The 113,716-nt window shown below is 52.9% G+C and carries 113 protein-coding genes; 64 read left to right on the top strand and 49 right to left on the bottom strand.

The window, feature by feature from the left end:
* The first annotated feature begins 46 nt into the window (after positions 1-46).
* Positions 47-763, top strand: a complete 717-nt coding sequence (gene rph, locus EA58_RS15560) for a ribonuclease PH (RefSeq protein ID WP_036754832.1) — start codon at positions 47-49, stop codon at positions 761-763.
* Positions 764-885: 122 nt separating this feature from the next.
* Complete coding sequence (pyrE, locus tag EA58_RS15555) at positions 886-1,527, top strand: orotate phosphoribosyltransferase (protein WP_036754763.1); 642 nt, start codon at positions 886-888, stop codon at positions 1,525-1,527.
* A 100-nt stretch (positions 1,528-1,627) separates the two neighbouring features.
* Here pyrE and slmA read toward each other — a convergent pair whose 3' ends face one another.
* Complete coding sequence (gene slmA / locus EA58_RS15550) at positions 1,628-2,218, bottom strand: nucleoid occlusion factor SlmA (protein ID WP_036754761.1); 591 nt, start codon at positions 2,216-2,218, stop codon at positions 1,628-1,630.
* A 206-nt stretch (positions 2,219-2,424) separates the two neighbouring features.
* The gene (coaBC, locus tag EA58_RS15545; protein WP_036754758.1) at positions 2,425-3,636 is read right to left on the bottom strand and encodes a bifunctional phosphopantothenoylcysteine decarboxylase/phosphopantothenate--cysteine ligase CoaBC; all 1,212 of its coding nucleotides are present in this window, start codon (positions 3,634-3,636) and stop codon (positions 2,425-2,427) included.
* 261 nt (positions 3,637-3,897) lie between these two features.
* Between coaBC and radC the strand changes: the two genes are divergently transcribed.
* From radC to EA58_RS15515, 6 genes are all read left to right on the top strand, one after another.
* Positions 3,898-4,572 carry a RadC family protein gene (gene radC, locus EA58_RS15540; protein WP_036754755.1) on the top strand — a complete coding sequence of 225 codons (675 nt, stop codon included), beginning with the start codon at positions 3,898-3,900 and terminating at the stop codon, positions 4,570-4,572.
* Positions 4,573-4,742: 170 nt separating this feature from the next.
* The gene (gene rpmB / locus EA58_RS15535) at positions 4,743-4,979 is read left to right on the top strand and encodes a 50S ribosomal protein L28 (RefSeq protein ID WP_036754752.1); all 237 of its coding nucleotides are present in this window, start codon (positions 4,743-4,745) and stop codon (positions 4,977-4,979) included.
* Positions 4,980-4,993: 14 nt separating this feature from the next.
* Complete coding sequence (gene rpmG / locus EA58_RS15530; protein WP_004405486.1) at positions 4,994-5,161, top strand: 50S ribosomal protein L33; 168 nt, start codon at positions 4,994-4,996, stop codon at positions 5,159-5,161.
* 110 nt (positions 5,162-5,271) lie between these two features.
* Positions 5,272-5,760, top strand: a complete 489-nt coding sequence (locus EA58_RS15525) for a hypothetical protein (RefSeq protein ID WP_036754748.1) — start codon at positions 5,272-5,274, stop codon at positions 5,758-5,760.
* A gap of 32 nt (positions 5,761-5,792) precedes the next feature.
* The gene (gene mutM, locus EA58_RS15520) at positions 5,793-6,605 is read left to right on the top strand and encodes a bifunctional DNA-formamidopyrimidine glycosylase/DNA-(apurinic or apyrimidinic site) lyase (protein WP_036754746.1); all 813 of its coding nucleotides are present in this window, start codon (positions 5,793-5,795) and stop codon (positions 6,603-6,605) included.
* A gap of 57 nt (positions 6,606-6,662) precedes the next feature.
* The gene (locus EA58_RS15515; RefSeq protein WP_036754744.1) at positions 6,663-7,694 is read left to right on the top strand and encodes an NAD-dependent epimerase; all 1,032 of its coding nucleotides are present in this window, start codon (positions 6,663-6,665) and stop codon (positions 7,692-7,694) included.
* Between the two features lie 24 nt (positions 7,695-7,718).
* Here EA58_RS15515 and coaD read toward each other — a convergent pair whose 3' ends face one another.
* From coaD to EA58_RS15495, 4 genes are all read right to left on the bottom strand, one after another.
* Positions 7,719-8,201 carry a pantetheine-phosphate adenylyltransferase gene (coaD, locus tag EA58_RS15510; RefSeq protein WP_036754743.1) on the bottom strand — a complete coding sequence of 161 codons (483 nt, stop codon included), beginning with the start codon at positions 8,199-8,201 and terminating at the stop codon, positions 7,719-7,721.
* Positions 8,198-8,992, bottom strand: a complete 795-nt coding sequence (locus EA58_RS15505; protein ID WP_036754742.1) for a glycosyltransferase family 2 protein — start codon at positions 8,990-8,992, stop codon at positions 8,198-8,200. The genes coaD and EA58_RS15505 overlap by 4 nt, the downstream gene beginning before the upstream one ends.
* Entirely contained in the window at positions 8,989-9,774 is a 786-nt protein-coding gene (locus tag EA58_RS15500) for a glycosyltransferase family 2 protein (protein ID WP_036754740.1), read from the bottom strand. The genes EA58_RS15505 and EA58_RS15500 overlap by 4 nt, the downstream gene beginning before the upstream one ends.
* 125 nt (positions 9,775-9,899) lie before the next feature.
* Positions 9,900-10,949 (bottom strand): glycosyltransferase family 9 protein, encoded by a 1,050-nt coding sequence (locus tag EA58_RS15495; protein ID WP_036754738.1) that lies wholly within the window; start codon positions 10,947-10,949, stop codon positions 9,900-9,902.
* Between the two features lie 217 nt (positions 10,950-11,166).
* Here EA58_RS15495 and EA58_RS15490 point away from each other — a divergent pair, with 217 nt between their 5' ends.
* Positions 11,167-11,868 carry a 3-deoxy-D-manno-octulosonic acid kinase gene (locus tag EA58_RS15490; RefSeq protein ID WP_036754735.1) on the top strand — a complete coding sequence of 234 codons (702 nt, stop codon included), beginning with the start codon at positions 11,167-11,169 and terminating at the stop codon, positions 11,866-11,868.
* A gap of 32 nt (positions 11,869-11,900) precedes the next feature.
* Here EA58_RS15490 and waaA read toward each other — a convergent pair whose 3' ends face one another.
* The 8 genes from waaA to rfaD all read right to left on the bottom strand — a co-directional run bounded on the left by waaA (position 11,901) and on the right by rfaD (position 20,056).
* Positions 11,901-13,175 (bottom strand): lipid IV(A) 3-deoxy-D-manno-octulosonic acid transferase, encoded by a 1,275-nt coding sequence (waaA, locus tag EA58_RS15485; RefSeq protein WP_036754732.1) that lies wholly within the window; start codon positions 13,173-13,175, stop codon positions 11,901-11,903.
* A gap of 5 nt (positions 13,176-13,180) precedes the next feature.
* Positions 13,181-14,143 carry a glycosyl transferase family 90 gene (locus EA58_RS15480; protein ID WP_036754728.1) on the bottom strand — a complete coding sequence of 321 codons (963 nt, stop codon included), beginning with the start codon at positions 14,141-14,143 and terminating at the stop codon, positions 13,181-13,183.
* 11 nt (positions 14,144-14,154) lie between these two features.
* Positions 14,155-15,189, bottom strand: a complete 1,035-nt coding sequence (gene waaF, locus EA58_RS15475; RefSeq protein WP_036754829.1) for a lipopolysaccharide heptosyltransferase II — start codon at positions 15,187-15,189, stop codon at positions 14,155-14,157.
* A 20-nt stretch (positions 15,190-15,209) separates the two neighbouring features.
* Positions 15,210-16,175 carry a lauroyl-Kdo(2)-lipid IV(A) myristoyltransferase gene (lpxM, locus tag EA58_RS15470; protein ID WP_235199627.1) on the bottom strand — a complete coding sequence of 322 codons (966 nt, stop codon included), beginning with the start codon at positions 16,173-16,175 and terminating at the stop codon, positions 15,210-15,212.
* A gap of 67 nt (positions 16,176-16,242) precedes the next feature.
* Positions 16,243-16,923, bottom strand: coding sequence for a glycosyltransferase family 32 protein (locus EA58_RS15465; RefSeq protein WP_081819708.1), 681 nt, complete (start codon positions 16,921-16,923; stop codon positions 16,243-16,245).
* The gene (locus tag EA58_RS15460) at positions 16,916-18,250 is read right to left on the bottom strand and encodes an O-antigen ligase family protein (protein WP_036754726.1); all 1,335 of its coding nucleotides are present in this window, start codon (positions 18,248-18,250) and stop codon (positions 16,916-16,918) included. Before EA58_RS15460 ends, EA58_RS15465 begins: the two co-directional genes overlap by 8 nt.
* A 49-nt stretch (positions 18,251-18,299) precedes the next feature.
* Positions 18,300-19,028, bottom strand: coding sequence for a glycosyltransferase family 25 protein (locus tag EA58_RS15455; RefSeq protein WP_235199626.1), 729 nt, complete (start codon positions 19,026-19,028; stop codon positions 18,300-18,302).
* 83 nt (positions 19,029-19,111) lie between these two features.
* Entirely contained in the window at positions 19,112-20,056 is a 945-nt protein-coding gene (gene rfaD, locus EA58_RS15450; RefSeq protein ID WP_036754722.1) for an ADP-glyceromanno-heptose 6-epimerase, read from the bottom strand.
* Positions 20,057-20,242: 186 nt separating this feature from the next.
* Here rfaD and EA58_RS15445 point away from each other — a divergent pair, with 186 nt between their 5' ends.
* The 3 genes from EA58_RS15445 to tdh all read left to right on the top strand — a co-directional run bounded on the left by EA58_RS15445 (position 20,243) and on the right by tdh (position 23,308).
* A complete protein-coding gene (locus EA58_RS15445; protein ID WP_036754719.1) occupies positions 20,243-20,890 on the top strand; it encodes a TetR/AcrR family transcriptional regulator in 648 nt (215 codons plus the stop codon).
* 130 nt (positions 20,891-21,020) lie between these two features.
* Entirely contained in the window at positions 21,021-22,214 is a 1,194-nt protein-coding gene (locus EA58_RS15440; protein ID WP_036754717.1) for a glycine C-acetyltransferase, read from the top strand.
* Positions 22,215-22,276: 62 nt separating this feature from the next.
* Entirely contained in the window at positions 22,277-23,308 is a 1,032-nt protein-coding gene (tdh, locus tag EA58_RS15435) for an L-threonine 3-dehydrogenase (protein ID WP_036754715.1), read from the top strand.
* Between the two features lie 60 nt (positions 23,309-23,368).
* On the opposite strand, the gene EA58_RS15430 is transcribed toward tdh, so the two are convergent.
* Genes EA58_RS15430 through gpmM form a run of 3 tightly spaced genes read right to left on the bottom strand, consistent with a single transcriptional unit; the run spans position 23,369 to position 26,856 of the window.
* The gene (locus EA58_RS15430; RefSeq protein ID WP_036754713.1) at positions 23,369-24,088 is read right to left on the bottom strand and encodes a divergent polysaccharide deacetylase family protein; all 720 of its coding nucleotides are present in this window, start codon (positions 24,086-24,088) and stop codon (positions 23,369-23,371) included.
* Positions 24,089-24,142: 54 nt separating this feature from the next.
* Entirely contained in the window at positions 24,143-25,309 is a 1,167-nt protein-coding gene (locus tag EA58_RS15425) for a murein hydrolase activator EnvC family protein (protein WP_051642139.1), read from the bottom strand.
* 8 nt (positions 25,310-25,317) lie between these two features.
* On the bottom strand, positions 25,318-26,856 hold the full coding sequence (gpmM, locus tag EA58_RS15420) for a 2,3-bisphosphoglycerate-independent phosphoglycerate mutase (protein WP_036754711.1): 1,539 nt from the start codon (positions 26,854-26,856) through the stop codon (positions 25,318-25,320).
* Positions 26,857-27,282: 426 nt separating this feature from the next.
* Here gpmM and EA58_RS15415 point away from each other — a divergent pair, with 426 nt between their 5' ends.
* The 4 genes from EA58_RS15415 (at position 27,283) to cysE (ending at position 30,322) form a co-directional block, all read left to right on the top strand.
* The gene (locus EA58_RS15415; RefSeq protein ID WP_036754708.1) at positions 27,283-27,717 is read left to right on the top strand and encodes a rhodanese-like domain-containing protein; all 435 of its coding nucleotides are present in this window, start codon (positions 27,283-27,285) and stop codon (positions 27,715-27,717) included.
* Positions 27,718-27,832: 115 nt separating this feature from the next.
* Entirely contained in the window at positions 27,833-28,303 is a 471-nt protein-coding gene (secB, locus tag EA58_RS15410) for a protein-export chaperone SecB (RefSeq protein ID WP_036754812.1), read from the top strand.
* 13 nt (positions 28,304-28,316) lie between these two features.
* On the top strand, positions 28,317-29,333 hold the full coding sequence (gpsA, locus tag EA58_RS15405; protein WP_036754705.1) for an NAD(P)H-dependent glycerol-3-phosphate dehydrogenase: 1,017 nt from the start codon (positions 28,317-28,319) through the stop codon (positions 29,331-29,333).
* A 167-nt stretch (positions 29,334-29,500) separates the two neighbouring features.
* The gene (gene cysE / locus EA58_RS15400) at positions 29,501-30,322 is read left to right on the top strand and encodes a serine O-acetyltransferase (RefSeq protein WP_036754811.1); all 822 of its coding nucleotides are present in this window, start codon (positions 29,501-29,503) and stop codon (positions 30,320-30,322) included.
* Positions 30,323-30,381: 59 nt separating this feature from the next.
* Here the strand turns inward: cysE and trmL are convergent, their stop codons facing one another.
* The 3 genes from trmL to EA58_RS15385 all read right to left on the bottom strand — a co-directional run bounded on the left by trmL (position 30,382) and on the right by EA58_RS15385 (position 33,062).
* Positions 30,382-30,846, bottom strand: coding sequence for a tRNA (uridine(34)/cytosine(34)/5-carboxymethylaminomethyluridine(34)-2'-O)-methyltransferase TrmL (gene trmL, locus EA58_RS15395; RefSeq protein ID WP_036754702.1), 465 nt, complete (start codon positions 30,844-30,846; stop codon positions 30,382-30,384).
* Positions 30,847-30,978: 132 nt separating this feature from the next.
* Positions 30,979-32,376, bottom strand: a complete 1,398-nt coding sequence (cpxA, locus tag EA58_RS15390; RefSeq protein WP_036754699.1) for an envelope stress sensor histidine kinase CpxA — start codon at positions 32,374-32,376, stop codon at positions 30,979-30,981.
* The gene (locus tag EA58_RS15385; RefSeq protein WP_036754695.1) at positions 32,373-33,062 is read right to left on the bottom strand and encodes a response regulator; all 690 of its coding nucleotides are present in this window, start codon (positions 33,060-33,062) and stop codon (positions 32,373-32,375) included. The genes cpxA and EA58_RS15385 overlap by 4 nt, the downstream gene beginning before the upstream one ends.
* Before the next feature lie 161 nt (positions 33,063-33,223).
* Here EA58_RS15385 and EA58_RS15380 point away from each other — a divergent pair, with 161 nt between their 5' ends.
* Together EA58_RS15380 and pfkA are read left to right on the top strand one after the other, a co-directional pair.
* Positions 33,224-33,730: a CpxP family protein gene (locus EA58_RS15380; protein ID WP_235199625.1), complete on the top strand. Its 507-nt coding sequence runs from the start codon at positions 33,224-33,226 to the stop codon at positions 33,728-33,730.
* Positions 33,731-34,196: 466 nt separating this feature from the next.
* On the top strand, positions 34,197-35,159 hold the full coding sequence (gene pfkA / locus EA58_RS15375; RefSeq protein WP_036754692.1) for a 6-phosphofructokinase: 963 nt from the start codon (positions 34,197-34,199) through the stop codon (positions 35,157-35,159).
* Positions 35,160-35,278: 119 nt separating this feature from the next.
* On the opposite strand, the gene tpiA is transcribed toward pfkA, so the two are convergent.
* A complete protein-coding gene (gene tpiA / locus EA58_RS15370) occupies positions 35,279-36,049 on the bottom strand; it encodes a triose-phosphate isomerase (RefSeq protein WP_036754689.1) in 771 nt (256 codons plus the stop codon).
* Positions 36,050-36,442: 393 nt separating this feature from the next.
* Between tpiA and EA58_RS15365 the strand changes: the two genes are divergently transcribed.
* Positions 36,443-36,790, top strand: coding sequence for a 5-carboxymethyl-2-hydroxymuconate Delta-isomerase (locus tag EA58_RS15365; protein WP_036754687.1), 348 nt, complete (start codon positions 36,443-36,445; stop codon positions 36,788-36,790).
* Between the two features lie 68 nt (positions 36,791-36,858).
* On the opposite strand, the gene EA58_RS15360 is transcribed toward EA58_RS15365, so the two are convergent.
* The 6 genes from EA58_RS15360 to EA58_RS15335 all read right to left on the bottom strand — a co-directional run bounded on the left by EA58_RS15360 (position 36,859) and on the right by EA58_RS15335 (position 42,463).
* A complete protein-coding gene (locus EA58_RS15360; RefSeq protein ID WP_036754684.1) occupies positions 36,859-37,170 on the bottom strand; it encodes a DUF3135 domain-containing protein in 312 nt (103 codons plus the stop codon).
* 134 nt (positions 37,171-37,304) lie between these two features.
* Positions 37,305-38,048, bottom strand: a complete 744-nt coding sequence (locus tag EA58_RS15355; RefSeq protein ID WP_036754680.1) for a ferredoxin--NADP reductase — start codon at positions 38,046-38,048, stop codon at positions 37,305-37,307.
* Positions 38,049-38,076: 28 nt separating this feature from the next.
* Positions 38,077-38,694: a helix-turn-helix transcriptional regulator gene (locus EA58_RS15350; RefSeq protein WP_036754677.1), complete on the bottom strand. Its 618-nt coding sequence runs from the start codon at positions 38,692-38,694 to the stop codon at positions 38,077-38,079.
* A 171-nt stretch (positions 38,695-38,865) separates the two neighbouring features.
* Complete coding sequence (glpX, locus tag EA58_RS15345; protein WP_036754674.1) at positions 38,866-39,873, bottom strand: class II fructose-bisphosphatase; 1,008 nt, start codon at positions 39,871-39,873, stop codon at positions 38,866-38,868.
* 168 nt (positions 39,874-40,041) lie between these two features.
* The gene (glpK, locus tag EA58_RS15340; protein WP_036754673.1) at positions 40,042-41,556 is read right to left on the bottom strand and encodes a glycerol kinase GlpK; all 1,515 of its coding nucleotides are present in this window, start codon (positions 41,554-41,556) and stop codon (positions 40,042-40,044) included.
* A 55-nt stretch (positions 41,557-41,611) separates the two neighbouring features.
* The gene (locus EA58_RS15335; protein ID WP_036754672.1) at positions 41,612-42,463 is read right to left on the bottom strand and encodes an MIP/aquaporin family protein; all 852 of its coding nucleotides are present in this window, start codon (positions 42,461-42,463) and stop codon (positions 41,612-41,614) included.
* Positions 42,464-43,060: 597 nt separating this feature from the next.
* Between EA58_RS15335 and zapB the strand changes: the two genes are divergently transcribed.
* Complete coding sequence (zapB, locus tag EA58_RS15330; protein ID WP_036754671.1) at positions 43,061-43,303, top strand: cell division protein ZapB; 243 nt, start codon at positions 43,061-43,063, stop codon at positions 43,301-43,303.
* Positions 43,304-43,382: 79 nt separating this feature from the next.
* On the opposite strand, the gene rraA is transcribed toward zapB, so the two are convergent.
* From rraA to priA, 7 genes are all read right to left on the bottom strand, one after another.
* Positions 43,383-43,868 carry a ribonuclease E activity regulator RraA gene (rraA, locus tag EA58_RS15325; protein WP_036754669.1) on the bottom strand — a complete coding sequence of 162 codons (486 nt, stop codon included), beginning with the start codon at positions 43,866-43,868 and terminating at the stop codon, positions 43,383-43,385.
* A 200-nt stretch (positions 43,869-44,068) separates the two neighbouring features.
* On the bottom strand, positions 44,069-44,977 hold the full coding sequence (locus EA58_RS15320) for a 1,4-dihydroxy-2-naphthoate polyprenyltransferase (RefSeq protein ID WP_036754668.1): 909 nt from the start codon (positions 44,975-44,977) through the stop codon (positions 44,069-44,071).
* A gap of 124 nt (positions 44,978-45,101) precedes the next feature.
* On the bottom strand, positions 45,102-46,433 hold the full coding sequence (gene hslU, locus EA58_RS15315) for an HslU--HslV peptidase ATPase subunit (protein ID WP_036754667.1): 1,332 nt from the start codon (positions 46,431-46,433) through the stop codon (positions 45,102-45,104).
* A gap of 9 nt (positions 46,434-46,442) precedes the next feature.
* Complete coding sequence (hslV, locus tag EA58_RS15310; RefSeq protein ID WP_036754664.1) at positions 46,443-46,970, bottom strand: ATP-dependent protease subunit HslV; 528 nt, start codon at positions 46,968-46,970, stop codon at positions 46,443-46,445.
* A gap of 200 nt (positions 46,971-47,170) precedes the next feature.
* Positions 47,171-47,812, bottom strand: a complete 642-nt coding sequence (locus EA58_RS15305; protein ID WP_036754661.1) for an SPOR domain-containing protein — start codon at positions 47,810-47,812, stop codon at positions 47,171-47,173.
* A 149-nt stretch (positions 47,813-47,961) separates the two neighbouring features.
* On the bottom strand, positions 47,962-48,972 hold the full coding sequence (gene cytR, locus EA58_RS15300) for a DNA-binding transcriptional regulator CytR (protein WP_036754659.1): 1,011 nt from the start codon (positions 48,970-48,972) through the stop codon (positions 47,962-47,964).
* A gap of 176 nt (positions 48,973-49,148) precedes the next feature.
* Positions 49,149-51,347 carry a primosomal protein N' gene (gene priA, locus EA58_RS15295; protein ID WP_036754656.1) on the bottom strand — a complete coding sequence of 733 codons (2,199 nt, stop codon included), beginning with the start codon at positions 51,345-51,347 and terminating at the stop codon, positions 49,149-49,151.
* A gap of 230 nt (positions 51,348-51,577) precedes the next feature.
* On the opposite strand from priA, the gene rpmE reads away from it, so the two are divergent.
* Positions 51,578-51,790 (top strand): 50S ribosomal protein L31, encoded by a 213-nt coding sequence (rpmE, locus tag EA58_RS21410; RefSeq protein WP_047877817.1) that lies wholly within the window; start codon positions 51,578-51,580, stop codon positions 51,788-51,790.
* A gap of 242 nt (positions 51,791-52,032) precedes the next feature.
* A complete protein-coding gene (locus EA58_RS15285) occupies positions 52,033-53,280 on the top strand; it encodes a malic enzyme-like NAD(P)-binding protein (RefSeq protein WP_036754649.1) in 1,248 nt (415 codons plus the stop codon).
* 86 nt (positions 53,281-53,366) lie between these two features.
* On the opposite strand, the gene metJ is transcribed toward EA58_RS15285, so the two are convergent.
* Positions 53,367-53,684 carry a met regulon transcriptional regulator MetJ gene (gene metJ / locus EA58_RS15280; RefSeq protein ID WP_036754646.1) on the bottom strand — a complete coding sequence of 106 codons (318 nt, stop codon included), beginning with the start codon at positions 53,682-53,684 and terminating at the stop codon, positions 53,367-53,369.
* Between the two features lie 185 nt (positions 53,685-53,869).
* On the opposite strand from metJ, the gene EA58_RS15275 reads away from it, so the two are divergent.
* The 3 genes from EA58_RS15275 to metF all read left to right on the top strand — a co-directional run bounded on the left by EA58_RS15275 (position 53,870) and on the right by metF (position 58,625).
* A complete protein-coding gene (locus tag EA58_RS15275; protein ID WP_036754643.1) occupies positions 53,870-55,039 on the top strand; it encodes an O-succinylhomoserine (thiol)-lyase in 1,170 nt (389 codons plus the stop codon).
* Positions 55,036-57,441, top strand: a complete 2,406-nt coding sequence (locus tag EA58_RS15270; RefSeq protein WP_036754640.1) for a bifunctional aspartate kinase/homoserine dehydrogenase II — start codon at positions 55,036-55,038, stop codon at positions 57,439-57,441. Before EA58_RS15275 ends, EA58_RS15270 begins: the two co-directional genes overlap by 4 nt.
* Before the next feature lie 281 nt (positions 57,442-57,722).
* On the top strand, positions 57,723-58,625 hold the full coding sequence (metF, locus tag EA58_RS15265; protein WP_036754638.1) for a methylenetetrahydrofolate reductase: 903 nt from the start codon (positions 57,723-57,725) through the stop codon (positions 58,623-58,625).
* A 126-nt stretch (positions 58,626-58,751) separates the two neighbouring features.
* Here metF and EA58_RS15260 read toward each other — a convergent pair whose 3' ends face one another.
* A complete protein-coding gene (locus tag EA58_RS15260) occupies positions 58,752-59,324 on the bottom strand; it encodes a PadR family transcriptional regulator (protein WP_036754635.1) in 573 nt (190 codons plus the stop codon).
* A gap of 365 nt (positions 59,325-59,689) precedes the next feature.
* Positions 59,690-62,320 carry a phosphoenolpyruvate carboxylase gene (ppc, locus tag EA58_RS15255; RefSeq protein WP_036754632.1) on the bottom strand — a complete coding sequence of 877 codons (2,631 nt, stop codon included), beginning with the start codon at positions 62,318-62,320 and terminating at the stop codon, positions 59,690-59,692.
* 608 nt (positions 62,321-62,928) lie between these two features.
* Here ppc and argC point away from each other — a divergent pair.
* From argC to argH, 4 genes are all read left to right on the top strand, one after another.
* Entirely contained in the window at positions 62,929-63,942 is a 1,014-nt protein-coding gene (gene argC, locus EA58_RS15250; protein ID WP_036754629.1) for an N-acetyl-gamma-glutamyl-phosphate reductase, read from the top strand.
* A gap of 25 nt (positions 63,943-63,967) precedes the next feature.
* Positions 63,968-64,747: an acetylglutamate kinase gene (gene argB / locus EA58_RS15245; RefSeq protein WP_036754627.1), complete on the top strand. Its 780-nt coding sequence runs from the start codon at positions 63,968-63,970 to the stop codon at positions 64,745-64,747.
* Positions 64,748-64,890: 143 nt separating this feature from the next.
* Positions 64,891-66,099: an argininosuccinate synthase gene (locus tag EA58_RS15240; protein WP_036754624.1), complete on the top strand. Its 1,209-nt coding sequence runs from the start codon at positions 64,891-64,893 to the stop codon at positions 66,097-66,099.
* Between the two features lie 71 nt (positions 66,100-66,170).
* A complete protein-coding gene (gene argH, locus EA58_RS15235) occupies positions 66,171-68,048 on the top strand; it encodes an argininosuccinate lyase (protein ID WP_036754620.1) in 1,878 nt (625 codons plus the stop codon).
* 89 nt (positions 68,049-68,137) lie between these two features.
* Here argH and EA58_RS15230 read toward each other — a convergent pair whose 3' ends face one another.
* Positions 68,138-69,589 carry a dihydrolipoyl dehydrogenase gene (locus EA58_RS15230; protein WP_036754617.1) on the bottom strand — a complete coding sequence of 484 codons (1,452 nt, stop codon included), beginning with the start codon at positions 69,587-69,589 and terminating at the stop codon, positions 68,138-68,140.
* 72 nt (positions 69,590-69,661) lie between these two features.
* Complete coding sequence (locus EA58_RS15225) at positions 69,662-70,390, bottom strand: glutathione peroxidase (RefSeq protein ID WP_036754614.1); 729 nt, start codon at positions 70,388-70,390, stop codon at positions 69,662-69,664.
* A gap of 162 nt (positions 70,391-70,552) precedes the next feature.
* On the opposite strand from EA58_RS15225, the gene oxyR reads away from it, so the two are divergent.
* Positions 70,553-71,455 carry a DNA-binding transcriptional regulator OxyR gene (oxyR, locus tag EA58_RS15220; protein ID WP_036754611.1) on the top strand — a complete coding sequence of 301 codons (903 nt, stop codon included), beginning with the start codon at positions 70,553-70,555 and terminating at the stop codon, positions 71,453-71,455.
* A gap of 69 nt (positions 71,456-71,524) precedes the next feature.
* Here oxyR and EA58_RS15215 read toward each other — a convergent pair whose 3' ends face one another.
* Entirely contained in the window at positions 71,525-74,074 is a 2,550-nt protein-coding gene (locus tag EA58_RS15215; protein WP_036754608.1) for a penicillin-binding protein 1A, read from the bottom strand.
* 144 nt (positions 74,075-74,218) lie between these two features.
* On the opposite strand from EA58_RS15215, the gene pilM reads away from it, so the two are divergent.
* From pilM to dam, 9 genes are all read left to right on the top strand, one after another.
* The gene (gene pilM / locus EA58_RS15210) at positions 74,219-75,163 is read left to right on the top strand and encodes a type IV pilus biogenesis protein PilM (protein WP_036754606.1); all 945 of its coding nucleotides are present in this window, start codon (positions 74,219-74,221) and stop codon (positions 75,161-75,163) included.
* Complete coding sequence (locus tag EA58_RS21075; RefSeq protein WP_051642138.1) at positions 75,157-75,738, top strand: PilN domain-containing protein; 582 nt, start codon at positions 75,157-75,159, stop codon at positions 75,736-75,738. The genes pilM and EA58_RS21075 overlap by 7 nt, the downstream gene beginning before the upstream one ends.
* Positions 75,731-76,465, top strand: a complete 735-nt coding sequence (locus EA58_RS15200) for a type IV pilus inner membrane component PilO (protein WP_036754604.1) — start codon at positions 75,731-75,733, stop codon at positions 76,463-76,465. The genes EA58_RS21075 and EA58_RS15200 overlap by 8 nt, the downstream gene beginning before the upstream one ends.
* Positions 76,462-76,878 carry a pilus assembly protein PilP gene (locus EA58_RS15195; protein WP_081819707.1) on the top strand — a complete coding sequence of 139 codons (417 nt, stop codon included), beginning with the start codon at positions 76,462-76,464 and terminating at the stop codon, positions 76,876-76,878. The genes EA58_RS15200 and EA58_RS15195 overlap by 4 nt, the downstream gene beginning before the upstream one ends.
* 56 nt (positions 76,879-76,934) lie before the next feature.
* Positions 76,935-78,263 (top strand): type IV pilus secretin PilQ, encoded by a 1,329-nt coding sequence (locus EA58_RS15190; RefSeq protein ID WP_051642137.1) that lies wholly within the window; start codon positions 76,935-76,937, stop codon positions 78,261-78,263.
* Positions 78,264-78,469: 206 nt separating this feature from the next.
* On the top strand, positions 78,470-78,988 hold the full coding sequence (aroK, locus tag EA58_RS15185; RefSeq protein ID WP_036754600.1) for a shikimate kinase AroK: 519 nt from the start codon (positions 78,470-78,472) through the stop codon (positions 78,986-78,988).
* Between the two features lie 20 nt (positions 78,989-79,008).
* A complete protein-coding gene (gene aroB / locus EA58_RS15180) occupies positions 79,009-80,082 on the top strand; it encodes a 3-dehydroquinate synthase (protein WP_036754597.1) in 1,074 nt (357 codons plus the stop codon).
* 15 nt (positions 80,083-80,097) lie between these two features.
* Positions 80,098-81,735, top strand: a complete 1,638-nt coding sequence (locus EA58_RS15175; protein ID WP_051642136.1) for an AAA family ATPase — start codon at positions 80,098-80,100, stop codon at positions 81,733-81,735.
* Between the two features lie 127 nt (positions 81,736-81,862).
* Positions 81,863-82,690 (top strand): adenine-specific DNA-methyltransferase, encoded by an 828-nt coding sequence (gene dam / locus EA58_RS15170; protein ID WP_036754595.1) that lies wholly within the window; start codon positions 81,863-81,865, stop codon positions 82,688-82,690.
* On the opposite strand, the gene EA58_RS15165 is transcribed toward dam, so the two are convergent.
* Positions 82,668-82,865 (bottom strand): DUF2970 domain-containing protein, encoded by a 198-nt coding sequence (locus EA58_RS15165; protein WP_036754594.1) that lies wholly within the window; start codon positions 82,863-82,865, stop codon positions 82,668-82,670. The two genes, dam and EA58_RS15165, sit on opposite strands and share 23 nt — an antisense overlap.
* Before the next feature lie 183 nt (positions 82,866-83,048).
* Here EA58_RS15165 and rpe point away from each other — a divergent pair, with 183 nt between their 5' ends.
* The 9 genes from rpe (at position 83,049) to EA58_RS15120 (ending at position 93,845) form a co-directional block, all read left to right on the top strand.
* A complete protein-coding gene (gene rpe, locus EA58_RS15160) occupies positions 83,049-83,723 on the top strand; it encodes a ribulose-phosphate 3-epimerase (RefSeq protein WP_036754593.1) in 675 nt (224 codons plus the stop codon).
* Positions 83,723-84,406, top strand: coding sequence for a phosphoglycolate phosphatase (locus EA58_RS15155; protein WP_036754592.1), 684 nt, complete (start codon positions 83,723-83,725; stop codon positions 84,404-84,406). Before rpe ends, EA58_RS15155 begins: the two co-directional genes overlap by 1 nt.
* A gap of 97 nt (positions 84,407-84,503) precedes the next feature.
* Positions 84,504-85,508 (top strand): tryptophan--tRNA ligase, encoded by a 1,005-nt coding sequence (gene trpS, locus EA58_RS15150; protein ID WP_036754591.1) that lies wholly within the window; start codon positions 84,504-84,506, stop codon positions 85,506-85,508.
* Between the two features lie 232 nt (positions 85,509-85,740).
* Positions 85,741-88,089: an ExeM/NucH family extracellular endonuclease gene (locus EA58_RS15145; protein ID WP_036754590.1), complete on the top strand. Its 2,349-nt coding sequence runs from the start codon at positions 85,741-85,743 to the stop codon at positions 88,087-88,089.
* Between the two features lie 106 nt (positions 88,090-88,195).
* Complete coding sequence (locus tag EA58_RS15140) at positions 88,196-88,771, top strand: aminodeoxychorismate/anthranilate synthase component II (protein WP_036754589.1); 576 nt, start codon at positions 88,196-88,198, stop codon at positions 88,769-88,771.
* Positions 88,772-89,174: 403 nt separating this feature from the next.
* On the top strand, positions 89,175-90,392 hold the full coding sequence (locus EA58_RS15135; protein ID WP_036754584.1) for an aspartate aminotransferase family protein: 1,218 nt from the start codon (positions 89,175-89,177) through the stop codon (positions 90,390-90,392).
* A gap of 130 nt (positions 90,393-90,522) precedes the next feature.
* Positions 90,523-91,539, top strand: coding sequence for an arginine N-succinyltransferase (gene astA / locus EA58_RS15130; RefSeq protein ID WP_036754583.1), 1,017 nt, complete (start codon positions 90,523-90,525; stop codon positions 91,537-91,539).
* Positions 91,540-91,556: 17 nt separating this feature from the next.
* Complete coding sequence (gene astD / locus EA58_RS15125; protein WP_036754582.1) at positions 91,557-93,014, top strand: succinylglutamate-semialdehyde dehydrogenase; 1,458 nt, start codon at positions 91,557-91,559, stop codon at positions 93,012-93,014.
* Between the two features lie 36 nt (positions 93,015-93,050).
* Positions 93,051-93,845 carry a DUF1338 domain-containing protein gene (locus EA58_RS15120; RefSeq protein WP_036754581.1) on the top strand — a complete coding sequence of 265 codons (795 nt, stop codon included), beginning with the start codon at positions 93,051-93,053 and terminating at the stop codon, positions 93,843-93,845.
* Between the two features lie 106 nt (positions 93,846-93,951).
* Here EA58_RS15120 and EA58_RS15115 read toward each other — a convergent pair whose 3' ends face one another.
* Positions 93,952-94,161 (bottom strand): hypothetical protein, encoded by a 210-nt coding sequence (locus tag EA58_RS15115; RefSeq protein ID WP_036754580.1) that lies wholly within the window; start codon positions 94,159-94,161, stop codon positions 93,952-93,954.
* A 192-nt stretch (positions 94,162-94,353) separates the two neighbouring features.
* A complete protein-coding gene (gene crp / locus EA58_RS15110; protein WP_027250650.1) occupies positions 94,354-94,986 on the bottom strand; it encodes a cAMP-activated global transcriptional regulator CRP in 633 nt (210 codons plus the stop codon).
* A 274-nt stretch (positions 94,987-95,260) separates the two neighbouring features.
* On the opposite strand from crp, the gene EA58_RS15105 reads away from it, so the two are divergent.
* The 3 genes from EA58_RS15105 (at position 95,261) to EA58_RS15095 (ending at position 96,919) form a co-directional block, all read left to right on the top strand.
* Complete coding sequence (locus tag EA58_RS15105; RefSeq protein WP_036754578.1) at positions 95,261-95,665, top strand: OsmC family protein; 405 nt, start codon at positions 95,261-95,263, stop codon at positions 95,663-95,665.
* 36 nt (positions 95,666-95,701) lie between these two features.
* Entirely contained in the window at positions 95,702-95,923 is a 222-nt protein-coding gene (locus EA58_RS15100; protein ID WP_036754576.1) for a YheU family protein, read from the top strand.
* A 126-nt stretch (positions 95,924-96,049) separates the two neighbouring features.
* Positions 96,050-96,919 (top strand): phosphoribulokinase, encoded by an 870-nt coding sequence (locus EA58_RS15095; protein WP_036754574.1) that lies wholly within the window; start codon positions 96,050-96,052, stop codon positions 96,917-96,919.
* A gap of 59 nt (positions 96,920-96,978) precedes the next feature.
* Here the strand turns inward: EA58_RS15095 and EA58_RS15090 are convergent, their stop codons facing one another.
* Both EA58_RS15090 and EA58_RS15085 read right to left on the bottom strand, forming a co-directional pair.
* A complete protein-coding gene (locus EA58_RS15090) occupies positions 96,979-97,950 on the bottom strand; it encodes a hydrolase (protein WP_036754572.1) in 972 nt (323 codons plus the stop codon).
* Positions 97,951-97,974: 24 nt separating this feature from the next.
* Positions 97,975-99,375: an aminotransferase-like domain-containing protein gene (locus EA58_RS15085; protein WP_036754566.1), complete on the bottom strand. Its 1,401-nt coding sequence runs from the start codon at positions 99,373-99,375 to the stop codon at positions 97,975-97,977.
* 130 nt (positions 99,376-99,505) lie between these two features.
* On the opposite strand from EA58_RS15085, the gene EA58_RS15080 reads away from it, so the two are divergent.
* Positions 99,506-100,108, top strand: a complete 603-nt coding sequence (locus EA58_RS15080; RefSeq protein ID WP_036754564.1) for a LysE family translocator — start codon at positions 99,506-99,508, stop codon at positions 100,106-100,108.
* 34 nt (positions 100,109-100,142) lie between these two features.
* On the opposite strand, the gene EA58_RS15075 is transcribed toward EA58_RS15080, so the two are convergent.
* Positions 100,143-100,616, bottom strand: a complete 474-nt coding sequence (locus EA58_RS15075) for a TIGR02444 family protein (RefSeq protein WP_051642135.1) — start codon at positions 100,614-100,616, stop codon at positions 100,143-100,145.
* Positions 100,603-102,531: an ABC transporter ATP-binding protein gene (locus EA58_RS15070; RefSeq protein ID WP_036754561.1), complete on the bottom strand. Its 1,929-nt coding sequence runs from the start codon at positions 102,529-102,531 to the stop codon at positions 100,603-100,605. Before EA58_RS15070 ends, EA58_RS15075 begins: the two co-directional genes overlap by 14 nt.
* A gap of 237 nt (positions 102,532-102,768) precedes the next feature.
* Between EA58_RS15070 and kefG the strand changes: the two genes are divergently transcribed.
* The 4 genes from kefG to slyD all read left to right on the top strand — a co-directional run bounded on the left by kefG (position 102,769) and on the right by slyD (position 105,992).
* Positions 102,769-103,338, top strand: coding sequence for a glutathione-regulated potassium-efflux system ancillary protein KefG (gene kefG, locus EA58_RS15065; RefSeq protein ID WP_036754558.1), 570 nt, complete (start codon positions 102,769-102,771; stop codon positions 103,336-103,338).
* Entirely contained in the window at positions 103,328-105,133 is a 1,806-nt protein-coding gene (gene kefB / locus EA58_RS15060; RefSeq protein WP_036754557.1) for a glutathione-regulated potassium-efflux system protein KefB, read from the top strand. Before kefG ends, kefB begins: the two co-directional genes overlap by 11 nt.
* 44 nt (positions 105,134-105,177) lie before the next feature.
* The gene (locus tag EA58_RS15055; RefSeq protein WP_036754556.1) at positions 105,178-105,387 is read left to right on the top strand and encodes a YheV family putative zinc ribbon protein; all 210 of its coding nucleotides are present in this window, start codon (positions 105,178-105,180) and stop codon (positions 105,385-105,387) included.
* An 89-nt stretch (positions 105,388-105,476) separates the two neighbouring features.
* Positions 105,477-105,992: a peptidylprolyl isomerase gene (gene slyD, locus EA58_RS15050; protein ID WP_036754801.1), complete on the top strand. Its 516-nt coding sequence runs from the start codon at positions 105,477-105,479 to the stop codon at positions 105,990-105,992.
* A 55-nt stretch (positions 105,993-106,047) separates the two neighbouring features.
* On the opposite strand, the gene EA58_RS15045 is transcribed toward slyD, so the two are convergent.
* Together EA58_RS15045 and EA58_RS15040 are read right to left on the bottom strand one after the other, a co-directional pair.
* On the bottom strand, positions 106,048-106,272 hold the full coding sequence (locus EA58_RS15045; protein ID WP_036754555.1) for a SlyX family protein: 225 nt from the start codon (positions 106,270-106,272) through the stop codon (positions 106,048-106,050).
* A 16-nt stretch (positions 106,273-106,288) separates the two neighbouring features.
* The gene (locus EA58_RS15040; RefSeq protein ID WP_036754800.1) at positions 106,289-107,269 is read right to left on the bottom strand and encodes a WD40 repeat domain-containing protein; all 981 of its coding nucleotides are present in this window, start codon (positions 107,267-107,269) and stop codon (positions 106,289-106,291) included.
* Positions 107,270-107,450: 181 nt separating this feature from the next.
* Here EA58_RS15040 and fkpA point away from each other — a divergent pair, with 181 nt between their 5' ends.
* The 8 genes from fkpA to fusA all read left to right on the top strand — a co-directional run bounded on the left by fkpA (position 107,451) and on the right by fusA (position 113,589).
* Positions 107,451-108,269: an FKBP-type peptidyl-prolyl cis-trans isomerase gene (fkpA, locus tag EA58_RS15035; protein WP_036754554.1), complete on the top strand. Its 819-nt coding sequence runs from the start codon at positions 107,451-107,453 to the stop codon at positions 108,267-108,269.
* A gap of 214 nt (positions 108,270-108,483) precedes the next feature.
* The gene (locus tag EA58_RS15030) at positions 108,484-109,206 is read left to right on the top strand and encodes a helix-turn-helix transcriptional regulator (RefSeq protein ID WP_036754798.1); all 723 of its coding nucleotides are present in this window, start codon (positions 108,484-108,486) and stop codon (positions 109,204-109,206) included.
* Entirely contained in the window at positions 109,203-109,595 is a 393-nt protein-coding gene (gene tusD / locus EA58_RS15025; RefSeq protein WP_036754552.1) for a sulfurtransferase complex subunit TusD, read from the top strand. The genes EA58_RS15030 and tusD overlap by 4 nt, the downstream gene beginning before the upstream one ends.
* Before the next feature lie 17 nt (positions 109,596-109,612).
* On the top strand, positions 109,613-109,966 hold the full coding sequence (gene tusC, locus EA58_RS15020) for a sulfurtransferase complex subunit TusC (RefSeq protein ID WP_036754549.1): 354 nt from the start codon (positions 109,613-109,615) through the stop codon (positions 109,964-109,966).
* A 26-nt stretch (positions 109,967-109,992) separates the two neighbouring features.
* Positions 109,993-110,283 carry a sulfurtransferase complex subunit TusB gene (tusB, locus tag EA58_RS15015; RefSeq protein ID WP_036754547.1) on the top strand — a complete coding sequence of 97 codons (291 nt, stop codon included), beginning with the start codon at positions 109,993-109,995 and terminating at the stop codon, positions 110,281-110,283.
* A 178-nt stretch (positions 110,284-110,461) separates the two neighbouring features.
* Positions 110,462-110,836 (top strand): 30S ribosomal protein S12, encoded by a 375-nt coding sequence (gene rpsL / locus EA58_RS15010; protein ID WP_004399892.1) that lies wholly within the window; start codon positions 110,462-110,464, stop codon positions 110,834-110,836.
* Between the two features lie 98 nt (positions 110,837-110,934).
* The gene (gene rpsG, locus EA58_RS15005) at positions 110,935-111,405 is read left to right on the top strand and encodes a 30S ribosomal protein S7 (protein WP_036754546.1); all 471 of its coding nucleotides are present in this window, start codon (positions 110,935-110,937) and stop codon (positions 111,403-111,405) included.
* Between the two features lie 87 nt (positions 111,406-111,492).
* The gene (gene fusA, locus EA58_RS15000; protein ID WP_036754545.1) at positions 111,493-113,589 is read left to right on the top strand and encodes an elongation factor G; all 2,097 of its coding nucleotides are present in this window, start codon (positions 111,493-111,495) and stop codon (positions 113,587-113,589) included.
* Positions 113,590-113,716: the final 127 nt, after the last annotated feature.

Raw genomic sequence — 113,716 nt, 5'->3', positions numbered from 1 at the left:
CAAGCGGCCTGTCATCAGCACCCAATATCAGCCAAGGTGGAATCCGATGCGTCCAAGTGGAAGAAGTGCCAGCCAAGTTCGTCCGATTACAATTACCCGTCATTTCACTGCTCATGCCGAAGGTTCGGTACTGGTTGAGTTCGGTGACACCAAGGTGATTTGTACCGCCAGTGTTGAAGAAAGTGTGCCGCGCTGGCTGAAGGGCAAAGGTCAGGGTTGGGTGACGGCTGAATACGGCATGCTGCCACGCGCGACACATTCCCGGAACCGTCGTGAAGCGGCCAGTGGTAAACAAGGTGGCCGTACGCTGGAAATTCAGCGTCTGATTGCTCGCAGTCTGCGTGCAGCGGTTGACCTGGAAGTGCTGGGTGAGCAGATGATCACGGTTGACTGTGACGTGATTCAGGCCGACGGCGGGACGCGTACCGCGTCGATCACAGGGGCGATGGTTGCGCTGACCGATGCCATTCAAGTGATGATGGAAAAAGGTCTGCTGAAAAAGAACCCGTTGAAAACAACCATTGCTGCTGTGTCTGTTGGCATTTATCAGGGCACACCGGTGTGTGATCTGGACTATGCCGAAGATTCCAGTGCCGAGACGGATATGAATGTCATCATGAACCGTGAAGGTAAAATTATTGAGATTCAGGGCACTGCCGAAGGGGAAGCCTTCAGTACCGAAGAATTGATGGCGATGTTGTCGCTGGCGAAAGACGGCATTGCCGAGATCATCAATATCCAGCAGGCAGCGCTGGAAAGTTAAGGTTTTTGGAGCGGTTCCTGTTGGAGCCGCTTTTTTTTGTCCGCAGAACACAGATTTTGCGGGATTTCGCCAGCCGCTTTTCCTTCGGCTGGAGCATGCGACCAATCGCTCGAGGAGAAACAATGAAAGCATATCAGCGTCAGTTCATCGAATTCGCTTTAGAGAAAGGCGTCCTGAAGTTTGGTGAGTTCACCCTGAAATCAGGCCGCAAGAGCCCGTACTTTTTCAATGCCGGTCTGTTTAACACCGGTCGTGATCTGGCACGTCTGGGCCGCTTTTATGCCGCAGCACTGGCCGATTCGGGCATTGCATTTGATGTGCTGTTTGGCCCGGCTTATAAAGGGATTCCAATCGCGACCACCACGGCCGTTGCACTGGCGGATCACCACGACATCGATACTCCGTACTGCTTTAACCGTAAAGAAGCCAAAGACCACGGCGAAGGCGGCAATCTGGTGGGCAGTCCGCTGGAAGGACGTATCATGCTGGTGGATGACGTGATCACGGCCGGCACCGCCATTCGCGAGTCGATGGAAATCATCAAGGCCAATGGTGCAGATCTGGCGGGGGTGTTAGTGGCAATTGACCGTCAGGAAAAAGGGAAGGGTGAGTTGTCGGCGATTCAGGAAGTTCAACGTGACTTCGGTTGTGCGGTGATTTCCATTGTGTCTCTGGGCGATGTAGTCAGCTATCTGGAAGAGCAGGATGGCATGGAAGCGCATCTGGAAGCGGTGAAAGCTTACCGCGCTCAGTACGGCATCTGATTTCTTTCAGACCGGAACAGCAAAGGGCTGGCAGTGATGCCAGCCCTTTTTGATTGGTTCGGGTGAGCGTTTCGCAGAGCTGAAAGGAGAAGAAAGAAAGTTAGCTCAGCTGATTGGTCAGCAGGTCCCAGTAGGCATCGAAATTATCATTCGGCTTGTGACGGAAGCTGGAGCGCACATAGCGGTTATAGCTGCCTTCTACCTGACCCAGTAGCTGGGCAGAGAGAATATTTTCGTCGATCGGGAAAGCACGGCCTTCACGGAGCTTACGTTCACGCAGGATCTGACGGAGCTGGGTTTCAATCCGTTCAAACAGCTGGTTGATGCGCGACTGCAGCCGATCCTGTTCAAACATCAGGGCATGGCCGGTCATGATACGGGTCAGGCCCGGATTACGCTCGGCAAAGACTAACAGCAGTTGCAGCACCATGCGCAGCCGGATCATGGTGTCTTTTTCGTCATCCAGGATACGGTTAATCCGTGTGGTGATGGAGTCTTCAATGAACTCAATCAGGCCTTCAAACATGCGGGCCTTGCTGGGAAAGTGGCGATATAGCGCGGCTTCGGAAACGCCAACCTGTGCGGCCAGTTTGGCAGTGGTAATGCGTTGGCTGCCCTGGCTCGATTCCAGCATTTCAGCCAATGCTTGCAAGATTTCTTCGCGGCGGTTGTTTTTTTTATTGCCAGCCATGAATAACCGTTCCTTTTCGATAGAAGACTGTGTCCGGACAGAAAAACCAGAATATCTTAGCCATGCGCCGAGGGCATGGAAAGTGTCTGGATCAGGCAGTGTTACCTGTATCGGCAGCCAGAATGTAAGCTTGAGAGCTGGCTGCCAAAAAACAGTGCGCTGTTTATCGTCTGTTTACGACAACATTGTGATATGAGCGAGGCGGCTCAGCTTTGCTGCCGGAAGCGTTGGATGATTTCATCAATCAGCTGACGCCCCAGTGAGGCTTTGTCTGTCAGCGGGAGCGCCTTGTCACCCTTTGGCCAGTAAAGGTGCAGGGCATTGGCGTCACTGTTGAATCCCTGTCCCTGTTGCGCCACATCATTGGCACAGATCAGATCCAGGTTTTTGCGCTGCAGCTTGTCCTGGGCATAACGTGCAACGTCTTGCGTCTCTGCGGCAAACCCGACCGTGAAGGGGCGGTGTTCCGTCATCGCAGCAACGCCGGCGATGATATCCGGATTTTTCACCAGTGTCAGTACCAGTTCATCGTGTCCCTGCTTTTTCTTCATCTTCTGCTCAGCCATTTCAGCCGGGCGGAAATCAGCCACGGCAGCACAGCCAATAAAGATATCGTGCAGGGGGGCCTGATCCGTTGCAGCCTGATACATTTCGAGCGCACTTTCGACATCGATTCGCTGGACACCCGCGGGTGTGGGCAGGCTGACCGGGCCGCTGATCAGCGTCACGCTGGCCCCGCGCTCTGCGGCTGCCTGGGCAATGGCGAAGCCCATTTTGCCGGAACTGTGGTTGGTCAGATAACGCACCGGGTCAAGCGCTTCCCGGGTCGGACCGGCCGTGATGGCGATACGCACACCAGCCAGATCCCGGGGCTTAAGGAAGTTTTCGATTTCAGTCACCAGTGCCATCGGCTCCAGCATCCGGCCTGGCCCGACATCGCCACAGGCCTGTTCGCCGCTGGCGGGTCCCCAGATTTGATGCCCTCGGGTTGCAAGGACGGCGAGGTTTTCCTGAGTCGATGGTTGGCGGTACATCTGCTGGTTCATTGCCGGCGCGATGGCAATGGGGGCACTGGTTGCCAGACAGAGGGTGCTCAGCAGGTCGTTCCCCATGCCGGCACGCAGCCGGGCGATCAGATCAGCCGAGGCGGGTGCCAGCAGCACCAAATCGGCCCATTTCGCCAGCTCAATATGGCCCATAGAGGCTTCTGCGGCTGGGTCGAGCAGGCTGTCTGCCACCGGCTTGCCTGAAACGGCCTGCATGGTGAGTGGTGTGATGAATTCTTTGGCGGCGGGGGTCATGACGACACGCACCTCTGCGCCACGCTCTATCAACCTGCGTGTCAGGTCGGCACACTTATAAGCTGCAATACCGCCGCTGATCCCCAAAAGTATTTTTTTTCCTGCCAGTGTTTTCATTCGATAGCCTGCTTCCTGAAAAAACTGGCAACAAGATATCACCAAAGCAGAATGGATTCATCGCTTTAGTACCGAGAAAAATGACCGTTTGTTTGTGCTGTATCACGCTCTTGTCGGGTAATCACTCGACAGAAGTTGAGCGGTACCTTGCAACAGAACACAGAGTCTGTGTATGTCCCCGCATTTTCCGATGACGGGTTTTGTGCTGTTTCCGAGACTCGCTTCTGCTTAGGCAAAACAAGCACAGAGGATAATAACGGGATGGCTTTGAAACACTTACCTCAGGAGACAAGGCCCAGGGAAAAGTTGTTGCAGCGTGGGGCCAGTGCATTGTCTGATGCTGAATTACTGGCGATTTTTCTCCGGACTGGTTTGCCCGGCACGAATGTCATTGAACTGGCCGGTCAGTTGTTACAGTCGTTTGGCTCCCTGCGTGCGTTGCTGGCGGCCGATCTGCAAAGTTTCTGTCAGCATAAAGGATTAGGCCCGGCCAAATTTGTACAGTTGCAGGCGGTGCTGGAGATGAGCCTGCGTTATCTGACCGAACGGCTTCAGCGCGGTGAGGCACTGACCAGTCCGGAGCAAACCCGGCGATATCTGAGTCACTTACTGCGCGATCGGCACCGTGAAGCATTTTTTGTGTTGTTTCTGGATAATCAGCATCGGGTGATCAGTGGTGAGGTGATGTTTGAGGGAACGATTGATGCGGCCAGCGTGTATCCGCGCGAAGTTGTAAAAAGATCACTCGAACTTAATGCAGCAGCGCTGATTTTAGCGCATAATCACCCCTCAGGCGTGGCGGAGCCAAGTCAAGCCGATCAGCGAATTACGCAAAGGATCAGCGATGCGCTGGCCCTGGTAGATATTCGGATCCTCGATCACTTTGTCGTTGGTGACGGCGAAGTGGTTTCTTTTGCTGAACGAGGTTGGCTATAAAGTAAGCCGAAATTGATCAAAAAGACGAGAAAGGATCTGCTCGGGACTTGAGCAACTGGTTTTGACTTAGTATAATGCGCGACCTTTGATAGCTTCGGTTAGATGGAATGCTTTTTGCGTTCGGTTAATCGCGGTTGATATCGAGCTGAAACGATTTGGAGAAGACAGTAATGTCCCGAGTATGCCAAGTAACTGGTAAACGTCCTGTAACGGGTAACAACCGTTCACACGCACGTAATGCCACCAAGCGTCGTTTTCTGCCGAACCTGCAAACTCATCGTTTCTGGGTAGAAAGCGAAAAACGCTTCGTTAAACTACGCCTTTCTGCGAAAGGCATGCGTATCATTGACAAGAAAGGTATCGATACCGTTCTGTCTGAAATGCGTGCTCGCGGCGAGAAGGTTTAAGAGGATTCTAAGCAATGGCTAAAGGCATTCGTGAGAAGATCCGTCTGGTATCATCTGCCGGCACAGGTCACTTCTACACTACCGACAAAAACAAGCGTAACATGCCAGGCAAATTTGAGATCAAGAAATTTGATCCAGTTGTTCGTAAGCACGTTATGTACAAAGAAGCAAAAATCAAGTAATTGGTTTCTTTTGCTTTTTGATAAAAACCCAGCCAAGGCTGGGTTTTTTTATGGCTGTCAGTTCGCAACCCGATTATCATCGGGGTTCATTGAATGCTGGTGGAGGCAGGATGAAACTGACACGTCGTGGCTGGAACAACTTCATTATCATTGGCGTCTTGTTTTTTGTCGCCATCATTCAGCTCCCTGAACTGCTTAAGCAGCGTCTGCTCCCGGAAACATCTTCTACGACGCAAAGCACGGCTGGGCTGGTGCGTTTACTGCCGCCTGAGGCCCGTATCGCGAAATTGGTTCTGCCAGATGTTATCTTCAGCCAGCAGGCCGGTAACTGGCAGTCTGAACCAGCGATTAACGGCGATCCGACTGTGATTGTTTCGCACTGGTCCGGGATCGCCGGCACAAAAGTCGATGCGGATACCTTTGCCCGTCTGAATGATAAGCTGACAACGCCACGGAGTGTGGAAGTATGGCTGGTCGATCAGGCTGAGCCCTACCGATTGACCGTCTATCAGCTCCCTCAGTTCTGGCTGTTGCAGAACTGGGCAGGAGAGTGGCTGGCGATCACGGTGGAACCCGGTTATCTGTTTCCTGCCACCTGAGCCATTGTTTCATCCGAGAATCTGGAAAAAAGATGCCTGAATTACCCGAAGTTGAAGTCAGTCGTATGGGGATCACCCCTCATGTGGTCGGTCAGACCGTGACGCAAGTGACGGTCAGAAATCCTAGTCTGCGCTGGCCTGTGCCTGCTGAATTGCAATTGTTACAAGGGCAAACGATCCGTGGGGTGAGTCGCAGAGCCAAGTATCTGCTGTTGGAAACCGATGCGGGTTTCGCCATTATCCATTTGGGCATGTCTGGCAGTTTACGTATTCTGCCTGCGGATGTGCCGCCGGCGAAACATGATCATGTTGATGTCGTACTGGCGAGTGGTGAAATGCTGCGATACAACGATCCCCGTCGCTTTGGCGCCTGGCTGTGGCAGGAGCACGACAGTGAGCATCCGGTGCTGAGTAAATTGGGCCCGGAACCTTTGAGTGAAGGATTTAATACGGCTTATGTCATTGATAAAGCAAAAGGTAAGCGCACGGTGATTAAGCAATTCATCATGGATAACCAGGTGGTGGTAGGGGTCGGAAATATTTATGCCAATGAATCGCTGTTTTCGGCAGGGATTCATCCTCAGGCCCCAGCCGGATCGCTGTCGCCGGAACGACTGCATTTATTGGTCGATGAAATCAAAAGTGTGTTGCAAAAAGCGATTACTCAGGGTGGCACCACCCTGAAAGACTTCAAGCAGAGTGACGGTAAGCCCGGGTATTTTGCACAGGAGCTGCAGGTCTATGGCAAGGCAGGTAAGCCTTGTCCGCGCTGCGGTCAGTTACTCAATGAAGTCAAAATCGGGCAGCGTGCTACAGTCTATTGTAGTGAGTGCCAACGCTTATAAATTCAATAAGTCATCACGCCTCACTCTGCTTTTTAGGGAAGAAAAGGAGCGATGCGCATGCGCTATCTGGTAACGGGTGTGGCTGGTTTTATTGGCAGTGCTGTGGCGCAGCGGCTTTGCAGCATGGGCCATGAAGTGGTCGGGATTGACAACTTTAACAGCTATTATGATGTGAGACTCAAACAGGCGCGGGTGCAGCGGATTGCTCATCCGGCCTTGTTGGTACTGGACTGTGATCTGGTTGATCAGAAAGCTATCGCCCGGTTATTTCTGGCCCATCGGTTTGACCGGGTGATTCATCTGGCTGCACAGGCCGGCGTTCGTTATTCTCTGGATAACCCCATGACCTATGCCGATAGCAACCTGACAGGTCATCTGACTATTCTGGAAGGTTGCCGGCGTCATCAGATTGAACATCTGGTGTATGCCTCTTCCAGTTCAGTTTACGGTCTCAATCGTAAACTGCCGCTTTCGACCGCTGACCGTGTCGATCATCCCGTCTCTCTTTATGCTGCGACCAAGAAAGCCAATGAGTTGATGGCGCACACTTATTCGCATCTTTACGGCATTCCCACCACAGGCCTGCGCTTTTTTACGGTTTATGGCCCTTGGGGCCGGCCGGATATGGCGCTGTTCAAGTTCACGGAGGCCATGCTGGCCGGTCAGCCTATCGATATTTATAATCAGGGCGACATGCTGCGTGATTTTACCTATATCGATGATATCGTCGAAGGTGTCGTTCGGATTCAGGACGTTATCCCGGCAGCTCAACCTGACTGGCAGGTTGAAACCGGCACGCCAGCGACCAGCTCGGCACCTTACCGGATCTATAATCTGGGGCACGGTCAGCCGGTGAAACTCATGGACTTTATCACGGCGCTGGAAAACGCGTTGGGTCGGGAAGCGGTCAAGAACTACATGCCGATGCAGCCTGGGGATGTGTATGCCACGTACGCGGAAACGGAAGACTTGTTTGATGTGATCGGGTTCCGGCCTCAGGTGAGTGTGGAAGCGGGCGTGCAACGGTTTGTTGACTGGTATCTGGACTACTATGGTCAGACGATGCAGGGGAAAGTGGCGGCACACTGAGCAGGTGCCGCGTATTCAGGTGGATTATTTTGCCAGTTTGTCTCTCAGTGCCTGCGCAATGATTGGGTGGACGAACTGATCGACCTGGCCTTTGTGCAGGGCGACTTCCTTGACGATGGTTGAGGAGATGAAAGAGTTCTCTTCAGCCGGGGTCAGGAAGACAGTTTCGAGTTCTGGCATCAGGCGACGGTTCATGTTGGCGAGCTGGAACTCATATTCAAAGTCTGAAACCGCACGCAGGCCGCGCACCAGAATATTGGCCTGATGTTCACGGGCAAAATCAACCAGCAGGCCTGAAAAACCCACGACTTCTACATTTTTCAGGTGACTGGTGATGGCTTTTGCCAGATCGACCCGTTCCAGTAAATCGAACAGCGGCTTTTTGCTCGGGCTGAAGGCAATCCCAACAACCACATGGTCGAACATGGCAGCCGCGCGCTCAATCAGATCCTGGTGGCCGTTGGTGATCGGGTCAAAGGTCCCGGGGTAAATGACTCGGGTTGTCATGCGTTTTCATCCATAAATTTATCAATGCCGTTTTCGCAACGGGTCAGCTTCTGGCGCACGGTGTTTTCAAGAATTTCGTCGTTTTTCGCCAGAGAGGCCCGGGAACTTTCATCATGGTAGAGGTGATAGCCCACGCCGGCAAATTTCAGGTACAAACGCTTTTTACCGCAATTGAGCATACGGTGAACAAATTCGCTGTCTTCACGACCCCAACCGACAAAATCTTCGTTGAAACCATTGACGGTGAGGACGTCAGCACGCCAAAACGCCATATTACAGCCACGGGTTGACGCATCATTATTTCGTTCGTACGAGCAAAGTTTGCTGAGCCATGCGTTACTGATGCAATTGTGGCGGTTTTTAATGCCTGAGGAGAACAGGTTCGGGACGACATTGTGATGCATAATTTTCTGGCTGATCGCATCATTGGCCAGTACACGTCCACCTTGTACAAAATAGCCTGCTTTCGCGGCTTGCTTGTGGGATCGGATGAAATCCGGGGACATCACAATATCACCGTCGATCATGATGATGTAGTCAGCCTGGGTTTTAGCGATCGCGCGATTGCGGCTCATTGCAAGCTGGAAACCTTCATCCGGTTGCCAGGAGTGAATCAGCTTGCATGGAAAATCTTGCTGATAGGTACGAATTAATTCAGCGGTGTCTTCCCGTGAACCATCATCGGCGATGATGACTTCGTCCGGCAGTTCAGATTGGCGTTTGACACTGTCCAGAACCGCTTTTAAGGCTTCTTTCCAGTTATAGGTGGTGATGACGAGAGCGACTTTCATTGATTTCTCTCTTTTTGATAATCCCGTAGCCAGAGATCAATATATTTAACAAATGTGGAATGCATGCTTAGCCACGCCAGAATAAACCCGTGGCGGCCATCCAGAAAACCTCGTTTGAGGACATACATTTTCAAAAAGCTGGCGAAAGCATGCAGCAGTGCTGTTCCGAGGCCGGCTTTTTTTCGCCCTTCACGTTCATCGGTCCAGGCTTTCAGATACTTGGTGGTCTTATTGATATAGTGATGCAGGTTATCGTAAGTAAAGTGCAGCAGTCGACCATTCAGCGGCTTGAGTGTCAGGTTGTCTGTGACGACTTTTTCATGAACCAGTGCATCGTTGTACTGGGTTTCTTCCCGGCGATAGAGGCGAATGACCCAGTCAGGCGACCAGCCGGAATAACGAATGGTTTTGCCAAAGGCATCACTCAGACGATTGAGCTTGTAAGCAATGCCTGTCGGGTTGGCCGTGATGGTTGCCTGAATCTCGGCTTTGAGTTCTGGGGTCACCCTTTCATCAGCGTCCAGTACCAGCACCCAGTCGGTGGTCATGTGTGATTGCGCACGCTGGCGTTGCGGGCCAAAACCAGGCCAATCTGGATAGCTGAAGAATTTATCCGTATAGCGGCGGGCGATGGTTTCTGAATCATCCGTGCTGCCGGAATCAACAATCACAATTTCGTCAACCCAGCCAGCCACCGTATCCAGACAGGCGGCCAGATGCTTGGCTTCATTTTTGATGATCATCAGCACACCCAAAGTGGTGCGGGAAGTGTTGGGAACCATTTCGTATCCAGTGTTCAAATGAAAATTGATGATTGTTATTTCAATCAGATGCAAAAGATTATGCCGACCGGGTCGGGTAAAGTAAAACCTCGGCTCTATTTCATGACTGAAGATATCGCTTTTGGTCAGGACTGGGAATGCGCGGTGATGCGATCAAACATCGCAATGACCTGCTCCGGACGAATCCGCTGCATCGCCTGTTCGTCTTTCACCCGGCTGCGCCATGGCAGTTGTGCCGGTGATTTGCCGGTTTCTTCCCGGATGCATTCATCATAGACGCTGACCACATATGCCCGGGATGAATAAGGGCCGGTACGTTCCGGGTTATGGTGTGCGTACAGGCCAAGCACCGGGGTGCCAACCGCGACAGCCATATGTGCCGGGCCGGTATCTGGCGCGCAGACCAAGGCTGCTTTTTGCAGCAAAGCGAGTAATTGTTTCAGGCTGCTCTGGCCAATGAGGTTATTGACCGGAAAATCCAGTTGGCTTTCAATTGCATTGCCCAAGTCGACTTCAATTTTTGCCGGGCTTCCTGCCAGAATGACGGCAAACCCTTGTTGGTGGGCATGACGTGCCAGCGCCGCATAGCCTTCTGCGGTCCAGTTTTTGTAGCCTTTGCTGGCTGCCGGGGCAATGACCAGGGTGTTATCCTGATAGACATGCTGATCTGCCCAGCGGTGGTCTTCTTCCGATAACGGGATCTCCCAGCTCGGTGTCAGGTCGGTGACACCCAAAGTCGCAGCGAATTGCATAAACCCGTCCAGCACATGGGGAGATGTCGGTGAAGGCACTTTGACATTGGTGAAAAGCTGTTGCAGGTCGCTGCTGCGCGTGGCATCAAAGCCGAGCTTATATTTCGCTTTGATCCCCACACTGACAATGCTGGCCCGAATCGCGGTCTGCATGTGCAGCAGAGCATCAAATCGTTCACCTTCCAGCGCTTGCCAGACAGCTTTGTAACCCTGCCAGCCCTGTTTTTTGTCAAAGACAACAACTCGGATCCCCGGCAGCCCTTTCAGCAGTCGTGCTTCCACTTTGCCGCATATCCAGGTCAGCCGCGTGTTGGGCCACTGTCGCTGAATTGCCTGCGCCATCGCAATACTGTTACAGACATCACCAATCGCCGACAGGCGAAGGATGCACAGAGACTCGGGAGCGGAAGTGAATAAACTCATGACACCTGCTTATTAAATGATGCATTTGCGTGGTTTGGAATTATATACATTTCGATTGCCGGATTCAGCGTGAAATGTGTCCACGAAGTGTTCACGGAGTGTTCACGAAGTGTTGATGACACGACGTGAATGTCATGCAAAGAACCCGGTTCGGGTATGACGTGAGCTGGCAATCCTGTATAAAATAGTGTTTTTCAGCCGTTTGGGATACAGGATGATGGAAATACGGGAGCAGGATAACTGTCGGGTGATGTTTGACCCGGTTTTGCTGGCAGAAGATCCCTGGCAGAGTTTTGAACCGGATTTCTGGCAGCAGCAGCAGGCAGTGGTGGGAAGTGCCCGCGGCCGGGGAACGACCTGGTTTGTTCGGGGGCAGCAGATGGAGATGGCCTTGCGCCATTATTACCGCGGCGGACTGTTCGGTAAACTGGTGAAAGATCAGTACCGTTTTTCTGACTGGGCATCTTGCCGGAGTATGGCGGAGTTTACGTTGTTGCAGCACTTGGTGGCAGAAGGGGTTCGTGTACCGCGTCCGGTGGCGGCCCGGGTATGTAAGTCCGGTCTTTTTTACCGGGCAGATTTGCTCACCGAAAAGGTGCCCGATGCGACTGATTTAGTGGATCGGTTGCAGCAAGGGCCGTTGTCGACAGCGCAATGGCAGGCCGTTGGCGCGATGATCAGAAAAATGCATGACAGTCAGGTGAATCATACCGATCTGAATGCCCATAATATTTTGCTCGATCGCGAGGAGCGTATCTGGCTGATCGATTTTGATAAGTGCAGTTTGGCGGACGGTGAACATTGGAAAGAAGCCAATCTGTCCCGCCTGCATCGCTCTTTTGTGAAAGAGGTTGATAAGGCGGGCATTCACTGGCAGGCTGCGGATTGGCAGCAACTGCTTGCTGGATACGCGGGGTAAACCGGTTCAAGCAACCGTCACAGCGACAGGGTTTATCTGACAATGCTGCCCTCGAGTGCGGTCAGGGTGCGTTCAATCGCGCCCTGATTGGCTTTGACCACATCCAGCGCGGCTTGTCCCATCTGAGATTGTGCCTCTTGGTTGTCCAATAGACGCATGACGGTTTCAGCCAGTGCTTTGCTATCGTCGATGACTTCTGCTCCGCTAGCATTGAGCAACTGGGTCGTGATATCCGTAAAATTGTAATAGCTTGGTCCAGTGAGGACAGGTTTTGCCAGAGCCGCAGGCTCCAGCAGGTTATGGCCACCGACTTTATCCCCAATCAGGCTGCCGCCGACAAAGGCCACATCACAGGCGCCGAGCAGCAGCATCATTTCACCCATGGTATCAGCCAGATAGACTTGTTTGTCTGACAGTGAACTGTTTGGTTGTGTCCGGCGGGCGGTGGTAAAGCCGTGCTGCAAGCACAGGGTATGCACTTGATTAAAGCGTTCCGGATGGCGCGGCACCAAGATCAGCAGCGCATTCGGATAAGATGCCAGGATCTGGCGGTGGGCATCCAGCACTGGCTCGTCTTCACCGTCGTGAGTGCTGGCCGCAATCCAGACCGGACGCTGGCGACCCAGTTCGTCTCTCAGTATCGCGCTGGCCTGTGCCAGCCCTTCTGGCAGTGACAGATCAAACTTAATCGACCCAGTGATTTGTACGGCTTGCCCGGGGACGCCAAGTCGGAGAAAGCGCTCGGCGTCGTCTTGGTGCTGGCAGAGGACTTGATCAAGGTTGTTTGCCAGCAGTTGAAAGAGTGGCTGCACTTTGGCATAACGCTGGCAGGAACGTTCAGACAGGCGGGCATTCAGAACGGTGACCGGGAGTCCGACGCGCTTGGCAGCTGCCAAGGTGTTGGGCCAGAGTTCAGTTTCCATGATACACAGGGCGCGAGGTTGCTGCTTTTTCAGAAAAGGACGCAGTGCCCAGGGAAAATCCAGTGGCATGTAGCGGTGCTCGACCAGATCCCCAAGTCTGGCAGCCTGTTCCGCACCGGTCGCTGTGGTGGTTGTCAGCAGAATTGGTAATGCCGGATGACGGGCTTTCAGCGCTTTGATCAGCGGCGTCACGGCCAGCGTTTCGCCAACAGAAACCGCATGGATCCACAATGGCTGGTGGCCTTGAACTTTGTCGCTGAAGCCAAAATGTTCTTTCCAGCGTTTGCCGACCGGTGAAACACCGGGGCGCTTTTTATAGAGGGAAAGCAGCAGAACTGGTGCAATCAGTGTGAGCAAGCAGGTGTAGAGAAATCGGAGCATCATGCCTCTTATTGACCGGGTTGCCACTGGCCGGACAGTTCAAAATATTTTTTCAGGACGAGCAGACCAATCAGTTTTTCCCGCTGAGGGTGGCAGAACTGATGGACATGCTCATGGGCGTTGGCGATGATGGCTTCAGCAGCTTCCGGATGCTGGCTGTAGTAAAGCACCTTTTCTTCGATATCTGAACAATCGTCTTTCAGCTCAACATAATGAATCCCGGCTTTCAGGGTGCCTTCCATAAACCAGGTCTCAAACTTGGGCTTTGGCATCATACACAGTGAGTTGGAAGACATGGCCCATTTCAGGTTGGTGGCCACATCGTTGCCTTCAAGACAGAGAATAAACTTGTAGCGAAGCTGGTCCGCAATGGACATGAAGCCTTTTTCCCATGGCTGTGATGGGGTGCAAGGGTTGGTCTGGCCGACATCACACATCGGATGATTGTAGTACTGCTGGACAAAGGCAATCCGGTTGGGCTGGTAGGCGGCGCCTCGCCAGACGATGATATCTGATTTCTCCCGGAAGGACAGGCTGTCTTCGATGAAGTTGAAATGACGGACCTTGTTCAGTTTAAACAGCACAGCATTGGCGTTATCGTCCCCAATCGGTCTGGCTTTGACCAGAAACGGATAGGGCTCCACGTGCGTCTCATCGCCAAAACGGTAAGCTACTTTTTGCTGCTGCTCGAAGTAGTTCAGGAACTCTTTCAAATCATAGTAGTACGCACTTTGACCCTTTTTACGGTAGCGTTTGATCTGCACGGATTTATCTGTCGGCAGCTCAAAGGGCGTATTGTGTTTGAGGTAATAATTCACCCTGGACTCAATGTCGTGTCGGTCGTACTGATTAAGCGTATTCAGCAGGTACCGGAGTCTGCGCTGATAAATGACTCTGGGGGTCAATGAGCGCAGCAGATTCCGGCTGTAAAAAGTGAACTTACTATTTTTGTGGCTAAGTTTTAAAGTCATGGCGCATTCTTTCAGTGATTGGCCGACAGTGTATCAATCGCTTGAATGACGCGTTCAGCCGGAAGTTCTTTCAGACATTTCAGGTGCCCGTATGGACACTCACGTTTAAAGCACGGGCGGCATTCAATGTCAGTGTGGATGATCGCCACCTCTTCAGCCAACGGCGGGGTATAGTCCGGCGACGTTGAACCATAGATAGCGACGATTTTACAGCCGACTGCGGCAGCCACATGCATCAGGCCGGAATCGTTACTCACAACCGTATGGCAGGCGGCCAGCAGATCTACCGCTTCAATCAGGCTGGTTTGTCCGGCCAGATCATGGCAGTACGATTGCAGTTCTCCAGGCAGGGCATTTTTGATTGCAGCTGTAACCGGCTGATCTTTGGCTGAGCCAAACAGCCAGACTTGTTTGCCTTGTTCAATCATCTGTTGTGCAACCTGGGCAAAATATTCTTCTGGCCAGCGTTTAGCGGGACCAAATTCAGCACCCGGGCAGAGTCCAACCACTGGGCGATCCAGGCTTAGTGACAATCGGGACATGGCTGCAGCTTGGTTGTTCAGGTCAATTGTCAGTGTTGGTTTCGCCAAGGGCGGCAGCGCTGCACTGCTCGTCATCTCGGCTTTGGGATAAGCAAGGGCGCTGTATCGCTCAATGACCAGGCCAAAATCGCGCTTATTGCTGCGCAGGTCGGTCAGCAGCCCATAACGGCTTTCTCCTTTCCAGCCGATGCGAACCGGAATTCTGGCAAAGAGTGGGATCAGAGCCGATTTAGCCGAGTTCGGCATAATAATTGCCTGATCGTAACCTGTTTCGCGCAGGGATTTCCCGATGCGATAACGACCCATCAGGTTAAATTCTCCGTGGCCGATGGGCATTTCAATGGCGCGGTGCACTTCAGGCATCCGTTCCAGAATCGGGCGGCACCAAGCGGGTGCAAGCACATCAATTTCGGCTTCAGGGTGGCGTTGTTTCAGGCTGATGTACAGGCACTGTGACATGACCATATCGCCGACCCAAGAAGGGCCGATTATTAAAATTTTCATACGACGCTGCACTTTTAAATTCAGTAGGGTTTGCTGCCATCCGGTCGGGTTTTCAGCAGTTGGAGATTCCACATATACTGCTCCTGATAAGGGGCGACCATTTTTTCCAAAGCTTCAGCCAGCAGATTGGCATCGTGTTGGGCATCTGGTCCCGGCAATGGATTCAGTACCGGAGAAATGTGAATTTCAAATTTGCCGTTTTCTGTATTGTATACCGGGATCATCGGTATAACAGATGCGTTTGTCAGTTTGGCGATTTTGCCTAAGCCGGAGAACGTCGCTTTTTTAGTTGCGAAGAAATCGGTGAATTGGCTTTGTTCCGGACCAAAGTCTTCATCCGGCAGGTAGTAACCCAGAAAGCCCGATTTGATCGCACGAATGTAGGGCTTCAAGCCACCATCCCGAGCATAGCAGATCCCGCCATATTGCAGGCGCTGACAACTGATCAACCAATCAAAAACAGGTTGCCTGTGTTGAGGTTTTATCAGTCCGACAACCGGTAATCCGAGAGAGGCCCAGAAAATGGCTGGAAAATCGATAGCCCAGCAATGCGGTACTAAAATGATCACGGATTTGTCAGCAGCAAGCTCTTTGTCCAGATGCTCCTGACCAAAAACCTGAGTGCGTTGTTGCAAATGTTTGCGGCTTCGAAACAACAGTTCTCCCATTGCCAGAACCACCTGGGAAGCAACAGAATACATTTGATCAATTTTTGCTTCGCGTTCCGTTTCAGACAATTCAGGAAAGCAGAGCGTCAGATTCACGCGTGCCCGGTGGCGTGATTTTTTCACTCTTCGGCCAATGTGCAATCCCACGAAACCAGCGATACGGTCGCGAATTCGCCAGGGAAGTAAGGCAAACAGACCAAGGAAAAAAATGCTGATCCAGGTTCCCCAATGCCGGGGGTGCAGAAATGACCACTGAAAAGTGGGATGGTAACCAGGGGGCAGTTCATCCTGTGATAAGCGGTTCTGAACGGTAGTCAAAAGATAATCTCTCTTGTTGCAGTGAATGTTTCTGTCTGTTGGTTACGGCAGACAGGAGCCACCCATGTTATTTTTTGAAGCAATATTTCTGCCAGACGTAAAATTTCCCTAAAAGACCCATGTGCTTGGATTTCAGGAATACCAGACCTTTCGATTTTTTCCAGCTGTGCTGGAACCAGTGTGTCAGGTATGCATTGTCCGGTTTGTCAAAATGCATTGGTTCACCCTGATAATTGTAGAAATATTCTACTGGATAAAGCTGGCAGCTTTCTGATTGGTGCAGTTTCTGACCAATCAGGAAGTCGGTCATAATCTCTGGCCCCATATAAAGCGGGGATTGATAAATATCTTTTTCGTAGAAATGTACAAGTCGGTTCAGGATGACGGAGTCTGGATCTGCGTAAATCGAAGCCGTTCCCAGCATAGTTTCAGACTCGTAGCCCACAGCAAATTTGCAGTTTTCAAAGAGTGGGAATGGGTCTTGCTGGATAGTGACATCAACATCCAGGTAAAGGCCACCTTCGTGCTGAAGGATTTTTAATCGCAGGTAATCGGTGACAAAAGCAAACAATCCCTTGTCCAGGCATGTTTTTGCAAAGGGGCAAGCTGCGATCCACTGTTGAATCAGGGGATCTTCATCAGTCCAAAGCTTGAAGTCATAGCCTTGTTTATGCCAGTCATCAATGCAGACAAAAGCAAGTGGTGGCATTTTTTTGCCTAGCCAAATGGCATGTATTTTCTTAATCATTTGCAGTTTGTTCTTTCGTACGGGAGCCACTGAGTTTATAGGTGAGGAAGAAGGTATAGCAACTTCCCAGCATCACGTTGTGAATCCATTGACCGTTATTCGAAAAGAAGAAGGATTCAAACAAATTCACGGTCAGCCAGTACATTGTGAACATCAGAGAAATCAGCAAGACCTCATTCACGCCCCGCTTTTCTGGGGCATACATTGAGGCACGAATCACCCAGGTAAAGACAAAATACATGAGCAGCAGGCCAACAATGCCATAGGACACCAGCAGTTCGATGTGGGAGCTGTGCAGGTGTGTAAAGTGTTGTTTGATATTTGCAGGGAAGTGCTCGGCAAGCTGGATCACCTTCACTCTGCTGTTGTAACCACTGCCCAGAATCGGTCTTTCTTTGACCCATTTCAGCGCTTCGGACCAGAGGTGGAGACGGGTTCCGGCACTATTAAACGGAATCTTGGACATATCGCCGTTGGTCAGAATTGATGTGGCTGTCCCCATCTCTTTCTGTACCCGTTCATGGACCAGGGGCACACTGGCGTAAGTGTAAAATGCAAAGCCAACTAGCGAAAATGCACCAGCCAGGATCAGCTTATTGAGTTTTTCTTTATGCAAAATGGCATACAGGATGGTACCTACGACATAGGCTGCAAGCAATGCGACCCAGACCTGCCGGGATTGGGTGGTAATGACGACAAAAGTAAACGCAACAAACAGCAGCAGGGCTGAAATGAACAACGTGATATTTTTGAGCCCTTTTTCCTTGATACTCAGGCAAGCGTATTTCATCAGGAAAAAGGAAGACAGCAAAAAGCCGACACCACTGTACATCGCCGGATATTGCGCATTGATAATATTGAAGTCAATGCGTATGCCTTTTAAGCCCATTTCAATTTGTTGGAGAATGTCGGAATGGCTGTAAAACGCCAGTAGTATGCCCAGACACATTGCCCACCAGGCCAGATAAACATTGTTGATCGAGCCCTTGAGCCAGTAAGCCATAAAGATGAAAAAGAACAAATCTGCCAATGCGCCAATATGTGGGGTCGAGTTGGCCAGCTCGGGAATATCCACGCGTGAATTAACCCAACTCAGTACCTGAACCACGACTGCGAACAGCAGAGCCCACAGCATTTTGTCTTTCCAGAACTGTTTCCGTTCAACATACAATGCGCAGATCGAAGCCAGCATGAAGATGCTCTGGAAAATATCGCCGACATCTCGGTATGAGCGTTTGAACAGGATATAACCAATGACACAGCACAGCATTGCCAGGCAAAAGCCTTTTGAGTCCAGGAGTTGTTTTAATCTCGCATCAAGTTGCATTTCGGGTTGCTCTAGTTTTTGAATTGTCAGGGGCAATACAGATTGACTTTCAGATCACTTTGGTCAGCGTTCTCATCAGGGTTTCATAAGCTCTGAAACCTTCAATGTATAATTTGCGGGACAGTCCCACAGGGTGCTTTTGTTTTCGTGTGGTGCCAATAACTGTTTTGGTTTGTGAGCGCTCTAAGACGGAAGGAAACACATGGTAGGCTTTGACGCCATGGCGCCACGGTTTCTCCATGTAGTCATCGACAGGTTCAATAAAAGATTGAGCATGCTGGATGAACTGTTTGGCTGCTGTAGGCGAAAGGATGTATGCACTGGTGCCACAGGTTCCTTTACGATACAAACCCAGCGAATATTTTCCATCGATATCGAACACAGCTGTATATTGACTGGGCTGATGTGCCGACAGCTTGATGTATCCACACTGTTCAATATGCTGTCTCAGCTCTGCGAGTAATGTTGGAATATTTTCCGTCAATAATGCGACGTTATCTTCCAGAATCACAATGGGCTCATCCAGCTCGACACATTTTTCCCACAGCGCAAAATGGCTGGCAAAACAGGCGATTTCAGCCGGAACAAGATGATAGCCTTTCCGCTTAAACGTCAGCTCTGGGACCGCTTTGTTACAGTGCAGGAATTGATCAGATGCCGTTCCATCGACAGCATCAAAGAATTCAAAAGGGATCCCTGCCTGTGATAAAAGGGCCTGCATATGCTCACGACGCTCGGTGGAGCGCGCTAAGCTGACAACATAAGTCTTCATCGTCATCAATCGTTTTTCTCAGCGAAGAAAATAGCGGCACATTTTATGTTGATGCTGAACTCTGTGCCGCTTCTCAAAATTAGGATGGTTTAACGATTTAAAATCGCCATATATTCGGCAACGCCTTCAGCAACGGTCTTGAATTCGTCCTGATAACCGGCGGCCCGTACTTTCGAGAGATCTGCCTGAGTATACGTCTGATAGCGGCCTTTCAGGTGTTCCGGGAATGGTACAGTTTCAACCTTGCCTTTGCCGTGGTGCTTGATGGCAGCATCAGCGACAGCCTGGAAGCTCTCGGCACGGCCAGTACCACAGTTGAAAATGCCGGATACGCCGTTTTGCCAGAACCACAGGTTCATTTTGCAAACGTCACCCACATAGACGAAGTCACGCTGGAAGGTTTCAGAACCTTCAAACAGTTTAGGGTTATCGCCTTTGGAGAGTTGCTCGTTCAGGTGGAATGCGACCGATGCCATGCTGCCTTTGTGTTGCTCTCGCGGACCATAAACGTTGAAGTAACGGAAGCCGGTAATTTGCGACAGGGTTTCACCATGTGCCTCGGCATCCTGCCACAGGCGGCGGACATAGTTGTCAAACAGTTGCTTAGAGTAGCCGTAGACGTTCAGCGCACCTTCATACTCTTTTTCTTCAATGAAGTCACGGTCACGGCCGCCATAAGTTGCGGCAGAGGAGGCATACAGGAACGGAATCTCGCGCTCCAGACAATAATGCAGCAGCTCTTTGGAATACTCGTAGTTGTTGAGCATCATATACTTGCCATCCCACTCCGTGGTGGCAGAGCAAGCGCCTTCGTGGAAGACGGCTTCAATAGGCCCGAACTCATCACCGGCCATGATTTGTGTGATGAAGTCTTCTTTGTCCATGTAGTCAGCAATGTCTAAATCCACCAGATTGGCAAATTTAGTTCCATTTTTGAGGTTGTCGACAACAAGAATGTCACGATACCCCTGCTCGTTGAGCGCTTTTACAATGTTGCTGCCGATCATGCCGGCGCCACCAGTCACTATAATCATGGCACTTCCAGTTTTCTGTCAGATGAACTCAGTGGTCAGAGTTCTGCAAGATAGCAGAGGAACCGCACCACCGCGTCAATAATTCGTCAATAGATATGATAACATCATCGAGGTTTGTTGATCTTGATTTTGACCCCACAATGTTCACAAACCCTGTCTGCCAAGGGCGATGCAAGTGAGAGGCCTATGAAAACCCGCGATAAAATTATCCATGCCGCATTGGAACTTTTTAATGAAAATGGTGAACCGAATGTGACCACCAACCATATTGCGGCACATATGGGCATCAGTCCCGGCAATCTGTATTACCACTTCCGAAATAAGGAAGAGATTATACACTGTATTTTTGATGAATACGCTCAGGAGTTGCGCGTTCGCTTTCAGCCGCGTGAGGAAGCCGCGCTGTCTTCAGACAGCCTGCTGCAGTACCTGGATGCGGTCTTCATGCTGATGTGGCGTTACCGTTTTTTCTATGCCAATTTGCCGGATATCCTGAGCCGGGACTCGGAATTGCAGCATAAATACCTGCAAGCTCAGGAAAACCTCCATCAGGACATCATGACTGTGATGCGGCATTTCCGGACGCTGGGTCTGGTGACGCTTGACGATGAGGAACTGCAGAGTCTGGCTAATACACTCAAACTGGTGGCCAGCAGCTGGATTTGTTATCAGACGGCGCAGGCTCCTCAGGCCAAAATCACCAAGGCGGTGATCTATCAGGGGGTGCTGCAGATCCTCAGCATTATAAGACCTCTGACCAGTGCTCAGGGGCGGGAAGTCGTTCTCCAACTTGAATCACATTATTGTAATCAAGTCAGAAGGGATGTTTCATAGTTGTCGACGATTCAGAGTTTAGCTCTTAAAATTCGAGTAACTTTGTAACATTGTAGCGATTAACGACTAAGTTTTTAGTATGTTGTTCGTCGAAATTGGCAAAAACGCCTTTACAAGTTTGGAGAGCAAAATGTCAGCTGCCTTTTATCAACAGATCGCCGATCAGATTCAGGAAGTGAAAGCGGAAGGATTATACAAGAGCGAACGTGTGATCACTTCAGCACAGCAGGCCGATATTGAGATCACTTCAGGTGATCACGTATTGAACTTCTGTGCCAACAACTATCTGGGTCTGGCGAACCACCCGGCGTTGATTGAGGCTGCCAAACAAGGCATGGATGAGCACGGTTTTGGTATGGCTTCAGTGCGTTTTATCTGCGGTACGCAGGACGCACATAAAGAGCTGGAGAGTAAGCTGTCGGCCTTCTTAGGCATGGAAGACACCATTCTTTACTCTTCCTGTTTTGATGCAAATGCGGGTCTGTTCGAGACCATTTTGGGCCCTGAAGACGCCATTATTTCTGATGCGCTGAACCACGCCTCGATCATTGACGGTGTTCGTCTGTGTAAAGCAAAACGTTTCCGCTACGGTAACAATGATATGGCGGAGCTGGAACAACAGCTGATTGCAGCCAATGAAGCGGGTGTGCGCCACAAGCTGATTGTCACCGACGGTGTTTTCTCAATGGACGGTGTGGTGGCAAACCTGCCGGCGATTTGCGATCTGGCCGATCAATACGATGCGCTGGTGATGGTCGATGACTCTCACGCCGTCGGTTTTATGGGTGATAATGGTCGCGGGACACACGAATACCACGATGTAATTGATCGCATCGACATTATCACGGGCACGCTGGGTAAAGCACTGGGCGGAGCGTCCGGTGGTTATACGGCGGGTAAGAAAGAAGTGATTGACTGGCTGCGTCAGCGTTCACGTCCTTATCTGTTCTCCAACTCACTGGCACCGGCGATTGTGTCTGCATCGATTCGTGTGCTGGATCTGCTGGCTGAAAGCAGCGATTTGCGTGCCCAGCTGTGGAAAAATGCGGAGCATTTCCGTCGTCGCATGTCTGAAGCGGGCTTTACGCTGGCGGGAGCAGATCACGCGATCATTCCGATTATGCTGGGTGATGCCAAGCTGGCGGCTGAGTTTGCCGAGCGTGCATTGAAAGAAGGCATTTACGTCGTGGGCTTCTCTTACCCGGTCGTACCAAAAGGTCAGGCGCGCATCCGGACACAAATGTCTGCGGCGCACAGTCCTGAGCAGTTGGATCGTGCAATTGATGTCTTTATCCGTATCGGCCAAGATATGGGTATTATCTGAACCATACCGATTTTGCGGCAGAGGCGTGAGGGTACGCCTCTGAGCACCTAGTGGAAAGTCACATGAAAATTAAAGCTCTCTCCAAACTAAAGCCGGAAGAAGGCATCTGGATGACGGAGGTCGACAAGCCTGAGATTGGCCATAACGACCTGCTGATCAAAATCAGAAAAACCGCAATCTGCGGGACTGACGTGCACATCTATAACTGGGATGAATGGTCCCAGAATACAATTCCTGTTCCTATGGTGGTCGGCCACGAATATGTGGGTGAAGTGGTAGCCATTGGTCAGGAAGTTCGTGGTTTTGAAATCGGCGATCGCGTTTCTGGCGAGGGTCACATTACTTGTGGTCACTGCCGGAACTGTCGTGGTGGCCGGACACACCTGTGCCGGAATACCATTGGTGTGGGCGTCAACCGTGAAGGTGCTTTTGCTGAGTATCTGGTGATTCCGGCGTTTAACGCGTTCAAGATCCCAGACAATATTTCAGACGATCTGGCCTCGATTTTTGACCCGTTTGGTAACGCGGTCCACACAGCGTTGTCTTTCGATCTGGTGGGTGAAGATGTTCTGATCACCGGTGCTGGCCCAATTGGGATCATGGCTGCGGCTGTGGCGAAGCATGTGGGTGCCCGTCACGTGGTGATCACTGATGTGAACGAGTACCGTCTGGAACTGGCGCGCAAAATGGGTGTGACCCGTGCGGTGAACGTGGCCGAGCAGAAGCTGGAAGACGTGATGTCTGAGCTGGGGATGACGGAAGGCTTCGATGTAGGCCTGGAGATGTCGGGTGTTCCAGCGGCTTTCAACAGCATGCTATCAAGCATGAACCACGGCGGTAAGATTGCGATGCTGGGAATTCCACCATCCAATATGGGGATCGACTGGACACAGGTGATCTTCAAAGGTCTGGTGATCAAAGGCATCTACGGTCGTGAAATGTTTGAAACCTGGTACAAGATGGCCAGTTTGATTCAGTCTGGTCTGGATCTGACACCAATCATTACTCACCACTATACTGTGGATGACTTCCAGAAAGGCTTCGATGTGATGCGTTCTGGCCAGTCTGGCAAAGTGATTCTGAGCTGGGACTAATCCAGCGATCGGAATGCTGAAGAAGCGGTGTGCGCAGGCACGCCGCTTTTTTTGTGCCTGTTATCCGGTCGGTGTAAAGAGTTCAGAAAGACGGACCAGAGTCACCGCTTGCTGCATTTCCGGCAGCATCGCCGTGATGGTGGCTAAGGTCACCGGGTGAGGATGGCCGATGGCGATGACGATATCCTGTTTTTGAGCTTGTCGGATAGCGCGCCTGAGCTGACGACGGATGAAGGCTTCAGTCGGGACATGATCGATGAAAACATGGCGGCGGAGGGCCGGGATATGAGCGGCCTGCGCCTGCCGTTCGGCGACTGAGTTGGGTGTGGTGCGGCTGTCGAGAAAACCCAGTTGCTGCTGTCTGAGCACTTCCATCACCCAGCGCATGGCTATCGGATTTTCTGTCAGGGCGCTGCCCATGTGATTGTTCACCCCAATCGCACCGGGCACTCGGGTCAGTGCGTGTCGCAGTTTGGTTTGTAGCTCGTCTTTCTTCATGGCGGCTGTCAGTGTGGTCAGCTCCAGTGGCGCCGATCGGCTGGGTTGCATGGGCATGTGGAGCAGGACATCCCGCTGTTCCTGATGCGCTTGACGGGCAGTTTGCTGATCGAAGGGCGTATCCGGTAATACCGATATGCTGATTTGCGGCGGCAGGGCAGATAGGGGAGAGGGCATCAGCTGATAACCGAGATCATCAATGACGATCGCAAGCCTGGCTGCCTGAGCACCGCAGGGCAGTGTCAGCAGCCAGAACAGACTGAAACGAACAAACCACTTCATGCGAACCATCCTTGTCCTGTTCGTGGAAAAACGACCTGAGTGTTCTCTCTGTGCTTACCGGGTCAGCCAGGGACGCGGGTTGGTGGGTGTTCCTTTGCGACGGATTTCGAAATACAGCCCTGGTGCTTCCTGTCCGCCACTGTCACCGACCAGCGCAATGGCTTCATTGGCCCGGACGGTATCGCCAACCTTTTTCAGCACTGTCTGGTTGTAGCCGTAAAAGCTCATATCACCATGACCATGGTCAATCGCGACCATCAAGCCGTAACCGCGCAGCCAGTCGGCAAAGACGACTTTTCCGTCATGAACCGCTTTCACTTCACTGCCAATGGACTTGCTGATCACCATGCCTTTCCAGCGCAGCTCGCCTTTCAGTGGGCTGCCATAGTTGTGAATCACACTGCCTTTCACCGGCCAGGGCAGCTTGCCTTTTAATGTGTTCAGGCCGCTCATCCTGACCTGAGCACGTCGCGCGGCTTCTTCTGCGGCTTTTCTGGCTTTGGCGATTTCACTGACCAGGCGGGTTTCGTTGTCTTTCAGCTCGGTCAGATAACGTTTATCAGCACTGAGCTGGCCTTGCAGCTGTCTGACTGTACTTTGACGGGCTTTCTGTCTGGTGAGTAGTGAGGCCCGGTCTTTTTTCAGTTGAGCCAGCAGGTTTTGCTGGGTACGACGCTGTTCCGTCAACTGGTGTTTTTTGAGCTGGATTTCAGTATCTGTTGCGGCCAGTTCATCGAGTGCTTTGCTGCGGGCCAGAGTCAGGCGGGCGGCATATTCTGTCATGCGTTCCAGTTGGGAAGCGTCATTTTCACCCAATAAGTTGGCCAGAGGTGAGGCTTTTCCGAGTTTATAGTGGCTGGTGATGAGGGCTTTCAGTTGTTCCCGCTGGCCGATCTGGCGCTGCACGAGTGCCTGTTGTTCTTTTTCCAGTTGGCTGATAGAGCGGGTCAGTGTGTCAATTTTCTGCTCCGCCTGACGAATGTTTCCGGCTGTGCTGGCAATGGCCAGTTCCTGCCGCTTCAGGGTTTTCTGTACTTCACTGAGTTGCTGTTTTTTATGGCTCAACTGCTGTTGCTGGCGGACGATTTCCTGTTTCATGCCTTCCAGCTGATTCTGATTGTCAGCCAGAACCAAGGAGGAAAACGCCAGACATAGCAAAGCGCCAGTGCCGAAGGCACTGGCGCGCAGAGTACAGTATGTACGATAAAATAATGCCCGCATGTCCAGGATTATTTCAGATCGTACAGCACCTGACCAGTCATCTCTGACGGGATTTGAAGCCCGGTCAAGGACAGCATGGTCGGTGCCAGATCAGACAGCTTGCCGTCTTCTTTCAGAGTGAGTGCTTTGTCACCGACGTAAATCAGCGGAACAGGCAGGTTGGTGTGCGCGGTGTGCACGCCGCCGGTTTCCGGATTGATCATCATTTCAGCATTGCCGTGGTCGGCTGTGATCAGCAGCTGGCCGTCGGCTTCTTTGATTGCTTCAACGACGCGGCCGATGCTTTCATCAATCGCTTCACAGGCTTTCACTGCGGCATCGTAGACACCGGTGTGACCAACCATGTCACCATTTGGATAGTTACAGATGATCATGTCGAACTCGCCGCTTTTGATCGCCGCAACCAGTTTGTCGGTCAGTTCAGGTGCGCTCATTTCAGGTTGCAGGTCGTATGTTGCCACTTTTGGTGACGCGACCAGTGCGCGGGATTCACCGTCAAATTCGTCTTCGACGCCGCCATTGAAGAAGAAGGTGACGTGCGCATACTTCTCAGTTTCAGAAATACGCAGCTGTGTCTTGCCTTGCTTCGCCAGCCACTCACCCAAGGTATTTTCCAGACTTTCCGGTGGGAAAGCCGATGGCAGGTGAATGTCTGCCGCATATTGAGTCAGCATGACGAAGTGCAGCGCAGGGAAATGCTGACGGGCAAAGCCAGTGAACTCCGGCAGGAAAGCGCGGGTGATCTGACGGGCGCGGTCAGCGCGGAAGTTCATGAAGATAACGGCATCGCCATCCTGCATTGCTGCATCCGGCTGGCCTTCAGCACGGATCACAGTGGCTTTCACGAATTCGTCGTTTTCATCACGGGCATAGGCCGCTTGCAGGCCAGCGACCGCAGACTCAGCAGAAAACTCGGCTTTTGCTGCGGTGAGCAGGTTGTAAGCGACTTCAACGCGTTCCCAGTTGTTGTCCCGGTCCATGGCGTAGTAACGGCCAACCAGAGAAGCGGTGCGGCCTTTACCCAGCTGGGCAAACAGGGCATCAAAACGCTCCAGAGAAGCCTGGGCACTGCGTGGTGGCGTATCACGACCATCTAGGAAGCAGTGCAGGTAGATGTGCTCTGCACCACGTTCGGCAGCCATTTTCACAGCCGCTTCGATGTGGTCTTCATGGCTGTGAACACCGCCCGGTGACATCAGGCCCATGATATGGACGGCCTTTCCGGCAGAAATCGCGCTGTCCATGGCATTGACCAGCGCAGGGTTGTGCTGGAATTCACCGTCGGAGATCGCTTTGGCAATCCGGGTCAGGTCCTGATAGACCACACGGCCGGCACCGATGTTGGTGTGGCCGACTTCTGAATTCCCCATCTGACCGTCAGGCAGGCCGACGTCCAGGCCAGAGGCAGAAATCAGGGTGTTGGCTTCGTTTGCCATCAGGTTATCCAGAACCGGGGTGTTGGCGTTGGCAATTGCGTTGTTGGCTGTATCTTCGCGATAACCCCAACCGTCCAGAATTACCAGAGCCAGTGGCTTCTTAGCAGACATAAGCTGTCCTCTCCATCAATATGAACAATCTGAAAAATGTAGACCAATTACCTCAACAACCGGCGATGTCGTCTACCAGGGCGCTCAGGTAAGGAGTCAGGTCGGTAATTTTACTACAAAATAACCAACACTTTGTAGTTCAGATCAAACTACGCTGTAAATGGTTTGTTATCTTTACGACATAAAATATATTCAATTCGGTCCGCGAGCGTAAGTCCGGAACATGCGTTTTTTTCTATTTTAGTGATAGGCAAGGCCATCGGACACCGGGATAACGAGACTGAAAGCAGTGAGCCGTGACGCGTAAATGCGGCGGGTGGCTGTACTTCATTCCGGCCACAGGTATACTCAGTTTCCTTAAATTTGGTTGAATCTTGCCGCTGGCCGTTCTTCGGGCAGCCGGTGAAGGTGGATAGAGCGAAAATCATGCAGCAATTCATAGAGTTTGTGACGAGTAATCCGATATTGTCCCTGGTCTGGGTGGGTCTGGTTGTGGCCCTGCTCGCTTCAATCGTAAAGCAGAAAACAGCGGGTTATGCCGTAGTGACACCGAATCAGGCGACAGTGATGGTCAATCGTGAAGACGGCATTTTTGTCGATATTCGAAACAAAGATGAGTTTCAGCGTGGCCATATTGCTGGTGCACTTCACATTTTGCCAAGCGAAATTAAAGCCGAGAAACTGGCACCGCTTGAAAAGTATAAGTCAGCCCCCATCATTGTGGTGTGCAAAACAGGTCAGACGGCGCAGGAAAGTGCCAACCTGCTGCACAAAGCTGGCTTCAGTAATGTGAACCTGCTGAAAGACGGTTTGATTTCCTGGAATGAGGCCAATATGCCTCTGGTCAAAGGAAAGAAGTAAGATTTTGAACGCTCGGGTAGCTGTGTATTTTGGCTACCCTTATTACTCAGGCCGGGCGGCTCCCGGCACAATGACAGATTTCCAAGCGCGAAATCCTCAGAAAAAGGACAATATCATGGCTGAAGCAGCGAACCACGAAGCGCAACAGAACTTCCAAATCCAACGCATTTTCCTGAAAGATGTCTCTTTCGAAGCTCCGAACTCACCTGAAATGTTCCAGAAAGAATGGAACCCGGAAGTGAAACTGGATCTGGATACGCAAAGTCGTGAGCTGGCAGAAGGCGTGTATGAAGTCGTTCTGCGTCTGACGGTGACTGTGAACAATGACTCAGATTCTGCTTTCCTGTGTGAAGTGCAGCAGGGTGGTATTTTCTCTGTTTCTGGTATGGAAGCGCCTCAGCTGGCCCATTGCCTGGGTGCATTCTGCCCGAACATCCTGTTCCCATATGCGCGCGAAACTATTTCCAGCCTGGTTGTGAAAGGGACCTTCCCGCAACTGAACCTGGCACCGGTCAACTTTGATGCGCTGTTCATGAACTACCTGCAAAGCCAGGCTGAAGGCAGCCAGGAAAGCTCTGAAGCCTGATTGGCGGGTACGCATGACTTCAACCACTGAGAACGCAATTACGATGTCAGTGCTAGGTGCCGGCTCTTACGGCACCTCACTGGCCATTTCATTAGCCCGGAATGGGGCCAATGTCATTCTGTGGGGCCATAATCCGGCCCATATCGCACAGTTGGAAACCGATCGGGCCAACGAGGCGTTTTTGCCGGGCGTGGCTTTTCCTGAATCATTGATCCTGACTGCCGATCTGGAAGCTGCGGTGAAAGCCAGCCGGGATTTATTGCTGGTGGTGCCCAGCCATGCTTTTGCGGATGTGCTGAAACAGATGCAGCCATTCCTGCGTGAAGACTCCCGGATTTGCTGGGCTACCAAAGGTCTGGAGCCGGAAACCGGTCGATTGCTGCAGGATGTCGCCCATGAAATTCTGGGGGAAAGCATTCCGCTGGCGGTTCTTTCTGGCCCGACGTTTGCCAAAGAGCTGGCCGCTGGTCTGCCGACTGCGATTTCTGTGTCCTCTCCGGATGCCGGTTTCGTGAAAGATCTGCAGGATAAAATCCATTGCGATAAAAGCTTTCGGGTTTACAGCAACAGTGATTTTATTGGTATGCAGCTCGGCGGTGCAGTGAAGAACGTGATTGCGATCGGCGCTGGGATGTCTGATGGCATCGGTTACGGGGCCAACGCCCGAACGGCCTTGATTACCCGCGGACTGGCAGAAATGTGCCGTCTCGGGGCAGCGTTGGGTGCACAGCCGGAAACCTTCATGGGGATGGCTGGCCTGGGTGATTTGGTGCTGACCTGTACCGATAATCAGTCCCGGAACCGACGTTTCGGTCTGGCACTGGGTCAGGGCAAAGCTGTGGATGAAGCGCAACAGAGTATTGGCCAGGTGGTCGAAGGATACCGTAACACCAAGGAAGTCTGGGTGCTTGCCCAGCGCTTTGGTGTGGATATGCCGATTACCGAACAGATTTATCAGGTGCTTTATCAGGGCAAAGATGCCCGAGAGGCGGCCAGAGATCTGCTGGCCAGGGCGAAGAAAGATGAATAACGCCCTCCAGGAGACGCAATCAGAATAAAACAGCGCGGGCAGTGAAGCCCGCGTTGTTTTTTTTGCTGAGAAGTTTAAAGTGATATCCAGACTCACTGTCAAGCAGCCGGATATCGGGCGGAGGCAGTTATATGGTGCATATACAGAAAGGATATACAGGGGACGACGTGAGGGAGTGTCAACAGAAAGCCGTCTGGAAAACCATCAAGCAGGAAGCGATCGTACTGACGGAACAGGAACCGATGCTGGCTAGTTTTTACCATGCCACCATCATTAAACACGATAATCTTGGGGCTGCACTCAGCTATATTCTGGCGAATAAGCTGGCAACACCGTCGATGCCTGCGATGGCTGTGCGCGAGGTGATTGAAGAGGCGTATGCCGCAGATCAAATGATTACAGAGTCGGCTGCCTGTGATATCCGGGCTGTGGTTGAGCGAGACCCGGCCATCAACAAGTTCTCTGTGCCTTTACTCTATCTGAAAGGTTATCACGCCTTGCAGGGCTATCGGGTGGCCAACTGGCTGTGGAAACAAAACCGGGAAGCCCTGGCAGTATATCTTCAGAACCAGATTTCTGTGAGCTGTCAGGTGGATGTTCACCCGGCAGCCCGGATTGGACAGGGCATCATGTTTGACCATGCCACAGGTATCGTGATTGGTGAAACGGCAGTGATTGAAAATGATGTGTCGATTCTTCAGGATGTGACCCTGGGCGGTACGGGTAAAGAGTGTGGCGATCGTCACCCGAAAATTCGTGAAGGGGTAATGATCGGCGCGGGTGCGAAAATCCTGGGGAACATTGAAGTCGGTGAAGGAGCTAAGATTGGTTCTGGCTCTGTGGTGCTGGCGCCAGTGCCTGCGCATACCACGGTTGCCGGTGTGCCGGCAAAAATCGTGGGTCGGCCTAGTTCGGATAAACCCTCAATGGATATGGATCAGCAGTTCAACGGTGTGTATCAGACGTTTATTGCCGGTGACGGTATCTGACATTGTATCGTTGCGAAGCAAAAGGGGCCATTAGGCCCCTTTTGCGTTTTTGCCCCGGCTTATTTTGCCCCGGCAAAGTCAAACTGACGCCAGGCTTCATACGCAATAATTGCTGCGGCATTGGACAGGTTCAGGCTGCGGCTGTCTGGATGCATGGGAATACGCAGGCGCTGTTCCGGCGCTAAACTTTCGATCACCTCAAGTGGCAGGCCCCGGGTTTCTGGGCCAAACAGCAAAATATCCCCTGCCTGAAAACGGGCTTGTGTGTGGTACTGAGTCGCCTTGGTGGTACAGGCGAACAGGCGACGTCCGGCAGTGGCTGCCAGAAAGGTTTCGAAATCCGCGTGGCGATGAACATGGGTCAGATCGCGATAATCCAGCCCGGCACGGCGCAGTTTTTTCTCTTCCAGATCAAACCCCAGCGGCTCAATCAGGTGCAGATTTGCACCGCAATTGGCACACAGGCGGATAATGTTGCCCGTATTGGGCGCAATTTCAGGTTCATACAGGGCAATATCAAACATGCTCAAGTTTCACAACGGCAAAAGCGTTATTGTAGCCTGTCTTGTGGTAGGCAAACCAGCGCGGTAACACAGGGCGTGATGCTCGGATGAACGACTTTCCCCGTAGCCGGTTAGGGAAGGTCGTCCGACAGATTATGCAGAGACTGAAGTCGCTAGGGGCTGTCCCTGGGGAGCCAGTGGCAGCGTCAGGGTGACTCTCAGTCCCCCGAGCGGACTCGGACTGGCCGTGATACTGCCATTGTGCTGGCGAATGGCATTTTCCGTGATAGCCAGCCCGAGCCCGGTGCCGCCGCTGTGACGGTCTCTGGCCGTGGATACCCGGTAGAAGGGTCGGAAGATATCTTTCAGTTCTTCATCCGGTACCCCGCTGCCATTGTCATCCACCGTGATGGTCAGGCTGTGGTCATTGGCACTGAACTGCACATCGACCCGGTCTTTGCCATAGTAGATGGCATTGCGAACGACATTCTCCAGTGCACTGATCAGCAGCTCAGCATTGCCGGTCAGCGGCCAGGGCAGAAGAGGGCCACAGGTCAGCGATTTCTGATGCTGACTGGCTTCAAACTCTGCATCATCCAGCATGTCTTGCCACAGGCTGACCGCATCGCTTTGCTCGCGAGCTTCCTGACCGTGGATTTGCATACGCGACAGCTCCAGCAGTTTGGCGATCATCGCTTCGAGCCGTTCGGCTTCGGTATCAATCCGGTCGAGTTCCTGACTGTTGCCCTGCTTACGCTGGGCGAGCGCTGTGGCCATTCGAAGCCGGGTCAGCGGCGAGCGCAGCTCGTGGGAGATGTCGGACAGCAACCGCTGCTGACCGCTGATCATCTGGTTCACCGAACTCACCATCTGGTTGAAGCTGGCCCCGGCCTGACGGAATTCTTGCGGCCCCGAAGTTTCCAGTGTCGGATCCTGGGTAAACTGACCGCTGGCAACGCGTTGGGCGGCCTGTTGCAGCTTTCGGGCGGGGCGGCTGAGCGCCCAGGCCAGCCAGAGCAGCAATGGTGTGCTGACGAGCATTGTCAACAGTAACAGATGAAATGGCTGGTCGAGGATGCGCAGGAAAAAGGGCGGTGGCCGATGAGTAAACCGACCGATGTACATCAGCGCGCTTTGTCTCTGATCGCTGATCAGAAATGGCCCGGCGACCATCCAGCGGCCGTAGAGTTTCTGTCTTGGGTTGTCCGGGCTATCGGCACTCGTAATGAAGTTCCGCAGGGCTTTGGTCCGTTCGTGCGGGGTCAGCAGTTCACCGTCAAGGCTGGTAAAATAGAGTTGCATGCCTTTGTGGCGCTTGGGATCAGCCAGCGGCAGCAGCTTGTCTTCCAGACGACCCTGCCCATGACTCAGGCGATTTGAAATGCGTTCTGCTGCGGCCTGATATCGCTCCAGCTCCGGCTTGGGAATGGTGTGTTGGGCTCGGGGATCCAGGTGAGGCAGCAATAACAGCACCAGCACAACCAGCATCAGCGTCAGCCAGAAGATTGCGAAGATCCGGCTGGATAGCCGGTTGAGCATCGGCAGCTTCATCCAGCCTCCACAAAGAGGTAACCCTTGCCGCGCAGGGTTTTGATCCGTGGCTTACCATCCGCTCTTGGCGGTAGTTTTTTGCGCAGGTTCGAGACATGCATATCAATGGCTCGGTCAAAGGGGGCCAGACGTTTGCCCAGAACCTCCAGACTCAAGGTATGCTTGGTAACCACAGTGCCCGGGTGACGGATCAGGTGACTCAGCAGCGCCAGCTCTGTGGCTGTCATCTCGATGGGGATGCCATTGCAGGTCACTTCCTGGCGGCCGGGATAAATCGTCAGGTCCAGATAGGTGAGACTGTCGGTTTCCTGTGGGTTTTCCTGCACCAGACGGGCGCGTCGCAGAATGGCTCGCATTCTTGCCAGCAGTTCCCGGTCACTGAATGGTTTGGGCAGATAGTCGTCTGCGCCCAGCTCTAACCCTAACACCCGGTCAATCTCTTCACCTTTAGCCGTCAGCATGAGCACTGGGGTACTACGGGTTTCACGGAGTTTTCGCAGCATTTCAATCCCGTTCATTGCTGGCATCATCACATCGAGCAGGATCAGGTCGGTGTCGTCGTCTGCCATCAGCAGACCCTGCTCGCCGTTATGGGCGATGCGGACGGAGAATCCCTCTAACTGAAGAATGTCGCTGAGCAGTGCCGTTAATTCGTTGTCGTCATCGACTAAAAGTATATTTGCCATACCAATCTTCGTGCCAGTTCACTATACATTTAAGTATCTCTTATGGCCGTATGCAGGCCAAGCAGGATAACAGTGCTTTACCCAGCTTTACGTTTTCACGACAACCCTTTACCTGCTGGGGCGTAGACTCAGGGGTAACAGAGACCAACAGAGCGAGATAAATGATGAAGAAGATGATGAGCCAAGTCATGAAACGTCGGGTTGCCATTGTGCTGGCGGTGCCACTGATGCTGGGGTCAGTCTCCGCACTGGCCAGCGGCAAAGGTCATCATGGCCGGGACTTTGACGGTTGCGGCGGGCCACATGCAGATCGCAGTATTCTCCGTTCATTGAATCTGAGTGATGCCCAGAAAGCGCAGATGCGCAGCCTGCGGGAAAGTTATAAAGACGGGATGCGTGAACAGATGATGCAAGGTCGTGAGGCAATGCAGGCCAACCACGACAAAATGCAGGCATTGATGCTGGCAGATAACTTTGATGAAAATGCAGTCCGGGCGCTGGCGAAACAGATGTCTGATCAGCAGATTGATCGTCGGGTTGCCATGATGAAGCAACGTCATGAGATGCTGAATCTTCTGACGCCGGAACAAAAAACTCAGTACAAGAATTTACGGGCTGAGAAACAAGCAGAATGCACGGCGAAGTGGAAAGAGAAATACAGTGAATAATTCTGTTTTCAATGGGTAATATAGCAGCCACAACTTGATGTTGTGGCTTTTTTTGTTGTCACTCTATGCTGAACTTGTCAATTTTGTTATTAAATTTCATCATAAAACCGCTATACTGCGGAGAAGATTTATCTGGCCATGTGGCTAAAAACAGCCATGCTCAGAGAGTCCGATGACGAAGCGGCTGAGATTGCAAACTCAGGATATACTTAGGGGCATAAAGCTTTGCAGCGTCTTCCCGCACAAAATGAACGATGGATTCCAGTCTGCGGAAAAGTCTCTCGGCGCATGGCAAGTTTACGTGATATGAATCAATACATCATTTTTCTAAATTGTAATACTCCTACATTAGTAGGAAAGTTACAGTTTACGCGAGTCGCAGCCCAGAGGGTGCGTGGCGGAGTCGGTGACTTGGGCCAGCTCGTGCAGGAAAGGATTTTTCATTTCCCAAAGTCAGAGGGTAACCATGATTAAAAAGATTGGTGTTTTGACCAGCGGCGGCGACGCCCCAGGTATGAACGCAGCGATTCGCGGTGTAGTGCGTGCCGGTTTAACGGAAGGCCTGGAAGTTTACGGTGTATACGATGGCTATCAGGGCTTGCATCAGAACCGTATTGAAAAGCTGAGCCGTTCCAGTGTATCTGACGTGATCAACCGGGGCGGTACTTTTCTTGGGTCTGCACGCTTCCCTGAGTTTCGTGACGAGAAGGTCCGTGCTCAGGCGATTGAAAACCTGAAGATTCATGGCATTGATGCACTGGTGGTGATCGGCGGTGACGGTTCTTACATGGGGGCGAAAAAGCTGACCGAAATGGGTTACCCATGTATTGGTCTGCCAGGCACCATTGATAACGATGTGGCAGGGACGGATTACACCATCGGTTTCATGACGGCATTGAATACTGTGATTGACGCGATTGACCGTCTGCGTGATACATCGTCTTCACATCAGCGGATTTCCATTGTGGAAGTGATGGGCCGCCATTGTGGTGACCTGACGCTGATGGCGTCGATTGCCGGTGGTTGTGAATACATCATCACCCCGGAAACCGGTCTGCACAAAGAAGAGTTGCTGGCCAAGATCAAAGAAGGTATCTACAAAGGCAAGAAGCATGCGATTGTCGCGATTACCGAACTGATGACCGATGTGAACCAACTGGCGAAATACATCGAGTCTGAAACCGGCCGTGAAACCCGTGCCACAGTTCTGGGTCACATTCAGCGTGGTGGTCAGCCAACGGCATTCGACCGGATTCTGGCTTCACGCATGGGTGCTTACGCAGTGGATCTGCTGATTCAGGGCGAAGGTGGCCGTTGTGTGGGTGTTCAGAACGAGAAACTGGTGCACCACGACATCATTGATGCGATCGAGAACATGAAGCGTCCGGTTCGCAAAGATCTGTATGCAGTTGCGGACAAGCTGTTCTGATACCACAGAACTGAAGCTGAACTAAAAAAGCCGACCTGAAGTCGGCTTTTTTGTATTTACAGCCTTCTGAAAGGCTGCGACATCAGATGCAGCACTGGCCGCACCTGATGGCAGATGTCTTATTTCTTCGCTTCAGCAGCGGCTTTTGCAATCGCAGCAAAACCTTCTGCATCCAGCGCCGCGCCGCCAACCAGAGCGCCGTCGATGTCTGGCATCGCGAACAGCTCAGCCGCATTGCCTGCTTTCACAGAACCGCCGTACTGGATCACGACTTTCTTCGCGACTTCTTCGCTGAAGGAAGCAATGTGCGCACGAATTGCTGCGTGAATTTCTTGCGCCTGTTGTGCGGTTGCTGCTTTACCGGTCCCGATCGCCCAGATTGGTTCGTAAGCGATGATGGCGCCATTCAGCGCTTCCACGCCCTGAGTTTTGATCACAGCGTCCAGCTGACGAGCACAAACCGCCACAGTTTCACCGGCTTCGTTTTGTGCTTCTGATTCACCGATACACAGAACTGGAGTCAGGCCGTGCTCTTTCAGGAAGGCAAACTTCTTGGCAACGAATTCATCAGATTCGTTGTGGTATTCACGACGCTCAGAGTGACCGATGATGATGTGGCTGGCACCGAAATCTTTCAGCATTTCTGGTGAGATGTCACCGGTGAAAGCGCCGCTGGCGTTCACATCGACGTTCTGAGCACCCAGAATGATGTTGCTCTTGCCCTGGCTAATCAGACGCTCTGCCAGATCCAGATACATCGCAGGTGGCGCGACGGCCACGTCAACACCCTCAACGCCAGCCAGCGCGGCATCCAGACCTGTCAGCAGGTTGGTGACCATCTCTTTGCTGCCGTTTAGCTTCCAGTTACCCATAACTACAGGATGACGCATACGATTTTCTCCATATCTATGTGATGTCTAAATTCAGACGAAACTGAACACACAACTGTCCCTGGTCAGCAGTGTGTTCAGTGTCGTCTGCCTTTCAGTTCGGGACGTCCTGATACCGATGGCAAAAACAACGTCAGTATACGTCGGATAGATGTAAACTTCCTTAATCTTGAGCAAGCTCCTCGTTGTTTGTACCGATTTCAGGGCCAAAAGTGAACTCTGAGCTGTAACTTTTTTTCATTCCCGGAATGGGCGTAGACAGTTGTTTTGTACGTGGAAAGTGATCTACAGAGGATTTCAGGACTGTGTGGTCGCCTGGGCCAGTAAAATCGGCTAATTTAGACGGCGATTGACGGAATTTACAGGGAATGCCTGAGCATCAAGGAGAGACGTATGCCACACCTGAAATTGGAATTTGCTGATCCTGTCGCGGAGCGGGTGAATGTTGCCGCGTTGCTGGAAGATTTGCACCAGTCGTTACTGACGTGTGGGGTCTTTGAGCCTGCATCGGTCAAATCCCGCGCTTATCCTTGCCATCAGTGGCAAGTGGGGGAAGGCGGTGATGCCCGGAATTTTATTCATGTGGAGCTGGCGCTGTTGTCCGGTCGGGACAATGATTGTAAGCGCGGACTGGCGGAGCGTCTGATGCCGTTGCTGGAACAACATGCTGCATCGATTGACAGTCTGACCATTGAAATCCGTGATATGGCAAGCGAGACCTATCTCAAGGCCAAGCGCTGAGTCGGTGAGCAAGGGGACAGAAACAAACGGGCCGTCAAATGACGGCCCGTTTGTTTCTGAGAGTAAGACTATGCCTGACGGCGGAAGGGCATGATCTCTGCCTGCTGCTCGGTCAGGGTTTCTGGTGCCGTCAGCGACTGGGCAAAGCGATGAAGTTGCTGTTGCAGCTCGGCCCGGAGCAGCATATTGGTGTGAATCGGGTTTTTACCCCGGGCGATAATCTGATTGATATGACTCAACTGTGCCCGTAGCCTGGGTTGCATGGCTGGACTGGCATTGCGGATAATGTCTTCACTCATGCTCAGGCGCAAGGCTTCTAATTTTTCCGGCGCGGTTTCTGCCAGTTTTTTGAGTTCATCAAACGGTGGTAATGTCTGCATCACTCGTCCCCTTACAGCCAAAATGGCCAAAACTGTGACACCCTTAACACTAGATGGCGGGAACAAAAAAAAGCGTCTCATTGACGAGACGCTGAATGATTGGCTTAACCGGACTGTCCAGGAAGTCGGACGATTTACCAGTAATGTTCGACGGTGATCTGGCCGGGTTTCCGGCGCAGGTTTTTGATGAAGCCGCGTGCTTCCAGCGCGGCTTTGGTATCTTTGACCATGGCCGGGTTTCCGCACAGCATGAACTGACAGGTTTCAGGATTCAGCGGAATTCCCACATGACGTTCCAGCATGCCATCGGCAATGGCCTGCGGAATCCGGCCGGTGAGTGCCAGTGGTGCCGGTTCGCGGCTGACGAAGGGCTGAACGATGAGCTGCTCAGGATATTTGGCCTTGAGTTCATTGATTTCCGCCTGATAACTGAGATCGGCAGCGAAGCGGACGGCATGAACCAGCACAATTTTTCGAAACCGCTTCCAGGCGGTGTCTTCGCGCAGAATCGACAGATAAGGACCCAGTGCCGTACCCGTTGACAGTAGCCACAAAACCTCACCGTCAGGCACTTCATCTAATGTGAAGAAACCATTGGCCCGGGCCGTGATAAATACCTCATCTCCTTCTGCCAGTGCATGCAGTCTGGGGGAGAGCAGGCCGTCGGCGACCCGGGTCGCGTAGATTTCAATTTGATCGCTGCTGGGCGGATTCACAAAGGAGTAAGCACGCTGAACCATTTTGCCGTCGCATTCCAGCGCCAGCTTCGTAAATTGCCCGGCTTTGAAGGGCTCAATATTCGCCGTCAGCGTCAGACTGAACAGTTCGCTGTTCCAGTGACGATTCTTGATAACCTTGGCAGGGATCCAGTCGGCCATTGTGATCTCCTTTTACATAATCAGATGCTCAGATTGGGTATATCCGGTAACTGCAGCGACGTTGACCCGCAATGATGTGTTCACTGCGCTCAATCGCGACATCGTCGCCCAGCAGACGCTGGAAAACGGTCAGTTCAGATCGACATAAAGAGGGGCAACGTTTGGCGGCATGGCAGATGGGGCAATGGTTCTCGATGAGAATGAAGCCGTGATCATCCGGCTCCAGCTGTGCCATGTAACCTTCCTTTTCCCTCAGTGTAGTCAGGATCTGAAGTTTTTCTTTTAAATTTTCTGCCTTTGCGATGGCTTGCCGGTACTGATTGAGAGTGTTGTCCTCTCGTTGATTCAGTATTTTTTGCAGCCCTTCCTGACCAAACAGGTTTTCCACCGAGTCCAGCATCTGGATGATCAGATCACCATGACGATCGGCGAACTGTTCATGTCCTTTCGCTGTCAGATGCCAGTGACGGGTCGGGCGGCCGACTTTGGCTTTGATGTCTTCAAAACCGACCAGACCATCATCTTCCAGTCCTTGCAGGTGCTGGCGGACGCCCATGGTCGTCAGCTTCAGCTCTTCGGACAGGACTTTGGCAGTCACCGGACCATCCTGTTTCATCCGGTGGAGAATTTTATCTATGGTTTTCATGGTTGTATTGCTTGTGTTCATTCGGCCTATTATGTCGCCGACTCAGTATATAAAGCAACGACTTTACTAAATAGCATAGTCCAGTTTGCGAGAGAATACCGTGAAAGTCTGATGATGATCAGGACGTTATTACCCGGCCGGAGAGAAAACAGGCCGGGAAACAGGCAGGTTTTACAGAATGTGGGGCAGAATCGCCGGGTCTTTACGATCGAGGTAATGGATTGACTTGATGCGGCGGATTGTCCGGCATTTTCCGCGGATCAGCAGGGTTTCCGTGGTGGCAATGTTGCCCTTGCGGGTGATACCGTCCAGTAAGTCGCCTTTCGTGATACCTGTTCCGGCAAAAACGACGTTATCGCTTTTGGCCATTTGTTCCAGTGGCAGCACTTGGTTCGGTTCGATCCCCATTTCCCGGCAGCGGTTGATTTCCTGCTGCCCCATTCGGTAGTTGTCGTCACTGCCACCCTTGACCAGAAAACGCGGCAGCAGCCGGCCCTGCATGTCGCCGCCCAGCGCACGAATCGCGGCCGCAGAGACCACGCCTTCCGGCGCGCCGCCGATGCAGTACATCACATCGACTTCGCTGTCAGGCATACAGGTCAGAATCGAAGCGGCCACGTCACCATCCGGCACGGCATAAACTCGGATACCCAGTTCCTGCATGCGGGCAATTACGTCGTCGTGACGGGGTTTGGCCAGTGTGATGACGACCAGAGTCTCCAGGCTTTTGCCCAGTGCGGCTGCGATATTGTTCAGATTTTCTTCCAGCGGCAGGCTGAGATCGATGTGGCCTTTGGCTGCAGGACCGACGACCAGTTTTTCCATGTACATATCCGGTGCTTTGAGAAAAGCGCCTTTTTCGCCTGCTGCCAGCACGGCAAGGGCATTGTTCTGCCCCATGGCGGTCATCCGGGTGCCTTCAATCGGATCGACGGCAATATCCACAGCGTCGCCACCGACCCCCACTTTTTCACCGATATAGAGCATCGGCGCTTCGTCGATTTCGCCTTCGCCGATCACAATCTCACCGTCAATTTCAGTTTGATTGAGCAGGGTACGCATGACGGCCACTGCGGCGCCATCTGCGGCGTTTTTATCGCCTCGGCCCAGCCATTGATATCCAGCCAGTGCGGCACCTTCGGTGACACGGGAAAAAGCCATCGCCAAATCGCGTTTCATGGGAACTCCTGAATCAGACAACTACAGATGATGAAAATCTGCGCAATTGTATCACAGACCGCAGGAAATCGTTTTCCTGTCGTGAAAAGTAGGGGATATGTACTGTAAACAGACAAGCCTGCCGGGGCGGCAGGCTTGTCTGTTCGTTGAACCATCGGGGCGGTGAGATTACTCTTCTTCGTCGATAGCCCAGCCTTTCGCACATTCAACGGCGCGTTTCCAGCCGTTGTAGCGACGGGCACGTTTGCTGTCATCCGGACATGGTGTGAAGCTGCGCTCCAGCACGGCTTTATCCTTCAATTCATCAATGCTGCCCCAGAAGCCCACAGCCAGACCCGCCAGATAGCCAGCACCCAGAGCGGTGACTTCTGTGATCACCGGACGGTGAACTTCAGTGTTCAGCAGGTCAGACTGGAACTGCATCAGGAAGTTGTTAGCCACGGCACCGCCATCGACTTTCAGGGCTGCCAGATGAATTCCGGAATCGGCCTGCATCGCATCCAGTACATCACGGGTCTGGTAGGCAATACTTTCCAGTGTGGCACGGATCAGATGGTTGCTGTTCACACCACGAGTCAGGCCAACAATCGCGCCGCGGGCATACGGGTCCCAGTATGGTGCACCCAGACCGGTGAAGGCCGGTACAACGTAAACCCCGTTGGCACTGCCGACTTTTTCGGCAAAGTATTCAGAGTCTTTGGCATCGCCCAGCATTTTCAGCTCGTCACGCAGCCACTGAATCGAAGCACCCGCCATGAACACCGCACCTTCCAGCGCATAGGCCGGTTCGCCTTTCGGTCCACAGGCCAGGGTGGTCAGCAGACCGTTTTGCGAGGTGACCTTTTCTTTACCGGTATTCATCAGCAGGAAGCAGCCTGTACCATAGGTGTTTTTCGCCTGACCGGCTTCCACACACATCTGACCGAACAGCGCTGCCTGCTGGTCACCGGCAATCCCGGCGATTGGCACCCGAGTGCCGCCTTTACCACCGATGTTGGTCTGACCGTAGACTTCAGAAGACGCTTTGACTTCCGGCATCATCGACAGCGGAATATCCATGGCCTTCAGCAGTTTTTCATCCCACTCCAGAGAGTTGATGTTAAACAGCATGGTTCGAGAGGCGTTCGTGTAGTCGGTGACATGCACACGGCCTTGAGTCAGCTTCCAGATCAGCCAGGTATCGACAGTACCGAACAACAGGTTACCGGCTTCGGCCTGTTCGCGGGCACCTTCAACGTTGTCCAGAATCCACTTGATTTTGGTGCCGGAGAAATACGGGTCGACCACCAGACCGGTGTTCTCACGGATATAGTCTTCCAGACCTTGTTCTTTCAGCTGCTGGCAGATGTCGGCGGTACGGCGGCACTGCCAGACAATGGCGTTGTAAACCGGCTTGCCGGTGTTTTTGTCCCAGACAATGGTGGTTTCGCGCTGGTTGGTGATCCCGATCCCGGCCAACTGGTCGGTACGGATGCCGGCTTTCGCCAGTGCTTCCACCATGGTAGAGCTCTGGGAGGCCCAGATTTCCATCGGGTCATGTTCCACCCAACCGGCTTTTGGATAGATCTGGGTGAATTCGCGCTGCGCTGTGCAGACGATATTGGCGTCGTGATCCATGATCACGGCACGTGAGCTGGTGGTTCCCTGATCGAGTGCGACGATGTACTTTTGTTCTGTGGTCATCTGAGTGTCCTCTTATCTCTGATAATTATAGGTATATCGGGGAGTCGCGCCGCAATCAGGCTTGCGCGGGTTCTTTTTCTTCATCAGTTTCACTTTGATTCGACTGGGTACCGTGGTTACCCGGCAGATAAACAGCAATGGCTTTCGGATAAAGCCAGGCACCGAAGCAAGCACCGGCAATCGGAGCAAGTACAGGAATAATGAAATACGGAATATCCTTACCACCAGTCAGGGCCATCTCCCCCCAGCCTGCCAGATAAGCAAAGAATTTCGGGCCGAAGTCGCGGGCCGGATTCATGGCAAAGCCGGTCAGCGGGCCTAAAGAGGCACCGATCACTGCAATCAGCACACCAATCAATACAGGACCCAACGGACCGCGTGGTGCGCCATTTTTCTCATCACCAATGGCCAGAATGGCAAACATCAGGACGGCTGTAATCACAAACTCCACCGCAAAAGCACCAGAGAATGAAAGGCTTGGGTTTGGATAGGTCGAGAAGATCCCTGCTGTGGCCAGACTCTCGACACTGCCACGCAGAATGCCATGCGCGTTTTCGAAATCGACGAACAGGTTGCTGTAAAGACTGTATACCAGTGCGGCAGAGCAGAAGGCGCCTGCGAGCTGGGAAAGAATGTAAGGCACAACCTTCGCCTTATCGAAACCATGGAACAGGGCCAGTGCAATAGTCACTGCCGGGTTAATGTGTGCGCCGGAAACGCCTGCCGTACAGTAGATGGCAATGGTGACGCCCAGTCCCCAGGTGAGGCTGATTTCCCATTGTCCGAAGTTAGCACCTGCTAACACAAGCGCAGCAACACAGCCGACACCAAAGAAAATAAGCAGTCCGGTGCCGATGAATTCTGCAAGACATTCGCCGAGCAGTGTGGGGGATTGTCGTTTCGTCATTTGCCAGTCCTTTTGCCGAATTGTAGGTCAGTAAGATGTTATCGTGATGTAATCAAAAAATACTCGAATGGTGATTTTATGGAAAGATTTACGCGCAAAAAATGTGCGTTCGAGCATGTTATTTGTGTTTGTGGTCAATATCGAAGGTCGATCGACAAGGGTGGATTGAGCAAAAACTCTAATTTTCCCGATACTGGCGCGAACACTAGCATGCGTTTTTTTCTGAGCAAAATCCGGAGGAAAAATCTGAGTGGTTGCTAACAGTTCAGGCTAGAACTGCACTGAAAGAACCGGGGCTTGCGTAAAATATTGTGAAAGTTTGCATAATTTTTGCCCGTTTGTGATAAAGCGTGGTATTTGTAGATGCCAGACGTATACGGCCTAGTTAGAATAGGGTCACATTGGATTTGTAATTTGCCTGGTAGTCGCGGTGATATCCCCGAACGATTTGGCGTTGTAACGGTAAGTGAACATCAATCATGCACAGCGTGGCTCACCAGCGGCGATGTGATTGAGTGAGCGTTGGCATTGAAAACGTTGTAATGCATTCAGAACGGGATGCTGTGGTCTTTCGCAGGTACTGATAGGGTGAATACTATGTCTTTAGAGATGCTGGAACAGCTGGAAGCCAAAGTGCAGATGGCCGTGGATACCATTTCCCTTCTGCAGATGGAAGTGGAAGAACTGAAAGAGAAAAACGAAAATCTGGCGAATCTGGCGCAGGAGCTGCGTGCAGATCGTGAGTCACTGGTTCAGGACAACGAAAAACTGCGTCATGATCATCAGGCATGGCAGGAGCGCGTTCGCGCACTGCTGGGCAAGATGGACACCGTGGAATAATGCTGCGGGAACCCCCGGAAACGAAAACAGAGCCTCAAGGCTCTGTTTTTGTATCTGCAGGTTCAGCGCAAGCGCCGGGTTATTCGATGTCCAGTGGTTCTGGTGAGAGAATGACGCCTGTGGTGTCTGCATAAAGGTGGTCTTCCGGCAGGAAGGTGACGCCACCAAAGTTGACGGCAATATCCACTTCGCCGCTGCCTTGCCGGTCGGCCCCAACGGGAATGGAGGCCATGGCCTGAATTCCGATATCCAGTTCATCCAGCTCATCCACATGACGGACGCAGCCGTAGACGATGATGCCTTCCCATTCGTTCTGAACCGCGAGCTGAGCCAACTCCGCATCGATCAGTGCCCGGCGCAGTGAGCCGCCACCATCGATCAACAATACCCGGCCAACCCCGGACTCTGCCAGTACAGTGTGAAGCAAACCGTTGTCTTCAAAGCATTTCACTGTGGTGACCTGGCCCCCGAAAGAGCTGCGCCCACCGTATGAGCTGAACATTGGCTCAACCACGTCGACCTGGTCGAGGTAAATATCACAGAGTTCAGAGGTATTGTATTCCATAAGTTCGCTTCTTTAGTTGGCCAATAAGAGTGTTGGCAAGTCAGAGTGTCTCAGCCAGAATCAGACGCCGACCCGTACACCAGAAATGCCGAGTTCGATTCCCACGTGCCAGTGCCTGACCGGATAAATCTGTCGTCATTGCTGATAACTTGCTGAAAGTATAACCAGCTCAGGCGGCATTGCAATCCCGAACCGATGCTTTAGCGGTCTGCAATCAGCCCAATCGCAAACAGCAGATTTGTCAGCATTGCGGCTCGGATCAGTGTGGCAAACATGGGACGCAGGGCGCGTCCATCGGTTGCGCCCAGCACCTGAGCGCCGTGCGTCAGCAGAAGCGGCGTTGCCAGCAGAAACAGCCAGCCCCATGCAGACTGAGCGGTAAGCGCACTGTAGCACGCAAAGCCGAACAGGCTGACAAGCAGCAAGCCCAGATGATACCAGCGTCCGCCTGTCGGACCGAGCCGGGCTGCCAGGGTGATTTTGCCACAGGCCCGATCGTTGTCCATATCCCGCAGGTTGTTGAGGTTGAGCACCCCGACAGCCAGGAGTCCGCTGGCTGTGGCCGGCAGCAAGATGGTGAGTGAGAACTGATGGCTTTGCAGGTAGTAGCTGCCGCCGACTGCGACCCAGCCAAAGAAAATCAGGACCGCCGGATCGCCCAGACCTCGGTAGCCGTAAGGGCGTGTCCCTAAGGTATAAGCCAGAGCGGCAATGATCGAAGCGATTCCCAGACCGAGGAAAGTCAGCAAAACGGTCAGCGATGGCTTGGCAAGTAGCAATAGCGCGATCCCGCTGATGGTGGTCAGCAGCAGGGTCAGTGTAATGGCTGAGCGCATGGCGGTCAGGGTGATTGCACCACTTTGCAGGCCTCTGACTGGCCCCAGTCGCTGGGCGTTATCTGTCCCTTTCCTGACATCACCATAGTCGTTCGCCAGATTCGAGAGGATTTGCAGAAGCAGGGCTGTCACCAGCGCCAGCAGAGCGACGAGCGGTGAAAAATGGCCTTGTGCAGCTGCAAGGGCGTTACCACACAGTAAAGCGGCAATCGCCAGAAGCAGGGTTTTGGGACGCGTAGCATCAAGCCAGACAGAACGATGAGATAACAGCATGGTTGTCCACAATGTAAATGCGAATGCATATATTATGACAGCTATGCAGAGAAGAACTTTGTTTTGGCGCAAAAGGAAGGGAAAAACGGGACACCGGTCAAAAAGCGGTGCCCCGGGGAAGTGATTACAGAATGAAACGGCTGAGATCTTCGTCTTCGACCAGTTCGCCCAACTGGGACTGAACATAGGTCTTGTCGATTACCTGTGCTTTACCACCCTGTTCAGAAGCGTCGTAAGACAGGTCTTCCATCAGGCGCTCCATCACCGTATGCAGGCGGCGAGCACCGATATTTTCGGTCCGCTCATTGACCTGCCATGCTGCGTCGGCAATCTGGGCAATACCGTCTTCAGTAAAGCTGATATTCACGTTTTCGGTCGCCATCAGTGCACTGTATTGCTCGGTCAGTGAGGCATTTGGCTCCGTCAGAATACGCTTGAAATCCTCACTGGTCAGGGCTTCCAGTTCAACCCGAATAGGCAGACGACCCTGCAGTTCCGGGATCAGATCGGATGGACGTGCCACCTGGAATGCGCCGGAGGCAATAAACAGGATGTGGTCGGTTCTGACCATGCCATGTTTGGTGGATACCGTGGAACCTTCGACCAGCGGCAGCAGGTCACGCTGTACCCCTTCACGGGAGACATCCGGGCCTGAGGTTTCGCCACGCTTACAGATCTTGTCGATTTCGTCGATAAACACGATACCGTTGTTTTCAACCGCGTGAATTGCCTGTTCTTTCAGCTCTTCCTGGTTGACCAGTTTGGCTGCTTCTTCTTCAGTCACTGCCTTCAGCGCATCTTTGATTTTCATCTTGCGCTTTTTGGTGGTGTTGCCGGCCAGGTTCTGGAACATGCCCTGCAGCTGATTGGTCATTTCTTCCATGCCCGGAGGTGCCATGATTTCCACACCCATTTGCGGCGCAGCAACATCGATCTCGACTTCTTTGTCGTCCAGCTGGCCTTCGCGCAGCTTCTTACGGAAGGACTGACGTGTCGTCGAGTTGTTGTCACTTTCTTCGTTTTGGCCCCAGGCATCGCGTGCTGGCGGCAGAAGGACATCCAGGATGCGGTCTTCAGCCAGCTCTTCAGCACGGAAACGAACTTTTTCCATCGCCTGCTGGTGGGTCATTTTCACGGCAACATCAGTCAGATCGCGGATAATAGTTTCGACTTCTTTTCCGACATAACCCACTTCGGTGAACTTGGTGGCTTCCACCTTGATGAAGGGGGCATTTGCCAGTTTGGCCAGACGGCGGGCAATTTCAGTTTTGCCGACACCGGTCGGGCCGATCATCAGAATATTTTTGGGCGTGACTTCAACACGCAGCTCTTCTGGCAGCTGCATCCGACGCCAGCGATTTCGCAGAGCGATGGCAACAGCGCGTTTGGCCTTGTCCTGGCCAATGATATGACGGTTCAGTTCATGAACGATTTCGCGAGGAGTCATTTCAGACATGGGGAATCCTTACTGGCTATCGAGTTCTTCAACAGTTTGGAAGTCGTTGGTGTAAACACAGATATCACCAGCAATTTTCAGCGACTTCTCAGCAATGGTGCGAGCATCCAGCTCGGTATTTTCCAGCAGCGCACGGGCTGCTGACAGGGCAAAGTTACCACCAGAACCGATGGCAATCAGGTCGTTTTCCGGCTGAACCACATCCCCGTTGCCTGTAATGATCAGGGACGCCGTTTCATCAGCAACAGCCAGCAGCGCTTCCAGTCGGCGCAGGCTGCGGTCGGTCCGCCAGTCTTTGGCCAGTTCGACTGCGGCTTTCATCAGGTGACCCTGATGCATTTCCAGTTTGCGTTCGAAACGCTCAAATAAGGTGAAGGCGTCCGCCGTACCACCGGCAAAGCCTGCCAGAACCTGATTGTTATACAGGCGGCGAACTTTGCGGGCATTGCCCTTCATGACGGTGTTGCCCAGGGAGACCTGACCATCACCTGCGATGACGACTTTTCCGTTGCGACGTACAGAGACTATAGTTGTCACGGTATTACCTCTTAGCATCAATCCGGCCTGTAGGCCGGTATGGGTATAGCCGCAGATCTGGGGGTGGGGGTGCCAGATTTCAAGGCAGTCGCAAAATCTGCGTGTGTGTACAGACATAAAAAAGGATGCCGATGGCATCCTTCATGATCATTGATACGGCTTTTGACAGTGTAGTCAGCCTGTTTCCGGCTGCCAAATGGTCAGGATTCCCAGTACCAGATGGCACAAGGTTCAATCCCCGCCCGACGCAGCATATTGCGGTCACTTTCGGCTTTTCTTTTTTGCGGGTAAGGACCCAGAACCACACGATACCAGCTGCCTTTGTCGCCTTGCGACACTTTGACCTGGCTGCTCAGCCCCTGAAAAGCAATCATCGCTTTGCGTTCCTCGGCCTGTGCCGGTGTCCGGTACGCCCCGCACTGCATCAGATAGGGCCGGTTGGGAGTATCGGGCACTTTTTTCGCTTCAACCTGGACTTCTTTGTTTTCCAGCTCTTCAATATAGCGCCACTTCTCGGCCGGCTTCGGCGGCAGTTTTTCCTGCGGTTTTGTCGTTGTAACTGGCTTTGGCTCCACCTTAGGCGCTGGCTCGGTTTTGGGTTTGACTGCCGGTTTCGGGCTTTCTTTCGGCGGTGTTTTCACCGGTTGCTCGGAAACTGGCGTTGTCGGTTTAGGAGCGCTGGATAGAAAATACAGGCCGTATCCCATGCCTACAACCAGACAAAGCGCAATCAGGGCCCATTTTACCGGGAACTGTCCTTGCGGCTGGCTGCTGCGGGAACGGGGTTTTCTTGCCGGTTTCTTCGTCGCCCGGCCTCGCTTGACGTAATCTTTGGTTGCCACAATGTTTTGATTATTGCTGAACGATTGGACGGATATGGTACAAAGAAGTGTTCGGACTGGCTAGTGTCGGGAAGCATCAGCCGGTGTCAGCGTGTATGCTTCCCGATGATTCTGTGACCTTTTGCTCAATATTTCACCGCGTTGCCGCGTTAAAACTTGTTGGCCGGTGGCGCAGCACTTTCGCGGATCACCAGCTTGGCATCCAGCAGCCGCGAGCCTGCGGAGATGTCTTTGCCCTGCAGGATCTCCAGCAGCATGAGCATGGATTGACGGCCAATCTCGTAGCGCGGCTGAGACACTGTGGTCAGTGGTGGATCGCAGTATTCAGCAAACTGAATGTCGTCGAAGCCGACAATCGACAAATCCTGCGGCACCTTGATACCCAGGCGTTTGGCCTGTTGCATGGCACCGATAGCCATGACATCGTTGTGGCACAGCAGGGCGGTAGGCGGCTCGGGCAGCGACAGCAGGGTGGTGACAGCGCGGGCACCGCCGGCAAATGTGAAATCGCTTTTGACCGTATAAGCCGGGTTCAGTTCGATCCCGGCACGACGCAGGGCCTGTTGGTACCCCTGAGCACGGAACTGGCAGAGCATAGCGCTGTCTGGCCCGGTGACCTGTGCAATGTGCTTGTGTCCCATCTGGGTCAGGTAGTTCACGGCTTCGAATGCAGCGGTCAGGTTGTCGATGTGGACGGTTGGCAGTTCCAGTTCAGGTGCAAATTCGCAGGCCATTACCATCGGTGGCAGGTTTTTCTGTTCCGGTTTACTGATATCAAACGGTAAATCCGTTCCCAGCAGTAGCATGCCGTCAGCCTGTTTGGTGAAAACCAGATTCACGAAAGAATTTTCCCGGCTTTTTTGCTGGCCGCTATCGCCCAGCAGGACCAGATAGCCGTGCTCCATCGCCGCTTCTTCAATACCACGGATGATTTCTGTGAAATAGGGATCGCAGATATCCGGCACAATCGCAACAATGGTTTTCGATTCATTGCGTCGCAGGTTACGCGCCAGGGAGTTGGGGGAATAGCCAGCATCCATGACAGCCTGTTCGACTTTTTTACGAGTCGAGGCCGACACTTTTTCCGGGTTCATCAGCGCGCGCGAGACCGTCGCGGTTGAGACACCGGCTAGCTGGGCAACGTCCTTCATTGTCGCCATAAGTTGTTCCTCTCTAAGATATTTCTCTCAATAATGCTGGAGGATCGTGCCAAATCGGAACAGAAACCTAGTCCAGCAAGCCTGTTATTGTAGGCGCTTTAGGCAGGTTTAAACATGTGCGCAATAGCATAAATTACATTGGGCTTGTGATCCAATTCGCATTATTTATTTTATCTTCATCCCAAATCTTGAGGCTCAACATCCAGCGACCAGCGAACTTTTCGGGCCAGGGGTAACAGTTGAATGGCCGGGCGGGCAACCGTCAGCAGTTGTAGTAATGTCTTGCGATCCGGCGCCTGGAGCAACAGCTGCCAGCGGTAGCGACCGGCACGGCGTGAGAGCGGGGCCGGGTTTGGCCCCATCACCATTGTCTGGCTGTTGAACAGTGGACTTGCTTCGAGGATGCCGCGAACCTGTAACAGGAACTGTTCGGTCACATCGCTTTGCTGGGCTTCGGCACGGAATAAGGCCAAAAAAGTATAGGGCGGTAACATTGCCTGCCGGCGTTCCGTCAGTGCTTGGCCGGCAAAATGATCATATCCCTGATAAAGCAGGGCCTGAAGCAGGCTGTGCTCCGGATGATGGGTTTGCAACAGGACTTCACCCGGTTTGCTGGCACGTCCGGCGCGTCCGGCAACCTGAATGAACAATTGTGCCAGTCGCTCGGGTGCCCGGAAGTCGTTGCTGAACAGGGCACTGTCGACATCGACCAGTGCGACCAGGGTGACATCCGGGAAATGGTGGCCCTTGGCCAGCATCTGAGTGCCGATCAGAATCTGGTATTCTTTGTTGCGGATGGCTTCCAGATAAGTATCCAGACTGCCCTTGCGCCGGGTGCTGTCACGGTCGATGCGCACGGTTTTAAATTCAGGGAACAATTCGGCCAGTTGATGTTCCAGCTGTTCGGTGCCGACCCCAACGGTCTGCAGCTGGGTTGAACCACATTGCTGACATTGGGGCATGACTGGTCGCTGGGTCTGGCAGTGGTGGCAGCGCAGTTCACCGGATTGCTGGTGATAAGTGTAATAGGCATCGCAGCGTTTACATTCAGCAAGCCAGCCACACTCGTGACACATCAGTGCCGGGGCGAAACCGCGACGGTTCAGAAACAGCATGACCTGATTGCCAGCTGTCAGGTGTTGACGCATCCGGGCGATCAGCGGTGCAGAGAGACCGGCGTCCAGATACAGCCCTTTGACGTCCAGTACGCCGTGGCGGGCGGCCTGGGCATTGCCAGCGCGGCGGGTCAGGTGCAGGTGATGATATTTGCCGGTGCGTGCATTGTGCAGGGTTTCCAGCGCTGGAGTTGCCGAGCCAAGGACAATCGGAATGTTTTCCTTATTCGCCCTGAGCACAGCCATATCCCGGGCGTGGTAGCGCAGGCTGTCCTGCTGTTTATAGGAAGCATCATGTTCTTCATCAACAATAATGATGCCCAGATTGGCAAACGGTGTGAACAGGGCAGAGCGGGTTCCGATGATAATCCCGGCCTGATTGTCGCGCCCGGCCAGCCAGGCACTCAGGCGCTCGGTATCATTGAGACTAGAATGAATGGTATACAGCGGCACATTGAAACGGCGCTGGAAGCGATTGATGGTCTGTGGGGTCAGGCCGATTTCCGGCACCAGGACCAGCGCCTGTTTTCCAGCGGCCAGCACAGGTTCTAACAGGTTGAGGTAAACTTCTGTTTTGCCTGAACCGGTTACCCCCTGTAATAAATAGCAACCATAGCTGGGATTGGCGTTGACACTGGCAATCGCCAGAGCCTGTTCTTCGTTCAGCCTGGGCTTGTCTTCCGTGATGGCAAATTCATCCTGCCAGCACTGGCTCTGAGGCACGGCGTGGTAACTGTCGACCCAGCCTTTTTCTGTCAGAGTTTTCAGGGTTGTACTGCTGACCTCTTCTTCCAATAACGCTTCGTGGCTGAGTTCGCCGTTGCGCAGCAGGGTCAGAATCCGGGCCTGTTTGGGCGCTCGTTTCAGGGCCGATAATGGCTGCTCTTTGCCTTTTTCGGTTAATTTCCAGAAACGAATTTCGGCATTGGCCGGTCTACCTTTACGCAGGGCAGACGGCAGGGCATTGGCCAGGGTATCGCCGAGCGGATACTGGTAGTAACGGCTGGTCCATTCCAGTAACTGGAATAGCGGCGGTTGCCAGAGGGGTTCGCTGTCCAGCACAGCTTTGATGGGCTTGAGCTGGTTCAGCGGAAAATCCGAGGTGTCTGTCAGTGCAATGACAATGCCGGTGAGCTGTTGACGGCCAAAAGGAACCTGGACCCGGCCACCGATCACAGGTTGTGTGCCAGATGGGATTAGATAGTCAAACGTTTTGTCCAGCGGGACGGGCAGGGCAACTCTGGCAATGGTGGCTGTCATGGTTATTGGCTGGGATCACTTATACTTACAGATACGTGCCAGTGTACTCTGTGCAACGGACGAGGCAAAGTGACAGTACACTGTGATTGCAGGTTGATCTGTTTTGACTGATTGATTATCATACGCCGCCTATTTGTCCAGTGCCGTCGGCCTGGCAGTATTTATTAACCACGTGTGGTGCCCGGCTTTGGATCGGGAGAGCGACACGGCCTTAGCTATGAGGTTTCCCCATGAAACAAGGTATCCACCCAGAATACACTGCTGTAAACGCGCGTTGTTCTTGCGGCAACACTTTTGTTTTTAACTCAACTATGGGTAAAGACATCAACCTGGATGTGTGTGACAAATGTCACCCATTCTACACTGGTAAGCAGCGTCAAGTGAGCACCGGTGGCCGTATCGACAAATTCAACAAGCGTTTCGGCGCTCTGTCTAGCAAGTAATTGCACGAAGACACTGTCGAGAAAAGGGACGCTAAGGCGTCCCTTTTTGCATATATGCACCCCGTTAATTATAAAATTGTTAATCATCAGGCATTCCTGCCACACCCTGCATTTTTCCTGGCCTCAGCCACGATTCCCTTGGTATTACCAGCTTGCGCGAACTAGGATTTTGTGCTGCTATCGAATATGATTCATTGTTCAATACCGAACCGAACATCCATCCATTCAGGATTCTAATAACTATGTCTGAAGATTTTCGTCAACAAGCACTTCATTACCATGCTTACCCTGTCCCCGGGAAAATTTCGGTTGAACTGAGCAAGCCTGCCAACACAGTAGAAGATCTCGCCCTGGCGTACAGCCCGGGTGTGGCCGAGCCTGTGCGGGAGATCGCCCAGAACGCAGAAAATGTTTATAAGTACACAGGTAAAGGCAACATGGTTGCCGTGATCACCAATGGTACGGCGATTCTGGGTCTGGGTAACCTTGGCCCGCTGGCGTCTAAGCCAGTGATGGAAGGTAAGGCGCTGCTGTTCAAGCGTTTTGCAGGACTGGATTCGATTGATATCGAAGTCAAACACCGCACGATCGATGAGTTTGTCGATACGGTCGCGAATATTGCCGATACCTTTGGTGGGATCAACCTGGAAGATATCAAAGCACCCGACTGTTTTGAAATTGAAAAGCGCCTGATTGAGCGCTGCCAGGTGCCTGTTTTCCACGATGACCAGCACGGAACTGCGATTGTCACCGCAGCTGGGATGCTCAATGCACTGGAACTGCAGGGCAAAGACATCAATGAAGCGGTGATCGTTTGTCTGGGTGCGGGCGCGGCGGCAGTTGCCTGTATGGAATTGCTGATCAAGTGCGGTGCCCAGCGTGAGAAGATCTACATGCTGGATCGGAAGGGCGTAATCCATACCCGTCGTGATGACATCAATGAATACAAGCAGCTGTTTGCCAACAACACCGATAAGCGTACTCTGGAAGACGTGATTGAGGGTGCCGACATTTTCGTGGGCGTGTCTGGCCCGGATCTGTTGTCTGCCGATGCGCTGAAGCTGATGGCTGAGAAGCCGATTGTGTTTGCCTGTTCTAACCCGGATCCGGAAATTAAGCCAGAGCTGGCTCATGCTGTGCGTGATGACCTCATCATGGGAACAGGCCGTTCGGATTATCCGAATCAGGTGAACAATGTGATTTGTTTCCCGTTCATTTTCCGTGGTGCGTTGGATGTGCGCGCCAGTGAGATCAATGACGAGATGAAACTGGCTGCGGTTCATGCGATTCGTGAACTGGCGAAAGAAAAGGTTCCGGCGGAAGTGGCCAAGGCGGCCGGTGTTGAGAAATTGGAGTTCGGTCCTGACTATATTATTCCTAAGCCAATGGATCCGCGTTTGCTGCCTCGCGTTGCGAAAGCGGTCGCTGTTGCTGCGGTTGAGTCAGGGGTTGCCCGCATTGAGATGCCTGTGGGCTACATGGAAGTGTAAAGACACATTATTTTGCAGATTGCATAGAAAACCAGCCGTCCGGCTGGTTTTTTTTTTGACTTTCGAAAACGGTCTTTCTTTATGTCTTACTCGTTAATGTCTTCGTATTCGATGCCCAGGCTGTCCATGATGGCTTTTGCTTCAGCAGGCAGATCGTCGGGGCGGTCTTTTCGGATGTCGTCGTCGGTTGGCAATGGCTGACCGGTATAGGCGTGCAGAAATGCTTCACACAGCAGTTCGCTGTTGGTGGCGTGCCGCAGGTTATTGACCTGACGACGGGTGCGTTCGTCCGTGAGGATTTTCAGTACCTTTAATGGAATCGAGACAGTGATTTTTTTGACCTGCTCATTTTTCTTGCCATGTTCCGCATAAGGGCTGATGTACTCACCGTTCCACTTTGCCATTGTTTACCTTCTCAGCGATATAGGGTTTTGAAATATAGTATGGGGGAATTTTAGCGGGATTTACTGCCACAAGCAAAGACATGTGGACGTCTAGAAGTGTTGACGTCTTTTTTAATTCTAGCTAAGGTTGTGAGGATTTGATGACTGTCGGCTCCGGCCATGCCTAGGAACAAGGAAGCTAGAAGATGAGTGACAAGAAAACAGCAACGATTGCAGTGCGCAGCGGGATTGAAACGGATCAGCCTTTCCGTGCAGTGGTTCCACCCATTTACTTGACCTCAACCTACGGCTTTCCGGAGCTTGGGACTTTGCCGCAGTATGATTATTCCCGTTCGGGAAATCCGACTCGTAATCTGCTGGCGGATACGCTGGCAGAGCTGGAGGGCGGGGCCGGTGCTGTGGTGACCAGTTGTGGTACGGCGGCCATCAACCTGCTGGCGACCGCGCAGCTGGGACCGGAAGATTTGGTTGTGGCACCGCACGATTGCTATGGCGGGACTTACCGGCTATTCAATACCCGGGCTGGTAAAGGTGACTTCCAGGTGCTGTTTGTCGATCAGGGCGATGCGCAGGCGTTGGCAGATGCACTGGCGAAAAAGCCGAAGCTGGTCTGGGTTGAAACGCCATCTAACCCGTTGTTGCGTGTGGTTGATGTGGCTCTGCTCTGTGAACAGGCGCATGCGGTAGGTGCGCTGGTCGCGGTTGATAACACTTTTCTGTCGCCGGCATTGCAACAGCCGATTGCGCTGGGAGCGGATTTCGTCGTGCATTCGACGACCAAGTATATTAATGGTCACTCCGATGTTGTGGGCGGGGTACTGATTGCCAAAGACAGTGAACATGCGGAAAAGCTTTCCTGGTGGGCGAACTGTATTGGCGCCACGGGTGCACCGTTTGATGCGTATCTGACTTTGCGTGGCGTTCGGACGCTGGTCCCGCGGATGCGCATGCATGAGGAAAATTCGGCCCGTTTGCTGGCGTATCTGCAAACCCAGCCGTTGGTGGGCAAGATTTATCATCCAAGCCTGGCGGATCATCCGGGGCATGACATTGCAGCCAGACAACAGGCCGGCTTTGGTTCCATGCTGAGTTTTGAACTGGCTGGGAGCATGAAGCAACTGGAAATTTTTGTGGCAGCGCTGGAATGCTTTTCGTTGGCTGAGTCGCTGGGCGGCACAGAAAGCCTGATTGCTCACCCGGCCAGCATGACGCACCGGGCGATGTCTGATGAAGCGCAGTTGGAAGCGGGTCTGTTGCCTTCGTTGCTGCGCTTGTCGGTGGGGCTGGAAGATGCGGATGATCTGATTGCTGATCTGGCTCAGGCTTTTGCCAAAGCCGCGGAGATCAGTGCATGACCCAGGGAAGACAGTTACATAAATTCGGTGGCAGCAGTCTGGCAGATGCCGGTTGCTTCCGGAATGTTGCTGACATTTTGCAGCAGTATTCCGATACAGAAGATTTGATTGTGGTTTCGGCGGCCGGAAAAACCACCAACCGCCTGATTCAATGGTTGTCGCAGCTGAATCAGGATGGTCGTCTGGCGCACGAGAGCTTACAGGACTTACGTAACTTTCAGCAGCATTTGGTTGAAACATTGCTGCATGGAAGTGAGGCAGATGAGCTGCTGACAGCCCTTCACCTTGAATTCAGTGTGTTGGGCCAGCTTTCCGGCAGTGACATTACTCCGGCCAGACAGGCCTGGGTGCTGGGTCACGGAGAACTGTGGTCATCGCGTCTGCTGGCGGCCTTGCTGTCTCAGAATGGGATGGCGTCACGAGCGCTGGACTCACGTCTGTTCCTGCGGGCTGAACGGGCAGCCCAGCCGGAGGTCGACCGTGGCCGCTCGCTGCCACTGTTGCAGACAGAGCTGGTACAGCACAGCGGACACCGTCTGGTGATTACCGGTTTTATGGCTGCGAATTACGCTGGGGAAACCGTGCTGCTGGGACGAAATGGTTCTGACTATTCAGCGACGGTTATCGGAGCGCTCGCCGGCGTCAGCCGAGTGACGATCTGGAGTGATGTTGCCGGTGTATACAGTGCCGATCCGCGTGTGGTCAATGACGCGTGTCTGTTGCCGCTACTTCGTCTTGATGAGGCTGATGAACTGGCCCGGCTGGCAGCCCCGGTTCTGCACAGCCGCACGTTGCAGCCTGTGGCGCAGAGTGCGATTGACCTGACGTTGCGTTGCAGCCAGCAGCCGGAGTCCGGCTCCACCCGGGTCGAGCGGGTGCTGGCTTCCGGTCGTGGCGCTAAAATTATTACCTCGCTGGATGAGGTTTGTCTGATTGAATTGTCGGTGAGCGGTGCTCAATCACTGAGTCTGTTAACACAGACGCTGGCGCGACTATTGCCTCAGGAGCAGGCGCTGCCGTTGGCACAGCATACTGAAGTGGACACCGGTCGGATCCAGCTGGCTTATACGGCTGAGGTCGCCAATGGGGTTTTGCTGCTGTTGCAGGATAGCGGGATCAATGCAGAGATCCGTCTGCGGGATGCCTTTACCATGGTTGCCGCGGTGGGAGCTGGTGTGGTGAATAATCCGGTCCATTGCCACGGTTTTCAGCAGCAGTTGAAAGGACAGCCGGTTGAATTTGTCACGGAGGCAGAATCTGGCCTCAGCCTGATTGCTGTGCTGCGTCAGGCCGATACGCAGGCGCTGGTCCAGCAAATCCATCAGAGCCTGTTTCAGGCCCAGAAACGCATTGGTCTGATCCTTTGCGGGAAAGGCAATATCGGCAGCCGATGGCTGGCGCTGTTCGGTGAAGAGAAAGCGGCGCTGGAAAAGCGTCATGGCATGAGCTTCACCCTGATCGGGGTCGCAGACAGCCGTCGCTACTGGATTGATCTGCAAGGGATTCCGACTGAGCGGGCGTTGACTCAGTTTGACAACGAAGCGATAGATGGCAGCGACTGGTTGCCAGCCCTGAGTCAGCATGACTACGATGAGCTGGTGGTGCTGGATGTGACGGCCAGCAAGGCGTTGTCTGAGCGTTATCCTGATTTTGCCAGCAGTGGCCTCCACCTGATCTCGGCCAATAAAGTCGCCGGCTCTGCACCGGGCGATGTGTATTGTGCTGTGGTCGATGCCTTTGAGAAAAGCAGCCGTCACTGGCTGTACAACGCAACGGTTGGGGCAGGGCTACCCGTCAATCATACGGTGAAGGACCTGCGTGATAGTGGCGATAGCATTATTGCCGTGTCAGGAATTTTCTCTGGCACGCTCTCCTGGCTGTTCCAGCAGTTTGACGGCAGCCTGCCGTTCAGTCAGTTACTGGAGCAAGCCTGGCAGCAGGGGCTGACCGAACCGGATCCGCGGCATGATCTGGATGGCAGCGATGTGATGCGTAAGTTGGTCATTCTGGCGCGTGAGTCTGGTCTGGCGCTGGAACCTGAGCAGGTGAGAGTTGAGTCTCTGGTGCCGGAAGAGCTGGCTGAGTTGAGTTTGGATGCTTTCTTTGAACAAGGGGCGGAACTGGATGAGCGGTTGCAGGCTCGTCTGACGAAAGCTCAGCGGGAAGGGAAGGTGCTGCGCTATGTGGCCCGGCTGGACAAAAATGGTCAGGCTGTTGTGGGGCTGGATGCACTGGAACCGGAGCATGCCCTGGCCAACCTGCTGCCTTGTGACAATATCTTTGCTATTGAAAGCCGCTGGTATCGCGAAAATCCTCTGGTGATCCGCGGTCCGGGTGCAGGGCGTGATGTGACGGCTGGTGCTTTGCTGTCTGATCTGAATCGTCTGGCGAACTTATTGTAAGATTTTCGGGTTATGAGATAGATCAAAAGGGCAGTTTTTCACTGCCCTTTGTTGTTTTTGCTATCTTCAGAATACTGTGGTGATGCGGTCTGAGCGGGTACAGCAGACAGAAAGCGTTGAACTTGAATAAAGTCGCATTTGATGTTGAGAAAAATTCATGTTCACGCAGTTGACATTAAATTGGTTACAAGACATTCTGTGGACATATAGACGTCTAAATGGTTACTCGGCGTCAGAGTTCAAAGGGAAGGCCACAGGCCATCATCAGGAAGGTTTCTATTATGGGTTACGCTTACGCCAATCATTTGGATGCTTTAAATCAGAACATTGCCGATTTGAACGGTGCTATCAATGTGTCGTTTGAATTCTTTCCGCCAAGTACCCCTGCCATGGAAGAAACCCTGTGGTCGTCGATTCATCGCCTGAAAACACTGAAACCCAAGTTTGTGTCGGTGACTTATGGTGCCAACTCCGGCGAACGAGACCGTACTCATTCGATTATCAAAGATATTAAGGATCAGACCGGACTGATTGCTGCACCGCACCTGACCTGTATTGATGCCTCCCGTGACGAATTGCGAACCATTGCCCGAGATTACTGGAAGAACGGGATTCGTAACATTGTGGCTTTGCGTGGTGATTTGCCACCGAACGGCGGCAAGCCAGATATGTATGCGGTTGATCTGGTCAAACTGTTACGTGAAGAGGCCGATTTCGATATTTCCGTGGCGGCTTACCCGGAGGTACATCCGGAAGCGAAAAGTGCGCAGGCTGATCTGATTAACCTGAAACGCAAAGTGGATGCCGGGGCGAGCCGTGCGATTACTCAGTTCTTTTTTGATGTAGAAAGCTACCTGCGCTTTCGTGACCGTTGTGTGGCTGCTGGCATTGATGTTGAGATTGTGCCGGGCATCCTGCCTGTCGTGAACATGAAGCAGGCGAAACGCTTTGCCCAGGCGAATAACGTGAAAATTCCGAACTGGCTTGAGAAGCAGTATCAGGGTCTGGATGATGATCTGCTTAGCCGCCAGATGGTTGGTGCCAGCAATGCGATTGACATGGTTCGTGTGTTAAGCCGTGAAGGTGTAAAAGATTTCCACTTCTATACTTTGAATCGTGCAGAACTGACCTATGCGATCTGCCATACACTGGGCGTTCGTGCAGACGCAGAAGCGACCGTCTGAGTTTGCCTCAGGGAATCGAGCGACAAAAAAAGAAAAAGCCGCGTAAGCGGCTTTTTTGATAGGTGTTCTGTGGCGTACCTGTTTATAGTGGTACGTCACAGACTCCCGAGCCGGGAGTCGTGGTCTTTATTCAGCGCTGAGTGCAACGCTGCTGTCAGAACTGTCCATATCTTTCAGCTCTGCCAGAACTTCTTCTGCCCAGTCAATCCAGGCTTGACGGTTGTGGATGCCACGACGCAGGGTCAGGCGATCCAGACGAGACTGGCGATCCATGTCTTTGTAGTTGGCGAAATGAACTTTCTCCAGCTCATGGTAATGGTTCATCAGTGTGTGAGATTCTTCGATCAGTGCTTCCAGCTGTTGTTGCATTGGCTGCGAGTTGTGCACACCGCAGACAAGCAATTTGGCTGAAAACTCATCACGGATGGTCGGATTACGTGCGGGTTCCTGGAACCACTCAAACAGCGCTTGCCGGCCCAGATCGGTAATGGAATATACCTTACGATCCGGTTTACCCTCCTGAGGTTCAAGTTTACAGGTGACCTGATTGTTGGTGGCCATTTTGTTCAACTCACGGTACACCTGCTGATGACTGGCTTTCCAGAAGTAGCCGATGCTGTGAGAGAACTCTTTCGTAATGTCGTAGCCGGTCGCATCGCGCGAACTCAGCACGGTCAAAATGACGTGTGGTAGTGACATCTCTTCTATCCGTTAAAATACTACAAAAAAATAAATCGACCGAGTGTTACGTTACCCATCCGCTCTGAGGCGTTTTTATATAATCGTATTGTTGCAGTGCCCGGTCGAGATCACATAGGATATCATCAATTGAATCACTGCAACTAGCAGAAGCATAAATATTCTGTGGTGAACAGTGAGCAATTAGTTATCTTGTGACGTTTGTCCAATTCTATGGACGACATGCAGTGTGTGAAGTTTCCTTCATGTTGGTTCACTGCACTTATATAGACCATAGCTGAAATTATAAATTTCGTATTGTCTTAATTATGAACAAAAAAACAGGCCACCGTCAGGGTGGCCTGTTTGGGTTCAGAATCGCGGGATTAGCCGGTGTTACGCATGCCGGCAGCAATCCCGGCAATCGTGACCATCAGGGCTTCTTCCAGCATTGGCGAGACTGTTTCCTGCTGACGAGTCCGGTGTAGCAGCTCGGCCTGAAGCATGTTGAGCGGCTCAACATAGACATTGCGCAGGCGAATGGATTCCGCGCCCCAAGGGTCTTGTTCCATCAGGTGATCGCTGTTCTCAACATTGAGGACCACCTTGATATCGCGTTGTAACTGGTCGCGAAGTTCTTGTCCAAGTGGCCACAGGTTTTCGTCGGTCAGGCGCTGATCGTAATATTCTGCAATCTGAATATTGGTCTTGCTGTAAACCATTTCCAGCATACCCAGTCGGGTTGAGAAGAATGGCCATTCACGACACATTTCTTCCAGAAGTGCCGTTTTACCCTGATCAATGGCATGCTGAATCGCCTTACCCGCACCCAGCCAGGCGGGTAGCAGCAGACGGTTCTGACTCCAGGCAAAAATCCATGGAATGGCACGTAAACTTTCTACACCCCCTTTCGGGTTCCGCTTCGATGGGCGTGAGCCCAGCGGCAGCTTGCCCAGCTCCATTTCCGGCGTGGCGGCGCGGAAGTAAGGCACAAAAGATTCATGGCCACGGACCACAGCGCGGTAGGCGTCGCATGAGATATCAGACAGATTGTCCATCACGTCTCGCCATGCCTGCTTTGGTGCCGGAGGCGGCAGCAGGTTGGCTTCCAGAATGGCGCTGGCATACAGGTTCAGACTGTTGACGGCCACATCCGGTAGTCCCAGCTTGAAGCGAATCATTTCACCTTGTTCCGTAACACGCAGGCCGCCTTTCAGGCTGCGTGGTGGCTGAGACAGCAGGGCAGCATGTGCGGGAGCGCCACCGCGGCCAATACTACCGCCACGGCCGTGGAACAAAGTCAGTTCAACACCGGCGTCATCACAGACATTCACCAGGGCTTCCATGGCACGGTATTGCGCCCAGCCTGCAGCGGTCACACCCGCATCTTTGGCGGAGTCAGAATAGCCAATCATGACCATCTGGTGGTTCTGAATGAAGCCACGATACCAGTCGATATTCATCAGTTGGGTGATGACAGATTCGGCGTTGTTCAGATCGTCCAGCGTTTCGAACAGCGGACAAACATCCAGACGGAACGGGCATCCGGCTTCTTTCAACAGCAGATGAACTGCCAGAACATCGGATGCGGTCCGGGCCATCGAAATCACATAGGCACCCAGCGCCTCTCGGGATTGCTCAGCAATGACGCGACAGGTGTCCAGAACTTCCTGAACTGGCTCTGAGGGTTGCCAGTCACGAGGCAGTAACGGGCGCTTTGAAGCCAGTTCGCGGACCAGGAAAGCAACTTTGTCCTGTTCACTCCATTGATCGTAATCTCCCAGCCCCAGATAACGGGTCAGTTCAGAAATCGCGTTGGAGTGGCGGGTACTTTCCTGACGGATATCCAGTCGAACCAGATGGACGCCAAAGCACTGAACACGACGCAGTGTGTCCAGCAGCAGGCCATCTGCAATGATGCCCATGCCACATTCGTGCAGCGAACGGTAACAGGCGTGTAGTGGGGCCCAAAGTTGTTCGACATCTTCCAGAATCGCAACCTTCGGCACATCATTGCCTTTGATTTTTGCATCCAGAACGTCGCGGGTCTGTGTCAGTAGGGTGCGTAGTCCTTTGACGATTTCACGATAGGGTTCGTGCGCACCGTTTGCCAGTTCACGGACTTCGTCGTTACACGCGACCATCGACAGCTCACTGACCAGTTCCTGAATATCGTTCAGATACAGATCTGCCGCTTTCCAGCGTGAGAGCAGCAAGACCTCATGGGTAATCTCGGCAGTGACAAAGGGGTTGCCGTCGCGGTCTCCGCCCATCCAGGAAGAAAATTTCACTGGAGCGGCGTCCAGAGGGAGGCTTTCTCCCAGATGCTGATGCAGTTTTTCGTCAAACTGGCGCAGGAACTCCGGTACGGCTTCCCACAGCGAGTTTTCAACGACGGCAAAGCCCCATTTGGCTTCATCAAGCGGACTGGGGCGCTGCTTACGAATGACATCGGAGTGCCAGGCCTGAGCAATTAATTGTTCAAGGCGACGCTCTGCTCTCTGGCGCTCGCGCTGCGATAGCTCGTTTAATTCAAGCTGAGACAGACACTTATTGATTTGCACCAACTTGTGAATCATGGTGCGACGGGCGATTTCCGTTGGGTGTGCCGTGAGCACCAGTTCGATATTCAGTTCACGGACGGCCTGCAGAGAGTCCAGCTCAGCGATGTTTTCGTCTTTGAGCTTGGCAAACAGGGAGTCCATTTCATCTGGATTGCAGACCAGATCTTCGCAATGACGGGAGATCGTGTGGTATTGCTCGGCGATGTTGGTCAGGTTCAGGAACTGACTGAACGCATGGGTAACAGGCAATAGCTGATCATCTGGCAGATTCTGCAGCTCGGTGATCAGTTTTTCCCGATCGTCACTGTTGCCGGCACAGGCCGATTTAGACAGTTTTCGAATGGTTTCAACTTTATCCAGCAGTTCACTGCCATGGACATCCTTGATGGTGTTACCCAGCAAGTGGCCAAGCATACTGACATTGCTTTTTAACGCACTGTACTTTTCGTTCATATCGCATCCATATCGTAATTTTGTTACATCCAATCGCCAAGGCGTTGCCAACAATCTAGCCTTCATTGGGGCGAAAGGTCAATAAGTAGGCCCTTTTTAGACAAAAATCCTATCAAATGCGTGCATGAATCTCGCAGCCTGTCTCTGTTCTGTAATTTACTTTCTTTATGTTTACAGCCAGAGCATGACGCCTCACCGTGCAGCTGTCACGAAGCCTACTTTTTTCCGTCGTGTGGCTTGACATAAAAAACTGAAACAGGTAAATATAAAAATTCATAATTAATGAATAAAAATCTGATTATTTGATTTTTGTGTGAATAACAAAACAAGTTCCACAGCAAACAGATAATCCAGAGAAACAGACAGCGAACTGATAACAGATAAAGGATATGTCGCAAGACGTCTTTTATGATCAACCAGAGGCCATCAGTATTAGTATGAACCAGGCGATGAACCACAAGCAGTATTCCTTCCGACGACGCTAAGTCTCTATCGCCTGGTGTCTCTGGCACCTTCCATGACGCGCCTGCCTGGCGCCACGCGCTGAAACAAACAGCAGTTATATTTTCTTGATAGTGAATTTCACAACGATGACAACAGGATCTTATATGTTGAATACCTCTATCATTGGTGCCAGCGGCTATACCGGTGCGGAACTGGCAGCCATGGTACTGAAACATCCGCATTTGCAACTAGCCGGTCTTTATGTGTCTGAAAACAGTCTCGATGCCGGTAAAGCGATCAGCGAACTGCACGGGCAATTACGGGGACGTGTCGATTTACCGCTTCAGCCGCTGACCGATACAGCCGCGGTCGTAAACACTTCCGATATCGTGTTGCTGGCGACGGCACATGAGGTCAGTCATGAGCTGGCCCCGATTTTCCTTGAGGCGGGCTGTCAGGTCTTTGATCTGTCCGGGGCTTTCCGAGTGAAAAGCGATGATTTTTATACTCAATATTATGGTTTTGCCCACCAATATGCCCAATGGCTGGATGAGGCGGTCTACGGTCTGGCGGAATGGAACAGCGATGCGATTCGCCAGGCGCAGTTCGTCGCTGTGCCCGGATGTTATCCCACGGCGGCTCAGTTGGCCCTGAAACCCTTGCTGGCAGCCGGGCTGCTGGATACCCAGCAATGGCCGGTCATTAATGCTGTGAGTGGTGTCTCCGGTGCTGGCCGTAAAGCCAGCATGGCCAACAGTTTCTGCGAAGTCAGCCTGCAAGCCTACGGTGTGTTTAACCACCGTCATCAGCCGGAGATTTCGGCGCATCTGGGAACCGACGTCATTTTTACCCCACACCTTGGCAATTTTAAGCGCGGTATTCTGGCCACCATCACTGCCAGACTGGCAGCGGGTGTGACACCGGAAGCTGTTTCTGAGGCGATGTCGGCCGCTTATCACCAGCCCGGCGAGCAGGCGGTTCGTTTGTTAGGCCATCAGGCAGCACGATTGCAGGATGTGGTGAATACTTGCTTCTGTGACATTGGTTGGCAGGTTCAGGGGCAGCACGTCATCCTGACTTCAGCAATCGATAATTTACTGAAAGGCGCATCGTCTCAGGCGATGCAATGCATCAATATTCGAAATGGTTTTGCGCCGTTGACTGCGCTGGTTGGCTAAGTCTGGCTGTAAGAGGAGAAGTGGGATGGAACAGTCGCCGTTAGTAATCAAATTGGGTGGTGCAGTACTGTCGTGCAGCGACACACTGGAAAAAGTCTTTGGTGCTATTTGTGCGTATCAGGCCAAGGCAAACCGACCTTTGCTGTTGGTGCATGGCGGCGGTTATCTGGTGGATGACCTGATGAAAAAACTGAATCTGCCCACGGTGAAGAAGCAGGGGCTGCGGGTGACCCCGGTGGATCAGATTGGCGTGATTGCCGGCGCGCTGGCAGGCACGGCCAACAAAATGCTGCAGGGCCATGCCATCAAATGTGGCGTGAAGGCGGTAGGACTGGGACTGGCCGATGGCGGCCTGTGTCAGGTGACTGAGCTGGACCCGGAACTGGGTGCTGTCGGGAAAGCCGCACCGGGCGACAGCAGTCTGGTTGCCAGCATCATGGCGGCCGGTTATCTGCCGATCATCAGCTCAATTGGCCTGACCGCTGAGGGCGAGTTGATGAACGTGAATGCCGATCAGGCAGCTGTAGCGGTTGCCGCAGCTCTGGATGCGGAGCTGGTTTTGTTGTCGGACGTCAGCGGTGTGCTGGATGGTAAAGGCCATTTGATTGAATCGCTGAGTGAAGCAAAAGCGGATTCCTTGATCCAGCAAGCGGTGATTACCGACGGCATGATTGTCAAAGTCAAAGCTGCGTTTGATGCTGCGAAGGGGTTGGGACGTCCGGTCGAAATTGCGGGCTGGCGTTATCCGGACAAACTTCTGGCGCTGTTTGAGGGCGAGCAAATCGGCACCCGATTTGTGCTCTGAGTCAGCAGATTTGCATCTGGATACTGGCGTAACTGCAGGGTTCGGATATAAAAATTAACCACATTTATTTTGTCGTTTCAAACATCAAAATTGATACCGCCTGAACGGTGAGACCGTCGAACAGGCAACGAAGGAGAGTCACAATGAGCAAGGTCAACAAAGTCGTATTAGCTTATTCCGGCGGTCTGGATACATCGGCCATCATTCCCTGGCTGAAAGAGAACTATGACTGTGAAGTGGTCGCGTTCGTGGCCGATGTGGGTCAGGGGGAAGCCGAGCTGGAAGGCATTGAAGAAAAAGCACTGGCTTCGGGTGCATCGGCCTGCTACATCGCAGACCTGAAAGAAGAGATGGTCAAAGATTACATCTACCCAAGCCTGAAAACCGGCGCGGTTTACGAAGGCAAATACCTGCTGGGTACATCGATGGCGCGTCCGATTATCGCGAAAGCCCAGGTCGAGTGTGCGCTGGAAGTCGGTGCGGATGCCTTGTGTCACGGTTGTACCGGTAAAGGAAACGATCAGGTCCGTTTTGAAAGTGCTTACGCCGCACTCGCGCCTCAGCTGACTGTGATTGCACCTTGGCGTGAGTGGGATCTGCGCAGCCGTGAAGCACTGCTGGATTATCTGGCCGAGCGTCAGATTCCGACCACGGCGACTTTAGAAAAAATCTACTCCCGTGATGCCAATGCCTGGCACATTTCCACCGAAGGTGGCGTGCTTGAAGATACCTGGAATCAGTCAAATGAGTTGTGCTGGGTCTGGACGAAAGATCCGGAAGATGCACCGAATACCCCGGAGCAGGTGTCGGTTCAGATCGAAAAAGGCGAGATTGTGGCAGTGGACGGCAAAGCCATGTCACCTTATGAAGCATTGGTGTACCTGAATGAGAAAGGTGCTGAGCACGGTGTCGGCCGAATCGATATCGTGGAAAACCGTCTGGTTGGGATTAAATCCCGCGGCTGTTATGAAACGCCGGGAGGCACCATCATGATGGAAGCCCTGCGTGCGGTGGAACAACTGGTACTGGATAAAGATTCCTTCGAGTTCCGTGAAAGCATTGCGCTGAAAGCCTCGCACCTGATTTACGATGGTCGCTGGTTTACGCCGCTGTGTCGTTCCCTGCTGGCCGCTGCAAATGAGCTGGCACAGGATGTCAACGGCGAAGTGGTGCTGAAGCTTTATAAAGGTCAGGTGACAGCAGTTCAGAAACGTTCACCGAACAGCCTGTACTCAGAAGAGTTTGCAACCTTCGGTGAAGATGAAGTGTACGATCACAGCCATGCCGGTGGCTTTATCCGCCTGTACTCGCTGGCCAGCCGTATCCGTGCACTGAACGAGCAGAAAAAATAAATAACACAGCGCAAAGCGCATTACGAAAAGACATGTGAGCAACATCGGTCGTACAGGAAAGGAGAAGTACCATGGCACTATGGGGCGGACGTTTTAGTCAGGCAGCAGATACTCGGTTCAAGCAGTTTAATGATTCCCTGCGATTTGATTACCGCCTGGCGGAGCAGGATATCGTTGGCTCGGTGGCCTGGTCAAAAGCGCTGCGTCAGGTCGGGGTACTGACTGAAGTGGAACAGCAGAAGCTGGAACTGGCACTGAATGAGCTGAAGCTGGCCGTGATGGAGGATCCGCAACAGATTCTCCAGTCGGATGCTGAAGACATTCACAGCTGGGTAGAGCAACAGCTGATCCACCGGGTGGGTGATCTGGGTAAGAAATTACACACAGGCCGCTCCCGGAATGATCAGGTGGCGACCGACCTCAAGCTGTGGTGCCGTCAGCAGGGACATCAGTTGCTGATGATGCTGGACCATTTGCAAAGCCAGCTGACGATGGTTGCCCGTGAACACCAGACCACGGTGCTGCCAGGTTATACCCACCTGCAACGTGCACAGCCGGTGACTTTTGCCCATTGGTGTCTGGCCTATGTTGAGATGTTTGAGCGTGACCATTCACGTCTGAGTGATGCGCTGCACCGGCTGGATACCTGCCCGCTGGGCTCAGGGGCGCTGGCTGGTACGGCTTATCCGATTGATCGGGAAGCGCTGGCGCACAGCCTGGGTTTCCACCGGGCCACCCGCAACAGTCTGGATTCGGTTTCTGACCGGGATCATGTGATGGAGCTGCTGTCGACGGCATCCATTTCCATGTTGCATCTGTCTCGTCTGGCAGAAGATATGATTTTCTATAACTCCGGTGAGTCGAATTTCATTGAACTGGCTGATACCGTGACGTCGGGCTCTTCCCTGATGCCGCAGAAGAAGAATCCGGATGCACTGGAACTGATCCGGGGCAAGTGTGGCCGTGTTTATGGTTCGTTGGCCGGGATGATGATGACAGTGAAGGCGCTGCCGCTGGCCTACAACAAAGACATGCAGGAAGACAAGGAAGGGCTGTTCGACGCGCTGGATACCTGGCACGAATGTATGGAAATGGCTGCACTGTGCTTTGACGGGATCAAGGTCAATAAAGACCGGACGCTGGAAGCGGCAATGCAGGGCTATTCCAATGCGACCGAGCTGGCCGATTATCTGGTAGCGAAAGGGATTCCGTTCCGGGAAGCGCACCATATTGTTGGCGTCGCCGTGGTTGCAGCCATTGAGAAAGGCTGCGCACTGGAAGAGTTGTCGCTGGCCGAGATGCAGGCTTTCTCACCGGTGATCGACGCAGATGTCTACCCAATCCTGACCATTGAGTCTTGTCTGGAGAAACGTTGTGCGCTTGGTGGGGTTGCGCCAAATCAGGTCGATCATGCGATTGCTCAGGTGGAAAAACGGCTGTCGAAACGTCATGCACCGGGTGTGAAAGTGCGGGGGGCTCGTCTGACCGATCTGGATGCCATTGAAGGCATGGTGGCCTACTGGGCCGGACTGGGCGAGAACCTGCCGCGTCCGCGGAATGAACTGGTGCGGGATATCGGCTCGTTTGCTGTGGCTGAAACGCAGGGGATCGTGACGGGTTGTGCATCACTTTATGTGTATGACTCAGGTCTGGCGGAAATCCGCTCTCTGGGCATTGAAGCGGGCTGGCAACATCAGGGGCAGGGGAAGGCACTGGTGCAGCATTTACTGGAAAAAGCCGGGCAGATGGCGATTAAGCGTGTCTTTGTGCTGACCCGGGTGCCGGAGTTCTTTATGAAGCAGGACTTTATCCCAACCTCGAAATCGCTGCTGCCAGAGAAAGTCATGAAAGATTGTGACATGTGTCCGCGGCAGCATGCCTGCGACGAAGTGGCACTGGAAGTACGCTTGGATCAACAGCATGTGATTCCCAGTGTGAATGTCGCCTGACAGACTGGTTGAATTCAATGAAAAAGCGCCGGTTGTCCGGCGCTTTTGCTTTCCCGTCGTCATTGAAGCCTGGATGAACAATCCGGAGATTAACAGCCCGGACCGCAGTCCAGACAGTGTTTGATCATTTCGGGTCCCAGATGCAGCTTGGCGTTTAAATCGCGCAGTGCGGTCCGGACACCTTCCTCAATCACCGGATGATAGAACGGCATATCCAGCATCTGAGCAACTGTCATCTTGTTCTGATGCGCCCAGCTCAGCAGGTGGGCCAGATGTTCTGCATTCGGGCCGATCATTTCGGCACCCAGAAAACGACCGGTGCCGTGTTCGCCATAAAGGTTCAGAATGCCTTTGTTGCGCAGCATCACCCGGGAGCGGCCCTGATTTTCAAAAGATACCGTGCCCACTTCATAACAGCCGCAGTTCCCCAGACGCTGAGTGATTTCGCGGCGGCTTTCACCAACCATGGCGATTTGCGGTTCGGTGAAGACGACTGAAATCTTCGAGCGGCGCAGCCCGGCACGGATATCCGGGAAGCGGCCTGCATTATCGCCGGCAATTCGGCCCTGATCGGCAGCTTCGTGCAGCAGCGGTAACTGATTGCTGGCATCTCCGGCAATAAAAATCGTGTCAACGGAGGTTTGCAGCGTAAAGTGGTCGGCCACAGGCACGCCGCGTTCATCCAGCTTCAGGCTGGTGTTTTCAATCGCCAGTTTGTCGACGTTCGGACGACGTCCGGTTGCTGCCAGCACGTAATCAAAGTATTGAGTTTCCAGCGTGCCAGATTTGTTGATGAACTGAATTTCGACTTCATCGCCAACCCGCTTCATGCTCTCGACTTTGACGTCGGGATCCAGATACAGCTCGTCGTTGAAGGTTTTATTGGCATATGCCATCACTTCATCATCCGTCAGCGGGCCAACCTGACCACCCAGACCGAAGATCTTCACCTCAACACCGAGTCGGTGCAGTGCCTGTCCCAGCTCCAGTCCAATCACGCCAGGGCCGAACACGGCAACGGCGCGGGGTAAATCGTCCCAGTCAAAGACATCATCATTGATCACCAGACGATCGCCCAGCTCGTGCCAGACAGCCGGGTAGGCCGGACGGGAACCGGTGGCAATCACAATCCGTTTGGCTTCGATGCGGGTGTGGCCATCGACTTCAAGCGTGGTGTCATTCACAAACCGGGCGTAGCCGCTGATTTTATCCTCGGCTGGGATTTCATCCACACTTTCCAGCACGAAGCCGACAAAGCGATCGCGTTCGCGTTTCACACGATCCATCACTTCACGGCCGTTGATGTGAATTTCCCCCTGAGGATGAATCCCAAAGGCCGGCGCTTTTTCAATGTTGTGCACACTTTCGGCTGCAGCAATCAACAGTTTGGATGGCATGCAGCCGACCCGGGCGCAAGTGGTGCCATAAGGGCCGCCTTCAATCATGACAACACGATCTGTATGTGCTTTGGCTGCCCGGTAAGCCCCCAGGCCAGCCGTACCGCCGCCGATGACAGCAACTTCAACGGTCAAGGTTTTCATTCTACTTCTCCAATGACATTCAGTTCAGGGCGTGGTGGATGGCAGGGCGTTCGCCCTGCCTCGGTCGGGACATTAGCCCAGGTAGGTTTCCAGTGCTTCGCTGCCACCGATATGACGGCCACCGATGAAGACCTGTGGTACGGTACTCTGGCCCGTAATCGCACGCAGACTGACACTGGTAGCGTCTTTGCCCAGAATCACCTCTTCAAACTGCAGACCGTGGTCAATCAGGTTTTGTTTCGCTTTCGCGCAGAAAGGACAGCCCGGCTTGGTGAACACGGTGATCGATTCTTGTAATTTGTAGTCAGGCGCGATGTAGCTCAGCATGGTATCGGCATCGGAAACTTTGAACGGGTCGCCCGGCTCGTCGTTTTCAATAAACATTTTGGTCACGATGCCGTTTTTCACCAGCATGCTGTAACGCCATGAACGCTCACCAAAGCCCAGGTCGTGTTTCTCCACCAGCATGTCCATGCCCTTGGTAAATTCACCGTTACCGTCTGGGATGAAGGTAATGTTTTCTGCTTCCTGATCGGCTTTCCACGCGTTCATCACGAAGGTGTCATTGACTGAGACACACAGAATGTCGTCTACGCCGTGCTCGGCAAAGACAGACGCCAGTTCGTTATAACGTGGCAGGTGGCTTGAAGAGCAGGTTGGAGTAAATGCGCCCGGCAGGCTGAACACCACCACGGTTTTGTCTTTGAACAGCTCATCTGTGGTGACGTTGACCCACTGATCGCCCTGACGGGTCGGGAAAATGACTTGTGGGATGGCCTGACCTTCTTTGGATGTAAACATATTGCGCTCCTGTTGGAAGTTTTTCATTTCATAAAACTGTGGGACTTTTTTGTGTTGTCCCTGTCGATGGATGTAGTATCCGAAATACCGTTTGATAGCTCCAATCGTTTGCTGTTATCTTATTAATCGTTCATTTCTATTAAATAGTTGGGGAGCGCATGCATGAACATCCGGGATCTTGAATATCTGGTGGCGCTGTCTGAGCACCGGCATTTCAGGAAAGCAGCCGAAGCCTGTTATGTCAGCCAGCCAACGCTGAGCGGGCAGATCCGTAAACTGGAAACTGAGCTGGGGGTGTCGTTACTGGAACGGACCAGCCGCAAAGTTCTGTTTACCGATGTCGGACTGAATCTGGTCAGTCAGGCGAAAAAAGTGCTGCACGAGGTCAAGGTGCTGTCGGAGATGGCCAGTCAGCAGGGGGAAAGCATGGCCGGGCCGCTGCATGTCGGTTTTATTCCGACGGTCGGGCCTTATCTGCTGCCGCTGATCATTCCGGCGCTTAAACGGGCGTTTCCGCAGCTAGAACTGTATCTGCATGAAGCACAGACACATGTGCTGGCGCAACAGCTGGAAGAAGGCAAGCTGGACTGTATTATTCTGGCGGCAGTGAAGGAAAGTGAGCATTTTAAAGAACTGGCGTTGTACCACGAGCCGATGATGCTGGCTGTGCCGGAAGCGCATCCCTGGTCCGATCGGCATGTACTGCCCATGTCTGAACTGAAAGGGCAGACTTTACTCATGCTGGGCGACGGGCACTGTCTGCGTGATCAGGCAATGGGCTTTTGTTTTGCGGCGGGCGCGAAGGAAGATGGCAGCTTTAAAGCGACCAGTCTGGAAACGCTGCGGAACATGGTGGCAGCAGGGAGTGGGATTACATTGCTGCCGAAACTGGCTACGCCGAATACTGCACGGCGGGATGGGGTCTGTTATCTCAAGGCCAGCGAACCAGAACCCAGCCGTCTGATTACGCTGGCTTACCGTCCGGGATCACCTTTAAAAGGGCGATACGAGCAGCTGGCCGAGCAGATCCGGCAAAGTATTGCGCCTCATCTGGAACACGGCTGATTGAGACAAGAAAGCGCGCCTGAGGCGCGCTTTGTGATTGAAGTTCAATGGGAAAATGAAAGCTCTGAATCAGAACAGCTCATCTGAACTGTCGGCTTCGAAGATGCCGCTGTCCGTCCCGCCTTCACCGACGTAGTCTTTGGGCTCTGTGCCCTGAATGAAGTATTCGAACAGGGAGGTGTAGTCGGTCTTCCGAGTCAGCTTACCGGTTTCACTGTCAATCCGGACCTGAACAATGCGTGGTGGTAACTGCTTGCGCTGCTCAGGCACATCTTCAAGTGCTTTTTCCATAAAACCAATCCAGGCTGGCTGAGCTGTTTTTGCCCCGGCTTCTGCCCCGGCAGTCTGGTTTTTATCCAGATTCGAGTTATAGCTGGTCCGGCCCAGTTCCCGGCTGTGGTTATCAAAGCCGACCCAGGCTGTAGCCACGATTCCCGGGCCAAAACCGGTATACCAGGCATCTTTGGAGTCATTGGTGGTGCCGGTTTTCCCGCCGACATCGCGTCGCTTCAGAGCCTGACCACGCCAGCCAGTGCCGTTCCAACCGGTATCATGCCCCCAGTTACCACCCCCCCAGATGTTACTTTCCAGCATTTCACGCACCAGGAAAGCATTCTGCTCGGAGATCACCTGAGGTGCGAGACGAATGGATTGCTGATCGGTCTCGGTCGCGCCGCCGGTCGGGCCCAGTTCTTCTTCACTGATGGCAATATCGTGCATGACTGCGCGGCTGGCAGCAATCTGGTTGCCGGCCAGTTGCTCTTTACGTTGACAATCTTCGTTACAGACGACGTTCGGATGCGCCTGGTAGACCAGATTACCGTAAGCATCTTCGACGCGTTCAATAAAATATGGTTCTACAAAGTAACCGCCGTTGGCAAACACGGAGAAACCCTGCACCATTTCCAGCGGCGTCAGGCTGCCTGCGCCCAGCGCAATGGCTTCTGCTCTTGGCAGGTCTTTGCGTTTAAAGCCAAAACGGGTCAGGTAACTGATGGCGTCATCCAGGCCGACGTCTTGCAGCACCCGAACCGCCATCACGTTTTTCGACTGGGCCAGACCTCGGCGCAGGCGGGTCCAGCCGTCGTAGACAGGGGGTGAATTTTTTGGACGCCAGGCTGTGCCCATGCTTTCATCACGGCTGTCGATGGGAGCGTCATTGATAAGTGTTGCCAGCGTCATCCCCGAATCCAGACCTGCGGAATAGATAAACGGCTTGATGCTGGAGCCAACTTGTCGGATGGACTGTGTTGCCCGGTTAAATTTGCTGTGAACGAAGTTGAAGCCGCCCACCATTGCCTGTACGGCACCGTTATACGGGGAAATGGCAACAAAAGCGGTATTGGCATCAGGCACCTGGCTCAGCACCCAGTTTTCGCCTTTCTGCTGAACCCAGATTTGCTGTCCCGGCGTCAGAATCTCAGCCGCTGAGTTTGGTGAAGGCCCCTGGCTGGAATCGGTAATAAAGCGGCGAGCCCACTTCATGCCATCCCAGTGCAGTGTCTGGTGCTGACCGTCACGCAGGATTACGTCGGCATCTTTCTGACCGGTGCTCATGACAACAGCCGGTTCGAGATCACCGTATCTGGGTTGTTTGGTCAGATGATCCAAGATTTTTTGTTCATCCCAGAGGGGCTGCTCTGGCGTCCACAAGGTGGTCACCGCACCACGGAAGCCGTGTCGCTGATCATAATCTAACAGGTTCTGGACGGAAGCCTGTTGTGCGGCCCGCTGAAGCTTCGGATTCACCGTTGTGTAGACTTTCATGCCTGAGGTGTAGGCATCCTCGCCGTAGCGCTCAATCATCCATGCTCGGGCCCGTTCGGCAAAGTAAGGGGCGTTGAGCTGAATTTCCGCACCGTGGTAACGGGAAATAATTGGTTCAGCTTTGGCTTGTTCGAATTCTGTGCGGGTAATGTAGCCTTCGTCCATCATCCGGCTCAGGACCACGTTGCGGCGGGTGGTCGCACGATCCAGTGAGTAAATCGGGTTCATGGTTGACGGTGCTTTTGGCAGGCCACCAATGACGGCGATTTCACCCAGTGTCAGCTGGCTGATGTCTTTGCCGAAATAAACCTGTGCGGCGGCACCGACACCGTAAGCACGGTAGCCCAGATAGATTTTATTCAGGTAAAGCTCAAGAATTTCATCTTTGGTCAGCAGTTGCTCGATATGAACGGCAATGAAAATCTCTTTGACCTTTCGCATGATCTTTTTCTCATTGCTGAGGAAAAAGTTCCGGGCAAGCTGTTGGGTAATGGTACTGGCCCCTTGCTTGGCAGAGCCCGATGCAGCAACGACAACAGCCGCGCGGATAATGCCGATCGGGTCAATACCGGGATGCTCATAAAAGCGACTGTCCTCGGTGGCGATAATCGCATGGATCATCTGCGGCGGGATCTGGTCCATTGTCAGGGGAATACGGCGCTTTTCACCAAACTGGGAAATCAGTTCACCGTCGGCGCTGTACACCTGCATCGGTGTTTGTAATTCAACGTTTTTAAGCGTTGCGACATCAGGGAGATCCGGTTTTACATACAGGTAAAAACCGAAAATCGTACTGACTCCAAGAATGATGCAAATAATTGCAAAGATAAATAATCGCTTTATGAACTTCACTTGAGAATTCCCGTTACACCTTCGTCCGGCCATCCGCGCTACTTCAGTCAGTAGTATAAAGATAACTCAAATAAATTTAACGCCGTCAAAGGTGTTTATTCGAATAATTTTGTCTTGTCGTTACCAGGGGGAGCATACCACGCTATGTTGCACAAGCCAGTCTGGACCGGAATCGATATCGGTCGTCAAAGTGTAAAGGCGGTCGTGCTCAAACAAAATAAAGGGCGATTCACTTTATCTTCTTTTGCGGAGGTTGCGCTGCCCCTGGAAAACGCTGCCGGACAGTTGTCCGGCACAGGGCCTATTCAGGATAGCGCTTCCTCTGCGGCTCAGTTGTCAGCCTTGCGTCAATTACGGACTTTGCTTCCAAAGCGGACCGGTTTATGCGTGTTGTCCCTGCCTGATCACGAGGTCGTGCAGCGTGATATCGGGCTCGAAAAGCGCTGGGGACAGGATGTAGCCGCTGCGCTGGCTCAGCAGTTGGCTCATTTGCTGGCCGTCGCTCCGCAGTCACTGAGCCTCGATTATTATCGATTGCCGGATGGTGAAGCGGCTGATGACACAGACCTGTACCGAGTCTTTGCTGCGAAATCGGCGGTAGTGACACAGAAAGTTCAGCAGGTCCGTGATGCCGGATTCCGTGCTGAAGTGATGGAACTGCAAGCACGTTCATTGCTGTGGTTGTTGCACTATCTTGAACGGGTTCCAGCCAGTGTATTCAGCGCATCTTCTGCGATTGTCTGTCTCCATGATCAGGGCTGGGATCTGGCGGCCGGTGCTCAGCATCCCCAGCCTTATCATCGTACGTTTCCCGTTGCCGGTTCTCAGACCGAGCTGCGCCATGATGTCTCCCGTCAGCTCCGTCTCTCCGGCATTTCTGAGGATGTTGAAGACTTGTGGTTAGCGGGCTGTGACATGCCATCCGATGAACAGGCGTGCTGGCAGCAGCTCTGCGGTGTGCCTGTGCACCTGCTGACACCGCAGCGAATCTTTCCGCAGCAGCCTGATACTGAACTGACTGCGCTCTCGCGTAGCTGCGGTTGGGCAACACCGGTTGCCTTGGCTATCCGGGGGGCGATGTCGTGCTGAAGGCTGTCAATTTACTACCGTGGCGGGCGGAACGACAGGCCGCGCACCGACGCCGTTTTTTGGGATTGCTATCCGGTGCTGTTGTACTGGCGCTGGTGGCGGTCGGGGGAATGTTTTTTGACGGTAACCAACAATTTCGAAAGCAGCAGAACCAGTATGCGCAGCTCCAGCAGCAGATACTTGTGCTGGCTCCGAGCCTTGCTGCTGTCTCCGAGGCGCAAGGGTTGTCGGAGCTGTACCGGAACAGGCTGCGTCAGATTTCAGACTGGCATCATGCCCGGTTTCCGCTGATCCACCTGCTCAACCATCTGCCGGATGTGTTTCCCGAAGCGATCCGGTTAGAAGCGCTGACGCTGCATCAGGATCAGGTTCGCCTGCGTGGGCTGACGCAAGATGCATCCGCTTTATCGCTGTTGCTTACCCGGATGGGCAGCGCGAACTGGCTCAGTCACAGTCAGCTACATACAGTCGACAGGGTTGCGCAGCCCTTACCGCGACATGTACCGGGAGGAAGCCAGCGATTCACATTCACCCTGACGCTGGCGCCCGTGCATTCGAGGACAGCGAATGACTGACTGGCGTGATCTCACGGTGGAAACTCTGCCGGATTGGCCATTGCGGTATCAGGTGGTTGCTTGCCTGCTGGCCCATGTGGTTGTACTCACCCTGGGGCAATGGTGGTTGCTCTCACCGTTACAGGTGCAGCGTTCGCAACTGACATTACAGGTGAGCGCTCTTGAAGGGCAGGTGCGCCATCAGCAAGTCAAGGCGGACAGCCTGCCAGAGTTGCAGGCGCAGACACAGCAGTTGCAAGCGGAATACCGGCAGCAGCAGAGACGATTGCCCGGCGCGGCTGAATGGATGACAGTGCTGCATGACATTCAGAGCGCCGGCACGCGATCCGGGGTTCAGTTGCAAGGGCTGAAATGGCAAAAGAGCCAGGTGCATGAGGCGTTTGTAATACAGCCGGTACAGTTCGAGTTGAGTGGCAGCTATGTCGCGATCGGGCAATTTTTCGCAATGCTGGCGGCAAAGCAGTGGCTGTTGGTTGTGGAGACGCTGGAGATACAGCCCGATGCGCAAGTACCGGGATTGCTCAAGGCACAGGGCTTAGCTCAATTGTACCAAGCGGCTAATGCCGGCCTGCCAGAAAGCCTTCGCCGTGAAAATCTTCGCCGTGAAAATATAGGCTCTGAAAACATAGGCTCTGAAAACTTGGGTCGTGAAAGCTTGGATGGTGAAAGCTTGGGCCGAGACAGCATAGCGCGAGACAGCGATAGTGCATTCGGAGGTATCCAGTGACGGCTCGAAAATATGTCCTGTGCATGGTTGTGATTTTGCTGAGGGTCAGTGCGCCAGTGTCCGCGATTCATTTCCAGGATCCCCCGGTTTTTTCTGCCCGGCCAGAACGATCGTTATTTGTCTCTCTCACGCCGGAATCCATCAAAACGAAAGACGTTTCTTGCTCCGAGGCATGGTCCGGAACGGCAGAGATGGCTGCACTTCAGATGACTGGCAGTTTGCGTGACACGGATGGCCTGTGGGCGGTGCTCAGTGATCCCGCTGGCCGGCTTTACCGGGTGGCAAAGGGCCAGATGCTGAGGGATCTGGGTCAGGTTGTTGAGGTGGCATCGGCTTATACCGTGATTGAATGGTCAGAAACAGCAAATTGCCCCGGTCGCACCACACTGCGTTTATTGGGTGGGTCACCCTGAACGACGGTTTCATCACTTTTCCTCTCGTTTTATCAATTCAGGAAGACTTATCGACTATGCGTCTTATTGTGCATCATACTTTGCATCACTTTTGCATTCTGCTGGCACTGGTTTTGTGCCTGATGGCCAGGGCGATGTCGACTCCGATTCATCCGGCCGGGGTGGCGGAACGTGAAACAACCATTTCGCTGAACTTTCAGGATGTGCCGGTGCGCCAGTTGCTCCAGATGATGGCGGATCACCGTCAGGACAATCTGGTACTTTCTGATGCAGTGCAGGGCCATATTACGCTGCACCTTAAAGATGTTCCCTGGTCGCAGGCGATGGACAGCATTCTGACCATGAAAGGGCTGGCTTATTTGCGGCAAGGGAATGTGATGATGGTTGCTCCCAAAGCGGAGCTGGCCGATGGTTTACCCAGCCGTGCATCTCTGCAAACTCGGGTAATTCCGGTTCGTTATGCCAAGGCAACTGAACTGGCTGCGCTGCTGGCTGGGACCGAAGGGCAGCCCGGCTTGTTGACCGAGCAGGGGGCGTTGCATGTGGATGACCGAACCAATGCGCTGATCGTCAAAGATGTCGCTGACAGTCTGGACAGTCTTTTGTTGATTATCGACAGATTGGATCAACCGGTCCGGCAAGTGCAGATTGAAGCCCGTATTGTCAGTATGAACGAGAAAGATACGGCTGATCTCGGGGTACGCTGGGGGATGCTGGACACCAATGGCAGTGTGACGGTTGGCGGCTCCATTGAAGGGAATCTGGCGACACTGAATGGCGGTGATGGGACGCTGGCGGTGGACGATTTTCTGAACGTGAATCTCGGGGCACAACCCGGCGCCGCCCGAATTGCTTTTCAGGTCGCGCGTCTGGGTGATCAACTGCTGGACCTGGAGTTGTCGGCGCTGCAGGCAGAGGATAAAGCGGAAATTATCTCTAGCCCGCGTTTGGTCACGACCAATAAGAAAATGGCCTATATTGAGCAAGGGACAGAAATTCCCTACCTGGAGGCAGCTTCAAGTGGTGCGGTTTCGGTCTCATTCAAGAAAGCCGTGCTGAGCCTGATGGTAACCCCGCAGATCACACCGGGCGACAAGCTAATCCTGGATTTGGAAGTCACCCAGAATAAACCGGGTGAAACGGTGAATACCGGCACCGGTCAGGTGGTCGCGATTGATACTCAGCGGATTGGAACGCAGGTGCTGGTAGACCATGGCGAAACCATCGTTCTGGGGGGTATTTTTCAGCATCAGTCCAGTCAGTCGGTGCGCAAAGTGCCTCTGTTGGGTGATATCCCGCTCTTGGGCAGTCTGTTCCGGCAGACACTGGAGCGGGAGGGCAGGCGTGAATTACTCATTTTTGTGACGCCGAAAATCCTTCGCTAGGCAGGCGGAATGGCGCTGCAGAGGTGATCTCTGAACAGAGATAACGGCCTTGGTGGCGACTGGCTATTGCCAAACAGCCGTCAGTCCTGAGATAATTTTCGGTCTTATCACGAATGAAATGTGAGGAAGTTGGCGCCTCGGGCTTGTAAATCAAAAGCCTGTGGGCGGTTTTGTCTATTTTTTAACCGCGCGTATATTTGCTAAACATGGCTGAAAAACGAAATATTTTCTTGGTAGGCCCAATGGGAGCCGGTAAGAGCACCATTGGCAGACACCTTGCACAGCAGTTACATATGGAGTTTCTGGACTCAGATTCTGTGATCGAAGAACGAACTGGTGCGGACATCAGTTGGGTCTTTGATGTGGAAGGCGAGGAGGGATTCCGTGCCCGTGAAGAAGCGGTCATCGACGATCTCACCCAGGAGCAGGGTATTGTGCTGGCGACCGGGGGTGGCTCGGTGAAAAGCAAAGAGAGCCGTAACCGTCTTTCTGCTCGCGGTATCGTGGTGTATCTGGAAACCACCATTGAGAAACAGCTGGCACGTACTCAGCGCGACAAGAAGCGCCCGCTGTTGCAGACGGATCATCCCCGCGAAGTACTGGAAGCGCTTGCAGAAGAGCGTAATCCATTGTATGAAGAGGTGGCGGACTACGTTGTGCGTACCGACGACCAGAGTGCCAAGGTCGTTGCCAATCAAATTATCAAAATGCTGGAAGAGCGTTAACTACGGGGACAGAGCAAGCCATGGAGCGGATTACAGTTAATCTGGGTGAGAGAAGTTACGATATTTCAATTGGCACCGGATTACTGTCCAATCCGGATTACTTTTCCTCTGTGGCCGGTCGCCGGGTTGTGGTGATCAGTAACGATACGGTTGCCCCGCTGTATGCCAATTCATTGCAGGCCACGCTTCGCCCATTAGCGCAAGATGTGGCTCTGCTCAATCTGCCGGACGGCGAGCAGTATAAAACCCTAGATACCTTCAACCAGATCATGACTTTCCTGCTGGAAGGCAGTTATGGTCGTGATGTTGTGCTGGTGGCTCTGGGTGGTGGTGTCATTGGGGATTTAGTCGGTTTTGCTGCGGCCTGTTTCCAGCGCGGTGTCGATTTTATTCAGGTGCCAACCACGCTGCTGGCACAGGTTGATTCTTCTGTCGGCGGTAAAACGGCCGTGAATCATCCGCTGGGCAAGAATATGATTGGTGCCTTTTACCAACCGCAAGCCGTTGTGATTGATACCGACTGTCTGAAGAGTCTGCCGGCGCGTGAGTTTGCGGCAGGGATGGCGGAAGTGATCAAGTACGGCATTATTATCGATCAGGATTTCTTTGGCTGGCTGGAGCAGAATATTGCTCAGCTGCGTGCGCTGGACTCGGTCGCTCTGGGTCAGGCGATTGCCCGATGCTGTCAAATTAAGGCAGATGTGGTGGCCGCAGACGAGAAAGAGTCAGGTGTACGCGCGCTGCTGAATCTGGGTCACACTTTTGGTCATGCGATTGAAGCTGAGATGGGGTATGGTAATTGGCTTCACGGTGAAGCTGTGGCTGCTGGTACAGTTCAGGCAGCCCGGACAGCATGCCTGTTAGGCTTGCTGACTTCAGCACAGGCGGAAAAAATCCGTGTGTTGCTGGAACAGGCTGATTTACCTGTACTGGCGCCGGAAACCATGAACTTTGACCACTATATCAAACACATGATGCGGGATAAGAAAGTGTTATCAGGCAAGCTCAGATTGGTACTGCCGACTGGCATCGGTCAGGCAGAAGTCGTTTCTGATGTACCTCATGACATCCTGCGTCAGGTGATTGAACCCTGATGTTGTAATGATTGCATGACAATAGCCGCTTCTCTGACGTCTCTGGATCTGGACAGCCAGATCCATCTTCTTTCCCGGGTACAGTTTCTGACCCGTTTCGGTTCTCATTTAATTCAAATCAGCGGTGACGCAGGGGCTGGCAAAACCTGGCTGGCTCAGCGCTATCTCGAGCAGTGGGCCGACGCTGATGGCAGTCAGGCCCGGCAGGCTTTGTTGATGTGCCACCCGGCGCAAAATGACAGCCAGCACCGAAGCATTCTGCTGAACCAGTTGATCCCGAATGCGGTCTTCAACGACAGCGATCCGTTGCAACAATCACTGGAACGGCTGCTTGAGGGCAAGCCGGCGGAGCTGTTGCTGGTGATTGATGATGCTCACCTGCTCAGCCCGGCTCTGATCGGTGAGCTGTGGGCGCTGGTGATGAAAGCGCAACAGGCGTCAGGCTGGCAGATCAATGTACTACTCTTTAGTCAGACGGGTCAGCTTACCAAAGCATTACGTCAGGTCTCTCATGGTCAGGGACAGTCACCGTTGGAACTGGAGATCCCTGCGTTATCAGAAGCAGAAGTTCAGACGTTTATGGAGCTGGTGCTGGCCAGCCATTTTCTGGATGCCAACCAGCGGCGTGCTTTGAAAGCACAGGCAGCAGAGGTTGCACCCACCCCTGGGGCACTGATGACCCTGGATCACACGGAGATCTCAAAAATGGCCTCATCATCGTCACGCACGTTTTCCCCAATGTCTCTATTGCTGCTCCTGATCGTTTTGATTGGTGCGGCAAGCGTGTTCTGGTTCTTGCCTTCTGATGATGCGAAGGCTCCTCAACAGTCAGCGGCAGAGCGTGATGCTGCCCCTGCGCTGGATGAAACACTGGCACAGTCCGGCAATGCGCTGGTGGTGAACGAGACGGTTTCTTCAGAAGGCGTCCCTGAAACTGTGCCTGAAACGAAGGTCACGCTTGAGCAGCCAACGGTAGCGATTGAGACGGAAACCACCACCGACGCGACGGTGGCAGCGGCTCGAGCACCCACGACGGAAAATACAGATGCTTTACCAGCGCCGGTTCAGTTGGAAGGTCTCACCGTCGGTCGGTCAAGTGAGAGCGCCAAGCGAGTCGTCGTACCGTCAGACGTGGTTGATGCCATGATCACCGAACAGGAAACGGGCGGCTCTGGTGAGCTGGCCGTTGCATCTCAAAGCGATTTGAAAGCTGCGATTGATGAAGTGCTGGCAACGGATCCGCAAGGCCGTGCTGACTCTGAAGGTAGCACAGATGTCACAGGCGTAGCGGCACCGGCAGAACAGCCGGCCAGTGTGTCCCCGCCACCTTTGGCCAGTCTGCAGGCGGAAATGGCAGATGATATGGACACGCTCAAAGCGGTCAACAGCCGTCATTATGCTTTACAGCTGGCAGCGATGCATTCACTGGAAGCGACGCGCAGCTTTTTGGAAGAGTACGGCGTGAAAGAGACGGCTCAGGTATACCAGACCCAACGTCAGGGGGTGCGCTGGTATATTGTCGTGACCGGAAATTACGCCAGTGTTGCTGCAGCCCGTCGGGCACAGGCGCAACTACCGGATAAAGTTCAGTCAGTCCAGCCGTGGGTGAAATCTTATACGCAGATCCATCGTGAGATTGAGCGGGCACAGTAGTTGATATTGTTGGCAATGTTGGGGATTCCGCGCGCAGGGGGAGAATTGTCCCTAGGGGGAAACTGATAAATAGGTTACAATCCGCCACCTTTGTAAACACAGTGGCTATGGGTGGTAGGTTAACCGAATGAAAAAGCAGCGTGCCTTTCTGAAATGGGCCGGAGGGAAGTTTTCTCTGGTCGAGGATATCAGACGTCATCTGCCACCTGCGCGTAAACTGGTTGAGCCTTTTGTCGGGGCGGGGTCTGTGTTTCTGAACACGGACTACGACGATTATCTGCTGGCGGATATTAATCCAGACCTGATCAACCTGTACAATGTGGTCAAAACCGAACCTGAGCGTTATATCAAAGACGCCAAAGATTTTTTCACTCCAGAATATAATCAGAAAGCGGCTTATCTGGCGATTCGGGAAGCTTTTAATAAAACTCAGGACCCTTATCAGCGTTCGCTGTATTTTCTGTACCTGAACCGTCATGGGTTTAACGGTCTGTGCCGCTATAACAAAAAAGGCGGATTCAACGTGCCGTTCGGTTCTTATAAGAAGCCTTATTTCCCCGAAGATGAAATGTGCTTTTTTTCGGAAAAAGCCAAAAAAGCGACATTCATTTGCGAAGGCTACCACCATACATTTTCCCGGGCCCGAAAAGGCAGCGTGATTTACTGTGATCCCCCTTATGCGCCTTTATCGACGACGGCCAACTTTACGTCTTATGCCGGCAATGGCTTTAGTTTGGATGATCAGGCAGCATTAGCAGATGTCGCCGAAAGCACGGCGACCCAACGCGGTATTCCAGTGCTGATTTCCAATCACGACACAACTTTAACCCGCCGTCTGTATCACGGTGCAGATCTGTCTGTGGTGAAAGTGAAACGGACCATCAGCCGTAACGGCAGCGGTCGGAATAAAGTCGACGAGCTGCTGGCGCTCTTCACCCCGCCACAAACTGACTGATCCCAATCAGCACCGCGACAAAAATCACGATGACCACCAGTCCTGCCACGATAAAAGGCAGGGCACTGGGTTGGTTAAAATCCTGGTGCCGGTTCTGATCCGACTGCACGCCAAGCATGGCCGCAACCGCACTGCGAAAGACATTGGTTTTTTTTGCCGGAGGTGTCTGAGTCATGATGTTGTCCCTATTCGTGTAACTTTTCCTCAAGTACGCTCTTCATAGCATAGCCGGACTGGCCAATTCCACGCGTTGACTTGGCTGAAATCGGTAAGACATCACGGTTCAGATCAGGTAGAATTTTGCCCAGTATCCGCCCCGGCGTTATTCGGGGAATCAATTTGAGTACAGAGGCTGAACATGACAGATTTTCTGATCGCTCCCTCCATTTTGTCTGCCGATTTTGCCCGTCTGGGTGAAGACGTTGAAAAGGTGCTGGCTGCCGGTGCAGACGTTATCCACTTTGATGTGATGGATAACCATTACGTCCCGAACCTCACTTTTGGTGCACCCATTTGTAAAGCGCTGCGTGACTATGGCATCACGGCACCGATTGACGTGCATCTGATGGTGAAGCCGGTGGATCGCATCATTCCGGACTTTGCTAAAGCGGGCGCGACCATGATTACAATTCATGCCGAGGCGACAGAGCATCTGGATCGCAGCCTGCAACTGATTAAAGACCATGGTTGTCAGGCGGGCGTCGTCTTTAATCCGGCAACCCCGCTGCATTACCTGGATCATGTGATGGACAAACTGGACATGATTTTGCTGATGTCGGTGAACCCGGGCTTTGGCGGTCAGTCATTTATTCCGCATACGCTGGAGAAGCTGCGTCAGGTGCGTGAGCGGATTGAAGCTTCTGGCCGTGCAATCCGGCTGGAAATTGATGGTGGCGTGAAAGTCGATAATATTCGTGAAATTGCTGAAGCGGGTGCCGATATGTTTGTGGCCGGTTCTGCGATTTTTGGTCAGCCTGATTACAAAGCCGTCATCGATGAAATGCGTGCTGAACTGGCGAAGGTGCAGCGCTGATGAAAATTGACGGTATTCAGTTTATTGCGTTCGATCTGGACGGCACGTTACTCGACAGTGTGCCGGATCTGGCCGAAGCGGCAGATAAAACCATGCAGGCACTGGGTCTGCCGGGTGTGACGGTTGCGCAAACTCAGACCTGGATTGGCAATGGGGCTGAAATTCTGATTGGTCGTGCGCTGAGTCAGAGCATTGATCTCGACCCGGAACTGGACCCGGCATTGCATCAGCAAGCGCTGGCGCTGTTTAACCGCTTTTATGAAGAAGGTGGCCACAAGAAAACTGTGCTGTACGATGGTGTGAAGCACACGCTGGAAACCCTGCATCAGGCCGGCATTCCAATGGCAATTGTCACCAATAAGCCCTCTCAGTTTGTACCGCATATCCTTGAGGAATATGGCATCGCCCAATATTTCGTGGATGTCATCGGTGGTGATACCTTCCCGAAGAAAAAGCCGGATCCATACGCACTGCACTGGCTGATGGAAAAACATTGCCTGAGTTGCAGTGAGATGTTGATGGTCGGCGACTCCCGTAATGATATTCTGGCAGCCCAGGCGGCCTCGTGCTATGTTGTCGGCCTGACTTACGGCTACAACTATGGCCTGCCCATCAGTGACAGCAACCCGGATCGGGTGCTGGATCAGTTCAGTCAGCTGCTGGATGTTGTGAGCATCGCCTGACAGCCGTTTCGGCAAATTATTTTGGTCTCTTAGTGTTTTCAGGCAGCGGCATGGCGTCGCTGCCGGATATGTTTAGGAAAAACAGGAATATCCCATCATGAGTAAACCCATTGTATTTAGTGGCGTACAGCCTTCCGGTGAGTTAAGTATTGGTAACTACATGGGTGCGCTGCGTCAGTGGGAACAGATGCAGGATGATTACAACTGCCATTACTGTGTCGTTGACCTGCATGCGATTACCGTGCGTCAGGATCCGGCTGAGCTGCGTGAAGCAACGCTGGATGCGCTGGCACTGTGTCTGGCGGTAGGCGTCAGCCCTGAAAAGAGTACGCTTTTTGTTCAGTCTCATGCGCCGGAACATGCTCAGCTGGCTTGGGTACTGAACTGCTACACCCAGATGGGTGAACTGAACCGAATGACTCAGTTTAAGGATAAATCGCAGCGTCATTCTGAAAACATCAATGCCGGTCTGTTCTCTTATCCGGTGCTGATGGCGGCGGACATTTTGCTGTACGGTGCACATCAGGTACCGGTTGGTAACGACCAGAAACAGCATCTGGAGCTGGCCCGTGATATCGCGATCCGTTTCAACAACCTGTACGGTGACACTTTTGTGGTGCCTGAGCCATACATCCCGTCAGTCGGTGCTCGGGTGATGAGCCTGCAGGATCCGCTGAAAAAGATGTCGAAGTCAGATGATAACCGTAATAACGTGATTGGCCTGCTGGAAGACCCGAAAGTCATCACCAAGAAAATCAAACGAGCGGTGACCGACTCTGAAGAGCCGCCACGCGTGCTGTTTGATGTGGAAAACAAGCCGGGTGTTTCAAACCTGATGGGGATTATGTCTGGCGTAACCGGGAAGAGCTTTGCTGATATTGAAGCTGAATACACCGGTAAGATGTATGGCCACCTGAAGAAAGACACAGCGGAAGCGGTTGTTGCCATGCTGGAACCACTGCAGGCGCGTTACAAAGCATACCGCGAAGACCGTGCTTTCCTGGATCAGGTGATGAAGACTGGCGCAGAAAAAGCATCGGCACAAGCGGCTCAGGTCCTGAAGAAGGTGTATGAAGCCGTCGGCTTTGTCGGTCGTCCATAATCATTCATTTTTCAGCGAACAGATGTAAGCAGAAGGCAGTGCCTTCTGCTTTTTTTATGTCCATTTCCTGCCAATTTCATGCATTTCTTGTGAGAGAACGATCACTAAAACAAAGTTTCTGAATGCATATGGGGCCTATTTGCAATCATTGTCACATTCATGAGATGTATCTCTGTTAAATAATGCATTCCTTTTTAGATATATCTCTCAATAAATGTAAAGGATTGCAGACATGTTGCGAACCCAACTTTTGCCTCTGGTTGCAGCGATGGGCCTGATCCCGGCGCACGCCATGGCAGACACTTTTAGCTGTGATACGCAAACCCTGACCCCGATTTATGACATTCAGGGCGATGGCCTGAAAAGCCCGATGGTGCCAGACGGTCAGTACACCAGTAAAGATGCCTACTATGTCCGGGGTGTGGTGACTGCCACAACCAAGAGTCTCTATAAGGGCTTTTTCCTGCAAGACGCTGAGGGTGATGGTAATCCTGACACCTCTGACGGTATTTTTGTCTATACCGGGAATAAGGTGGCAGCCGATGTTGCCCCGGGCATGACCGTTTGCCTGAAAGCCAAAGTCAAAGAACACTACGACCTGACTCAGTTGCTGGCAGAGCAGGGTCATATCGTTGTTGAAGGCCAGGCGGCACAGCCTGCACCGGTGGCGATCAGTCTGAATGACGGTGAAGATCTGGCCGATGCCATGGAGCGCTACGAAGGCATGCAGGTTCGCCTGAACGCAGACAGCGCGCTGAAAGTCACCCGGAACTTTGGCTTCGATTACGATTCTTACCGGAACAACATGGTGTTGTCGCATGGTGCACCACTGGTGAAACCGACCCAGCTTCATCATGCTGGCAGTGAAGCCGCCAAAGCTCTGGCTGAACAGAACAGCCGGAACCAGCTGTTCATCGATACCGACGCCAAAGCACCGAATGGTGTGATTCCGTATTTCCCGGGTCTGGATGCCGAGCAGGGCTATATCCGTGTCGGTGATACGGTCGTGAACCTTGAAGGTGTGATTGGTTACAGCTATGGCGAGTACCGTTTGATTCCAACCAACACGGTTGTTGCGGCAGATTTCATCCATGCGGATGATCGCACGACGGCACCACAGGAAGTGCCAGAGTCTCAGCTGAAAGTTGCCAGCTTCAACGTGCTGAACTTCTTTACCAGTGACAGCGATATCGGTGGTCCGCTGAATGCGAGATGTAAAGATCAGGCAGATGCAGATGCCGCGAAAGGCTGTAACCGGGGCGCAAAATCGCTGGCTGACTTCCAGTTACAGCGCACCAAGATTGTGAATGCGCTGACGGCAATGAATGCTGATATTGTCGGCATCATGGAAATGGAAAACAATGGCTTCGGCAGCGACGGTGCGCTGGCGAATCTGGTCTCGACTCTGAATGAGCAGTTCTCTGATCCGGCGGATCACTACAGCTACATCACCATTCAGGAAGCGGATCTGAACAACGGTCAGTTCCTGGGGACTGATGCCATCATGGTGGCGATGATTTACCGTCCGGCGAAAGTTGAGCCTGCCAAGGCCGCTCAGGTGATCCGCATGCCGAAGCAGCAACTGACCGGTACAAATCCGCAAGGTGAAGCCAAAGAACTGGAGGTCTTCCAGCGCGACAGCCTGATGCAGTCATTTCTGGTGAAAGGCGTACAGGGTGCCAAGCCGCTGACTGTGGTGGTGAATCACCTGAAATCCAAAGGCTCAGGCTGTTATGAAGACTGGGTGAACGGTGAGTATGACAGCGATCCGGCGGATCTGCAGGGCCACTGTAATGCCTTCCGTGTGTCTGCAGCCATGGTTCTGTCTGACACACTGAAAGACGTTGAGGGCGATCTGCTGGTACTGGGTGACATGAATGCTTACGCCCAGGAAGATCCGATCCGTGTTCTGACGGATTATGATCCGGCGACGGCGGCGCGTAAGATTATGTCAGCATCCGGCACTTCTGTTGCCGGCAAAGTTTTGCACGAACAGGGTGTTGAAGCCGGAAAAGGTGCCGGTCTGGTGAATCTGGCAACCAAAGGTCATGACGAGCTGGCTTATTCTTACAGCTACGACGGTGAGCTGGGTAGCCTGGACCATGCGCTGGCGAGTCCATCACTGGCAGATAAGGTCGCCGGAATTGAAGAATGGCACATCAACTCCGTTGAAAACAGCCTGTTTGAGTACTCGGGCAAATACTCCGGTGATCTGGCCAAGTCAGAAGGGCCATATTCTGCGTCTGACCATGATCCTGTCGTGTTGAGCCTGCGTTATCCGCAACCGGGTAACCGCGGTTTCCAACTGACCTTCAAGAATAAGAGCTTCCATCCAGTGTATCCGGTGTTTAACCACTGGTACTGGGACAGCACGCAGTTCTGGCTGATGCCGGGTCAACAACGCCGTTATCGTGAAGATAACCTGTTCCTGAATCATGTCGGTATTCGTGCCGGTGATGCGGTCAATCTGAGTGTGCTGGCCTATGGGGTGTTTGAAATCCCTTGTACTTATGCACCGCTGCGTCTGACCGGTCGTCTGAAAGCGGTTTATAACGGCGAATCTTGCCGGATGAAACACTAATCCCACTCGTCTCTGCAGTAAAAAGGCAGGCAGGAGGGAATCCTGCTTGCCTTTCTCTCTCCCTGTTGCAAAATAGGGCGCCGATTTTCTCAGGGCAGGGATACTTATGCTGTTGATCATTGATAATTACGACTCGTTTACCTACAACCTTTACCAGTATTTTTGTGAACTGGGGGCTGAGGTCCAGGTGGTCCGTCATGATGAGATTGATCTGGCCGGTATCGAAGCCCTGTCTCCCACGCATCTGGTCATTTCTCCCGGTCCATGTACACCGGACGATGCCGGCATCTCTCTGGCAGCCATTGAACATTTCGCAGGAAAACTGCCGATTCTGGGCGTTTGTCTGGGGCATCAGGCGATGGCACAGGTGTTTGGCGCTCAAGTTGTGCGTGCCCGTCAGGTCATGCATGGGAAAACCTCCCCTGTGGTGCATAACAATCGTCGTGTTTTTGCCGGACTGAACAATCCGCTGACGGTCACCCGGTATCACTCGCTGGTCGTCAAGGCGGATACGCTGCCAGACTGCTTTGAAGTGACAGCCTGGACCGAGCGCGACGGCGAGCCGGATGAAATTATGGGGATTGCCCACAAAACCCTGCCGCTGGAAGGGGTGCAGTTTCACCCGGAAAGTATTCTCACAGAGCAAGGGCACCAGTTGCTAGCGAACTTCCTGCGTCGCTGAAATTCGCGACGGATTGATGAGTCAATGAAGCGCTCAGGCCTTGTCAAACGGGGCCTGACTAATGACCCATTAGCCTTTCTAATGTCTGTTTTCGGCCATTTTTACCTGTCTCACAAGCGCGATCTATATCACTTTTCTTAACATTGACCTAAATTTTTTCATCATTGCCAGGCCGCAATCTTATGCAGTTGGCCAAATCCTGTACAGGGGCATTGATTCCTGCGGGGAAAAACACCTTTCCTCAAAATCGTCTTCATAAGTTTTCCGCCATCCCGCATAAATATGTATCCGTAGCGAAGATTTCCGGCCATTGTGCCTCAGTAAAAAACATTTTCTGCTATTGGAATCGGTTAAAATTATGTAAATACTATGCGCAAAGCGATATACACAGAAGGAAAGTATGATGGCGACGGAACAAAAAGTAGGACGTCAAACCTTTGATGAGGTCATGGTACCTTGTTATGCCCCAATGCAAATCATCCCGGTGAAAGGGAAAGGTGCCCGAGTGTGGGACCAGGATGATCGAGAGTACATCGATTTCGCCGGTGGTATCGCGGTGAGCTGCTTGGGCCATTGCCATCCGGCGATGGTATCAGCACTGAAAGAGCAGTCTGAGAAGATTTGGCACCTGAGTAACGTCATGACTAATGAGCCGGCCCTGCGTCTGGCGAAAAAACTGACGGAAGTCAGCTTTGCTGAAAAAGTGTTCTTTGCGAACTCAGGTGCAGAAGCGAACGAAGCTGCCCTGAAACTGGCACGTCGTTACGCAGCCGACAAATTCGGTCCGGAAAAAGACGAAATCATTGCCTTCAAACAAGGCTTCCACGGTCGTACTTTCTTCACCGTGACTGTTGGTGGTCAGGCGGCATACTCTGACGGTTTTGGTCCGAAGCCTCAGTCTGTGACTCATCTGGCTTACAATGATCTGGAAGCGCTGGCTGCTCACATCTCAGACCGCACCTGTGCAGTCATGATGGAGCCACTGCAGGGTGAAGGCGGTATCGTTTCTCCAACCAAAGAATTCATTCAGGGTGTTCGTGAACTGTGCGACAAGCACAACGCATTGCTGATCTTTGATGAAGTTCAGACCGGTAACGGCCGTACCGGCGAGTTCTACGCTTATCAGGGCCTGGGCGTCACGCCTGACATTCTGAGTACGGCGAAGTCTCTGGGCGGTGGTTTCCCAATTGGTGCGATGCTGACGACGACTGACCTGGCGCAGCACCTGAAAATTGGTACCCACGGTTCAACTTACGGTGGTAACCCGCTGGCTTGTGCCGTTGCAGAAGCGGTGGTTGAAGAAGTGACCAAACCAGAAGTGCTGGCTGGCGTGAAAGAGCGTGAGCAGTGGTTCCGTGACGGCATTGCAAAAATCAATGCGCAATACCCAATCTTCTCTGAAGTGCGTGGTAAAGGTCTGCTGCTGGGTGCGGCACTGAACGAAGACTGGCAGGGCCGTGCACGTGACGTGCTGCTGGCTGCTGGTGAAGAAGGCCTGATGATCCTGGTTGCGGGTGCAAACGTTGTACGTTTCACTCCGTCACTGGTGATCGAAAAAGCCGATGTTGAGGAAGGCATGGCGCGTCTGGAACGTGCAATCGCTAAGCTTTACAACAAATAAGATGTACAAGGGCCGGTTGGATTGCCGGCCCTGCTTAACTGCCCCGGAATATGCCGGGGCTGTTTTTAGAAGAGAAAGACAGATTTACAGTTAGCAACCGGTGTTGCTACCTGCATCAGGAGGGAGTTCGATGCTGGTTATACGTCCCATTACAAAAGCTGATTTACCTGCACTGATGACGTGCGCCGAAGAATCAGGCCACGGTTTTACATCACTGCCGGTCAATGAGGAGATCCTCAGCAAGCGGATCGCTCACTCAGTGGAAAGCTTTCATAAAGACGTGACGGAACCTGGCCCGGAAGGCTACCTCATGGTGGCGGAAGACACGGAAACAGGCGAAATCGCCGGTACCACAGCCCTGGAAGCGGCCGTTGGTCTGGACAACCCGTTCTATACTTATCACCTCAGCACACTGGTCCATAACTCACCGCATCTGGACGTGCACAAAGTGCTGAAGGTTCTGACATTTGGTAATGATTACACCGGTGTGAGTGAGCTGTGCACCCTGTTCCTGCGACCGCAGTGGCGTCAGGGGCTGAATGGCAGACTGCTGTCCAAGTGCCGTTTCCTCATGCTGGCTGAACACCGCCAGCGTTTTGCAGACACTGTGATTGCAGAGATGCGCGGGGTGTCTGATGATAGCGGCAACTCGCCGTTCTGGGAGTGGCTCAAAGAGCACTTCTTCTCCATTGATTTTACGGAAGCAGACTACCTGACCGGGATTGGCCGGAAAGAGTTCATTGCGGATCTGATGCCAAAACTGCCGATTTACGTCAACCTGCTGAGCAAAGAAGCGCAGGCGGTGATCGGTCAGGTGCACGACAATACCCGCCCGGCACTGAAGCTGCTGGAAGCGGAAGGCTTCGTCAACCGTGGTTATGTGGATCTCTTTGATGCTGGTCCAACGGTTGAATGCGATCTGCGCCATATTGAATCGGTGCGTGCATCTCAGCGTTGCACCGTTGAAATTGGTGAGCACCACAGCTCTCATAATTACATCATCAGTAATACCAGCTTTGCCGGTTTCCGTGCCACGGTCGGTAAAGTTGCACTGGATGGTGAACGGAATCTGGCCATCATTTCTCCGGAAATGGCCAAGGTGTTAGCAGTGAAAAATGGGGATCAGGTTCGCCTGATCGCCCAATAACTAGGGTGGAATACAAGATGACACAATGGATTGCAGGTAACTGGCAAGCCGGTCAGGGTGATGCGATGCAGTCGCTGAACCCATTCAGTGGTGAAGTGATCTGGGAAGGCAAGAGCGCAACCGCCGAGCAGGTTGAGCAGGCTGTTGCCAGCGCCCGTGAGGCACTGATCAGCTGGCGGAAAACCAGCCTGGCTGAGCGTCAGGCCATTGTTGAGCGTTTTGCTGCCCTGATCAAAGATAACAGTGAACATATTGCCCGCACGATCGCCGAAGAAACCGGGAAGCCACTGTGGGAAACCCGTACTGAAGCTGGTGCCATGGTGGGCAAGATTGCCATTTCTATCCGTGCGTATAACGAGCGGACCGGCGAGCGTGAAAAAGATGTGGCGGGTACCAAAGCTGTACTGCGTCACCGTCCGTTGGGCGTTATGGCGGTCTTTGGTCCGTATAACTTCCCGGGCCACCTGCCGAACGGTCACATTGTCCCTGCGCTGCTGGCCGGGAACACTGTAGTCTTCAAGCCGTCGGATCTGACGCCGAAAGTGGCGGAAGAAACCATCAAACTGTGGGAACAGGCCGGTCTGCCTGCGGGTGTGATTAACCTGGTTCAGGGCGCACGTGCCACGGGTGAAGCGCTGGCGCAATCCGCTGGTATTGACGGTCTGCTGTTCACCGGCAGTGCGAATACCGGTCATATCCTGCACCGCCAGTTTGCCGGTCAGCCTGGCAAGATGCTGGCACTGGAAATGGGCGGAAACAACCCGATGGTGATCTCTAAAGCTTACGGCGATCTGAAATCGACGGTTTACACCATCATCCAGTCGGCATTTATCAGTGCCGGTCAGCGTTGTACCTGTGCCCGTCGCCTGTATGTCCCGGAAGGGGCTGAAGGGGATGCGTTGATTGCGGAATTGGTTGAAGCGACGAAGGCGATTCAGGTTGATGGTCCGTTTGCTGAGCCACAACCGTTTATGGGGCCGCAAATCTCTGTTGCCGCAGCCGACAACATCATTGCTGCGCAGGAACGTCTGTTGAGTCTGGGCGGTGAAGCACTGCTGAAAGCTGAACGTGGTCAGGGTGCAATCGTGACCCCGGGCATCGTCGAAGTGAGTAAGATTGCCGAATTGCCAGACGAAGAATACTTTGGCCCGCTGTTACAGGTGGCACGTTATCAGGCACTGCCTCAGGCGGTTGAGATGGCAAATAACACCCGTTATGGCCTGTCTGCCGGTTTGGTTTCGACCGACGACAGCGAGTGGCAGTACTTTATCGATCATATTCGCGCCGGTGTTGTAAACCGCAACCGTCAGCTGACGGGTGCCAGCGGTGATGCACCGTTCGGTGGTCCGGGTGCGTCGGGTAACTTGCGCCCAAGCGCTTACTACGCAGCGGATTACTGTGCGTATCCAATGGCATCCATGGAAGGAGAGGCAACAGAACTGCCTGCTCAGCTGTCTCCGGGGATCCAACTGTAACTATTGCTTAACCCGTATTGACGAGGGAACCGCAACATGGAAAGAGTGGAAAAACTGTTTGATGCCCTGTGGCAGGACTATACAAACCGTCTGTGCCCTTCGGCTGCTCAGGTGCATGATCTGCTGACAGAGGAAGAGCCTCTGCTGAATGATCACATTGCCCTGCGTACATTCAATTTACCGGGCGTGAGCCTGGATGTGCTGGCGGCACCATTCATTGCGATTGGTTACAAGCCTTGCGGAACCTACCACTTCGAGCAGAAGAAGCTGTATGCGGAGCACTTTGAGCATCCAAACCCGGCTGCTCCGAAAGTCTTCATCAGTGAGCTGCTGGTGGGACAGTGTTCGGCGGCGCTGCAAAACACTGTGCGTGAGCTGGTGAAGCAGATCCCTGAAGGTGCAATGAAAGATGGTGCTTTTCTTTATGGTGGCCGTTTATGGGATCTCGATTACGCGACCTATGAGCAGTTGGCTGAGGAAAGTGAGTACGCGGGTTGGGTGGCTGCCCATGGCTATGGTGCGAACCACTTTACCGTGAGCGTGAACCAACTGGAGCAGTTTACGGAAGTGACAGAGGTGAACAGCCTGCTGCGCCATAACGGCTTCACCATCAATGAAGCAGGCGGTGAAGTGAAAGGCAGTCCGGAAGTGCTGCTGGAGCAGTCGTCGACGATGGCTGATCGGGTGGACGTCCGGTTTACCGATGGTATCCGTTCGATTCCAGGCGGTTTCTATGAGTTTGCCAAGCGGTATCTACAGGAGAACGGGGAACTGTACCCGGGTTTTGTGGCTGCTTCGGCGGACAAGATCTTCGAAAGTACGAATATGTGAGTCAGGATTCACCTGCCACATCAGACAAACAGCGGCCTCTGGGTCGCTGTTTTTTTATCTGAGGTGCCGGTATGGGTATGACATGGCTCGTGGTGTGAGAGGTGTGTCAGTGCTGCTGGTCCAGCGGTTGCATCCAGTCATCTGCTTCTCTGGAAGTGCCTGATAAGCACAGGTAGGCTTCTTGCTCCAGAAGTTGGCGGGGAGACTGAAAGCCGGTCATTTCAACCGAGGCGGACAGGAAGCGTCCTTTGGTCACAACAGGTCGAGGAGGAAGCTGATTGTGCTGGGCATTCGGGGCAAAACGTTCGATATCCATCTCTGCACATCCATTGCGTACTGATATGCCAAATGTAGCAATGGAGCCAAGGAAGGCAACTGAGAAAATGTGATATGCCTAGAGAAAGCTGATGCAAGCAATCGCTGTGACATTCAAGATGGGGCACAGAAATAAAAAAAGCCGCATCTGCGGCTTTTTGTACTCACATTGGCTGCACCACCGGGAGAGTGATCAGCGCGTCCCGTAGACAACGATAGTTTTACCGTGGGCAGAAATCAGGTTCTGCTCTTCCAGCATCTTCAGAATGCGGCCAACGGTTTCACGGGAACAGCCAACAATCTGACCAATTTCCTGACGGGTAATTTTGATCTGCATGCCGTCTGGGTGAGTCATGGCATCTGGCTGTTTTGCCAGGTTCAGCAGTGTCTGAGCAATGCGGCCAGTCACGTCCAGGAAAGCCAGGTCGCCAACTTTCTGGCTAGTGACTTGCAGACGGCGTGCCATCTGCGCGGACAGACGCATCAGGATATCCGGGTTAACCTGGATCAGCTGACGGAATTTCTTGAAGGAAATCTCAGCCACTTCACATGGTGTTTTCGCACGAACCCAGGCAGTACGCTCCTGGCCTTCTTCAAACAGGCCCAGTTCACCGATGAAGTCGCCCTGGTTGAGGTAAGACAGGATCATTTCCTTGCCTTCTTCATCCTTGATCAGAACAGCGACGGAACCTTTGACAATGTAGTAGAGAGTCTCTGCTTTCTCGCCAGCATGGATCAGTGTACTCTTTGACGGGTACTTATGAATGTGGCAGTGAGAAAGGAACCACTCCAAAGTTGGATCTGTTTGCGGTTTACCTGGAACCATATTACTAACTTCCTCTGCAGTGTGTTGCCCAACAACGTCATTCCTTGCATTGGGGTTGGGTAGAACAATACTATTGTTTGCCAACTAGCATATTCAGTCAACGGCTGGGCTGCAAGCGCATGTGAACATTCAGACCAAGAGTTTAACTTTTTTCGTCACGCATTGCTTGATATTGCGCGGGGATAAATGAACATTTTGGACACTTTACTGTGCACATGATCACACCGTTGTGACTTAGTCGATCAATCCGGGTTTCAGTAGTAAGGAGTAACGCATGCAATCACGTGTGAAATGGGTCGAAGGTTTGACTTTTATTGGTCAGTCAAACTCTGGCCACAGTGTCGTTATGGACGGCAATGGCGGCAGTATGGCGCCCAGTCCGATGGAATTGGTGCTGATGGCGGCTGGCGGTTGTAGCTCGGTGGACGTGGTCGACGCGCTGAAAAGTGCCGGTCAGGCGATCACTGCCTGTGAAGCGCAGATTGATTCTGTCCGTCGTGAGCAGGCACCGCGTTATTTTACGTCAGCCAATCTGCATTTTGTGGTGACCGGCCATGGCCTTGATGAAGCGCTGGTGGCTAAAGCCGTCAGTGACTCACTGGAGCAGTACTGCTCTGTGTGCCTGATGCTGGGCAAAGGTGTGGCACTGACGCACTCTTACCAAATCGTTGCGGCATAAGCCTCAGGTCAACTCGGATATCAGGTAATAAGTAGTATGATGATTCCCTGGCAAGACATTGACCCTGAAACGCTGACGAGTCTGATTGAACACTTTGTGCTGCGCGAGGGCACCGACTATGGTGAGCAAGAGCTGAGCCTGGCGCAGAAAGTGGACAAGGTGCGCCAGCAACTCGCGGCGGGAGAAGCCGTGATTATGTATTCCGAATTGCACGAAACGGTGGATATCAAACTGCGTCGTTCGCTTCGCACAGAATAAAGCTGCCATACTCATGGGTGGCAGCAGAAAACGGAAGCTGGCGCCGATGGATGTGGTCGGGTGCTTGACTGCATCCATTTGCCCTGTTAATAACTGATTCCGTTTGGATAAACGACAAGGTATGTCATGTCTGCAAAACACCCAATCATTGCAGTAACAGGTTCCTCCGGAGCAGGAACATCCACCACTTCGGAAGCCTTCCGCAAGATGTTTAATATGCTGAATATCCATGCGGCCTGGCTGGAAGGGGACAGTTTCCACCGTTTTACCCGTCCGGAAATGGATGTGGAGATCCGTAAAGCCAAGGAGCAGGGGCGTCACATCAGTTATTTTGGCCCCCAGGCCAATGACTTTGCGCTGCTGGAAAACTTTTTCCGTCAGTACGGTGAGGATGGCAGCGGAAAGTATCGCCGTTATTTGCACACCTTCGATGAAGCGGTGCCTTATAACCAGATGCCGGGCACCTTTACACCCTGGCAGGATTTGCCGGAAAATACGGATTTGTTGTTTTATGAAGGGCTGCACGGTGGCGTCGTCGACGGCGATGTGAATGTGGCTCAGCATGTTGATCTGCTGATCGGCATGGTTCCGATCGTGAACCTTGAATGGATTCAGAAAATTGTGCGCGATACCCGCGATCGCGGCCACTCCAGAGAAGCGGTGATGGAGTCGATTGTCCGTTCAATGGATGATTACCTGAATTACATTACCCCACAATTTTCCCGCACCCATATTAATTTCCAGCGGGTGCCGACCGTGGATACTTCCAACCCGGTCAGTGCCAAAGCGATTCCCAGTCTGGACGAAAGTTTTGTGGTGATCCGTTTTCGCGGGATTAAGAATGTCGACTTCCCTTATCTGCTGGCGATGATCCAGGGCTCCTTCATGTCCCGCCATAATACCCTGGTGGTGCCGGGCGGGAAGATGAGTTTTGCGATGGAGCTGATCATGCGACCGCTGATTCAGCAACTGATTGACACCGGGAAAATCGGTTAATCAGACGGCGATAAAAAACAACGCCTGCGCAGAAATGCCAGGCGTTTTCTTTTTTACGCTCAGCCTTCCAGTTTCTTGCGAAACCAGGCGGGTACGGTGTGATCCAGCCAGAATTGTGGCTCGCGCCAGCTGCCGCTGATAAAACCGACATGACCCCCGTATCGGGTCAGGTGATAGTCAATGTGGGACGGCAAAGGCTGGGTGGGGATCACCGCCTCGGTCATGAAGGGATCGTCGGCGGCATGAATGACCCGCAGGGGCGTCTGTACCTGTGCCAGCTTCCCTAAACCGCTGCAGCGCTGGTAGTAATCGGCAGCATCTGAAAAGCCATGCAGGGGCGCGGTGACGGTATCATCAAACTGGCGTAGTGAAGCGATACCGTTGATTTGCTCTGCCTGAAACGGTAGTAGTTCAGGCAATGCGGCCATCTTTTTCAGCATATTCTTTTTCATCGAGCCGAGCAGGTAGCGCTGGTAGACCCGGGAGAAGCCCTGTTCAATCCGGGAGGAGCAGGCAGACAGGTCCAGTGGCGGTGAAATGATCTGCGCTGCAGTCAGTCCGGATGCTGTGCCGGTTTCAGCCAGATAGTTCACCAGCATATTTCCCCCCAGCGAAACCCCGACGGCCAGTAAGGGATGATGCGGAAAACGTTCGCGCAACTGGCGGATGAAGAATCGGGCGTCACTGGTTTCGCCGGAGTGATAGCTCCGGGCTTGCCGGTTTATCTCACCGCTGCACCCGCGAAAATGCATCATGACCCCCAGCCAGCCCTGTTGTCTGGCTGCAAACAACAGACTGTGCGCATAGGGGCTTTGAAAACTGCCCTCCAGTCCGTGAAACAGAATCATGATTGGCATGTGTGCCGGGTGCTGCTCTGGCGGAGCGGTCCAGACCAGGTCGAGAAAATCATCATCCGGGGTCTGAATCCTTTCAGTCAGTGGCTCGAACAGGGCCTGACGACGGATCAGACGTGGCAGAATCGTTTGCAGGTGCGCATTGCGCAGGCCGGTTGCCGGCTGAAAGTGTTTCATCGTGTTCTCCAGCTGTTCTGACCGTCAGAGCGGAAAATCCGGGTAAGGCGCCTGAGCCAGCAGCTCAGCAAGAATTGCCAGTCCCTGTTCAAGTTTATCATGGCTGTGCGGTGCACTGATGGCCAGACGTACCGCCTGATAAATGGTGCTGCCCGGCGGCGTAAACAGTTCAGCCGATTTGACCACCACACCCCGGGCTTCGGCGGCAGCAACGAAGTCGCTCAGGCGCCAGTGATCCGGCAAGGCCAGCCAGGCGTGGAAGCCCGGTGACTGATACTGCACCTGATACTGTCCCAGATAATTTTCGAGCCGTTTCGCGCGCAGCTGCATGTCTTCCCGGATCTGCTGTAAGACACGATCGGCATCGCCCTGATGGATCAATTCGCAGACAAGCGCGCTGAGCAGCGGACTGATCATCAGGCAGTGATGGTGCAGCGCAGTGTTCAGCCTGTTCTGATGTTTGACCGGTACCTGGATGTAGCCAAGCCGCAGGCCGGGCGCCAGACATTTGGACAGGCTGCCGAAGTGGATCACCTGCTCACTGTCGAGATTGACCAGAGGCGGCGGTGTCTTGGCCGGTAACAGGCCGTTGACATCATCTTCAATGATCAGCACCTGATGACGGCGGCAGATTGCCAGAATGGCTTCACGCCGTTCCCGGCTCATGGTGGCTGCTGTCGGGTTTTGCAGGGTGGGGGTACAGTACAGCATCCGGGGCTGGTACTGACGGCAGGCCGTCTCCAGACTGTCCGGGAGCAGGCCTTCCGCATCCATCTCTACGCCTTTGATAGTCATCTGCATCTGACGGGCCAGTCCGAGAAAGCCGGGATAAGCCACCTGTTCGGTCAGCAAGGTATCGCCGCTTCTGCAAAAAACAGACAGAACGAGCTGAATCGCATGCTGGGCCCCGGAGGTGAAATGCATCCGGGCGGGATCGAGCTGGACGCCATGTGTCCTCAGCCAGCGGCTGATGGCCTCCCGGTGTGCCGTCAGGCCCTGCGGATCCTGGTAGAGCATCAGGTGATTGAGTAGATCCGGATGCTGGCTCAGCGTCTGTATGGCGCTGGCCAGTATGGGGGCTCTGTCGATGGCCGGCGGAATGTTGTAACCGAAATTACATTCGTCCGGCGTCTGATTCGGATAGCTGAACACCCAGCCCGGGCGGTTGTGCGCGCAGACGTAAGTTCCGGCGCCGACTCTGGCTTCCACCAGGCCCCGTCGTTCGGTTTCCGCATAGGCCCGGGTAATGGTGCCGACGGTGACGCCGAGACGATCGGCCAGCGCCCGGTGAGTTGGCAGTTTGCTACTTGCGGCCAGCTGTCCGGACTCGATTTGTTGTGCGATGGCCTCGGCCAGCCGCCGGTAAATCGGACGTCCGTCTTCGCTCTGCCGTAGAAAGGCTTGCTGAATTGCCTCAATTGTCATGGTGACAATAAATCCTTTGATTCCAATTTATCCCCTTGCTAGGCTGAATTTTGACCTTATTTTCGGTTGAAATGCAAGCTCAATATTAAATTGTATCGATACAATAAAAATAATGACGATGGAGTGACACATGCATATTGAATGGCAATTTTTGATTTCCTTGATGGCGTTTGCTGCGACGATGACAGGAACACCGGGTCCGAACAACATGATGGTCACGGCTTCAGGGGCGAATTTTGGCTACTGGCGGACGGTGCCGCATATCCTTGGGATTGGTTTTGGTCTGGTCAGCATGATTCTGCTGGTGGCCGCGGGGCTCGGCGTGATCTTTGTCCGGTATCCGGTGCTGCATGAGGTACTGCGCTGGCTGGGGAGCGCATACCTGTTGTATTTGGCCTGGAAGATTGCCACGTCAGGCGGCAAAGTTCAGCTGGATGACAAGGATGCCCGGCCGATGTCTTTTATCGCAGCGGCCTTGTTTCAGTACGTGAACCCGAAGGCGTGGATGATGTCGGTCACGGCAATCAGCACGTTTACGTCAACAGGGGAGGCTTACTGGTCTTCGGCACTGGCTGTGGCGATGGTTTTCTATGTTGTCGGGTTTCCCTGCGTGTCGCTCTGGGCCGGATTCGGGACGCTGATTGGCCGCTGGCTGAATCAGCCTCAGGCAAGGCAGCGCTTTAATCTGACGATGGGGACTCTGACAGCTGGCTGCGTGGTGATGATTTGGTAAGGCAGGTATCTGCCTTACCTTGGCCGACGATGTTTCAGCCCTGAATCTGTGTTGTCAGGCTGTCTGCCTGCAGCCGCTGACAGTACTGGCCCAGATTATTGGCCGGTGGGGGCAGGGCGGCTCTGGGCTGCTCTGCCAGATGGTTGAGGCATTGGATTAAATCCTGCTGCTGGTTCTGCTCCAGCATCAGTTCAAAGTCAATCATTTGCTGATAGCCGGCTGAGTCCAGTTGGGGTTTCAGCGTACGACGTAACTGACGATAAGCCGTCAGTTGTGTCTCGGTCGCGGCTAACGCTTGCTCCAGCTGGCTGATTTCGGTTGCCGACAGGGCGTAATGCTGGGTATCGAGCCAGTGCAGTAATAGCGCCAGGTTGACGTTGCCTTTGAATTCGTCCTGAAGCTGCAGGCATGCCTGACTCACGCCTCCTGAGCTATAGTGCTGGAGACAAAAGCGCCAGAATAAATCGGCCTGAAAGTTTTTTTCCCGGGGATGCTCAGTTGCTGACATTGAATTCCTGCTCCATGCTTTCGAGCTGCTCCTGCAGCTCCATCCAGTCCATTTCGACGGTTTCCAGATCGCTTTTGGCCTGACTCTGCGCTTGTAGTGCCTGATTCAGACGCGCCTTATTCTCTGCTTCGTAGATACTGCCATCGGAAAGTTCAGCTTCCGCCCGAGCCAGGGTTTGACTCAGTTTTTCCATCTGCGTATCCAGCTTCTCGATTTGTTTCCGCAGCGGGGCGGTCTGCTTGCGGAACTCGGCTTCCAGACGTTTCTGCTCCTTACGGGAGGCGGCGCTGTTGTCTTTGCTGGCCGATTCCGGTTTGGCAGCCTGCTGTTCTCTGCGCTCGTTGCGTTGTTGCTCGGTCAGCCACTTGTGGTAATCGTTGAGGTCACCGTCGAACGGTACGACCTGACGGTCGTGCACCAGATATAAGTCGTCCGTGGTGACCCGCAGCAGATAGCGGTCGTGGCTGACAATGACCATTGCCCCTTCAAAAGACTGAAGGGCCAGCGTCAGCGCCTGACGCATGTCGAGATCCAGGTGGTTGGTTGGTTCGTCGAGTAGCAGCAGGTTCGGACGCTGCCAGACGATCAGCGCCAGGACCAGACGGGCTTTCTCGCCGCCGGAAAACGGCCCGACGATATCCAGTGCTTTATCCCCTTTGAAACCGAAGCTGCCGAGGTAGTCGCGCAGCTGTTGTTCGGTGGCCTCAGGAGCCAGTCGGTTCATGTGCTGGAGCGGGGTTTCGTCCAGTCGCAGGGTTTCCAGCTGATGCTGGGCAAAGTAGCCAATTTTCACCCCTTGCGAATAAGTCAGATCACCAGCCTGAGGGGAGAGTTCTCCAGACAGCAGTTTAATCAGAGTCGACTTACCCGCACCGTTGCGTCCCAGCAGGCCAATCCGGCTGCCCGGCACCAGATTGAGACGAATTTTATCGAGAATCTGGGTGTCTCCGTAACCGGCGGCCACCTGATCCATCATGATGATCGGGTTTGGCAGACTGTCCGGTTCGCGGAATTCAAAACTGAACGGGTTATCAAACTGGGCCGGCAGCACTTTTTCCATCCGTTCCAGCGCTTTGATTCGACTCTGGGCCTGACGGGCTTTGCTTGCTTTATATCGGAAGCGGTCGATATAGGATTGCATGTGTGCCATCTGCTTCTGTTGCTTCTGGTACATCGACTGTTGCAGGATCAGCTTTTCGGCCCGTTGGTTCTCAAACGACGAGTAGTTGCCTGTGTATTCATTCAGACGCTGACTTTCGACATGAATAATGCGTCCGACCACGGGGTCGAGGAAATCGCGGTCATGGGAAATCAGGACCAGTGTCCCCCGGTAGTTCTGGAGCCATTTTTCCAGCCACAGAACCGCATCCAAATCCAGGTGGTTGGTCGGTTCGTCGAGCAAGAGTAAATCAGAGCGGCACAGCAGGGCCTGAGCCAGGTTGAGGCGCATCCGCCATCCCCCGGAGAACCGGGTCAGGTTCCAGCGCATCTGTTCTTGTGAGAAACCCAGACCATCCAGCAGTTCGGCGGCACGGGCATTGATGCTGTAGCCACCAATGGCGTCCAGCTTGTCGTGCAGCAGTGCAACCTTGTTGCCATCATCGGCCAGCTCGGCCGCTTGCAGAGCCTGCTCCAACTGACGGTATTCACGGTCGCCGTCGATGACATATTCCAGTGCTGATCGCTCCAGCGCCGGGGTTTCCTGCGCCACCCAAGCCAGTTCCCAGTGCGACGGGACAGAGTGCTGACCGGCATCCACACTCAGCTCGCCTTTGATCAGGGCAAACAGGGTGGATTTACCGCAGCCATTCTTGCCCACCAGGCCGACTTTATCGCCCGGATGAATGGTTGCTGTTGCTTGATCCAGCAGGACGTTGCCGCCCCGAAGCAATTGAATATCAGAAAAAGTGATCATTGCCTGTTACTACCGGCTGTTGCCGCTCCACAACAAATAGGTGACTGGTGCGGGAGTCTATACCAATCTGCGTTCAACTGCGAACAGGCGCAAGGGAGAGCGGGGAAGGGTTCATATTTTTGCCATTGAAATCTCAGGAATAAAGCGATCCATCCTGAGGCAGAATTCGGTATGATGTTTTGGTGAGTCTGGTCAGTCCGGCTCATACGGTGACTCAGGGAAATGAGGAAAAGGCCTATGGAACAAGCCCCACCAAGGATTCTTCTTATTTACGCACATCCGGATCCGGATGCTTCTGTGGCCAACAAGGCCATGCTGTCTGCTGTGGCAAATCTGCCTCATGTGACCTTTCACGACCTCTACGGGAAGTACCCAGACTTTTTTATTGATGTCGCCAGCGAACGGGCGTTGCTGGCGCAGCACGATATTCTGGTATTTCAGCACCCCTTGTATATGTATTCCTGCCCCGCTTTATTAAAGGAGTGGATTGATGTGGTGCTCAGTAAAGGCTTTGCCCACGGCGAAGGGACAGCAACCAAAGGCAAATACTGGCGTTCGGTGATTACCACGGGTGGGGCGGCTGAGGCTTACACCCCTGATGGTTATAACCGCAGCAGTGTGGCAGAGATCCTCAAACCCTTTGAGCTGACGGCAGAGCTGTGTCAGATGCAATGGCTCCCGCCTCTGGTGTTGCACTGGGCGCGACGGATTCCCGATGCGGAGCGTCGTGAGCATGCTCAGCATTACCGGGCATGGTTGATGTCCCCTCTGGCTGAAGCAACTCAGGGAGGAAGCGATGGCGTCTGATGTATTAACCAGCAGTGTGGTGTTTCTGGCGGCAGCTGTGGTTGCGGTTCCTGTGGCTCAGCGGCTTGGGTTGGGGTCTGTGCTCGGGTATCTGCTCGCCGGAATCGGCATCGGCCCCTGGGGGCTGGGGCTTATCAGTGATGTCGAGGCAGTCCTGCACTTTTCAGAGTTTGGTGTGGTTTTGTTGCTGTTTCTGATTGGTCTGGAGCTGAACCCGGGAAAACTGTGGCAGATGCGGCAGCCGATTCTGGGACTGGGGGGCAGTCAGGTGGTGCTGACCAGTCTGGTCATTGCTTCTGTGGTGCTGTTGTGCGGACAGTTCATGGGGGATCTGGATTGGCGGGTCGCGCTGGTGATTGGTATGGGACTGGCGCTGTCTTCTACGGCGATTGCCATGCGTGTGATCGAAGAGCAGGGCATTGGTCGTTCAGATACCGGCCAGTCTGGCTTTGCCGTGCTGCTGTTTCAGGATATTGCTGTGATCCCCATGCTGGCTTTTCTGCCGTTGCTGGCCGGAAGTGAAGGTGGCAGCTGGCTGGATCTGGGCGCTATGGTGGCGGGGATTGCTGTGCTGTTGGTCGGCGGCCACTTTCTGTTACGGCCGCTGTTTCGCTGGGTGGTGATGTCCGGCGTCAGAGAGCTGTTTACCGTGACCGCGTTGCTGCTGGTGATTGGTATTGCGCTGGGGATGGAAAAACTGGGCCTGTCGATGGCGCTGGGCACTTTTCTGGCCGGGGTGCTGCTGGCGGAAAGTGAGTATCGACACGAACTTGAGATTGCCATTGAGCCGTTCAAGGGGCTGCTGCTCGGTTTGTTTTTCATCTCGGTTGGTATGGCTGTCAATCTGGGGCTGTTGCTGGAATACCCGTTGCAGATCCTGGCTGCGGTTGTGGGGCTGGTGGTGGTCAAAGGGTTGTTGTTGTATCTGCTGGCGCGATTGTTTGGCATTCAGGCGAAGTCGCGCAGTCAGATGGCAGCCATCCTCAGTCAGGGCGGCGAGTTTGCTTTTGTTCTCTTTACGGCCGCGCGCAGTGAAGGGTTGCTCAATGCGGAGCTGATCGGCTTCTTGTTGGTGGTGGTGAGTCTGTCGATGATGACGACGCCACTGGTGTTGCGTTTACAGGAGAAATGGTTCATCCGGACGTTTCAGGCTGAGGCAGGAGATGAACTTGAATCGGATGTCATAGATCGGGAACCCAGAGTGATCATCACAGGATTCGGCCGTTTCGGACAGGTCGTAGGACGCTTGCTGTTCGCCAATAAAATCCGGGTGACGATTCTGGAACGGGATCCGGGTCAGATCCAGTTTCTGCGCAAGTTTGGCTATAAGGTGTATTATGGCGATGCCAGTCAGCTTGATCTGCTGCGTGCCGCCGGCGCTGAGAAAGCGGAAGCGATTATTATCTGTACTGATAGTCCGGAGGAAGTGATGCAGGTGGTCGCGATTTGCCAGCAGCACTTCCCGCGTCTGAAAATTCTGGCTCGTGCACGCAGTCGGGTCGAAGCACATCAGTTGCTCAGTCACGGTGTTGAGATGTTTTCCCGGGAAACCTTTGCCGGTGCGTTGGATTTAGGTCGTCAGGCGCTGGTGGCTCTGGGGATGCATCCTTATAAGGCCAAACGGGCTGAGGCGCATTTCCGTAAGCTGGATACCACTGCCTTGCGGGATCTGCTGCCGCAGCATTCAGAAGATGTGCATCTGGCAACCAGGGCAAAAGAAGCCCGCAAAGAGCTGGAAGAGATTTTTGACCGCGAGATGCGTGGTGAGCGTGAGCGGCATAACGGTTGGGACTGACCGACCGAGATTTGAGACTATCCCAGGCTGTAAGGAAGGGAACCATGACGAAGAAACGATTTATCGCCGGCGCCGTATGTCCGGCATGTCAGCAGCAGGATACCTTACGCTGGTGGCTTGAAAATGAGGTGGAGAAGGTGGAATGTGTGGCCTGCCACCATACAGATACCCGTTTGCCAAAATCTGTAGAAGACAGTAAACATGTGGCCGGAACGGCACAGGAACAGGTGATTGGCATTTTTAAGCCTGAATAAATTGCGGCTGATTTCGATCAGGGTTGGCGTCTGGCAGGGCAGATCCGGTATGATTACAGGTTAAATCCCTGCTCAAATTCGGAGTAAACATGAAAGTCGCTAAAGACACCGTAGTAAGCCTGGCTTACCAAGTGAAAACCGAAGACGGTATTGTGGTTGATCAGTCAACGACAGATGCGCCGCTGGATTACCTGCATGGCCATAACAACCTGATCATCGGTCTGGAAAAAGCACTGGAAGGTCGTGCAGTTGGCGATAAGTTCGAAGTGACTGTAGCGCCGGAAGAAGCATATGGCGAGCACCATGCAGAAATGGTTCAGCGTGTTCCGGCTGAAGTATTCCAGGGTGTGGATGAAATCACTGTTGGCATGCGTTTCCTGGCAGACACCGATCAGGGTCCAATCCCGGTTGAAGTGACTGAAGTTGACGGCGACGAAGTGGTGGTTGATGGTAACCACATGCTGGCCGGTCAGACGCTGACGTTTGATGTGGAAGTTGTTGCGACCCGTGCAGCGACTGAAGAAGAAATTGCCCACGGCCATATTCATCAGGCTCACGACCACGACCACGATCATGAAGGTGGTTGTTGCGGACATGACCACTAAGTCATGATGTCAAAACGGGAAGCTCAGCTTCCCGTTTTTGTATTCACGATTGCAATCAATAGTGCGGCGGTGGTGTTTCTTCGCTTTCACTGGCGATATTGGAAACCTGACCAGACTTCACTTTCCCCACCAGATAGCGCATCTGGACCTGCATTTTTTCGATCAGAAACTGCTGTTGCGTCAGGGCGTCATTGAGTTCTTCAATGGTTTGTTCCTGAAAAGCCTGTTTCATTTCCAGCTCATCAATTTGAGCCTGTAGCTTTTTTTCTATGTCTGTCATGGTTGATGGTCATCGGTCATTCGGGACGGTGCCAATCCTGAGCAATGCCGGCTGAGCTGCCTGAGCGGACATCACCTTGTGGCGTAATGGCCACATCATACACTACCGCTGACCCCGGACGCTCATTTTCTTGCGTGGCTGCTTGCCAATAACCCTGTCGTTCTCCTGTCACGGTGCTCCAGAGTTCGACTCTGCGGGAGGGTGTGCCCGTGACCAGCTGTAAACCGTCATCTGAAAATCGCGCACTGGAAAAATTCTGCTGTCTCAGACGAATGTTCAACGCGGCTTGTTTGTGCCCGTTTGTCAGATCCCAGATAAAAGTATCGTTGCCGCTGTCGGCGGTCATTGCCAGTTGACCATCTCGGTGCAGGCTGACCTGATTGACCCGCATTGGGTGTTCAAACTGATAGAGAATCTGGCCGCTTTGGGTATCCCACAGAAATGCAGATTTGTCATCACCGCCGGAGAGGGCATAGTGTCCGTTCGGTGAAATGGCCACTGAATTGACTTTTTCCCGGTGGGCGAGGAACTCCAGTCGTCTTCCGTTGCCCAAGTCGACGTAGAGTGCCTTGCCGTTTGAGAGGGCCAGCAGTACCTGTTTACCGTCATTGGCGATCGTTGCATCCCGGATCATGCTGTCGGATATCGACCATAATCCCTGAGCCTGTCCCCAGGCTAGATCCCAGATCGCAAAATTTTGTGCTGTCGCGGTGATCGCATAGCGGTGATTGTCAGATATATCGCTATTTGTCACGGTAGTGTGATGTGGATCTTGAGAACCTAAATTCGCTAACTTTTTGTTTTGCTGAAGATCCCAGAGCACGATACCTTGTTGGGCTGAATAAAATAAGGCAAAGCGGCCATCCCTGCTCAGACTGAACGTGGTCGCGCCATTCGGCGCCAGATTCCAGCGCTGACGCTCGGGACCTGAGATATCGCAACCTGATACGCTGATCAGGGTCAGAATGAAAATGACTGCTAAAAAAATGTGACGCATGTGCTGACTTTCCGTGTTTCGGCTGCTTTTGCCTGGCATCAATCCCGTTGAAAACCGGGTGTTATCACCAACGGCAAGAAAAAAGTTGGTATTAGTATATTGATATGGCATGGTTTTAACACAGTTATGAAAAACTATGCCTAAAGTTAAGAGCTTAGCCTCTGGATAAATGGAGAGAGAGATGAAACCAGTTCTGAAAATGTCTGTACTGGCAGCAACCATTCTGCTGGCGGTAGGTTGTCAGGATGAGAAAACCTCGGCACCTGCAGAAACAGCAGAGCCAGCTGCTCAGGTTGAGCAGACTGCGGCAGAAGCGACGAAAGCGTTTGAATCTGAAGATCAGAAAGCAGCCTACGCGATCGGTGCTTCCCTGGCACAGTACTTGTCTGCAAACCTGGAACAGCAAAAAGAGCTGGGTCTGGAGCTGAAAAAAGAAGACGTGCTGGCGGGTGTCAGTGATGTGTTCGACGGCAATAGCCGTCTGAGTCAGGAAGAGACCCAGCAAGCGTTGCAGGAACTGGACAAACGTGTTTCTGATATGATGATGTCGAAAGCTAAGGTAGAAGCCGAAGAGAATGCGAAAGCAGGCGACGACTTCCGTGCTGAATTCGAAAAACAGGAAGGCGTGAAGAAAACTGAGTCGGGTCTGCTGTATATCGTAGAAACTGAAGGTCAGGGCGATAAGCCGAAAGAGACCGACAAAGTGAAGGTTCATTATAAAGGAACTCTGGTTGACGGAACTGAGTTTGATAGCTCATACAAGCGTAAACAACCGGTCACTTTCCCGTTGAATCAGGTGATTCCAGGCTGGACCGAAGGTGTTCAACTGATGCCTGTGGGCTCTAAGTTCAAGTTTGTGATTCCGCCAGAGCTGGCTTATGGTTCTCAGGCGAACCCAAGTATTCCTGCGAACTCAACACTGGTGTTTGAAGTCGAACTGCTGGATATCGAGAAGGTGAAGCCGGGCGAGGAAGCTGCTGAAGACGGCCATAGCCACTAAGTTTCCGACGATTTATCCTCTAAGCCCGGCCATGTCAGTGCCGGGCTTTTTATTTATTGGGCAGCAGTTTTGTGCGTTCCAGTTTTCATTTTGTGAAGACCTCTATTCATATTCTGATAAACTTGCAAGCAAGAATTGAATTTTTCCCCGTTTCGTTGAAATGCAGGATTGCCTGTAAATCCGGGAAGCGGGAATGAGCAAGGAAGACAGGAAAGTGGTATCAACAGATAACTTTGGCACTGAAGTCATGGTGGAAAGTGACTTCATTGAAACCCGCACGTTTACTGAACATGACTTTGTCATTTTACGTTCCTATGAAGCGGTCGTGGATGGCCTGGCTGCACTGATTGGTCCGTTCTGTGAAATTGTGCTGCACTCGTTGGCGGACCTGAATACCTCGGCGATCAAAATTGCCAATGGTGAAAATACGGGCCGTAAGGTGGGCTCACCGATCACTGATCTGGCGCTGCGGATGCTGCGAGACATTGAAGGGTCTGAGCGGAATTTTTCCCGCGCCTATTTTACACGAGCCAAAGGTGGGGCATTGATGAAGTCCATCACCATTGCCATCCGCAACGCTGATGACAACATCATTGGTCTGCTGTGTATCAACGTGAATCTGGATGCCCCTTTCTCTCAGATCCTGCAATCTTTCATGCCGACCGATGAAGCGAAGCAGGCTGCATCCAGTGTGAACTTTGCCAGTGATGTTGATGAGCTGGTGGATCAGACGGTTGAACGTACGATTGAAGAAATCAATGCAGACAAGAATGTTTCGAACAATGCGAAAAACCGCCAGATCGTAATGGAGCTGTACGATAAAGGCATTTTCGATATCAAAGATGCGATTAACCGGGTGGCTGATCGCCTGAATATTTCCAAACATACCGTGTATCTCTATATCCGCCAGCGGAAGACTGAGGATGGCGAAAAATGAGTCTGACTTTTGCGCTGGTGGTTGAGGGGCCGGCCTATGGGACGCAGAACGCCCGAAGCGCATTGCAGTTTGCCCAGGCGGTCATCGCTGCCGGCCATCAGTTGCAGCGAGTCTTTTTCTATCAGGAAGGCGTTCACAACGGTTCAGCGCTGGTCGCACCAGCTTCAGACGAATTTGATCTGCTGGCTGCCTGGCAGCAACTTGGCCGTGAAAGCGGGGTAGAATTACAAACCTGTGTCGCGGCGGCCCTGCGCAGGGGCGTCGTCAGTGAACTGGAAGCCAGCCAAAACAGCTTGCCCGGCAGTAATTTGGCTGATGGCTTTGAACAGGCCGGTTTGGGCGGTCTGGCGGAGGTGCTGCTGAGTGCCGATCGTGTCATTCAGTTTTAATTCATTCGGAAATTCTTATGTCGATTGGGTTCGTTTTTCGTTCTGTTCCTCATGGCTGTAACAGTGGTCGGGAAGGACTGGATGCTGTGCTGGCCACTTCCGCTTACAGTGAAGATATTCAGTTATTCTTTATCGGTGATGGCGTTTGGCAAATATTGAAAGGGCAACAGGGCGACAGAGTTCTGAGCCGTGAATACAGTGTCGCTTTCAAGATGCTGTCTTTATATGACATTGAAGACATTTGGGTGTGTGGCGAGTCGCTGGCAAAACGTGGGCTGTCGGCCGATGATTTGCTGATTGAGGCTGAAGTCCTGGCCGGAGATGAATTACGGCACAGACTGCATCGCTGTCAGAAATTACTGAGTTATTAACCCGCAATCTGCCGATGGGGCGATTTATGCTACATATGGTCTTTTCCTCTCCTTTTCAAAATCGTGCTTTACAGCAATGTGCAGAACAGCTTCTGCCGGGAGACGAAGTTCTGTTGCTACAGGATGCGGCAGTGGCTGCGGCGTCTCCAGAACAGCTCACTCAGGTGCTGAGTCAGGGGGCTGCGGTTTATGTGCTGGAAGCAGATCTGCTGGCCCGGGGGCTGGCTGGGCGAGTGTCAACTGAAGTTGAAGTGATCGATCACAGTCAATTTGTTGAACTGACGGTCAGCCATCCGAACAGCATGAAATGGGCATAGTGGCGGGTGCTGGAAAAGAGAACAGCGGGGTCAAAAACAGTGATTAAGAAATGATCATTGCTGTGATCGCTGTATATATCTTGACACCTTATAGTCCGACGCCTAAAATTTCGCGTCCTCCTGTTGTTGGGAGGCGGATTTTTCACCTTTACGAAAGTAAATAATCAGGAGCTATTTAATGGCAACTATTAACCAGCTGGTACGCAAACCACGTGCAAAGCAAGTTGTTAAAAGCAACGTGCCTGCGCTAGAAGCGTGTCCACAAAAGCGTGGTGTATGTACTCGTGTATACACTACTACTCCTAAAAAACCTAACTCCGCACTGCGTAAAGTATGTCGTGTACGTCTGACCAACGGTTTTGAAGTGACTTCATACATCGGCGGTGAAGGCCACAACCTGCAAGAGCACAGTGTTGTTCTGATCCGTGGTGGTCGTGTTAAAGACCTTCCAGGTGTGCGTTACCACACTGTTCGTGGTGCACTTGACTGTGCAGGCGTTAACGACCGTAAACAAGGTCGTTCTAAGTACGGTGTGAAGCGTCCTAAGTCTTAATGGAATCCGTTAAGTAAGGCCAAACACTAAATTAACTGTAATTTTGAAAAAACTGAAAAGTTTTGGATAAAACCTGAAGAAGACAACGGAGAATTTCCATGCCACGTCGTCGCGTAATTGGTCAGCGTAAGATCCTTCCAGATCCTAAATTCAAATCTGAATTGCTGGCAAAATTCGTCAACATCCTGATGGTTGACGGTAAGAAATCTACTGCAGAGAAAATTGTTTACACTGCACTGGATACTATGGCTGAGCGCTCTGGTGAAGAGCACCTGGCTATTTTTGAAAAAGCTCTTGAAAACGTTCGCCCAGCGGTAGAAGTTAAATCTCGCCGTGTAGGTGGTTCAACTTACCAGGTGCCAGTAGAAGTACGTCCAGTACGTCGTAATGCTCTGGCTATGCGTTGGTTGGTTGAAGCTGCGCGTAAGCGTGGTGAAAAATCTATGGCTGCTCGTCTGGCTGCTGAAATGCTGGACGCATCCGACAACAAAGGTTCTGCTGTTAAGAAACGTGAAGACGTTCACCGTATGGCAGAAGCGAACAAAGCGTTCGCACACTACCGCTGGTAATTTCATTATTAGCGACTGGGCGCAGCAGGCTTGGCCTGCTGCGCCCATACCATTTTCTAAGGATAACCTTAGTAAGAGGATTCAATCGTGGCTCGCAAAACTCCTATCGAGCGTTACCGTAACATCGGTATCTGTGCTCACGTAGACGCCGGGAAAACAACCACGACCGAGCGTATCCTGTTCTATACAGGTCTTTCCCACAAAATTGGTGAAGTACACGACGGTGCCGCTACCATGGACTGGATGGAGCAGGAGCAGGAGCGTGGGATCACCATCACCTCTGCTGCCACTACAACCTTCTGGCGTGGTATGGATGCTCAGTTCCCTGAGCACCGCATCAACATTATCGACACCCCAGGACACGTTGATTTCACGATCGAAGTAGAGCGTTCTCTGCGCGTACTTGATGGTGCAGTGGTTGTTTTCTGTGGTTCATCAGGTGTCGAACCTCAGTCTGAAACCGTATGGCGTCAGGCTGACAAATACGAAGTACCCCGTATGGTCTTCGTGAACAAGATGGACCGTGCAGGTGCAGACTTCCTGCGCGTGATTGATCAAATCAAACAACGTCTTGGCGCAAATCCTGTACCGATTCAACTGAATATTGGTGCGGAAGAAGAATTTAAAGGTGTGATCGACCTGATTAAAATGAAAGCGATCAACTGGAATGAAGCCGATCAAGGCATGAGCTTCTCTTATGAAGACATTCCAGCCGACATGCAGGAACTGGCCGAAGAATGGCATACCAATCTGGTAGAAGCGGCTGCTGAAGCGTCTGAAGAACTGATGGATAAGTACCTGGAAGAAGGGAATCTGTCAGAAGACGACATTAAAGCCGGTTTGCGCCAACGTACGCTGAACAATGAAATTGTTCTGGCGACCTGTGGTTCTGCATTCAAGAACAAAGGTGTGCAGGCTGTCCTGGATGCTGTAGTTGAATTCCTGCCGTCACCAACGGAAGTCAAAGCAATCCGTGGTGAAGACATGGATGGGAACGAAGTGATCCGCCATTCCAGTGACGAAGAACCGTTCGCTGCGCTGGCATTTAAGATCGCGACTGACCCGTTTGTGGGCACCCTGACATTTATGCGTGTCTACTCCGGTGTTGTGAATTCAGGCGATACCGTCTACAACACTGTGAAAGAGAAGCGTGAACGTTTCGGGCGTATCGTGCAGATGCACTCGAATAAGCGTGAAGAAGTCAAAGAAGTTCGAGCTGGCGACATCGCGGCAGCAATCGGTCTGAAAAATGTGACGACGGGTGACACCCTGTGCGATCAAGATCATAAAGTGATCCTGGAACGTATGGAATTCCCTGAGCCGGTTATTCAGATTGCTGTTGAACCAAGGTCGAAAGCTGACCAGGAAAAAATGGGTATTGCGCTGGGTAAACTGGCTGCAGAAGACCCATCATTCCGGGTGGAAACAGATGAAGAATCTGGCCAGACCCTGATTTCAGGGATGGGCGAGCTTCATCTGGATATCATCGTTGACCGTATGAAACGTGAGTTCAGCGTTGAATGTAACGTTGGTAAACCTCAGGTTGCTTATCGTGAAACTATCCGTGGTAAGACGGAAGTGGAAGGTAAGTTCGTACGTCAATCTGGTGGTCGCGGCCAGTACGGTCACGTATGGCTGAAGATTGAACCTTCTGAGCCGAATGCCGGTTTTGTCTTCGTTGACGAAGTCGTTGGCGGTGTTATTCCGAGAGAATATATCGGCGCAGTGGCGAAAGGTATCGAAGAGCAGATGAAAAATGGTGTGCTTGCCGGTTATCCGGTACTGGACGTCAAAGCGACGCTGTTCGATGGTTCATACCACGATGTTGACTCGAGCGAAATGGCGTTTAAGATCGCCGGTTCAATGGCGTTCAGGAAGGGTGCACTTGATGCTCAACCTGTGATTCTTGAGCCTATGATGAAAGTTGAAGTAACTACCCCAGAAGACTGGATGGGTGATGTTGTGGGCGACCTGAACCGTCGTCGTGGCATCATCGGTGGTATGGATGAAGGTCCGGCTGGACTGAAGATTATCCGTGCCCAGGTTCCACTTTCTGAAATGTTTGGTTACGCAACGGATCTTCGTTCTGCTACGCAAGGCCGCGCATCCTATTCGATGGAGTTCAGCGAATATGCTGAAGTTCCGAAGAATATCGCCGACGGTATCGTCGCTGAGCGTGGTTAAACATGAGCAGAAATATTGCGTCCGCTTCGGTTGACGCATAAAATACAACTTCTGACGCGTCCCGCTCAGTCAGCGGGGCGAATCACAACTAGGAAGGAACACGATCGTGTCTAAAGAAAAATTTGAA

The organism is Photobacterium galatheae, from assembly GCF_000695255.1.
Taxonomy (GTDB): domain Bacteria; phylum Pseudomonadota; class Gammaproteobacteria; order Enterobacterales; family Vibrionaceae; genus Photobacterium; species Photobacterium galatheae.
This window is presented reverse-complemented; position numbering and strand designations above follow the sequence as displayed.

Coding starts and splice junctions, on each gene's coding strand:
- rph (WP_036754832.1), top strand. CDS start 47: ATGCGTCCAAGTGGAAGAAGTGCCAGCCAAGTTCGTCCGATTACAATT.
- pyrE (WP_036754763.1), top strand. CDS start 886: ATGAAAGCATATCAGCGTCAGTTCATCGAATTCGCTTTAGAGAAAGGC.
- slmA (WP_036754761.1), bottom strand. CDS start 2,218: ATGGCTGGCAATAAAAAAAACAACCGCCGCGAAGAAATCTTGCAAGCA.
- coaBC (WP_036754758.1), bottom strand. CDS start 3,636: ATGAAAACACTGGCAGGAAAAAAAATACTTTTGGGGATCAGCGGCGGT.
- radC (WP_036754755.1), top strand. CDS start 3,898: ATGGCTTTGAAACACTTACCTCAGGAGACAAGGCCCAGGGAAAAGTTG.
- rpmB (WP_036754752.1), top strand. CDS start 4,743: ATGTCCCGAGTATGCCAAGTAACTGGTAAACGTCCTGTAACGGGTAAC.
- rpmG (WP_004405486.1), top strand. CDS start 4,994: ATGGCTAAAGGCATTCGTGAGAAGATCCGTCTGGTATCATCTGCCGGC.
- EA58_RS15525 (WP_036754748.1), top strand. CDS start 5,272: ATGAAACTGACACGTCGTGGCTGGAACAACTTCATTATCATTGGCGTC.
- mutM (WP_036754746.1), top strand. CDS start 5,793: ATGCCTGAATTACCCGAAGTTGAAGTCAGTCGTATGGGGATCACCCCT.
- EA58_RS15515 (WP_036754744.1), top strand. CDS start 6,663: ATGCGCTATCTGGTAACGGGTGTGGCTGGTTTTATTGGCAGTGCTGTG.
- coaD (WP_036754743.1), bottom strand. CDS start 8,201: ATGACAACCCGAGTCATTTACCCCGGGACCTTTGACCCGATCACCAAC.
- EA58_RS15505 (WP_036754742.1), bottom strand. CDS start 8,992: ATGAAAGTCGCTCTCGTCATCACCACCTATAACTGGAAAGAAGCCTTA.
- EA58_RS15500 (WP_036754740.1), bottom strand. CDS start 9,774: ATGGTTCCCAACACTTCCCGCACCACTTTGGGTGTGCTGATGATCATC.
- EA58_RS15495 (WP_036754738.1), bottom strand. CDS start 10,949: ATGAGTTTATTCACTTCCGCTCCCGAGTCTCTGTGCATCCTTCGCCTG.
- EA58_RS15490 (WP_036754735.1), top strand. CDS start 11,167: ATGGAAATACGGGAGCAGGATAACTGTCGGGTGATGTTTGACCCGGTT.
- waaA (WP_036754732.1), bottom strand. CDS start 13,175: ATGATGCTCCGATTTCTCTACACCTGCTTGCTCACACTGATTGCACCA.
- EA58_RS15480 (WP_036754728.1), bottom strand. CDS start 14,143: ATGACTTTAAAACTTAGCCACAAAAATAGTAAGTTCACTTTTTACAGC.
- waaF (WP_036754829.1), bottom strand. CDS start 15,189: ATGAAAATTTTAATAATCGGCCCTTCTTGGGTCGGCGATATGGTCATG.
- EA58_RS15465 (WP_081819708.1), bottom strand. CDS start 16,923: ATGATTAAGAAAATACATGCCATTTGGCTAGGCAAAAAAATGCCACCA.
- EA58_RS15460 (WP_036754726.1), bottom strand. CDS start 18,250: ATGCAACTTGATGCGAGATTAAAACAACTCCTGGACTCAAAAGGCTTT.
- EA58_RS15455 (WP_235199626.1), bottom strand. CDS start 19,028: ATGACGATGAAGACTTATGTTGTCAGCTTAGCGCGCTCCACCGAGCGT.
- rfaD (WP_036754722.1), bottom strand. CDS start 20,056: ATGATTATAGTGACTGGTGGCGCCGGCATGATCGGCAGCAACATTGTA.
- EA58_RS15445 (WP_036754719.1), top strand. CDS start 20,243: ATGAAAACCCGCGATAAAATTATCCATGCCGCATTGGAACTTTTTAAT.
- EA58_RS15440 (WP_036754717.1), top strand. CDS start 21,021: ATGTCAGCTGCCTTTTATCAACAGATCGCCGATCAGATTCAGGAAGTG.
- tdh (WP_036754715.1), top strand. CDS start 22,277: ATGAAAATTAAAGCTCTCTCCAAACTAAAGCCGGAAGAAGGCATCTGG.
- EA58_RS15430 (WP_036754713.1), bottom strand. CDS start 24,088: ATGAAGTGGTTTGTTCGTTTCAGTCTGTTCTGGCTGCTGACACTGCCC.
- EA58_RS15425 (WP_051642139.1), bottom strand. CDS start 25,309: ATGCGGGCATTATTTTATCGTACATACTGTACTCTGCGCGCCAGTGCC.
- gpmM (WP_036754711.1), bottom strand. CDS start 26,856: ATGTCTGCTAAGAAGCCACTGGCTCTGGTAATTCTGGACGGTTGGGGT.
- EA58_RS15415 (WP_036754708.1), top strand. CDS start 27,283: ATGCAGCAATTCATAGAGTTTGTGACGAGTAATCCGATATTGTCCCTG.
- secB (WP_036754812.1), top strand. CDS start 27,833: ATGGCTGAAGCAGCGAACCACGAAGCGCAACAGAACTTCCAAATCCAA.
- gpsA (WP_036754705.1), top strand. CDS start 28,317: ATGACTTCAACCACTGAGAACGCAATTACGATGTCAGTGCTAGGTGCC.
- trmL (WP_036754702.1), bottom strand. CDS start 30,846: ATGTTTGATATTGCCCTGTATGAACCTGAAATTGCGCCCAATACGGGC.
- cpxA (WP_036754699.1), bottom strand. CDS start 32,376: ATGAAGCTGCCGATGCTCAACCGGCTATCCAGCCGGATCTTCGCAATC.
- EA58_RS15385 (WP_036754695.1), bottom strand. CDS start 33,062: ATGGCAAATATACTTTTAGTCGATGACGACAACGAATTAACGGCACTG.
- EA58_RS15380 (WP_235199625.1), top strand. CDS start 33,224: ATGATGAAGAAGATGATGAGCCAAGTCATGAAACGTCGGGTTGCCATT.
- pfkA (WP_036754692.1), top strand. CDS start 34,197: ATGATTAAAAAGATTGGTGTTTTGACCAGCGGCGGCGACGCCCCAGGT.
- tpiA (WP_036754689.1), bottom strand. CDS start 36,049: ATGCGTCATCCTGTAGTTATGGGTAACTGGAAGCTAAACGGCAGCAAA.
- EA58_RS15365 (WP_036754687.1), top strand. CDS start 36,443: ATGCCACACCTGAAATTGGAATTTGCTGATCCTGTCGCGGAGCGGGTG.
- EA58_RS15360 (WP_036754684.1), bottom strand. CDS start 37,170: ATGCAGACATTACCACCGTTTGATGAACTCAAAAAACTGGCAGAAACC.
- EA58_RS15355 (WP_036754680.1), bottom strand. CDS start 38,048: ATGGCCGACTGGATCCCTGCCAAGGTTATCAAGAATCGTCACTGGAAC.
- EA58_RS15350 (WP_036754677.1), bottom strand. CDS start 38,694: ATGAAAACCATAGATAAAATTCTCCACCGGATGAAACAGGATGGTCCG.
- glpX (WP_036754674.1), bottom strand. CDS start 39,873: ATGAAACGCGATTTGGCGATGGCTTTTTCCCGTGTCACCGAAGGTGCC.
- glpK (WP_036754673.1), bottom strand. CDS start 41,556: ATGACCACAGAACAAAAGTACATCGTCGCACTCGATCAGGGAACCACC.
- EA58_RS15335 (WP_036754672.1), bottom strand. CDS start 42,463: ATGACGAAACGACAATCCCCCACACTGCTCGGCGAATGTCTTGCAGAA.
- zapB (WP_036754671.1), top strand. CDS start 43,061: ATGTCTTTAGAGATGCTGGAACAGCTGGAAGCCAAAGTGCAGATGGCC.
- rraA (WP_036754669.1), bottom strand. CDS start 43,868: ATGGAATACAATACCTCTGAACTCTGTGATATTTACCTCGACCAGGTC.
- EA58_RS15320 (WP_036754668.1), bottom strand. CDS start 44,977: ATGCTGTTATCTCATCGTTCTGTCTGGCTTGATGCTACGCGTCCCAAA.
- hslU (WP_036754667.1), bottom strand. CDS start 46,433: ATGTCTGAAATGACTCCTCGCGAAATCGTTCATGAACTGAACCGTCAT.
- cytR (WP_036754659.1), bottom strand. CDS start 48,972: ATGGCGACAATGAAGGACGTTGCCCAGCTAGCCGGTGTCTCAACCGCG.
- priA (WP_036754656.1), bottom strand. CDS start 51,347: ATGACAGCCACCATTGCCAGAGTTGCCCTGCCCGTCCCGCTGGACAAA.
- rpmE (WP_047877817.1), top strand. CDS start 51,578: ATGAAACAAGGTATCCACCCAGAATACACTGCTGTAAACGCGCGTTGT.
- EA58_RS15285 (WP_036754649.1), top strand. CDS start 52,033: ATGTCTGAAGATTTTCGTCAACAAGCACTTCATTACCATGCTTACCCT.
- metJ (WP_036754646.1), bottom strand. CDS start 53,684: ATGGCAAAGTGGAACGGTGAGTACATCAGCCCTTATGCGGAACATGGC.
- EA58_RS15275 (WP_036754643.1), top strand. CDS start 53,870: ATGAGTGACAAGAAAACAGCAACGATTGCAGTGCGCAGCGGGATTGAA.
- EA58_RS15270 (WP_036754640.1), top strand. CDS start 55,036: ATGACCCAGGGAAGACAGTTACATAAATTCGGTGGCAGCAGTCTGGCA.
- metF (WP_036754638.1), top strand. CDS start 57,723: ATGGGTTACGCTTACGCCAATCATTTGGATGCTTTAAATCAGAACATT.
- EA58_RS15260 (WP_036754635.1), bottom strand. CDS start 59,324: ATGTCACTACCACACGTCATTTTGACCGTGCTGAGTTCGCGCGATGCG.
- ppc (WP_036754632.1), bottom strand. CDS start 62,320: ATGAACGAAAAGTACAGTGCGTTAAAAAGCAATGTCAGTATGCTTGGC.
- argC (WP_036754629.1), top strand. CDS start 62,929: ATGTTGAATACCTCTATCATTGGTGCCAGCGGCTATACCGGTGCGGAA.
- argB (WP_036754627.1), top strand. CDS start 63,968: ATGGAACAGTCGCCGTTAGTAATCAAATTGGGTGGTGCAGTACTGTCG.
- EA58_RS15240 (WP_036754624.1), top strand. CDS start 64,891: ATGAGCAAGGTCAACAAAGTCGTATTAGCTTATTCCGGCGGTCTGGAT.
- argH (WP_036754620.1), top strand. CDS start 66,171: ATGGCACTATGGGGCGGACGTTTTAGTCAGGCAGCAGATACTCGGTTC.
- EA58_RS15230 (WP_036754617.1), bottom strand. CDS start 69,589: ATGAAAACCTTGACCGTTGAAGTTGCTGTCATCGGCGGCGGTACGGCT.
- EA58_RS15225 (WP_036754614.1), bottom strand. CDS start 70,390: ATGTTTACATCCAAAGAAGGTCAGGCCATCCCACAAGTCATTTTCCCG.
- oxyR (WP_036754611.1), top strand. CDS start 70,553: ATGAACATCCGGGATCTTGAATATCTGGTGGCGCTGTCTGAGCACCGG.
- pilM (WP_036754606.1), top strand. CDS start 74,219: ATGTTGCACAAGCCAGTCTGGACCGGAATCGATATCGGTCGTCAAAGT.
- EA58_RS15200 (WP_036754604.1), top strand. CDS start 75,731: ATGACTGACTGGCGTGATCTCACGGTGGAAACTCTGCCGGATTGGCCA.
- EA58_RS15190 (WP_051642137.1), top strand. CDS start 76,935: ATGCGTCTTATTGTGCATCATACTTTGCATCACTTTTGCATTCTGCTG.
- aroK (WP_036754600.1), top strand. CDS start 78,470: ATGGCTGAAAAACGAAATATTTTCTTGGTAGGCCCAATGGGAGCCGGT.
- aroB (WP_036754597.1), top strand. CDS start 79,009: ATGGAGCGGATTACAGTTAATCTGGGTGAGAGAAGTTACGATATTTCA.
- EA58_RS15175 (WP_051642136.1), top strand. CDS start 80,098: ATGACAATAGCCGCTTCTCTGACGTCTCTGGATCTGGACAGCCAGATC.
- dam (WP_036754595.1), top strand. CDS start 81,863: ATGAAAAAGCAGCGTGCCTTTCTGAAATGGGCCGGAGGGAAGTTTTCT.
- EA58_RS15165 (WP_036754594.1), bottom strand. CDS start 82,865: ATGACTCAGACACCTCCGGCAAAAAAAACCAATGTCTTTCGCAGTGCG.
- rpe (WP_036754593.1), top strand. CDS start 83,049: ATGACAGATTTTCTGATCGCTCCCTCCATTTTGTCTGCCGATTTTGCC.
- EA58_RS15155 (WP_036754592.1), top strand. CDS start 83,723: ATGAAAATTGACGGTATTCAGTTTATTGCGTTCGATCTGGACGGCACG.
- trpS (WP_036754591.1), top strand. CDS start 84,504: ATGAGTAAACCCATTGTATTTAGTGGCGTACAGCCTTCCGGTGAGTTA.
- EA58_RS15145 (WP_036754590.1), top strand. CDS start 85,741: ATGTTGCGAACCCAACTTTTGCCTCTGGTTGCAGCGATGGGCCTGATC.
- EA58_RS15140 (WP_036754589.1), top strand. CDS start 88,196: ATGCTGTTGATCATTGATAATTACGACTCGTTTACCTACAACCTTTAC.
- EA58_RS15135 (WP_036754584.1), top strand. CDS start 89,175: ATGGCGACGGAACAAAAAGTAGGACGTCAAACCTTTGATGAGGTCATG.
- astA (WP_036754583.1), top strand. CDS start 90,523: ATGCTGGTTATACGTCCCATTACAAAAGCTGATTTACCTGCACTGATG.
- astD (WP_036754582.1), top strand. CDS start 91,557: ATGACACAATGGATTGCAGGTAACTGGCAAGCCGGTCAGGGTGATGCG.
- EA58_RS15120 (WP_036754581.1), top strand. CDS start 93,051: ATGGAAAGAGTGGAAAAACTGTTTGATGCCCTGTGGCAGGACTATACA.
- EA58_RS15115 (WP_036754580.1), bottom strand. CDS start 94,161: ATGGATATCGAACGTTTTGCCCCGAATGCCCAGCACAATCAGCTTCCT.
- crp (WP_027250650.1), bottom strand. CDS start 94,986: ATGGTTCCAGGTAAACCGCAAACAGATCCAACTTTGGAGTGGTTCCTT.
- EA58_RS15105 (WP_036754578.1), top strand. CDS start 95,261: ATGCAATCACGTGTGAAATGGGTCGAAGGTTTGACTTTTATTGGTCAG.
- EA58_RS15100 (WP_036754576.1), top strand. CDS start 95,702: ATGATGATTCCCTGGCAAGACATTGACCCTGAAACGCTGACGAGTCTG.
- EA58_RS15095 (WP_036754574.1), top strand. CDS start 96,050: ATGTCTGCAAAACACCCAATCATTGCAGTAACAGGTTCCTCCGGAGCA.
- EA58_RS15090 (WP_036754572.1), bottom strand. CDS start 97,950: ATGAAACACTTTCAGCCGGCAACCGGCCTGCGCAATGCGCACCTGCAA.
- EA58_RS15085 (WP_036754566.1), bottom strand. CDS start 99,375: ATGACAATTGAGGCAATTCAGCAAGCCTTTCTACGGCAGAGCGAAGAC.
- EA58_RS15080 (WP_036754564.1), top strand. CDS start 99,506: ATGCATATTGAATGGCAATTTTTGATTTCCTTGATGGCGTTTGCTGCG.
- EA58_RS15075 (WP_051642135.1), bottom strand. CDS start 100,616: ATGTCAGCAACTGAGCATCCCCGGGAAAAAAACTTTCAGGCCGATTTA.
- EA58_RS15070 (WP_036754561.1), bottom strand. CDS start 102,531: ATGATCACTTTTTCTGATATTCAATTGCTTCGGGGCGGCAACGTCCTG.
- kefG (WP_036754558.1), top strand. CDS start 102,769: ATGGAACAAGCCCCACCAAGGATTCTTCTTATTTACGCACATCCGGAT.
- kefB (WP_036754557.1), top strand. CDS start 103,328: ATGGCGTCTGATGTATTAACCAGCAGTGTGGTGTTTCTGGCGGCAGCT.
- EA58_RS15055 (WP_036754556.1), top strand. CDS start 105,178: ATGACGAAGAAACGATTTATCGCCGGCGCCGTATGTCCGGCATGTCAG.
- slyD (WP_036754801.1), top strand. CDS start 105,477: ATGAAAGTCGCTAAAGACACCGTAGTAAGCCTGGCTTACCAAGTGAAA.
- EA58_RS15045 (WP_036754555.1), bottom strand. CDS start 106,272: ATGACAGACATAGAAAAAAAGCTACAGGCTCAAATTGATGAGCTGGAA.
- EA58_RS15040 (WP_036754800.1), bottom strand. CDS start 107,269: ATGCGTCACATTTTTTTAGCAGTCATTTTCATTCTGACCCTGATCAGC.
- fkpA (WP_036754554.1), top strand. CDS start 107,451: ATGAAACCAGTTCTGAAAATGTCTGTACTGGCAGCAACCATTCTGCTG.
- tusD (WP_036754552.1), top strand. CDS start 109,203: ATGAGTCTGACTTTTGCGCTGGTGGTTGAGGGGCCGGCCTATGGGACG.
- tusC (WP_036754549.1), top strand. CDS start 109,613: ATGTCGATTGGGTTCGTTTTTCGTTCTGTTCCTCATGGCTGTAACAGT.
- tusB (WP_036754547.1), top strand. CDS start 109,993: ATGCTACATATGGTCTTTTCCTCTCCTTTTCAAAATCGTGCTTTACAG.
- rpsL (WP_004399892.1), top strand. CDS start 110,462: ATGGCAACTATTAACCAGCTGGTACGCAAACCACGTGCAAAGCAAGTT.
- rpsG (WP_036754546.1), top strand. CDS start 110,935: ATGCCACGTCGTCGCGTAATTGGTCAGCGTAAGATCCTTCCAGATCCT.